107 protein-coding genes and 2 pseudogenes (1 of these 109 cut by a window edge) are annotated in these 114,544 nt (G+C 62.5%); 80 read left to right on the top strand and 29 right to left on the bottom strand.

Annotated elements, in window-relative coordinates:
• Positions 1–201 precede the first annotated feature (201 nt).
• Positions 202–465 carry a DUF1344 domain-containing protein gene (locus NKI79_RS21790; protein WP_023716902.1) on the bottom strand — a complete coding sequence of 88 codons (264 nt, stop codon included), beginning with the start codon at positions 463–465 and terminating at the stop codon, positions 202–204.
• Positions 466–740: 275 nt separating this feature from the next.
• Here NKI79_RS21790 and aroC point away from each other — a divergent pair, with 275 nt between their 5' ends.
• Together aroC and ribB are read left to right on the top strand one after the other, a co-directional pair.
• Complete coding sequence (aroC, locus tag NKI79_RS21795) at positions 741–1,841, top strand: chorismate synthase (RefSeq protein ID WP_352804318.1); 1,101 nt, start codon at positions 741–743, stop codon at positions 1,839–1,841.
• Between the two features lie 111 nt (positions 1,842–1,952).
• The gene (gene ribB / locus NKI79_RS21800; RefSeq protein ID WP_254818438.1) at positions 1,953–3,053 is read left to right on the top strand and encodes a 3,4-dihydroxy-2-butanone-4-phosphate synthase; all 1,101 of its coding nucleotides are present in this window, start codon (positions 1,953–1,955) and stop codon (positions 3,051–3,053) included.
• 53 nt (positions 3,054–3,106) lie between these two features.
• Here ribB and NKI79_RS21805 read toward each other — a convergent pair whose 3' ends face one another.
• On the bottom strand, positions 3,107–4,330 hold the full coding sequence (locus NKI79_RS21805; RefSeq protein WP_352804320.1) for an MFS transporter: 1,224 nt from the start codon (positions 4,328–4,330) through the stop codon (positions 3,107–3,109).
• A gap of 118 nt (positions 4,331–4,448) precedes the next feature.
• On the opposite strand from NKI79_RS21805, the gene NKI79_RS21810 reads away from it, so the two are divergent.
• The 6 genes from NKI79_RS21810 to dxs all read left to right on the top strand — a co-directional run bounded on the left by NKI79_RS21810 (position 4,449) and on the right by dxs (position 9,717).
• Positions 4,449–5,102 carry a TetR/AcrR family transcriptional regulator gene (locus NKI79_RS21810; protein WP_352804323.1) on the top strand — a complete coding sequence of 218 codons (654 nt, stop codon included), beginning with the start codon at positions 4,449–4,451 and terminating at the stop codon, positions 5,100–5,102.
• Positions 5,103–5,234: 132 nt separating this feature from the next.
• On the top strand, positions 5,235–6,161 hold the full coding sequence (locus NKI79_RS21815; RefSeq protein ID WP_352476662.1) for a histone deacetylase family protein: 927 nt from the start codon (positions 5,235–5,237) through the stop codon (positions 6,159–6,161).
• 3 nt (positions 6,162–6,164) lie between these two features.
• On the top strand, positions 6,165–6,416 hold the full coding sequence (locus tag NKI79_RS21820) for an exodeoxyribonuclease VII small subunit (protein ID WP_031211056.1): 252 nt from the start codon (positions 6,165–6,167) through the stop codon (positions 6,414–6,416).
• 109 nt (positions 6,417–6,525) lie between these two features.
• Positions 6,526–6,792 carry a DUF2277 domain-containing protein gene (locus NKI79_RS21825; protein WP_023716908.1) on the top strand — a complete coding sequence of 89 codons (267 nt, stop codon included), beginning with the start codon at positions 6,526–6,528 and terminating at the stop codon, positions 6,790–6,792.
• Positions 6,793–6,801: 9 nt separating this feature from the next.
• Positions 6,802–7,722, top strand: a complete 921-nt coding sequence (locus NKI79_RS21830; protein ID WP_352804326.1) for a pirin family protein — start codon at positions 6,802–6,804, stop codon at positions 7,720–7,722.
• Between the two features lie 81 nt (positions 7,723–7,803).
• Entirely contained in the window at positions 7,804–9,717 is a 1,914-nt protein-coding gene (gene dxs, locus NKI79_RS21835; RefSeq protein ID WP_352476664.1) for a 1-deoxy-D-xylulose-5-phosphate synthase, read from the top strand.
• Positions 9,718–9,959: 242 nt separating this feature from the next.
• Here the strand turns inward: dxs and NKI79_RS21840 are convergent, their stop codons facing one another.
• Positions 9,960–10,361: a GFA family protein gene (locus NKI79_RS21840; protein ID WP_254818654.1), complete on the bottom strand. Its 402-nt coding sequence runs from the start codon at positions 10,359–10,361 to the stop codon at positions 9,960–9,962.
• Positions 10,362–10,528: 167 nt separating this feature from the next.
• On the opposite strand from NKI79_RS21840, the gene NKI79_RS21845 reads away from it, so the two are divergent.
• From NKI79_RS21845 to NKI79_RS21855, 3 genes and pseudogenes are all read left to right on the top strand, one after another.
• Positions 10,529–11,308 carry a TlyA family RNA methyltransferase gene (locus tag NKI79_RS21845; RefSeq protein WP_352804330.1) on the top strand — a complete coding sequence of 260 codons (780 nt, stop codon included), beginning with the start codon at positions 10,529–10,531 and terminating at the stop codon, positions 11,306–11,308.
• Positions 11,305–12,546: a class I SAM-dependent RNA methyltransferase gene (locus NKI79_RS21850; protein ID WP_352804333.1), complete on the top strand. Its 1,242-nt coding sequence runs from the start codon at positions 11,305–11,307 to the stop codon at positions 12,544–12,546. Before NKI79_RS21845 ends, NKI79_RS21850 begins: the two co-directional genes overlap by 4 nt.
• A 91-nt stretch (positions 12,547–12,637) precedes the next feature.
• Positions 12,638–12,900, top strand: a pseudogene (locus tag NKI79_RS21855) (DUF2384 domain-containing protein); the annotation flags it as partial.
• A 39-nt stretch (positions 12,901–12,939) separates the two neighbouring features.
• Here the strand turns inward: NKI79_RS21855 and NKI79_RS21860 are convergent.
• From NKI79_RS21860 to NKI79_RS21880, 5 genes are all read right to left on the bottom strand, one after another.
• The gene (locus tag NKI79_RS21860; protein ID WP_352804336.1) at positions 12,940–13,173 is read right to left on the bottom strand and encodes a hypothetical protein; all 234 of its coding nucleotides are present in this window, start codon (positions 13,171–13,173) and stop codon (positions 12,940–12,942) included.
• A complete protein-coding gene (locus NKI79_RS21865; protein ID WP_254818449.1) occupies positions 13,160–13,435 on the bottom strand; it encodes an AbrB/MazE/SpoVT family DNA-binding domain-containing protein in 276 nt (91 codons plus the stop codon). The genes NKI79_RS21860 and NKI79_RS21865 overlap by 14 nt, the downstream gene beginning before the upstream one ends.
• Before the next feature lie 81 nt (positions 13,436–13,516).
• Complete coding sequence (tldD, locus tag NKI79_RS21870; RefSeq protein ID WP_352804339.1) at positions 13,517–14,929, bottom strand: metalloprotease TldD; 1,413 nt, start codon at positions 14,927–14,929, stop codon at positions 13,517–13,519.
• 82 nt (positions 14,930–15,011) lie between these two features.
• Positions 15,012–15,503, bottom strand: a complete 492-nt coding sequence (locus NKI79_RS21875; protein ID WP_352476670.1) for a GNAT family N-acetyltransferase — start codon at positions 15,501–15,503, stop codon at positions 15,012–15,014.
• Positions 15,504–15,513: 10 nt separating this feature from the next.
• Complete coding sequence (locus NKI79_RS21880; protein WP_254818452.1) at positions 15,514–16,038, bottom strand: invasion associated locus B family protein; 525 nt, start codon at positions 16,036–16,038, stop codon at positions 15,514–15,516.
• A 359-nt stretch (positions 16,039–16,397) separates the two neighbouring features.
• Between NKI79_RS21880 and coxB the strand changes: the two genes are divergently transcribed.
• The 11 genes from coxB to rnhA all read left to right on the top strand — a co-directional run bounded on the left by coxB (position 16,398) and on the right by rnhA (position 25,524).
• Positions 16,398–17,288 carry a cytochrome c oxidase subunit II gene (coxB, locus tag NKI79_RS21885; RefSeq protein ID WP_352804342.1) on the top strand — a complete coding sequence of 297 codons (891 nt, stop codon included), beginning with the start codon at positions 16,398–16,400 and terminating at the stop codon, positions 17,286–17,288.
• A gap of 38 nt (positions 17,289–17,326) precedes the next feature.
• Positions 17,327–18,979: a cytochrome c oxidase subunit I gene (gene ctaD, locus NKI79_RS21890; RefSeq protein ID WP_023716920.1), complete on the top strand. Its 1,653-nt coding sequence runs from the start codon at positions 17,327–17,329 to the stop codon at positions 18,977–18,979.
• A 76-nt stretch (positions 18,980–19,055) separates the two neighbouring features.
• A complete protein-coding gene (locus tag NKI79_RS21895) occupies positions 19,056–20,000 on the top strand; it encodes a heme o synthase (protein WP_352476672.1) in 945 nt (314 codons plus the stop codon).
• Positions 19,997–20,164: a cytochrome c oxidase system small membrane protein gene (locus NKI79_RS21900; protein ID WP_023674135.1), complete on the top strand. Its 168-nt coding sequence runs from the start codon at positions 19,997–19,999 to the stop codon at positions 20,162–20,164. The genes NKI79_RS21895 and NKI79_RS21900 overlap by 4 nt, the downstream gene beginning before the upstream one ends.
• A gap of 7 nt (positions 20,165–20,171) precedes the next feature.
• Entirely contained in the window at positions 20,172–20,804 is a 633-nt protein-coding gene (locus NKI79_RS21905; protein ID WP_352476673.1) for a cytochrome c oxidase assembly protein, read from the top strand.
• Between the two features lies 1 nt (position 20,805).
• The gene (locus NKI79_RS21910; RefSeq protein WP_254818455.1) at positions 20,806–21,687 is read left to right on the top strand and encodes a cytochrome c oxidase subunit 3; all 882 of its coding nucleotides are present in this window, start codon (positions 20,806–20,808) and stop codon (positions 21,685–21,687) included.
• An 82-nt stretch (positions 21,688–21,769) separates the two neighbouring features.
• A complete protein-coding gene (locus NKI79_RS21915; RefSeq protein WP_352804346.1) occupies positions 21,770–22,156 on the top strand; it encodes a DUF983 domain-containing protein in 387 nt (128 codons plus the stop codon).
• Positions 22,153–22,908 carry an SURF1 family protein gene (locus NKI79_RS21920; protein WP_352804349.1) on the top strand — a complete coding sequence of 252 codons (756 nt, stop codon included), beginning with the start codon at positions 22,153–22,155 and terminating at the stop codon, positions 22,906–22,908. Before NKI79_RS21915 ends, NKI79_RS21920 begins: the two co-directional genes overlap by 4 nt.
• Before the next feature lie 107 nt (positions 22,909–23,015).
• Positions 23,016–24,020 carry a 4-hydroxy-3-methylbut-2-enyl diphosphate reductase gene (gene ispH, locus NKI79_RS21925; protein ID WP_352804352.1) on the top strand — a complete coding sequence of 335 codons (1,005 nt, stop codon included), beginning with the start codon at positions 23,016–23,018 and terminating at the stop codon, positions 24,018–24,020.
• Between the two features lie 5 nt (positions 24,021–24,025).
• A complete protein-coding gene (locus NKI79_RS21930) occupies positions 24,026–24,988 on the top strand; it encodes a homoserine kinase (protein ID WP_352804355.1) in 963 nt (320 codons plus the stop codon).
• Complete coding sequence (rnhA, locus tag NKI79_RS21935; RefSeq protein WP_352804358.1) at positions 24,985–25,524, top strand: ribonuclease HI; 540 nt, start codon at positions 24,985–24,987, stop codon at positions 25,522–25,524. The genes NKI79_RS21930 and rnhA overlap by 4 nt, the downstream gene beginning before the upstream one ends.
• Before the next feature lie 18 nt (positions 25,525–25,542).
• On the opposite strand, the gene NKI79_RS21940 is transcribed toward rnhA, so the two are convergent.
• The 3 genes from NKI79_RS21940 to NKI79_RS21950 form a co-directional block, all read right to left on the bottom strand.
• Positions 25,543–26,022, bottom strand: coding sequence for a DUF2938 domain-containing protein (locus NKI79_RS21940; RefSeq protein ID WP_352804360.1), 480 nt, complete (start codon positions 26,020–26,022; stop codon positions 25,543–25,545).
• A gap of 148 nt (positions 26,023–26,170) precedes the next feature.
• Positions 26,171–26,671 carry a peroxiredoxin gene (locus tag NKI79_RS21945; protein WP_352688974.1) on the bottom strand — a complete coding sequence of 167 codons (501 nt, stop codon included), beginning with the start codon at positions 26,669–26,671 and terminating at the stop codon, positions 26,171–26,173.
• A gap of 81 nt (positions 26,672–26,752) precedes the next feature.
• Positions 26,753–27,559, bottom strand: a complete 807-nt coding sequence (locus NKI79_RS21950) for a protein-disulfide reductase DsbD domain-containing protein (RefSeq protein WP_352804363.1) — start codon at positions 27,557–27,559, stop codon at positions 26,753–26,755.
• Positions 27,560–27,706: 147 nt separating this feature from the next.
• Here NKI79_RS21950 and NKI79_RS21955 point away from each other — a divergent pair, with 147 nt between their 5' ends.
• Complete coding sequence (locus tag NKI79_RS21955) at positions 27,707–28,315, top strand: YqgE/AlgH family protein (protein ID WP_352777207.1); 609 nt, start codon at positions 27,707–27,709, stop codon at positions 28,313–28,315.
• 24 nt (positions 28,316–28,339) lie between these two features.
• On the opposite strand, the gene NKI79_RS21960 is transcribed toward NKI79_RS21955, so the two are convergent.
• From NKI79_RS21960 to thrC, 4 genes are read right to left on the bottom strand one after another with little or no spacing between them, the layout of a single operon-like run.
• A complete protein-coding gene (locus tag NKI79_RS21960) occupies positions 28,340–31,228 on the bottom strand; it encodes an EAL domain-containing protein (RefSeq protein ID WP_302895658.1) in 2,889 nt (962 codons plus the stop codon).
• A gap of 3 nt (positions 31,229–31,231) precedes the next feature.
• A complete protein-coding gene (locus NKI79_RS21965) occupies positions 31,232–31,828 on the bottom strand; it encodes a GNAT family N-acetyltransferase (protein ID WP_254818464.1) in 597 nt (198 codons plus the stop codon).
• Positions 31,829–31,843: 15 nt separating this feature from the next.
• Positions 31,844–33,136 carry a M16 family metallopeptidase gene (locus tag NKI79_RS21970; protein ID WP_352476680.1) on the bottom strand — a complete coding sequence of 431 codons (1,293 nt, stop codon included), beginning with the start codon at positions 33,134–33,136 and terminating at the stop codon, positions 31,844–31,846.
• 14 nt (positions 33,137–33,150) lie between these two features.
• Positions 33,151–34,548, bottom strand: a complete 1,398-nt coding sequence (thrC, locus tag NKI79_RS21975) for a threonine synthase (protein WP_352804368.1) — start codon at positions 34,546–34,548, stop codon at positions 33,151–33,153.
• 128 nt (positions 34,549–34,676) lie between these two features.
• On the opposite strand from thrC, the gene NKI79_RS21980 reads away from it, so the two are divergent.
• Positions 34,677–35,375 (top strand): hypothetical protein, encoded by a 699-nt coding sequence (locus tag NKI79_RS21980; RefSeq protein WP_352804371.1) that lies wholly within the window; start codon positions 34,677–34,679, stop codon positions 35,373–35,375.
• A gap of 38 nt (positions 35,376–35,413) precedes the next feature.
• Here the strand turns inward: NKI79_RS21980 and NKI79_RS21985 are convergent, their stop codons facing one another.
• On the bottom strand, positions 35,414–36,103 hold the full coding sequence (locus tag NKI79_RS21985) for an HAD family hydrolase (protein WP_254818468.1): 690 nt from the start codon (positions 36,101–36,103) through the stop codon (positions 35,414–35,416).
• Positions 36,104–36,283: 180 nt separating this feature from the next.
• Here NKI79_RS21985 and NKI79_RS21990 point away from each other — a divergent pair, with 180 nt between their 5' ends.
• On the top strand, positions 36,284–37,417 hold the full coding sequence (locus tag NKI79_RS21990; RefSeq protein WP_352804374.1) for a site-specific DNA-methyltransferase: 1,134 nt from the start codon (positions 36,284–36,286) through the stop codon (positions 37,415–37,417).
• A gap of 61 nt (positions 37,418–37,478) precedes the next feature.
• On the opposite strand, the gene NKI79_RS21995 is transcribed toward NKI79_RS21990, so the two are convergent.
• Complete coding sequence (locus tag NKI79_RS21995) at positions 37,479–38,090, bottom strand: HAD family hydrolase (protein WP_352804377.1); 612 nt, start codon at positions 38,088–38,090, stop codon at positions 37,479–37,481.
• 11 nt (positions 38,091–38,101) lie between these two features.
• Entirely contained in the window at positions 38,102–39,214 is a 1,113-nt protein-coding gene (mutY, locus tag NKI79_RS22000) for an A/G-specific adenine glycosylase (RefSeq protein WP_352804380.1), read from the bottom strand.
• 49 nt (positions 39,215–39,263) lie between these two features.
• Here mutY and NKI79_RS22005 point away from each other — a divergent pair, with 49 nt between their 5' ends.
• From NKI79_RS22005 to nadE, 8 genes are all read left to right on the top strand, one after another.
• Positions 39,264–39,764: a DUF721 domain-containing protein gene (locus NKI79_RS22005; RefSeq protein ID WP_352645944.1), complete on the top strand. Its 501-nt coding sequence runs from the start codon at positions 39,264–39,266 to the stop codon at positions 39,762–39,764.
• Between the two features lie 129 nt (positions 39,765–39,893).
• Positions 39,894–40,622, top strand: coding sequence for a DsbA family protein (locus tag NKI79_RS22010; RefSeq protein WP_254818473.1), 729 nt, complete (start codon positions 39,894–39,896; stop codon positions 40,620–40,622).
• Between the two features lie 117 nt (positions 40,623–40,739).
• Positions 40,740–44,198 (top strand): chromosome segregation protein SMC, encoded by a 3,459-nt coding sequence (gene smc / locus NKI79_RS22015; RefSeq protein ID WP_352804384.1) that lies wholly within the window; start codon positions 40,740–40,742, stop codon positions 44,196–44,198.
• A gap of 109 nt (positions 44,199–44,307) precedes the next feature.
• Positions 44,308–45,279 (top strand): NAD-dependent epimerase/dehydratase family protein, encoded by a 972-nt coding sequence (locus tag NKI79_RS22020; protein WP_352804387.1) that lies wholly within the window; start codon positions 44,308–44,310, stop codon positions 45,277–45,279.
• Between the two features lie 182 nt (positions 45,280–45,461).
• Complete coding sequence (gene asnB, locus NKI79_RS22025) at positions 45,462–47,399, top strand: asparagine synthase (glutamine-hydrolyzing) (protein ID WP_352804390.1); 1,938 nt, start codon at positions 45,462–45,464, stop codon at positions 47,397–47,399.
• Between the two features lie 19 nt (positions 47,400–47,418).
• The gene (locus NKI79_RS22030; protein WP_254818658.1) at positions 47,419–47,682 is read left to right on the top strand and encodes an acyl carrier protein; all 264 of its coding nucleotides are present in this window, start codon (positions 47,419–47,421) and stop codon (positions 47,680–47,682) included.
• 22 nt (positions 47,683–47,704) lie between these two features.
• The gene (locus tag NKI79_RS22035) at positions 47,705–49,252 is read left to right on the top strand and encodes a class I adenylate-forming enzyme family protein (RefSeq protein ID WP_352804393.1); all 1,548 of its coding nucleotides are present in this window, start codon (positions 47,705–47,707) and stop codon (positions 49,250–49,252) included.
• Complete coding sequence (nadE, locus tag NKI79_RS22040; RefSeq protein ID WP_352804396.1) at positions 49,249–50,256, top strand: NAD(+) synthase; 1,008 nt, start codon at positions 49,249–49,251, stop codon at positions 50,254–50,256. The genes NKI79_RS22035 and nadE overlap by 4 nt, the downstream gene beginning before the upstream one ends.
• Positions 50,257–50,303: 47 nt before the next feature.
• Here nadE and NKI79_RS22045 read toward each other — a convergent pair whose 3' ends face one another.
• Complete coding sequence (locus NKI79_RS22045) at positions 50,304–51,419, bottom strand: hypothetical protein (RefSeq protein ID WP_352804399.1); 1,116 nt, start codon at positions 51,417–51,419, stop codon at positions 50,304–50,306.
• A gap of 517 nt (positions 51,420–51,936) precedes the next feature.
• Between NKI79_RS22045 and NKI79_RS22050 the strand changes: the two genes are divergently transcribed.
• From NKI79_RS22050 to NKI79_RS22110, 13 genes are all read left to right on the top strand, one after another.
• Positions 51,937–53,064 (top strand): transporter substrate-binding protein, encoded by a 1,128-nt coding sequence (locus tag NKI79_RS22050; RefSeq protein WP_352804402.1) that lies wholly within the window; start codon positions 51,937–51,939, stop codon positions 53,062–53,064.
• Complete coding sequence (locus NKI79_RS22055) at positions 53,061–53,663, top strand: ANTAR domain-containing response regulator (protein WP_352804405.1); 603 nt, start codon at positions 53,061–53,063, stop codon at positions 53,661–53,663. Before NKI79_RS22050 ends, NKI79_RS22055 begins: the two co-directional genes overlap by 4 nt.
• Before the next feature lie 19 nt (positions 53,664–53,682).
• Entirely contained in the window at positions 53,683–54,549 is an 867-nt protein-coding gene (locus NKI79_RS22060) for an ABC transporter permease (RefSeq protein WP_254818659.1), read from the top strand.
• Positions 54,546–55,466, top strand: coding sequence for an ABC transporter permease (locus NKI79_RS22065; protein ID WP_352804407.1), 921 nt, complete (start codon positions 54,546–54,548; stop codon positions 55,464–55,466). Before NKI79_RS22060 ends, NKI79_RS22065 begins: the two co-directional genes overlap by 4 nt.
• Before the next feature lie 32 nt (positions 55,467–55,498).
• Entirely contained in the window at positions 55,499–57,142 is a 1,644-nt protein-coding gene (locus tag NKI79_RS22070; RefSeq protein WP_254818483.1) for an ABC transporter substrate-binding protein, read from the top strand.
• A complete protein-coding gene (locus NKI79_RS22075; protein ID WP_352804410.1) occupies positions 57,132–58,076 on the top strand; it encodes an acetamidase/formamidase family protein in 945 nt (314 codons plus the stop codon). The genes NKI79_RS22070 and NKI79_RS22075 overlap by 11 nt, the downstream gene beginning before the upstream one ends.
• Entirely contained in the window at positions 58,073–59,869 is a 1,797-nt protein-coding gene (locus tag NKI79_RS22080) for an ABC transporter ATP-binding protein (protein ID WP_352804412.1), read from the top strand. The genes NKI79_RS22075 and NKI79_RS22080 overlap by 4 nt, the downstream gene beginning before the upstream one ends.
• Positions 59,870–60,061: 192 nt before the next feature.
• Positions 60,062–60,946, top strand: a complete 885-nt coding sequence (locus NKI79_RS22085; protein WP_352804415.1) for a dihydrodipicolinate synthase family protein — start codon at positions 60,062–60,064, stop codon at positions 60,944–60,946.
• A gap of 39 nt (positions 60,947–60,985) precedes the next feature.
• A complete protein-coding gene (locus NKI79_RS22090; protein ID WP_023674176.1) occupies positions 60,986–61,645 on the top strand; it encodes a GntR family transcriptional regulator in 660 nt (219 codons plus the stop codon).
• 62 nt (positions 61,646–61,707) lie between these two features.
• Positions 61,708–63,045, top strand: a complete 1,338-nt coding sequence (locus tag NKI79_RS22095) for an extracellular solute-binding protein (RefSeq protein ID WP_352804418.1) — start codon at positions 61,708–61,710, stop codon at positions 63,043–63,045.
• A gap of 35 nt (positions 63,046–63,080) precedes the next feature.
• Positions 63,081–63,983: a carbohydrate ABC transporter permease gene (locus tag NKI79_RS22100; RefSeq protein WP_245274609.1), complete on the top strand. Its 903-nt coding sequence runs from the start codon at positions 63,081–63,083 to the stop codon at positions 63,981–63,983.
• Positions 63,984–64,805 (top strand): carbohydrate ABC transporter permease, encoded by an 822-nt coding sequence (locus NKI79_RS22105; protein WP_023674179.1) that lies wholly within the window; start codon positions 63,984–63,986, stop codon positions 64,803–64,805. It begins immediately after the preceding gene.
• Positions 64,806–64,844: 39 nt separating this feature from the next.
• Positions 64,845–65,903: an ABC transporter ATP-binding protein gene (locus tag NKI79_RS22110; protein WP_352804421.1), complete on the top strand. Its 1,059-nt coding sequence runs from the start codon at positions 64,845–64,847 to the stop codon at positions 65,901–65,903.
• Positions 65,904–65,933: 30 nt separating this feature from the next.
• Here NKI79_RS22110 and NKI79_RS22115 read toward each other — a convergent pair whose 3' ends face one another.
• The gene (locus tag NKI79_RS22115) at positions 65,934–67,007 is read right to left on the bottom strand and encodes a Gfo/Idh/MocA family protein (protein WP_502909843.1); all 1,074 of its coding nucleotides are present in this window, start codon (positions 67,005–67,007) and stop codon (positions 65,934–65,936) included.
• Positions 67,008–67,067: 60 nt separating this feature from the next.
• The gene (locus NKI79_RS22120; protein WP_352476701.1) at positions 67,068–67,724 is read right to left on the bottom strand and encodes a GntR family transcriptional regulator; all 657 of its coding nucleotides are present in this window, start codon (positions 67,722–67,724) and stop codon (positions 67,068–67,070) included.
• 230 nt (positions 67,725–67,954) lie between these two features.
• Between NKI79_RS22120 and NKI79_RS22125 the strand changes: the two genes are divergently transcribed.
• Both NKI79_RS22125 and NKI79_RS22130 read left to right on the top strand, forming a co-directional pair.
• A complete protein-coding gene (locus tag NKI79_RS22125) occupies positions 67,955–69,112 on the top strand; it encodes an LLM class flavin-dependent oxidoreductase (protein ID WP_352804427.1) in 1,158 nt (385 codons plus the stop codon).
• Positions 69,112–69,594: a flavin reductase family protein gene (locus tag NKI79_RS22130; protein ID WP_352804430.1), complete on the top strand. Its 483-nt coding sequence runs from the start codon at positions 69,112–69,114 to the stop codon at positions 69,592–69,594. Before NKI79_RS22125 ends, NKI79_RS22130 begins: the two co-directional genes overlap by 1 nt.
• On the opposite strand, the gene NKI79_RS22135 is transcribed toward NKI79_RS22130, so the two are convergent.
• The gene (locus NKI79_RS22135; RefSeq protein WP_352804433.1) at positions 69,579–70,646 is read right to left on the bottom strand and encodes a LacI family DNA-binding transcriptional regulator; all 1,068 of its coding nucleotides are present in this window, start codon (positions 70,644–70,646) and stop codon (positions 69,579–69,581) included. The two genes, NKI79_RS22130 and NKI79_RS22135, sit on opposite strands and share 16 nt — an antisense overlap.
• A 111-nt stretch (positions 70,647–70,757) precedes the next feature.
• On the opposite strand from NKI79_RS22135, the gene bglB reads away from it, so the two are divergent.
• The 24 genes and pseudogenes from bglB (at position 70,758) to NKI79_RS22255 (ending at position 96,996) form a co-directional block, all read left to right on the top strand.
• Positions 70,758–71,858: a beta-galactosidase BglB gene (gene bglB, locus NKI79_RS22140; protein ID WP_352804436.1), complete on the top strand. Its 1,101-nt coding sequence runs from the start codon at positions 70,758–70,760 to the stop codon at positions 71,856–71,858.
• Entirely contained in the window at positions 71,858–72,688 is an 831-nt protein-coding gene (gene kduI, locus NKI79_RS22145) for a 5-dehydro-4-deoxy-D-glucuronate isomerase (protein WP_352804439.1), read from the top strand. Before bglB ends, kduI begins: the two co-directional genes overlap by 1 nt.
• Positions 72,685–75,204, top strand: coding sequence for a hypothetical protein (locus tag NKI79_RS22150; RefSeq protein WP_352804442.1), 2,520 nt, complete (start codon positions 72,685–72,687; stop codon positions 75,202–75,204). The genes kduI and NKI79_RS22150 overlap by 4 nt, the downstream gene beginning before the upstream one ends.
• An 87-nt stretch (positions 75,205–75,291) precedes the next feature.
• Entirely contained in the window at positions 75,292–76,560 is a 1,269-nt protein-coding gene (locus tag NKI79_RS22155) for an ABC transporter substrate-binding protein (RefSeq protein WP_352804445.1), read from the top strand.
• Positions 76,557–77,579, top strand: a complete 1,023-nt coding sequence (locus NKI79_RS22160) for a carbohydrate ABC transporter permease (RefSeq protein ID WP_502909841.1) — start codon at positions 76,557–76,559, stop codon at positions 77,577–77,579. Before NKI79_RS22155 ends, NKI79_RS22160 begins: the two co-directional genes overlap by 4 nt.
• Complete coding sequence (locus NKI79_RS22165; RefSeq protein WP_352804447.1) at positions 77,576–78,628, top strand: carbohydrate ABC transporter permease; 1,053 nt, start codon at positions 77,576–77,578, stop codon at positions 78,626–78,628. The genes NKI79_RS22160 and NKI79_RS22165 overlap by 4 nt, the downstream gene beginning before the upstream one ends.
• Before the next feature lie 7 nt (positions 78,629–78,635).
• A complete protein-coding gene (locus NKI79_RS22170; RefSeq protein ID WP_352804450.1) occupies positions 78,636–79,724 on the top strand; it encodes an ABC transporter ATP-binding protein in 1,089 nt (362 codons plus the stop codon).
• A gap of 190 nt (positions 79,725–79,914) precedes the next feature.
• Complete coding sequence (locus tag NKI79_RS22175) at positions 79,915–83,043, top strand: PAS domain-containing protein (RefSeq protein ID WP_352804452.1); 3,129 nt, start codon at positions 79,915–79,917, stop codon at positions 83,041–83,043.
• Between the two features lie 365 nt (positions 83,044–83,408).
• On the top strand, positions 83,409–86,273 hold the full coding sequence (locus NKI79_RS22180; protein WP_502909844.1) for a sensor histidine kinase: 2,865 nt from the start codon (positions 83,409–83,411) through the stop codon (positions 86,271–86,273).
• Positions 86,270–86,911 (top strand): response regulator transcription factor, encoded by a 642-nt coding sequence (locus NKI79_RS22185; protein ID WP_352804455.1) that lies wholly within the window; start codon positions 86,270–86,272, stop codon positions 86,909–86,911. The genes NKI79_RS22180 and NKI79_RS22185 overlap by 4 nt, the downstream gene beginning before the upstream one ends.
• 2 nt (positions 86,912–86,913) lie before the next feature.
• Positions 86,914–87,303, top strand: a complete 390-nt coding sequence (locus NKI79_RS22190; RefSeq protein WP_254818501.1) for a response regulator — start codon at positions 86,914–86,916, stop codon at positions 87,301–87,303.
• The gene (locus NKI79_RS22195; RefSeq protein ID WP_254818664.1) at positions 87,293–87,976 is read left to right on the top strand and encodes a response regulator transcription factor; all 684 of its coding nucleotides are present in this window, start codon (positions 87,293–87,295) and stop codon (positions 87,974–87,976) included. Before NKI79_RS22190 ends, NKI79_RS22195 begins: the two co-directional genes overlap by 11 nt.
• Positions 87,977–88,702: 726 nt before the next feature.
• Positions 88,703–89,524 carry an alpha/beta fold hydrolase gene (locus tag NKI79_RS22200; protein ID WP_352804458.1) on the top strand — a complete coding sequence of 274 codons (822 nt, stop codon included), beginning with the start codon at positions 88,703–88,705 and terminating at the stop codon, positions 89,522–89,524.
• A gap of 50 nt (positions 89,525–89,574) precedes the next feature.
• Complete coding sequence (locus NKI79_RS22205) at positions 89,575–89,838, top strand: hypothetical protein (RefSeq protein ID WP_352476715.1); 264 nt, start codon at positions 89,575–89,577, stop codon at positions 89,836–89,838.
• Between the two features lie 163 nt (positions 89,839–90,001).
• Complete coding sequence (locus tag NKI79_RS22210; RefSeq protein WP_352804461.1) at positions 90,002–90,751, top strand: glucose 1-dehydrogenase; 750 nt, start codon at positions 90,002–90,004, stop codon at positions 90,749–90,751.
• A gap of 458 nt (positions 90,752–91,209) precedes the next feature.
• Positions 91,210–92,001, top strand: coding sequence for an alpha/beta fold hydrolase (locus NKI79_RS22215; protein WP_352804464.1), 792 nt, complete (start codon positions 91,210–91,212; stop codon positions 91,999–92,001).
• 65 nt (positions 92,002–92,066) lie between these two features.
• Positions 92,067–92,825: an SDR family oxidoreductase gene (locus NKI79_RS22220; protein ID WP_254818504.1), complete on the top strand. Its 759-nt coding sequence runs from the start codon at positions 92,067–92,069 to the stop codon at positions 92,823–92,825.
• A 42-nt stretch (positions 92,826–92,867) separates the two neighbouring features.
• Positions 92,868–93,269, top strand: a complete 402-nt coding sequence (locus NKI79_RS22225) for a cupin domain-containing protein (protein ID WP_352804466.1) — start codon at positions 92,868–92,870, stop codon at positions 93,267–93,269.
• Positions 93,270–93,320: 51 nt separating this feature from the next.
• Positions 93,321–93,968 (top strand): HD domain-containing protein, encoded by a 648-nt coding sequence (locus NKI79_RS22230; protein WP_352804469.1) that lies wholly within the window; start codon positions 93,321–93,323, stop codon positions 93,966–93,968.
• Positions 93,969–94,228: 260 nt separating this feature from the next.
• Positions 94,229–94,749: pseudogene (locus NKI79_RS22235) on the top strand (carboxymuconolactone decarboxylase family protein).
• A gap of 137 nt (positions 94,750–94,886) precedes the next feature.
• Positions 94,887–95,324: a CBS domain-containing protein gene (locus NKI79_RS22240; protein ID WP_352804471.1), complete on the top strand. Its 438-nt coding sequence runs from the start codon at positions 94,887–94,889 to the stop codon at positions 95,322–95,324.
• A gap of 127 nt (positions 95,325–95,451) precedes the next feature.
• Positions 95,452–96,186 carry a sensor histidine kinase gene (locus NKI79_RS22245; RefSeq protein WP_352804474.1) on the top strand — a complete coding sequence of 245 codons (735 nt, stop codon included), beginning with the start codon at positions 95,452–95,454 and terminating at the stop codon, positions 96,184–96,186.
• A 54-nt stretch (positions 96,187–96,240) separates the two neighbouring features.
• On the top strand, positions 96,241–96,522 hold the full coding sequence (locus tag NKI79_RS22250; RefSeq protein ID WP_352476723.1) for a GNAT family N-acetyltransferase: 282 nt from the start codon (positions 96,241–96,243) through the stop codon (positions 96,520–96,522).
• Positions 96,523–96,564: 42 nt separating this feature from the next.
• A complete protein-coding gene (locus tag NKI79_RS22255; RefSeq protein ID WP_352804477.1) occupies positions 96,565–96,996 on the top strand; it encodes a DUF1810 domain-containing protein in 432 nt (143 codons plus the stop codon).
• A gap of 277 nt (positions 96,997–97,273) precedes the next feature.
• On the opposite strand, the gene NKI79_RS22260 is transcribed toward NKI79_RS22255, so the two are convergent.
• Genes NKI79_RS22260 through petA form a run of 3 tightly spaced genes read right to left on the bottom strand, consistent with a single transcriptional unit; the run spans position 97,274 to position 100,634 of the window.
• Positions 97,274–98,791: a mechanosensitive ion channel family protein gene (locus NKI79_RS22260; protein ID WP_352804480.1), complete on the bottom strand. Its 1,518-nt coding sequence runs from the start codon at positions 98,789–98,791 to the stop codon at positions 97,274–97,276.
• Positions 98,792–98,814: 23 nt separating this feature from the next.
• Complete coding sequence (locus tag NKI79_RS22265) at positions 98,815–100,110, bottom strand: cytochrome b (protein WP_352804483.1); 1,296 nt, start codon at positions 100,108–100,110, stop codon at positions 98,815–98,817.
• Positions 100,111–100,124: 14 nt separating this feature from the next.
• A complete protein-coding gene (gene petA / locus NKI79_RS22270) occupies positions 100,125–100,634 on the bottom strand; it encodes a ubiquinol-cytochrome c reductase iron-sulfur subunit (protein WP_352804572.1) in 510 nt (169 codons plus the stop codon).
• A 421-nt stretch (positions 100,635–101,055) separates the two neighbouring features.
• Between petA and NKI79_RS22275 the strand changes: the two genes are divergently transcribed.
• The 8 genes from NKI79_RS22275 (at position 101,056) to NKI79_RS22310 (ending at position 109,526) form a co-directional block, all read left to right on the top strand.
• Positions 101,056–101,640 carry a glutathione binding-like protein gene (locus tag NKI79_RS22275; protein WP_352804486.1) on the top strand — a complete coding sequence of 195 codons (585 nt, stop codon included), beginning with the start codon at positions 101,056–101,058 and terminating at the stop codon, positions 101,638–101,640.
• A gap of 605 nt (positions 101,641–102,245) precedes the next feature.
• On the top strand, positions 102,246–103,418 hold the full coding sequence (gene dgoD / locus NKI79_RS22280) for a galactonate dehydratase (protein ID WP_352804487.1): 1,173 nt from the start codon (positions 102,246–102,248) through the stop codon (positions 103,416–103,418).
• 5 nt (positions 103,419–103,423) lie between these two features.
• Positions 103,424–104,200 carry an SDR family oxidoreductase gene (locus NKI79_RS22285; protein WP_254818517.1) on the top strand — a complete coding sequence of 259 codons (777 nt, stop codon included), beginning with the start codon at positions 103,424–103,426 and terminating at the stop codon, positions 104,198–104,200.
• 32 nt (positions 104,201–104,232) lie between these two features.
• Positions 104,233–105,216, top strand: coding sequence for a substrate-binding domain-containing protein (locus NKI79_RS22290; protein ID WP_352804490.1), 984 nt, complete (start codon positions 104,233–104,235; stop codon positions 105,214–105,216).
• Positions 105,217–105,323: 107 nt separating this feature from the next.
• A complete protein-coding gene (locus NKI79_RS22295; RefSeq protein WP_352804493.1) occupies positions 105,324–106,844 on the top strand; it encodes a sugar ABC transporter ATP-binding protein in 1,521 nt (506 codons plus the stop codon).
• A complete protein-coding gene (locus NKI79_RS22300; RefSeq protein WP_352804495.1) occupies positions 106,841–107,842 on the top strand; it encodes an ABC transporter permease in 1,002 nt (333 codons plus the stop codon). The genes NKI79_RS22295 and NKI79_RS22300 overlap by 4 nt, the downstream gene beginning before the upstream one ends.
• Before the next feature lie 2 nt (positions 107,843–107,844).
• On the top strand, positions 107,845–108,645 hold the full coding sequence (locus NKI79_RS22305; protein WP_352508675.1) for a FadR/GntR family transcriptional regulator: 801 nt from the start codon (positions 107,845–107,847) through the stop codon (positions 108,643–108,645).
• Between the two features lie 5 nt (positions 108,646–108,650).
• Positions 108,651–109,526 carry an aldose 1-epimerase gene (locus tag NKI79_RS22310; RefSeq protein ID WP_352804498.1) on the top strand — a complete coding sequence of 292 codons (876 nt, stop codon included), beginning with the start codon at positions 108,651–108,653 and terminating at the stop codon, positions 109,524–109,526.
• A gap of 44 nt (positions 109,527–109,570) precedes the next feature.
• On the opposite strand, the gene NKI79_RS22315 is transcribed toward NKI79_RS22310, so the two are convergent.
• The 4 genes in view from NKI79_RS22315 to NKI79_RS22330 are tightly spaced (at most 13 nt apart) and all read right to left on the bottom strand, a layout consistent with a single transcriptional unit that may run on beyond the window.
• Positions 109,571–110,065, bottom strand: a complete 495-nt coding sequence (locus tag NKI79_RS22315; protein ID WP_352804501.1) for a sarcosine oxidase subunit gamma family protein — start codon at positions 110,063–110,065, stop codon at positions 109,571–109,573.
• A complete protein-coding gene (locus NKI79_RS22320; protein WP_352804504.1) occupies positions 110,058–113,012 on the bottom strand; it encodes a sarcosine oxidase subunit alpha family protein in 2,955 nt (984 codons plus the stop codon). Before NKI79_RS22320 ends, NKI79_RS22315 begins: the two co-directional genes overlap by 8 nt.
• Positions 113,009–113,305, bottom strand: coding sequence for a sarcosine oxidase subunit delta (locus tag NKI79_RS22325; protein WP_352804506.1), 297 nt, complete (start codon positions 113,303–113,305; stop codon positions 113,009–113,011). The genes NKI79_RS22320 and NKI79_RS22325 overlap by 4 nt, the downstream gene beginning before the upstream one ends.
• 13 nt (positions 113,306–113,318) lie before the next feature.
• Positions 113,319–114,544, bottom strand: the 3' portion of a protein-coding gene (locus tag NKI79_RS22330; protein ID WP_352804508.1) for a sarcosine oxidase subunit beta family protein. The gene runs 31 nt beyond the window's last position; the window shows 1,226 of its 1,257 coding nt (coding positions 32–1,257); its start codon lies beyond the right edge, outside the window; its stop codon occupies positions 113,319–113,321.

Raw genomic sequence — 114,544 nt, forward strand, 5'->3', positions numbered from 1 at the left:
GCGTCTCACCTGCGGACTTGCGTGGCCGCCTCGTAAATACGGTCATGAGCTGAATGGCTGCTTTGCCAACTAGATGCTCGAAAGATGCCAGTCCGCTCCCGGCTCATTTCAGCCGATCAGTGACAAGCATTCCCATGCCGTTCAGGGCGCTATGTGCTCGTTTCCACCCGCCGGCTTCGGGATGGATCGGCCGGAAAGACTCTACTCGGTCGATCCGGTGTCCGGCAGTTCCATATCGGTGACGACATTCTCGCCATTCGTCACGTCATAGGCGAGGACGATGTCCATGCCTGGCTTCAGCGCATCGAGGTCGGTTTCGGCGTTCAGCTTGTAGGACTTGCCGTCGTCCAGCGTCAGCGTCAGCGCATCCTTGTCGACCTTCTTGATCAGGCCTTCGGTCTGGCCGGCGAAGGCGGCGGTGGAGATCAACAGCGTGGCGGCAACAGCGCCAATCAGGATACGCATCATCGTCCTCTTTAATCATTGCCGGTACAGCGGCTCGGTCCAACGGAACGGAACTGAGCAGAAACCAATCGAATGTGTCAAAACTAAATCCGCCGGATCACAGTTTGACCACTGTGGAAAACGCCAATAGAAGGCAGGCGACAGCGCCGCGCGTCCTCCTGGACGCGCAAAGGACGCTGTAGCACTTTTGATTTTGTGCATGATCCTTTCCGAAAATCGCTCCGATTTTCGGGGTTATGCGCTAGGCCGGCTCCGACGCCGGCAGGGCTGGTTCCATGTCGCACAACACGTTCGGCCATCTTTTCCGCGTCACCACCTGGGGCGAAAGCCACGGGCCGGCGTTGGGCTGCGTCGTCGACGGCTGTCCGCCAGGCATCCGCTTCACTCGCGACGAGATCCAGGCCGAACTCGACAAGCGCCGCCCCGGCCAGTCACGTTTTGTGACGCAACGTCGCGAACCGGATGAGGTGAAGGTCCTGTCCGGCTTCGTCCTCGATGAGGACGGCGAGACGATGATCACGACCGGCACGCCGGTGTCGATGCTGATCGAGAATGTCGACCAGCGCTCGAAGGATTATGGCGACATCGCCCGCCAGTTCCGGCCGGGCCATGCCGATTACACGTACGAGGTCAAATACGGTCTGCGCGACTACCGCGGCGGCGGCCGCTCGTCGGCGCGTGAGACGGCGGCGCGGGTGGCGGCCGGAGCGCTTGCCCGGAAGGTCGTGCGCGGCATGGTGGTGCGCGGCGCGCTGGTGTCGATGGGCGATAAATCGATCGATCGCGCCAATTGGAACTGGAATTTCGTCGGCGACGCCGAAAACCCGTTCTTCACGCCTGATCCGGCGTCCGTCGCCGTCTTCACCAAATATCTGGACGGCATCCGCAAGGCGGGCTCCTCGGTTGGTGCGGTCATCGAGATCGTCGCCGACGGCGTTCCGGCGGGGCTTGGCGCGCCGATCTATGCCAAGCTCGACCAGGACATCGCCGCCGGCCTGATGTCGATCAACGCCGTCAAGGGTGTCGAGATCGGCAACGGTTTCGAGGCCGCCCGCATCACCGGCGAGGAGAATGCCGATGAGATGCGCATGGGCAATGACGGCAAGCCGGTCTTCCTGTCCAACAATGCCGGCGGCATCCTCGGCGGCATCTCGACCGGCCAGGCGATCGTCGCGCGTTTCGCCGTCAAGCCGACCTCGTCGATCCTGACGCCGCGAAAGTCGATCGACAAGGACGGTAACGACGTCGAGATCATGACCAAGGGCCGGCACGATCCATGCGTCGGCATCCGCGCCGTACCGATCGGCGAGGCGATGGTTGCCTGCGTCATTGCCGATCATTATCTGCGTCATCGGGGACAAACGGGAAGGGAGTAGGGGAGTAGGGGAGTAGCGAGCAGGTTACGCAGCTCCCAAGACAGCATTTTTCCTTTTCTCTACTCCCGTACTGCCCTACTACCCTATTCCCTGCGAGCGAAGCGAGCACTTATGCCTTACGACCAGAAGAAGATCGTCGAAGCCCTGCGCGCCTTCGAGCGCGGCGAGATCGTCGTCGTTATGGACGATGACGGCCGCGAGAACGAGGGCGACCTGATCGTAGCCGCCGTCCATTGCACGCCGGAAAAGATGGCGTTCATCGTTCGCAACACGTCGGGTATCGTCTGCACGCCGATGCCGCGCGAGGAAGCCAAGCGGCTCAACCTGTCGCCGATGGTCGCCGACAATGATTCGGCCCACACCACCGCCTTCACCGTCAGCGTCGATTTTAAGCACGGCACCACGACGGGCATTTCAGCGGACGACCGCACACTGACGGTGCGCAATCTCGCCAACGGCAATGTCGGCGCGTCCGATTTCGTCCGGCCCGGTCACATCTTTCCGCTGATCGCACGCGAAGGCGGCGTGCTGATGCGTTCGGGCCATACCGAGGCCGCTGTCGACCTCTGCAAGCTCGCCGGCCTGCCGCCGGTCGGCGTGATTTCCGAGCTGGTCAACGATGACGGCACCGTCATGCGTGGCCCGCAGGTGCAGGCCTTCGCCGAAAAGCACGGGTTGAAGCAGATCTCGGTTGCCGACCTCATCGCCTACCGGCAGCGCAAGGAAACGCTGGTCGAGCGTGTCGCCTGTTCCGACATTGAGACGGCAGGCGGCAAGGCACAGGTCTTCACCTACACGCTGCCCTGGGATTCGATGCATCATGTAGCGATCGTCTTCGGCGACATCCGCGACGGGGAGGAGGTGCCGGTGCGCCTTCATTCCGAGGACGTGGTCAGCGACGTGTTCGGCACCAGCCACAGACTGGACGCCATCATGAAGACGATGGGCGAGCGTAAGCGCGGCGTCATCGTCTATCTGCGCGAAGGCTCAGTCGGCGTCGCCCATCAGGAGCGCAAGCGCCCGGCTGCCGGCGACCGCGAGGATCACGAAGAGGCTCGCCGCCGCGAAAACGAATGGCGCGAGATCGGCCTCGGCGCGCAAATCCTCAAGGATCTCGGAATTTCCTCGATAAATCTGATCGCCTCGCGCGAGCGCCATTATGTCGGCCTCGAAGGTTTTGGCATCCACATCGCCAAGACCGAGATTCTTTAGGCCATTCTCACGGTGCTGGTATGCGTCCGGCTCGGGGCCTGACGCACCGGAAACTATTCCGCAGCGACCGCGGCTGCGTCGCATGCCGCCATGTCGCAGTTCGGCGCGGCAAGGCTGCGCTGGCCGGCGAGCACGATGGCCAAAGCGATTGTGCCCGATGCCACCGATACCCAGAACCCGTTCTGCGCGCCGAAAGCGTCCACCACCCAGCCGGCGGCGAAGGAGCCGAGCGCCATGCCGATGCCGATGCCGGTCATCACCCAGGTCACGCCCTCGGTCAGCACCGCCTCCGGCACGCGCCGCTCGATCAGGCCGAATGCCGTGATGAAGGTCGGCGAGATTGCCACGCCGCTGACGAAGACGGCCAGTGCCAGCAGCGGCACGGTGTCGGCGACGAGCAGCGGCAGCGTGGTGAGCGCAATGATGGCGATTGCGATGGCAAGCTGAATCTGCAGCGGCACTTTCAGGTTCAGGGCGCCGATGACGATGCCGACGACGAACGATCCGAGCGCGTAGACGCCGATGACGAAGCTGGCGGCGCCCGGCTGGCCAAGCTCCTTGGTGATCGCCACGGTGCTCACCTCCGTGGTGGCGAAGGTCGCGCCGATGAAGATCAGGGCCAAGGTGATGATCTGGACCGGCCGCAGGCGGATTGCCGAGCCGCCCGAACCGTGTTCCACCGGTCGCGCTCGCGGTTCGGTCGAGCGCTGCAGGATGAAGGCCGTCGAACCGAAGGCCAGGAACAATGTGCTCGCGAGCACTCCCGCTTCCGGGAAAAGCGCGACACTCAGTCCGACCGACAGCGATGCGCCGGCGATGTAGACCAGTTCGTCCGCCGCCGACTCGAAGGCGAACGCCGTGTTCAACTCGGGGCGGTTGCGAAAAATCTCGGTCCAGCGTGCGCGCACCATTGCCGGGATGCTGGGCATCACGGCGGCGAGCAGCGCCGAGACGAATAGCGTCCATATCGGCCAATGCTGATTGGCCGCTGCAATCAGGATCGCGAAAGCGAGCGTGGAAATCATGGTGGTCGGCACCACAACCCGCGTCTGGCCGAGGCGGTCCACCAGTCGCGATACCTGCGGGGCGACGAAAGCGTTCGCCAGCGCATATGTCGCGGAAACGGCACCGGCCAGCCAGTATTCGCCATCGGTCTGCGACAGCATTGCGACGATCCCGATCGGAGCCATGGCCATCGGCAGCCGGGCAACGAACCCGGCGGCAGCAAAGCCCTTGGCGCCCGGCGCGCGAAAGATCTGGGAATAGGGATTTTGCATGGTCTGGCTCCTCGACAACGGCCGGTTCGGCGATTACATACGTAGCGTATGAGTTAAATAGATCATACGCGGCGTATGTCAATTGGCATACGAGGCGTATGTTAATAGGGCCAGGGCAATGCACAGACCACGCAAGGAGATGATTGCCGAGACCCGCGCCAAACTGATTGCCGCGGCGCGCCAGGCCTTCGGCACGCTCGGCTATGCCGAAGCCTCGATGGATGACTTCACGGCATCGGCCGGGCTGACGCGCGGTGCGCTCTATCATCACTTCGGCGACAAGAAGGGCCTGCTCCAGGCGGTTATCGCCGAGATCGACGCCGAAATGGCAGCCCGGCTGAAGGTCGTTTCGGCCAAGCCGGACAATCTCTGGCAGGGCTTTGTCGACGAATGCACCGCCTATATCGAGATGGCGCTGGAGCCGGAGATCCAGCGTATCGTGCTTCGCGACGGGCCGGCGGTGCTCGGCGATCCATCGCAATGGCCAAGCCAGAGCACATGCATCCGCTCGATGACAGAGAGCCTGCAAAGACTGAGCGACGAGGGGACAATTCTCGCCGTCGATCCCGAAGCCGCGGCAAGGCTGGTCAGCGGCGCCTCGCTGCATGCGGCGCAGTGGATCGCAAATTCGAACGATCCCGAAGCGACGTCGAAGAAGGCAGTGAAGGCGTTCAAGGTTCTTCTGGAAGGGCTGCTCAATCGCACCGGCAGGCTGCATCAACCTGATCGACCGTCAGCGATGCAGCCCGAGGTTGACCGATCACCGGCCTGAGGTCATCTTTTCGCCAATCCCAGGCGGCTCGCGGTGGGCTCAGCCGACGCCGGTTGCCTAAACCCTGTTGAACATCGCGTCACCAGCGCGCGAAAACATGGCCAAACCGGGAAGGCGCGCCTATATCGGGGCATGGTCACGAGACTTTACACCCATCCGATTTTCCTCGAGCACATAACACCGCCCGGTCATCCGGAGCGGCCGGACCGTCTGCGCGCCATAGAGCGTGTGCTTGACGACGAGGCCTTCGCGGCGCTCGATCGCGTCCAGGCGCCTGAAGGCGACGAGGCAACCATCCTCTACGCGCATCCGCCCGAATTCGTCGAACGTGTCCGCGCAGCGATACCGGACACCGGCATCGCCCGTATCGACGCCGATACCACCGCCAGCCCGAAGAGCTGGCAGGCGGCCGTGACCGCGATCGGCGCTGCCAACGCCGCGGTCGACGACGTCTTCACCGGCCGTGCCGAGAACGTCTTCGTCGCCGCACGGCCGCCCGGCCATCATGCCGAAAAGACCACCTCCATGGGTTTTTGCCTGTTCAACACCGCGGCGATCGCGGCACGCTACGCGCAGAAGAACCATGGCGCCGGCCGCGTTGCCGTCGTCGACTGGGATGTGCACCACGGCAACGGCACGCAGGACATCTTCTGGGACGATCCGTCGGTGCTCTATTGCTCGACACACCAGATGCCGCTTTACCCGGGAACCGGGGCTGCGAGCGAAACCGGCGCCGGCAACATCGTCAACGCGCCGCTGGCGCCGCAGAGCGGCAGCGATGTTTTCCGTGACGCCTTTCTGTCACGCATCCTGCCGGCGCTCGACAATTTTGCGCCCGATCTCATCATCATCTCCGCCGGCTTCGACGCCCACCACCGCGATCCGCTGGCCGAGATCAACCTGACCGAGGATGATTTCGACTGGGCGACCGGCCAGTTGCTCGAACGAGCCGGGCGCCATAGCCGCAACCGGCTCGTCAGCGTTCTCGAGGGCGGCTACGATCTGCAGGGATTGGCATTTTCGGTCGCCGCCCATGTCGGGCGGCTGATGAAGGGATAAATGATGGCTGGTGAGACCAACGAGGACGTCAAGGCGATGAGCTTCGAGCAGGCGCTCGAGGCGCTGGAACGGATCGTCGACGATCTGGAGCGCGGCGACGTGCCGCTCGACCAGTCGATCCGCATTTACGAGCGCGGCGAGGCGCTGAAGGCGCATTGCGACCGGCTGCTGAAAGCGGCCGAGGACAAGGTCGAGAAAATCAGGCTGTCGCGTGACGGCAAGCCGGTGGGGACAGAGCCGCTGGATGCGGACTGAGGCGCGGCCGCGAACGACCATTGTGCTTACCGGCTTTGGACATCATCACGATTGAGGGTAAAACTCATCCCGTTTGAAACGGCTCCAGGACGAGAGGAGATTGCGAACGATGTGCAGAAACATCAAAACCCTGTTCAATTTCGATCCGCCGGCAACCAATGACGAGGTCCGCGATGCTGCACTTCAGTTTGTCCGCAAGCTGAGCGGAACGACACGGCCGTCGAAACAGAACCAGCATGCGTTCGACCATGCCGTCGAGGCCATTGCCGCCTCGGCGCGTGAATTGCTCGACAGCCTCGAGACGACGCAGCATCCGCGCAATCGCGAAGAGGTGGCGGCCAAGGCGAAGGCCAAATCTGCACTTCGCTTCGCCTGAGGGGACCGCGTGAGCTTCTTTCCCGGAAACGATCCGCAGATGGGCGATGCCTTCGCCAGCGATCAGATCGAACTGATGGTCATTCCGAATGCCAAGGACATCGGCGGATTTCAGGTTCGCCGCGCCTTGCCGACGGCCAGGCGCCGGCTGGTCGGACCCTTCATCTTCTTCGACCGCATGGGTCCAGCCGTTCTGCGGGCCGGCCAGGCGCTCGACGTGCGCCCGCATCCGCATATCGGTCTGTCGACGGTGACTTACCTGTTCGACGGCAAGATCAGGCACCGCGATTCGCTCGGCACCGAGATGGTGATCCAGCCCGGCGACGTGAATTTAATGACCGCCGGCCGCGGCATCGTCCATTCGGAGCGCACGCCGGAAGAACTGCGCGGCTTGCCGATGTCGGTTTCCGGCCTGCAGACATGGCTGGCGCTGCCGGACGGCAAGGAAGAGGTAGCGCCGGTCTTCGAAAACACCGCGGCCCTGCGCCTGCCCGAAATCGATGCAGAGGGTGTCAGCGGCCGTATCGTCATCGGTGCATTGTCCGGGCTGCGCTCGCCGGTCGCCACCGCTTCGGACACGCTATATGCCGATCTCAGGCTGGCGCCGGGTGCCAGCGTGAAGATCCCGGCCGATGCCGAGGAGCGCGCCATCTATACGCTGGAAGGCGAGGTTTCGATATCCGGTGACCGCTTCCCGGCCGAGCGGCTGCTGGTTTTCCGGCCCGGCGATGAGATCGTTGTTTCATCGGATCGCGGCGCCCATTTCATGCTGTTTGGCGGCGCTTCCCTCGGTTCGAAACGTTATATCTGGTGGAATTTCGTATCGTCCTCAAAGGAACGCATCGAGCAGGCGAAAGAAGAATGGAAGACGGGCCGCTTCGATATCGTTCCTGGAGACGAGCAAGAGTTCATCCCGCTGCCCGAAAGCTGATGCGCGTTACCGCCACATTTACATTCGCCGGCCAGCGGCATATTTCACGATGAACAGAAAATCTGACCAGGCTCGCAAACAGTGAACGCAAAGCCCGATACGCCGCTTCTCGACAAGGTCCGCGTCCCAGCCGATTTGCGCACGCTTGCCGAAGCCGACCTGCCGCAGCTGGCGTCCGAGCTTCGCGCCGAACTGATCGACGTCGTTTCCCACACCGGCGGGCATCTCGGCGCCGGCCTCGGCGTGGTCGAACTGACCGTCGCACTGCACTACGTCTTCAACACGCCGGACGACCGGCTGATCTGGGACGTCGGCCACCAGGCCTATCCGCACAAGATCCTGACCGGCCGCCGCGACCGCATCCGCACGCTGCGGCAGGAGGGCGGCCTGTCCGGCTTCACGCGTCGCGTCGAGAGCGAATACGATCCGTTCGGCGCAGCCCACTCCTCAACCTCGATTTCAGCCGGCCTCGGCATGGCGATGGCGCGCGATCTGTCCGATGGCCGCAACAATGTCATTGCTGTCATCGGCGACGGCGCCATGTCGGCCGGCATGGCCTACGAGGCGATGAACAATGCCGGCGCACTCGATGCCCGGCTGATCGTCATCTTGAACGACAACGACATGTCGATCGCTCCGCCGACCGGTGCGATGAGCGCCTATCTGGCGCGGCTCGCCTCAGGCAAGACCTATCTTGGGTTGCGCGATTTCGGCAAGAAGCTGACGTCCTATCTCGGCGAGCGCGCGGATCGCGCCATCAAGCGCGCGGTCGAGCACGCGCGCGGTTACGTCACCGGCGGCACGCTGTTCGAGGAGATGGGTTTCTACCACATCGGTCCGATCGACGGTCACAACCTCGAGCACCTGATCCCGGTGCTGAAGAACGTCCGCGACAATGCCGACGGCCCGGTGCTGATCCATGTCGTGACCCAGAAGGGCAAGGGCTACGCTCCGGCCGAGGCGGCGGCCGACAAATATCATGGCGTCAACAAATTCGACGTCATCACCGGCGCCCAGGCCAAGGCGCCCGCCAATGCGCCGAGCTATACGAAGGTGTTTGCCGAAAGCCTGATCCAGGAGGCGCGAGAGGACGACCGCATCGTCGCCATCACCGCCGCCATGCCGAATGGCACCGGGCTTGATCTGTTCGGCGAAGCGTTTCCGGCGAGGACCTTCGATGTCGGCATTGCCGAGCAGCATGCGGTGACCTTCGCCGCCGGCCTTGCCACGGAAGGCTTCAAGCCTTTCGCGGCGATCTACTCGACCTTTCTCCAGCGTGCCTACGACCAGGTCGTCCACGACGTGGCGATCCAGAAATTGCCGGTGCGCTTTCCGATCGATCGCGCCGGCTTCGTCGGCGCCGATGGTGCCACCCATTGCGGCGCCTTCGACACGACTTTCCTGGCGACGCTGCCCGGTTTCGTCGTCATGGCCGCGGCCGATGAGGCCGAGCTGCGCCACATGGTACGCACCGCTGCAAGCTTCGATGACGGCCCGATCGCCTTCCGCTACCCGCGCGGCAACGGCGTTGGCGTCGAGATGCCGCAACGCGGCTCGGTATTGGAGATCGGCAAGGGCCGGATCGTCAGGGAAGGCACCAAGGTTGCGCTGCTTTCCTTCGGCACCAGGCTGCAGGATTGCCTTGCCGCGGCCGAGGAGCTTGGCGCGGCCGGGCTTTCGACCACGGTCGCCGATGCCCGTTTTGCCAAGCCGCTCGACGAGGACCTGATCCGGCGGCTGGCCCGTTCGCACGAGATACTGGTCACGGTGGAAGAGGGCGCGGTCGGCGGCTTCGCCAGCCATGTGCTGCAGTTCCTGGCCCATGAAGGCCTGCTGGAGAGCGGCTTGAAGGTGCGCCCACTCGTGCTGCCCGACGCTTTCGTCGACCATGCCAAGCCGGAAAAAATGTATGCCGATGCCGGGCTGGACAGCGCCGGCATCGTGCGCACAGTATTCGTGGCGTTGGGGCATACCGCGCAGGCCCAGCGCGCCTAGTTTTTAGACGCATTTCCCGCGACGCCGAAGCGATTCAACTTGGCTGCAAGATGCCGGTCTGAATCAAAATCTCAACTGCTTGAATCAAATTGCCAGCGAAAAGTTGTAACATGCTGTTTATGCTGCTGTTTCCGGCCGCGCACGCAGGTGTCCGGCGACAGCAGCGACGGTCTGGCGCCGCCCGTCGAACGGCGGGTTTCGCGGACGATATTCTAAAGCATGATCCCGAAGAGACTCTAGAACTAGAACCACATATCCCGCACGCAGCGACCATCTCTCGGCAAATCCTCGAATGTATCGAGACCATCGAAATGGTCGATCGGGAGATCGGCGACGGCCTCGGGCGGCGCAAGCCTCACATTGACGGCGATGCGGTAGCGCCCAGCCGCATCGGGATGCAAACCGTGCCAGGCCAGGACGCAAGCGCACGTTGGACAGAAGAGAATCTCAAGTGAAGGATGAGCCTTTCCGACGCGCCGATAGGCGCTTACGGGCCCGGCAAGGCGGATGCGTTCGTCGACAAAATCGTAAGCCCAGAGCGTGCCGTAGCGACGGCAAAGTGTGCAGTTGCAGGCAGTTACCGAACCGGGATCGCCCTCCAGGGTCCAGCGGGCGGCACCGCAGTGGCAGGTTCCCGTCAGCATTTCCTCCTCCGACCGCAAAACGGCATCTCGTTCTTAGCATTGCGTCGCGCCTGGCGCGAGGTTCGACTGGTAGCGGAGCGGCTTGATGCGTTCACCGCTTTTCCACCCATGCCTTGTCTCATCGCCAATATCCTTGCCATCATCGTTGGCATTCGCCATGAAGGCCGATGACTTTCCTTCCGCCAGCCAGCATACGCCAGAGGCTCGACGAATTGCTCGTCCAGCGCGGCCTGTTTGCCAGCCGCTCGCGTGCCCGCGATGCGGTGGCGCGCGGCACCGTGACGGTCGATGGCATCGTCGCCCGCAAGCCAAGCCAGGCCGTTCTGCCTGAGTGCAACATCGTCGTTGACGATCCGGCGCAAGGTTACGTGTCGCGCGCCGCACTGAAGCTGAAGGCTGGTCTCGACCATTTCGGCCTCGACCCCACCGGCAGCGAAGCCCTCGATGTCGGCGCCTCGACCGGCGGCTTCACGCAGGTGCTGCTCGAACGCGGCGCGGCGCATGTCACGGCGATCGATGTCGGGCACGGCCAGATGCACTCCGACATTGCCGGCGATCCGCGCGTGACGGTAATTGAGGGCCTGAATGCGCGCGAACTGTCGGCAGCCGATCTCGGCGGCCGTGTGCCGGATTTCGTCGTCTCGGACGTCAGCTTCATCTCGCTGAAACTGGCGCTGCCGCCGGCGCTTGCCTTGGCCGGGAACGGCGCAAAGGCTGTGTTTCTGGTCAAGCCGCAGTTCGAGGCCGGCCGCGAGGCGATCGGCAAGGGCGGGCTGCTGAAGGACCCCTATGATGCGGCGCGTATTGCCGGCCTGATGCAGGACTGGCTCGATGCCATTCCCGGCTGGCGCTCGCTAGGGCTGCACCTGTCGCCGATAGAGGGCGGCGACGGCAACCGCGAGTTCCTGCTCGGCGGCATCAAGGACGTCGAGACCCAGAAGCGATGAGCACCCGTTTCACGATCGCAAGGTTGGGCTCGCAGGGCGACGGCATCGCCGAGACGGAAACCGGCGAGGTTTTCATTCCGTTCGCGCTGCCGGGAGAGGTCGTCACCGCCGCGCGGGAGAAAGATCGCGCCACCTTGATGTCGGTCCTTGAGGCTTCGCCGTTGCGGGTCGATCCGCCGTGCCGGCATTTCGGCGCATGCGGCGGCTGCGCCGTCCAGCATCTCGAGACTGAAGCCTATCACCGGTGGAAGCGCGAAAAGGTCGTGCATGCGCTGAAGAGCAAGGGCATCGCTTGCGATGTCGGCGCGCTGGTGCCGTGCGCGCCGCACACGCGCCGCCGCGTCGTATTCACCGCCCGGCGGAGCGAGGCGGGAATGCAGTTCGGCTTTGTTCGCGCGCTGTCATCCGAGATCATCTCGATCGAGGAATGCCCGATCTCGCTGCCGCAGATCGTCGCTGCGCTCGACCGTTTGAGGATGCTTGCGGGACTGATCTGCGCCACGACCAAATCGTTCCACATGGCGGTGACGGTGACCGGTTCCGGCCTTGATGTCGCGGTTCACGATTCCGGCAAGCTCGGCGAGAACCAGTGCCGCGTCGCGTCCAACTTCGTCATCGCCGAGGGGCTAGCCAGGCTGTCGGTCGACGGCGAGATCATTATCGAACCAAAGAAACCGGTCGTCCTGTTTGATGGCGTCCCCGTCGCAGTGCCTCCGGGCGCTTTCCTGCAGGCGACCGAGGCTGCCGAACAGGCGATGGCCAACATTGTCGGCCAGCATTTCGCGCGCGCCAAAAAGGTCGCCGATCTCTTCGCCGGCTGCGGCAGCTTCGCGCTGCGCCTGGCCGCAAGATCGGAGGTTCACGCGGTGGAAGGCGATGCGGCAGCACTCGCGGCGCTCGACCGGGCATTCCGTTTCGCCAGCGGCCTGAAGCGGGTGACCGGCGAACGTCGCGACCTGTTCCGGAGGCCGCTCACATTCAAGGAGTTGAATGCCTTTGACGGCGTAGTCTTCGACCCGCCGCGCGCCGGCGCCGAGGATCAATCGAAGCAGATCGCGCGCTCCGGCGTGCCGCTCGTCGCCGCGGTGTCCTGCAATCCGGCAACGCTGGCGCGGGATCTTCGCATCCTCCTCGATGGCGGTTACGCCTTGAAGAGCGTAACCCCGATCGACCAGTTCCTGTGGTCGCCACATGTCGAGGCAGTGGCATTGCTGGAGAAGCCCAAGAGAAGGCGCTAGCAGCATTTATCGGGCGTGAAATGCGCACTAGAAAAGCGCATTTGAGCGTACGCCGGTCAAATATTCTAGGAAATTTATAATGAGCCAAACCGAACTGGCGGGCCTGAGCGGCATCGCCCGCAACACGTTTGCCGCTAAGACCGGAGCGCGCAAGGTCGACGCCGCATTGAGCCCCATCATTCGTATTCTGGCGACGGCCGGCGAGATGACCGGCGATCAAGTGCGTGCAGCGATCTGGTTCAAACATCAGCCGATCCCGGCTGGGTGGGAAAGACCGCCTATGATCTGGTTTGCGAAGGCAAGACGGATAATCTCGCTTACCTGAAGGCCGCTCGTTCCGGTATCTATGCCTGAACGGCGCGCCTTCATGCCAGGCTGGGTGGCCATAAACTGCTATGCTTCTTGCACGCCGTCATATCCAGCCGCCTGCGCTGCCGTGACGAACTTACGATCAAAAGTCGCGAAGCCAACGCAGTGAGCAGATTTGCCCAGATGCAGCGCATCAGCGAAATCCAATCCCCTTTCCGAGACTGGCTGGCTATCGATCAACGCGCGGGCGCGGGAAGACCGAGTCGGGTGATCGTCCGTCAGGTAGCGGACGATCAGGTTGGTATCAATCGCGAGCATGGCGCCGCCGCGCTTCGGCGAGCACGCCCGCGTCCATTTCTTCCAACGTCTTCGGCCTGCCGCTATAGCGCAGCGATCCAAACACGTCCTCTGGCCGCGTCTCGGCGAAGACTGGCGCAGGCTTCAGTAGCACGCCCTCCGGGGTATCTTCGACCAGAAGCCGTGTGCCGGCGTCCCATTCTCTCCGTTTCCGGATCGAACTGGGCAGGATGACCTGTCCCTTGGTCGAGACGGTGGTCACGAGCTTTTCCGCGGCAGCCATGATGGCTCTCCTCTGGATGTAAGACGAACGTAAGATAAGTGAAAATCGACAGGACGGACAGGGTGTTCGAAGCCGGCCGCATCAAACCCTGGTGCCGCCGACCGTCATCTGGTTCATCCTGAGATGCGGCTGGCCGACGCCGACCGGCACGCCCTGTCCGGCCTTGCCGCACATGCCGATGCCGGTGTCGAGCTTCATGTCGTTACCGATCATCGTCACACGATGCATGGCATCCGGCCCGTTGCCGATCAGCATGGCGCCCTTGATCGGCTGCTTTACCTTGCCGTTCTCGATCATGTAGGCCTCGGTGCAGCCGAACACGAACTTGCCCGAAGTGATGTCGACCTGGCCGCCGCCGAACGACACGGCATAGATGCCATTCTTGACCGAGGCGATGATTTCCTCCGGCTCCATGTCGCCTGCGGTCATGTAGGTATTGGTCATGCGCGGCATCGGCTCGTGTGCGTAACCTTGGCGTCGCCCGTTGCCGGTGGCTTTCATGCCCATCAGACGCGCGTTCTGGCGGTCCTGCATGTAACCGACCAGCTTGCCATCATCGATCAGCACGTTGTGGGCAGAAGGCGTGCCTTCATCGTCGACGGTCAGCGAACCACGCCGTTCGGGAATGGTGCCGTCGTCGACGACGGTGACGCCTTTCGCCGCCACCTGTTGGCCAAGCAGGCCGGCGAAGGCAGACGTCTTCTTGCGGTTGAAATCGCCTTCCAGCCCGTGGCCGACGGCCTCGTGCAGCATGACGCCCGGCCAGCCGCTCGACAGCACGATATCGAAAGTGCCGGCAGGTGCGGGAACCGCTTCGAGATTGACCAGTGCTTGCCGCAGCGCCTCCTTGGCCGCATGCTTCCAGCTGTCCTCGATCAGGAATTCGCCAAACTCCTTGCGCCCGCCCATGCCGTAGGAGCCGCTCTCCTGGCGGTCACCGTCGCCGACCACCACCGACACGTTGATCCTGACCAGCGGGCGGATGTCGCGCACCATCTGGCCGTCGGCGCGCACGATCTCGACATGCTGCCAAGAGGCGGCGAGCGACGCCGTCACCTGCCGGACGCGCGAATCCTCGGCCCTTAGCCAGGCATCGATTTCCTGGAGCAGCTTGGCCTTGGTCTCGAAGGAAGGTGAGGGGATAGGGTTTCCGTCACCGTAGAGATGGCGGTTGGTGCGGGCGGGAGCCGCAGCAAGCGTGCCGGAATAGCCGCTCTTCACCGTCGAAACCGCATCGGCGGCGCGCAGCAGCGAGGCTTCGGAGAGATCACTGGAATGGGCGTAGCCGCTGGCCTCGCCGGCGACTGCGCGCAGGCCAAAACCCTGGTCGGTGTTGAAACTGGCGGTCTTCAGCTTGCCATTGTCGAACATCAGCGCTTCGCTTTCGCTGTATTCGAGAAACAGTTCACCGTCGTCGGCGCCGTTTATAGTCTCGGCGACGATCTGCTTGATGCGATCGTCGGAAATGTCGAATTGGCCGATCAGGCTGTTCATGGCGCTGGCCTCTTGAGAAGTGATTTTACGGCATGTAGGCGCCTGGGCGCCGTTCGGCAACTTCACGGTGGAACACTACGACCTAAGTCAAGCGGCGTGCCATCATGATTTCGTCGATCTCCCTGCCTTCATGAAGAAAGCCGGCCGGTATGCAGCCTATTTCGTGAAAACCTTCTCGTTGATAGAATCGTATGGCCGCTGGATTTTCAGCACTTACAGCCAGCTCGACCTGCCTTATGCCCAATGCTCGGGCGTGATCGAGCAGCAGATTGAGCATCTTGACGGCGTATCCGCCGCCACGCTCGCTGCCGCGCAAATAGACCATGACGATCGTCGCGCGGTGCATCATCTTGCTGGCCGGCTGGCGCATCAGGCCCATTATGCCGACAGGCTCCCCGCTCCGAAAGCTGACGACGACCAGGTTGTTCGTCAGGCGCCGTCGCCATTCCTCGTCGGGAAGTTGCTCCCATTCCGCTGCGCTGCTGGCGAAGGCTTCGGGCGCAGCGCGCAAAGCCTCCAGGCGAATTCGCTTGAATATCTCGAAGTCGTCCGCATCGAGCAGTTTCAGCGTCAAACGTGCAGCCTCAAGGCAGGGCGGCAAAGCCGTCGGCGAAACCCTTGAGGTCGACCGGAATGCCGATGCCCTCTTCCGGTGTCTGGAAGACGATGAAGGTGGCGGACGTACCGGTCTTCAGCGTGTCGAGCAGCGGCTTTTCCAGGATGACCTCGGCGTAGCAGCCGTCCTGGAAACAGCGCACGAAATAGGCGCGGCCGATATCCTTGCCGTCGACATTGAGGCCGAGCCCGTTGGGCAACAGCACGCCGAGCGGCGCCAGCACGCGAAGGATTTCGGCCTTGTTGTCGGCTGTACGCAGCACGACGACGGAAAGACCCATTTCCGGGCGGTCCTCGGCGACGACGTTCTGCATCATCACGCATTGTTCGGACGTAGCACCGGCCGGCGTATCACAGATGATCGACCACGCCCCATGCGTCGACTTCACCGTGCCGCTTGGCTGCGCGGCATTGGCCAGGCCGGCGCCGGGCAAGGCTATTGCGGCGGCAACAAGGATGACCTTCGCCAAGGTTCTCGAAAGCCAAGGATTCATGACGGCTCCATTGCGAATCACGGCACTTTAAGCCGCACTAAACCCAAGTAAAGGACGAGACCCCGGCGATCTGCCCCGACACAGGCGACAATGCGCTTTTCCGTGCCAATTTCGCCCTAATTGCGACGGTTCCGCGCGCCGCGCGGCTCATTCTACTCGGATGCCGCTCTGGTGATTCGCGGCGAGCCGTCACCGCACGAAGCCAGCGCCGCGCTTGCGCGCAAAAATGCCGCACGGGTTCCGGCGCTCCTTTCTTGCGGAGGCAAATAGAGTATGGTTTGAACCAGCCTTGAATTGTCCGGGATTCCCGTCCCGGCATTGTTCGACATTCTTGCGGTCCGATCGCGAGGAACTGGGAGATGACGAGGGCGATGAGAAAATTCCTGGCAACCGCCAAAATCGTAGCTAGTGCCGCCGCCACGTTGTTTGCCGCTGCATCGGCTCGTGCAGCCCAGCCCCAGCCTTGGGAAACCAGTTTTCAGCCTGCGGCGACCGACATTATGAGGCAGATCGAGTGGTTCGGGAACTACTCGTTCGCGTTCATCATTGTGATCACCGCCTTGGTGCTTTTCCTGATCGCCTACTGCATCTTGCGGTTCCGGGCGAGCGTCAACCCGACCCCGTCGCGCACCAGCCACAACACGCTGATCGAGGTCATCTGGACTGTCGGTCCCGTCGTCATCCTGCTCTGTCTCGCCATTCCCTCGTTCCAGTTGCTGACCGCGCAGTACACGCCGCCGGAAGAAGCCAAGCTGACCGTCAAGGCGACCGGCAATCAGTGGAACTGGGACTACGAATATCAGGTCGACAATACGCTTTCCTTCAATTCCGCGATCCTTCAGGATGCCGACAGGGCTGCTGCCGGCAAGGAAGATCGCGCCGCGTATCCGCGCTTGCTCGCCGTCGACAATGAGATGGTGGTGCCGGTCAACACCATGACCCGGGTGCTGGTGACGGCGACCGACGTCATTCACGCGTTTGCCATGCCGTCCTTCGGCATCAAGACCGATGCAGTGCCGGGCCGCATCAACGAGGTGTGGTTCAAGGCAGACAAGGAAGGCCTCTATTATGGCCAGTGTTCGGAACTCTGCGGCAAGGACCACGCCTTCATGCCGATCGCTATTCGCGTCGTCTCCGATGCGCAATACAAGACCTGGCTGGCGGCAGCCAAGACCGACCTTCCCGGCGCCAACAAGGCGCTGATGGCCGAGGTCGATGGCACGAACAAGGTAGCGGCCGCCGGCAATTGATGCCGCGACCAGAAAAGATTCAGGGAACGGAGCCGATCATGGCAGACGCTGCAGCTCACGACGACCACGACCACAAGCCGTATCATGGCTGGGTCCGGTGGGTGTATTCGACCAACCACAAGGACATTGGCACGCTTTATCTGATCTTCGCGATCATGGCGGGCTGCATCGGTGGCGCCTTGTCGGTCGTCATGCGCATGGAATTGCAGGAGCCGGGCATCCAGATATTCACTGGCCTGGCGCAGATGGTCTACGGCATGAATGGTGACGCCGCCATCGACGGCGGCAAGAGCATGTACAATGCTTTCACCACCGCGCATGCGCTGATCATGATCTTCTTCATGGTGATGCCGGCGCTGATAGGCGGTTTTGCCAACTGGATGGTGCCGATCATGATCGGCGCGCCGGACATGGCCTTCCCGCGCATGAACAACGTCTCGTTCTGGCTGCTGCCGCCGGCTTTCATCCTGCTGATTATCTCGGCCTTCGTCCCGAGCGCGCCCGGCGCCTACGGCGTCGGCGGCGGCTGGACGCTTTATCCGCCTCTATCGACATCGGGCCAGCCCGGACCGGCCATGGACCTGGCGATCCTTTCAATCCACATCGCCGGCGCCTCCTCGATTCTTGGCGCCATCAACTTCATCACCACTATCTTCAACATGCGCGCGCCCGGCATGACCATGCACAAGATGCCGCTGTTCGCCTGGTCGGTGTTGATCACCGCCTTCCTGCTGCTTCTGTCGCTTCCAGTGTTGGCCGGCGGCATCACCATGCTGTTGACCGACCGCAATTTCGGCACCACCTTCTTCGCCCCGGACGGCGGCGGCGATCCGATCCTGTTCCAGCACCTGTTCTGGTTCTTCGGCCATCCGGAGGTCTACATTCTGATCCTCCCGGGTTTCGGCATCATCAGCCACATCATCTCGACCTTTTCGAGGAAGCCGGTGTTCGGCTATCTCGGCATGGCCTATGCGATGGTTGCCATCGGCGCGGTGGGCTTCATCGTCTGGGCCCACCACATGTACACGACGGGCCTGTCACTCGACACCCAGCGCTATTTCGTCTTTGCCACCATGGTCATCGCGGTGCCGACGGGTGTGAAGATCTTCTCGTGGATCGCCACCATGTGGGGCGGGTCGATTTCGCTCAAGACGCCGATGCTGTGGGCGATCGGCTTCATCTTCCTGTTCACTGTTGGCGGCGTCACCGGCGTGCAGCTGGCCAATGCCGGCCTCGACCGCCCGCTGCACGACACCTATTTCGTGGTCGCGCACTTCCACTACGTGCTGTCGCTGGGCGCGGTCTTCGCCATCTTCGCCGGCTGGTACTACTGGTTCCCGAAAATGACCGGCTACATGTATTCGCCGGTGATCGCCAACACCCACTTCTGGGTCACTTTCGTCGGCGTCAACCTGGTCTTTTTCCCGCAGCACTTCCTCGGCCTTTCCGGTATGCCGCGTCGCTATATCGACTATCCGGATGCCTTCGCCGGCTGGAATATGGTGTCGTCCTACGGCTCGTACATCTCGGCTGTCGGCGTCGTCATCTTCCTGTTCGGCGTCTTCGAGGCATTCCAGAAGAAGCGGGTCGCCGGCGCCAATCCTTGGGGCGAGGGTGCGACCACGCTGGAATGGCAGCTGCCTTCGCCGCCGCCGTTCCACCAGTGGGAACAGTTGCCGAAGATCAAGTAGGCGGTTGCCTCCTTTAATACGGAACCGCCGGCCGACCGGCGGTTTTGGCCAACGGAATGATGGACTTTAAGTACGCATGGCCCTTGCCGAAGACAGACTGATTGACGAGCCAGGCTTCCGTATGTCGGAAGCGACGGCGGGCGATTTCTTCGCCCTGCTGAAGCCGCGCGTCATGTCGCTGGTGGTGTTCACCGCGTTTGTCGGCATGGTCGCCGCTCCGGTGACCATCAATCCGCTGCTGGCGGTGATCGCGATCCTGGCTATTGCCATTGGTGCTGGCGCGTCCGGTGCGCTCAACATGTGGTACGACGCAGACATCGATGCGGTGATGACGCGCACCGCCGGCCGTCCCGTGCCGGCCGGCCGCATCCGGCCAGGCGAGGCATTGAGTTTCGGGCTGGTGCTGTCGGTTCTGTCGGTGATGACGCTCGGCGTGCTGGTTAACTGGTTGGCCGCATCGCTTCTGGCCTTCACCATCTTTTTCTATGCTGTCATCTATACGATGTGGCTGAAGCGCTGGACGCCGCAGAACATCGTCATCGGCGGTGCTGCCGGCGCCATTCCGCCGGTCATCGGCTGGGCGGCGGTAACCGGATCGGTCAGCCTCGAAAGCTTGGTGCTGTTCCTGATCATCTTCCTGTGGACGCCACCGCATTTCTGGGCGCTCGCGCTGTTCAAGTCGGAGGACTACGCCAAGGCAGGCATTCCGATGATGCCGAATGTCGCCGGCCATCCCGCGACCAGGCGCCAGATCTTTGCCTATGCGCTGGTCCTCGCGCCGGTTGGCGTGTTGCCATGGGTTCTTGGCTTCACCACGCCGGCCTATGGCATCGTTGCATTGCTGCTCGGCGCCGGCTTCGTCTGGTATGCGTGGAAGGTGCTGCAAATGGCCGATGACGACAGGGCGATGAAGCCGGCCAAGGCCTTGTTCGGCTATTCGCTGCTTTATCTCTTCGCCATCTTCGCCACCTACCTTGGTGATTGCGTCGTCGCGCGCGCGCTGACCATCGGCGGAGCATGAGCATGGCCGAAAAGAAGCTTGAACTGGTCACGCTGACCGAACGTCAGCAGAAGGCGCGCCGCAATCGCTCGGCCGCAATCGGTTTCGCGCTGGCGGCGCTGGTCGTCATATTCTACGTCGCGACCATCGTGAAATTTGGCCACAGTTTCCCTGGCTCGATGTGAGCTGACGATGACCAGGCAAACAGTCACCGATCCTACGAAGAAGAATACGAACCGCGTCGTCGCTGCCGTCTGCATCGCGTTCTTCGGCGGCATGATCGGCATGGCCTACGCTGCAGTGCCGCTCTATGCGATGTTCTGCCAGGCGACAGGTTACGGCGGCACCGTCAAACGGGCGACCCAGCAATATGCCGATCGGGTGCTCGACCGCGACATCACCATCCGCTTTGATGCCAACACCGCCGGCGTTCCCTGGCAATTCCAGCCGGTCGACCGCTCGATCACCATCAAGATCGGCGAGACCGCCGAGGCGCATTTCAGCGCGACGAACAAATTCAGCCGGCCCATCACCGGACGCGCCACCTTCAACGTGCAGCCGGAACTGGCTGGGCCTTACTTCAACAAGGTCGAGTGTTTCTGCTTCACCGACACGACGCTGAAGCCGGGCGAGACACTGGACATGCCGGTCGTGTTCTATGTCGATCCCGACATCGTCAACGCGCCGGAATTGAAGGATTTGAGGACGATTACCCTGTCCTACACGATGTTCCCGGTCGACAAGACCAAGCCGGTCGCATCATCGGTGCCGGCCGACGGCCGCCGCAACAAGATTTCAGATACCGAAGCAAGCCTCGGGGGTTGATATGGCAGACGCACACGCAAAACCACAGCATGACTATCATCTCGTCGACCCGAGCCCGTGGCCTTTCCTGGGCTCCGTCGGGGCACTGGTGACCGCGATCGGCGGCGTCTGTTACATGCAGTATCTCAAGGGCGGCGATTTCCCGATCTTCGGTTTCAACATTGCCAATCCGTGGCTGTTCTTCATTGGCCTTTTGATCGTCATCTACACGATGTTCGCCTGGTGGTCTGACACCATCAAGGAGGCGCATGAGGGTCGCCACACCCGCGTCGTGTCGCTGCATCTGCGCTACGGCATGATCATGTTCATTGCCTCCGAGGTGATGTTCTTCGTCGCCTGGTTCTGGGCCTTCTTCGACGCCAGCCTGTTTCCGGGCGAGGTCCATCAATACGCCCGCACCGCCTTCACCGGCGGCGTCTGGCCGCCCAAGGGCATCGAAGTTCTCGACCCCTTCCATCTGCCGCTCTACAACACCGTCATCCTGCTCCTGTCGGGCACCACGGTGACATGGGCGCATCACTCGCTCATCCACGGCGACCGCAAAGGCCTGATCAATGGCTTGGTGCTGACCGTCGGCCTCGGCATGCTGTTCACCATGGTGCAGGCCTACGAGTACATGCACGCGCCGTTCGGCTTCAGGGATTCGATCTACGGCGCCACCTTCTTCATGGCGACCGGCTTCCACGGCTTCCACGTCATCATCGGCACGATCTTCCTGTTGGTCTGCCTGATCCGCGCCATGAAGGGCGACTTCACGCCCAAGCAGCATTTCGGCTTCGAGGCCGCCGCCTGGTACTGGCACTTCGTCGACGTGGTGTGGCTGTTCCTGTTTGCCTCGATCTACGTCTGGGCATCGAACGGCGCGATGATCGAACCTCATTGAGATCGACCTGAGGAAATCGACAAGGCGGCTGCGGCGACGTGGCCGCCTTATCTTTTGCGGCAAATGCTCCTAGGATGATCCGATGAGCGACGACAAGGCGATCTGGCCACCAATCGATCCGGTCTCGGCCGGCCTGCGTGGCCGCTGCCCGCGCTGCGGCGAGGGCAAGCTGTTTTCTGGATTCCTCACGGTCGGCAATCGCTGCACCAATTGCGGCCTCGATTATTCCTTCGCCGATGCCGGCGACGGGCCGGCGGTGTTCGTTATCCTGATCATCGGCTTCATCGTCGTCGGCCTGGCGTTGTGGACGGAGGTGACGCTCAATCCGCCGCTCTGGCTACATCTGCTGCTGTGGATTCCGCTGACGCTGGTGCTTTGCCTGGCGGCGCTCCGGCTGATCAAGGGCGTGCTGCTGACGCTGCAATACCGCAACAAGGCGGCCGAGGGCCGGCTGGACCGCGGCGAATGAGCGAGGCATCAGGTTTGGTGGCCGGCCGGTCGCGGCCCAAGCGCGCATTGGCGCTCGGCCTGGGTATCATCGTGTTTTTGATCCTGCTGGCGCTCGGCACCTGGCAGGTTCAGCGACTGCACTGGAAAGAGGGCCTTCTCCAGACGATAGACCAGCGCACGCATTCGGCGCCCGTGCCATTGGCCGAGGTCGAAAAGCGGTTTGCTGCCACCGGCGACGTGGACTACACGCCGGTAACGGTGACCGGCACTTTCCTGCATCAAGGCGAGCGGCATTTCCTCGCCACCTGGGAAGGCCAGTCCGGTTTCGATGTCTTCACGCCGCTGCAACTCGACGATGGCCGCTTCGTACTGACCAACCGCGGCTTCGTGCCTTACGATTTCAAGGACCCAGCCAAGCGGCCGCAGGGGCAGGTAACGGGCGAACTGACGGTGACGGGGCTCGCCCGCAACCCGCTGCCGGCCAGGCCCTCGATGATGCTTCCCGACAATGATCCGCAGAAGAACATCTTCTACTGGAAGGATCGTGATGCGATGGCCTCGAGCGCCGGCCTGCCGGCAGGTGCGGCGCTGGTGCCGATCTTCATCGATGCGAACGCCACGCCCAACCCCGGCGGGCTGCCGGTCGGCGGCGTCACCGTCATCGACCTGCCGAACAGCCATCTGCAATATGCGATAACCTGGTACGGCCTTGCCGCCGCCCTTGCCGGTGTCCTTATCTCCTGGCTCCGCCGCCCGGCGAAAGACCAATGATCGCCGCCACTACCCTTGACAGGGCAGGGGCGCGCACCTCATTTCGCGCCTAGAGCTCAGAAGTCATTGTCCGATCAACCGGCCTACAATCAGCGTAAGATGCAATCATGCTTCACACAAAGCCACCGCTGACCATCCGGCTTTGCCAGCCGCGCGGTTTCTGTGCCGGCGTCGACCGTGCCATCCAGATCGTCGTGCTGGCGCTGAAGAAATACGGCGCGCCGGTCTATGTCCGCCACGAGATCGTGCACAACCGCTACGTCGTCGAAGGGCTGCAAAGCCTCGGCGCGGTGTTCATCGAGGAGCTCTCCGAGATCCCGCCCGAGCATCGCCAGAGCCCGGTCGTCTTTTCGGCGCATGGCGTGCCGAAATCGGTGCCGGCCGACGCCCAGTCGCGCAACCTCTTCTATCTCGACGCGACTTGCCCGCTGGTCTCGAAAGTCCACAAGCAGGCAATGCGCCATCAGCGGCTTGGCCGCCACGTGCTTTTGATCGGCCATGCCGGGCATCCCGAGGTAATCGGCACAATGGGCCAGTTGCCGGATGGCGCGGTCACTCTGATCGAGACCGAAGCCGACGCCGCAGGCTTCGTGCCTGCAGACCCGCAGGCGCTCGGCTTCGTGACCCAGACGACGCTGTCGGTCGAGGACACTGCTGGTATCATTCGCGCCCTGCAGCAGCGTTTTCCCGAGCTGCACGCGCCGGCGGCGGAATCGATCTGTTATGCCACTACCAATCGCCAGGAAGCGGTCAAGGAAACAGCGGCCGGTGCCGATCTCTTCCTGGTTGTCGGCGCACCTAACTCCTCCAACTCGCGGCGCCTGGTCGAAGTGGCCGAGCGCGCCGGCGCCTCGATGTCGCTTCTCGTGCAGCGCGCCTCCGAAATTCCGTGGAATGAGATTGCCGGCATTTCGACGCTCGGCCTGTCGGCGGGCGCCTCGGCGCCGGAGATCATCGTCGACGAGATCGTCGATGCGTTCAGGCAGCGCTTCGACGTGACCATCGAGCTGGCCGTGACGGCGACGGAGACGGAGGACTTTCCGGTGATGCGGGTGTTGCGCGATGTCGAACTGACGGCCGCCGACATGGCCTTCGTCAACGGGGCCGCGTAACAACGATGGCGGTCTACACCGACGTCAACGAGGGCGAGCTCGGCGCATTCCTCAGGAACTATCCGGTCGGCGACCTCCTGTCCTACAAGGGCATCGCCGAAGGCACGGAAAACTCGAATTTTCTGCTGCACACCAGCACCGGCTCCTACATCCTGACGCTTTACGAGAAGCGCGTCGACAAGGCTGACCTGCCGTTCTTTCTCGGCCTTATGGCCCACCTCGCCAGAAAGGGCATTTCGTGCCCGCTCCCGGTCACCGCACATGATGGCGGTGTCATTGGAACACTTGCCGGCCGGCCGGCGGTCATCATCACCTTTCTCGAAGGCCTGTCGCTGCGGCGGCCGACGGCTGCGCATTGCGGCGAGGTCGGCAAGGCGCTGGCGGCACTGCATCTCGCCGGCGCGGATTTTCCGATGACCCGCCCCAACGCGCTTGCCATCGATGGCTGGCGCAAGCTGTGGAATGCCGCCCGCGCCCGCGCCGACGAGGTCGAGCCGGGACTGGCGGCCGAGGTCGATGCCGATTTCGCCGATTTCGAGCGGAACTGGCCGAACGGTCTGCCGCAAGGCATCATCCATGCCGATCTTTTCCCGGACAATGTGTTCTTCCTCGGCGAGAAACTGTCCGGGCTGATCGACTTCTATTTCGCCTGCAACGACCTCTACGCCTATGACGTTGCCACGTGCCTGAACGCCTGGTGCTTCGAGAAGGATTTTTCCTTCAATCTGACCAAGGGTACGGCGCTGCTTGCCGGCTACCAAAGCGTGCGGCCGTTGAGCAGTGACGAGAAAGCTGCGCTGCCGATGCTGGCGCGCGGCTCGGCGCTGCGCTTCATGCTGACCCGGCTCTACGACTGGCTGACGGTTCCGGACGGCGGGCTGGTGATGAAACGCGACCCGACCGAGTATATCCGCCGGATGCGCTTCCACCGGGCGATCAACTCTCCTTCCGAATATGGACTGACATGACCAAGCACGTTGAAATCTTCACCGATGGTGCCTGTTCGGGCAATCCCGGGCCTGGCGGCTGGGGCGCAATCCTGCGCTTCAACGGCGCCATCAAGGAGCTCCATGGTGGCGAGGCTCTGACCACCAACAACCGCATGGAGTTGTTGGCGGCGATCTCGGCGCTCAATGCGCTCAAGGAGCCTTGCGTCGTCGACCTTTATACCGACAGCAACTACGTCAAGGACGGCATTTTCGGCTGGATCGATGGCTGGAAGCGCAACGGCTGGAAGACCGCCGCCCGGCAGCCGGTGAAGAATGCCGAGCTGTGGCAGCAGCTCGACGCGGCGCGCAACCGCCACCAGGTCACCTGGCATTGGGTCAAGGGCCATGCCGGCCATCCTGAGAACGAGCGCGCCGACGAATTGGCGCGGCTCGGCATGGCGCCATTCAAGACGAAGTCGGCGAAACCCGTGCTCGCGTCCGTGCCGCCGAAGGAAGGCACCCAGTCCAGGCAATCGGCGACCAAGAAGGTTCGGCGCTCGACCCAGAGTTATTGATCCGGTTGAACTGGCGTGTCAGCGGATCAGAAGGGCGGTGCCGAACAGTCCGATGGCAAACACCGTATGCGACACAAGATTGAGGGCGCGGACCTGCATCGGATTGGGCCGCTTCGAAGCGGCCCAGCCGGCGCCCATGCCGGGCGCCAGCAGAAACCACCCGGCGCCGACGGTGACGATGCCGAGGATAAAGGCCGGCAGGAAGGTCGGCGCGGTGAGCCAGGCCGTCCCGGCCAGCACGACCAGTATGATGCCGTAGACGATACCGACAGCATAATGAAAGGCCCAGCCAAGTACTGATTCATGTGGGTGGGGCGAGGCCTCGCCAATGTCATCATGGAAGACCTTGCCCTCCCTGAGATGCCAGACCCAGCGGCCGACCAGCCCCCAGTTCGGGCGCGGTTGGGCAAAGGCCTTGTTCAGGAAAATCGCCCAGACATCCATAAGCGCGGTTGCGCCGATGCCGATCGCGACGCTGCGCCACAAGATGTCAGACATAATCGAGGTCCCCAAAAGCAAGCAGTCCCGAAGGGCCGACACATGGCCCCGAAAACCGGGTCGGCTTTCGGAAGGATCATGCGCCGATGCAAAAGTCAGCGTCCTTTGGACGTTGAGCGCTCGAAGGCGCCCCGCCGCCGTCCCAGGCCTAAGCTGTCGCCAGGACGGAAAGCTGTCCGAGAATGTGAGCCGCACCGGATTCGTCGACGCCGGGCTTTGTCTCGACGTTGAGTGCGGTGACCTTGCCGTCCTCGACGATCATCGAAAAACGCTTCGAGCGCAGCCCCATGCCGCCGCTGGAGAGGTCGGCGTCGAGGCCGACCGATTTGGCGAAATCGCCATTGCCATCGGCAAGATAAAGGATTTTGCCTTCACCGCCGCTGAAGCGGGCCCAAGCCCCCATGACGTGAACATCGTTGACCGAGACAACGGCGATAGTGTCGACGCCGCGCGCCAGGATGGCGTCGTAATTGTCCAGGTAGCCGGGCAGATGATTGTTGCTGCAGGTCGGCGTGAAAGCGCCTGGAACGCCAAACAGCACGACCGTCTTTCCTGAGAAGATCTCGCCCGTCGTGATCGGCTTTGCACCGTCGGCGGTCATTGTCTTGAAGGTCGCATCGGGCAGTTTGTCGCCAACGGAGATCGTCATGATGGTCCTCGTTTGGAATGGAAGGGAGTGTCCTTGCGATAGCGAATTAAGGCGCGCCCGGCAACCGTCCAGACGTTGGCATCACGGGAATGGCAGCAGGCCTTCGACCGCGCCTGCGGCACTTGTCAGCGTGTAGTGCAGGCCGCCATCGGTTGGCGTTGTCGACGGCCTGTCGAGGATCGGCACAGTAAAGATCAGCTTGCCATCCTTTTCGCTGCGTGCCGGGGCACCGAACATGTAGTCGCGTTCGCCGGCAACGAAGAAGTCGGCGCCCTCGGGGCTGCCCGGAAAGCTCGCTTCGACAATCAGCGTTTCGTGGTCGCCCGGCAGTACGTTTATCCCGAAATCGGGCGTTGCCGTGGCGGGCAGGGTGGCAAGGCCTGCCTTGACCAGTGCCGCATCCTCGGCGTTGTCCGGATCGGCGCCGGGATCGACGGTCAGCCTTGTTTGCACCGGGATGCAAATGGTTTCGCAGATGCCGAGGAAAATGTCAGCATCGATGACCGCCGGCTGGCCGGGCGTGGCAAGCGTGAACGTCACCGGCAACGAAACCGGGTGGTCGTAGCCGGCCCATTTGCCATAGCCGTCGTCATGGCGCTGCGGCGGCGGAAACAAAAGAGTCGCGTCGGCAATGTTGGTGCTGGCCGAGACGTCGATCTGTGGCGGCACGCCCGCATCGCCCGGATCGCGCCAATAGGTTTTCCAGCCGGGCTTCAGCGCGATGTCGAGGACGCCCTGGAGACGTCCGGCCTGGTCGGCTTTGCCGCTCGTCACCAGCCTCACCCTGCCGCCTTCGCTGTTGTACCAGGCCGACGAGGAGGCTGAGGCCGGGAGGCCGGTCGCCGATCCAATGGCCACACCAAGCAGCAGGATTTTCAAGCTTTGCATGACGGTGATTTGATCGTCCGTTGATGGCCGCACAATGATTTCATGACGCAGCCGGCATCATATTTGCGTGACCTTCGATTTACGAGCCTGATCAAATCGAGCGCCGCCCATCTTTTCGAGGCTTCGGAAACGCGTTACGCTGTGGCCATGGATTTGTTGCGCCATAAAAGGACGGCCGCAGGACCCGGCTTTCTCGACGACCAGTTCCTGATCGCCATGCCCGGCATGAAGGACGACCGCTTCACGCGCTCTGTCATCTACATTTGCGCGCACAGCGACGAAGGCGCGATGGGGCTGATCATCAACCAGACGCAGCAGATGCTGTTTCCGGACCTGCTCGTGCAACTTGGCATCATGAATGAGATGGAGGCGATCCGTCTGCCGGCGCCGGCGCGCGACTTCGTCGTGCGCAATGGCGGACCGGTGGATCGCAGCCGCGGCTTCGTCCTGCATTCGGGCGACTACCGGGTGGAATCCTCGCTCGCCGTGTCCGATGACGTCTGCCTGACCGCGACCGTCGACATTTTGCGCGCCATCTCCTCCGGCCGCGGACCCCGGCGGGCGCTGATGGCGCTCGGCTATGCCGGCTGGGGTGCGGGCCAGCTTGAAAACGAGATCGCCGAGAATGGATGGCTGACTTGCCCGGCAAGTGCCGAGCTTCTGTTCGACGCCGACATCGACCGCAAATACGACCGGATCCTTGCCTCGATCGGCATCGATCTCGCGCATCTCAGCCTGGCTGCCGGTCACGCCTGAGCCTCATCACGTCCCCGAAACTTGTCACGCTTGAGTGAGCGGATACTGTTCCTTCAGCGTCTTCAGCACCTGGTCGCCGGGCATCGGCGCGCCGAACATGAAGCTCTGCACGTATTCGCAGCCCATCTGCCGCAGCTCCAGCGCATCGCTCTCGTCCGAAATGCCTTCGGCAACGACCGACAGGCCGAGCTCATGTGCCATGTTGACCATGGACTTGAGCAGCACCGCGCGTTTCGGCGTCGCGTCGTCGACGAAGCTCTTGTCGATCTTGATGGTGTCGAACGGAAAGCGCGTCAGATAGGCCAGCGATGAGTAGCCGGTGCCGAAATCGTCCAGCGACAGGCCGATGCCAAGCTGCTTCAGCTTGGTCAGCACATGGGCAGTCTGCTCGGGATTGTCCATCACCAGCGATTCGGTGAGTTCGAGCCGGAAGCAGCGCGGTTTCAGGTTGGCTCGCGCGATCACCGAGCGGACGTCGCTGACCAGGTCGCGGCGGATGAGCTGGCGGCTGGACAGATTGACCGAGACCGACAGCGGCGCATCGCCGATCTGCTTTTGCCATCCGGCCAGGTCTTCGGCAGCCTGCTGCATGGCGAACAGCCCAAGCTGCACGATCAGGCCGCAGTTTTCGGCAACCGGAATGAAATCCGCCGGCGGGATCATGCCGCGCCGCGGATGGTCCCAGCGCAGCAACGCTTCGAAGCCGGCAACGCTGCCGTCCTCCAGCCGCACGATCGGCTGATAGGCGAGCGTGAATTCGCGTCGCTCGATGGCGCGGCGCAGGTCGGACTCGAACTGCAGCCGGTCGGTGCCGACGGTGCGGAAGGCGGGCCGGAACGGCTCGATTCTGTCGCCGCCGAAGCGCTTGGCTTGATGCATGGCAAGCTCGGCATCCTTGACCATGTCCTCGGCCGAGGTCTGCGTGGACGTCCAGGTGATCAGCCCGATCGAGGCGGTCAGCACGATCTCGCGCTTGGCGAAGGTGATCGGGTTGTTGATGGCGTGCTTGATGGCATCGGCGATGGCCGCGATGCGAGCCGGATCCTGCTCCGACAAAAGCATCAGCGCGAACTGGTCGCCGGCAAAGCGCGACAGCGAATCCTTCGGCTTGAGCAGCCGGTGCAGCCGCCGCGCTATGGTCAAAAGGATGGTATCGCCGGCCGAGATGCCGAGCCCGTCATTGACCTGCTTGAAGCGATCGATGTCGATGACGAAGACGGTCGGGCGCACCTTCTCTTCGGTGCGGGCGATCGAAATGATCGCCTCCAGCCGGTTCATGAACAGCTCGCGGTTGGGCAAGCCGGTCAGATTGTCGTGCACGGCGTCGTGCAGCAGCCGTTCCTCGGACTTCTTCTGCTCCGTCACGTCGACCATGGTGCCGACGCAGCGGATGACCTCGCCGTCCGAGCCGATCACCGGCCGGGCGCGCAGCGCAAACCAGTGATAGTGCCCGTCGGCGCCGCGCAGACGGAAATTTTGCGACACCCGGCCACGCCGGTGCTCGAGCACCACGTCGAGCGTCGTGCGAAACGTGTCGCGGTCGTCGGCATGCAGCACCGGCAGCCAGTTGCGGGCGGGGCCGCCGAGACTGTTGGGGGCAAGGCCAAGCTGAATGCTGACGTCGGGACGAGTGACGACGCGGTCGCGCAGCACGTCCCAGTCCCACACAGTATCGCCCGATCCAGCAACCGCCAGCGCCTGCCGCTCGAGATCGGAGAACAGGCCCTGATGCAGGGCGCCGCCAGCAAAAGCGTGCTGCATCACCGTGAAGCCGATCAGCAGGATGATGAGGATCAGCCCGCCGCCCAGCGCCGGCTGGGCGATATCGTTGTCCAGCATGCCGGTGATCGCCATCCACGATCCGCATAGCCACAGCAGAACCATCACCCAACTGGGCACGAGCATGATGGCGCGGTCGTAACCGCGGATACCGAGGAAGATGATCAAGCCGAGCCCGGTCAGTGCGGTGGCGGCGAAGGACAGCCTGGCAATGCCGGCGGCAACCGCCGGATCGATGATGGCGACGCCGGCGATCAGCACCAGCCCGAGAATCCAGACCAGCGCGCCGTAGCTGAAATGGCCGTGCCACCGGTTGAGGTTGAGATAGGCAAACAGGAACACCACGAAGGTCGCCGCAAGCGCCACCTCCGTTCCGGCGCGCCACATCTGCTCGTTGCCCGGGGATATTTCTATGATCTTGTTAAGAAAGCCGAAATCGACGCAGATATACGCAAGCACCGCCCAGGCAAGGGCCGCCGTCGCCGGGAACATCGAGGTCCCCTTGACGACGAAAAGAATGGTCAGGAACAGCGCCAGCAGGCCGGCGATGCCGATGACGATGCCACGAAACAGCGTGTAGGAATTGACCGAGTCCTTGTAGGATTCAGGATCCCACAGATAGACCTGCGGCAGCTTGGGCGAGGCGAGCTCGGCGATGAAGGTGATCACCGTTCCGGGGTTCAACGTCACCCGGAACACGTCGGCGTCGGGGCTGGTCTGGCGGTCGAGCGCAAAGCCTTCGCTCGGCGTGATTGCAGCGATACGGGTCGAGCCGAGATCCGGCCAAAACAGGCCGGAATTCACCAGCCGGAAATGCGGTGCGACAATCAGCCTGTCGAGCTGCTGGTCGGTGGTGTTAGCGAGCGCGAACACCGCCCAGTCGCCGGTCGAGCGCGCGTCATTGGCCTCGACCTCGATGCGCCGCACGATGCCGTCCGGGCCGGGTGCCGTCGAGACCTGGAAATTCTCGCCTTGGTTGCGGTAGATTGCGACGGCGCCCGAAAGGTCGAGCGCCACGTCGTCGCGGGCGATCTTGATCGGTTCGACCGCAAACGCTGACGATGCCGCGCAGAGCGTGACGATTGCCGCCAGCATAAAGGCAAGCAGCGACCCGTTGCGCAGAAAATTCGTCAAAAATCAGTCCTTTGTTCCAACGCCCGGCGGATCGTCCGCGATTCGGGCGTATAGGTAATGATCCTGCCAGATGCCGTTGATCCTGAGATAGGATCGTAGCAGTCCTTCGCGCCGGAATCCGGCTTTTTCAAGCACGCGGATCGACCGGGCATTATCGGGGATACAGGCAGCTTCGATCCGGTGCAACCGCAGCGTTTCGAAGGCGAAACGCGTCACCACCTTGACGGCATCGGTCATCAGGCCGCGTCCGCTGAACCGCTCGCCGATCCAATAGCCGATATGGCCGCTTTGGGCGACCCCGTGGCGGATATTGCCGAGGGTGATACCGCCGGCCAGCTTGCCGCTGCTTTTCTCGAAGATGAAGAAGGCGATCGCCGTCCCCTGCGCGTAGTCCTCGCGGTAGCGGCCGATACGGTGCCGCCACGCCGTGCGGTCGAGCTCGTCAGGCGTCCATCGCGGCTCCCACGGCTCGAGGAAGGCGCGGCTTTCACTGCGCAGCACCGACCACTCGCGATAGTCGTTGGTCAGCGGCACGCGCAGCGTGACCAGCTCGCCCTTCAGTGCCGGCAGGTCGCGGCGAAAGAAAGGGAGCGCGAACACGATGCTCGAATGGGCTTAGACGGCAAGCTTACGGGCGGTGGTCTGCGTGCCCGAAAGCGAATCGAGGATCGCCTCATAGGGCGCGAGCGTACCCACCGGCCCGACAGCTGTAAGCGTCGGCTTGGTCGAAAAAAGCCGGGACGACAGATCCGTCAGCCGCTCGACAGTCAACGCCGACAGGCGCTCCATCAGCTCTTCCTTGGCGATCGGCCTGCCGAACAGAAGCAACTGCCTGGCGATCTGCGAGGCGCGGCTGGCCGGGCTCTCGGCCGACATGATCAGCCCGGCGCGGTATTGCGCACGCGCCCGGTCGAGCTCCTCCTGCAGGATGTTTTCGCCGGCCTTTTGCAGCTCGTCGATGATCACAGGCACCAGCTCGGCAATATCGCTTTGTCCGGTCGCGGCATGGACCCCGAAGACGCCGGTGTCGGAAAAACCCCAATGGAAGGCATAGACCGAATAGCACAGGCCGCGTTTTTCGCGGACTTCCTGGAAAAGTCGCGACGACATGCCGCCGCCGAGGATCATCGACAGGACCTGGGAGGCATAGAAATCGCGGACGTGATAGGCGCGGCCCTCGAAACCCAGCACGATCTGGGCGTCCATCAGGTCGCGGTCCTCGCGAAAATCGCCGCCGACATACTGCGCATATTGCGGGATGGTGCCGTCGGCCTTGCCGCGGAAGCTGCCGAGACGCTTTTCGACCTCCCGCACGAAATCGTCGTGCTTGATATCGCCGGCCGCCACCATCACCATGTTCTCGGCGCCGTACTGTCGCTCGATGAAGTCGTGCAACTGCTTCGAAGTGAAGGATTTGACGGTTTCCGGTGTGCCGAGAATCGAGCGGCCGATAGTCTGGTGGCGAAAGGCGGTCTCGGTAAAGTGATCGAAAACGACGTCGTCGGGCGTATCGTGCGCGGCGCCGATCTCCTGCAGAATCACATGCTGCTCTCGCTCCAACTCCTGCGGATCGAATTCGGAGTCCTGCAGGATGTCGGAAAGAATATCGACGGCCAGCGGCACGTCGTCGCTCAGAACCCTTGCGTAATAGGAGGTCGTCTCGACGCTGGTGGCGGCATTGATCTCGCCGCCGACGTCCTCGATTTCCGAGGCGATCTCGAAGGCGCTTCGCCGCCTGGTGCCCTTGAAAGCCATGTGCTCGAGCAAGTGCGCCATTCCGTGCTCTTCGTCACGCTCGTTGCGTGCGCCCGACTTGACCCAGGCGCCAAGGGCAACAGATTCGAGGCTTGGAAGGGTTTCGGTGGCGACTGTCAGGCCGTTCGACAGACGGCTTACCTCAACACCCATATGGCAATTACTCCCTAACGCGCCGCCCGCGTGTGGCGGCCGAGATAATCTTCCACCATTTTCAGGTCGGATGGAAGTACCGTGTATTTTTCCTCGGCGCTCATCAACCCGCCTAGCGATGCAGGCAGGGCAGGCGACACGCCGCTGGCGGCTTCGACGGCGACGGGAAACTTTGCCGGGTGCGCAGTGCCCAGCACCACCATCGGCACCTCACCCGCAGCCTTGCCGGCGGCCACATGCACGGCCGCGGCCGTATGCGGGTCGAGCAGATAGCCGCTCGCCGCTAGTGTCGTGCGGATGGTGGCGGCGACCTCGTCCATGGTGGCGCGGCCGGCGTCGAATTCGGAGCGGATCTTGGCGATTTCGCCAGCCTCGATGGTGAAGGCGCCGGACTGCTTGAGCCCGTTCATGTAGCGCCGCATGGTCGAGGCATCGCGGCCGGACGCTTCGAACAGCAAGCGTTCGAAGTTCGAAGATACCTGGATGTCCATCGAGGGCGACGTGGTCGAAAAAACCCCCTTCATGCGGTATTCGCCTGTCGCCAGCGTGCGCGCCAGAATATCGTTGTCGTTGGTGGCGATGATCAGCCGTTCGATCGGCAGCCCCATCTTCTTGGCGGCATAGCCGGCAAAGATGTCGCCGAAATTGCCGGTCGGCACGGTGAAGGAAACCGGTCTGTCGGGCGCGCCGAGCGACAGCGCGGAGGAGAAATAATAGACGATCTGGGCCATGATGCGGGCCCAGTTGATCGAATTGACGCCCGACAGCGATACCCGGTCGCGAAAACCGTGGTCGTTGAACATGTCCTTCACCAGGCCCTGGCAGTCGTCGAAATTACCTTCGATCGCCAACGCATGGACGTTTGCGGCGGTCGAGGTCGTCATCTGCCGCTGCTGTACCGGCGAGACGCGGCCATGCGGGAAAAGCACGAAGATGTCGGTGCGGTTGCGCCCGGCAAAGGCATCGATGGCGGCCCCTCCGGTGTCGCCGGAGGTGGCGCCGACAATGGTGGCGCGCTGGTCGCGCTCGGCCAGCACATGGTCCATCAGCCGCGCAAGAAGCTGCATCGCCACGTCCTTGAACGCGAGCGTCGGGCCGTGGAAGAGCTCGAGCACGAAGCTGTTCGGCCCGGTCTGCACCAGCGGGCAGACGGCCTCATGGCGGAAGCTCGCATAGGCTTCGCGCACCAGCCGTTCGAACACCGGCGCCGCGATCTCGCCGCCGAGGAACGGCGACAGCACCCGGATGGCAAGATCGGGATAGGCAAGGCCGCGCATGGCGCGGATCTCGGCTGCGGAAAAATGCGGCCAGGCGCTCGGCAGGTAGAGCCCTCCGTCGCGCGCCAGTCCGGCCAGCACGGCGTCGGAAAATCCAAGCGCGGGCGCTTCCCCGCGGGTACTCACATATTGCATCGTTACGTTTCCATTGCTGCCGGGAATTTTGGCCCGCCGCGAGGTGGTGGATTTCTGCGCGGGCTCAGTCGCATTTTTGCCGCGCGGTTGATATACGTCACCGGCTTTGCGAGAGGGAAGTGCAGTTCATGGCGTTTCATTCATTCAACGGTCGTTTTGTCGCGGGTCTGGGTCTCGCCGGCTTTATGCTTGCCGCCGCAGGCTGCCAATCGAGCGACAATGGTATTCTCGGCTTCGGCAAGAAGGACACGACGCCGCCACCGCCACCCGATCCCAAGGTGCTTTCCAGCCAGCTGCAGGCCTATTGCCCGAAAGTGACGTTGCGTGACGGCACCGCTTTCTTCAATACCTACGCCAAGAGCGGTCCGAAGCCGAAGAAAAAAATCGATGTTGCCGCCGAGGAAGCCGCCCAGCCGGCAACGGACGCGGCTGGCGTCGATCAGCCGGACGATTCCGCCAAGATCATCTATCAGGCTTCGATCACCGATGTGACCCGCGACTGCAGCCGCGCCAACGGCTCCTTGTCGATGAAGATAGCCGTCGCCGGCAAGGTCGTGCCTGGCCCGATGTTCACCCCCGGGACCATCACCATGCCGATCCGCATCGCGGTGATGCACGGCACCGAAGTTCTCTATTCGCAGCTTCACTCCTATCAGGTCCAGGTTACCGATCCTTCGAGTGCCACGCAGTTCGTCTTCACCGATTCCAACGTCGTCGTTCCGGAGCCGACGGCGAAGGACTACCAGGCATATGCCGGGTATGACGAGGGCGCTCCGAAAGTAGCGACAGACAAGCCGAGGAAGAAGAAAGCCGCCGCGACCAACTAAGCCGCTGCATTCGCGCTACGGCGGCTGGAGGCGGCCTCTCACGCGTCCGCCGACCATTCCGACAGCGCGGCGATCACGCTTTTCAGTTCCGCCCAGCGGCGGATGACCGTTTCCGCGCCGGCCTCGGTCAGCGCATCGGCGTGGCCGGGATAGCTGTGCGCCGCGCCGGTAAAGCCGATGACGCGCATTCCCGCCGTCTTGGCGCCGGTGACGCCATGCACCGAATCCTCGATGACAAAGGTGTTCGCCGGATCGGCCTTGAGCTTTTCCGCGGCGAACCGAAACACGTCCGGCGCCGGCTTGGTTTTCCCGGTCGGGGTTTCCAGCGAGGAAAAGATCCGGCCGGCAAAGAACGGCAAAAGCTGCACCTTCTCCAGCATGAATTCGATCCGCTCAGAACGCGAATTCGAACAGACGCAGCGCGGCACTGCTACCGCGGCGACAGCTTCGTGCGCTCCGTCGATGGCACGCACGTCGCTACGCAGCCTGCGATCGACAAGCTGTTCCTCCTTGTCGATCAGCGAGGCCTGGAACGGGATCCGGGACTTTTCCTCGACCCGCATCATGATGTCCTTGAAAGTCAGCCCGGCATAGACCTCGGAAATCTCCTCGGCCGATATCTCGTAGCCAGCCGAGGTCAAAAGCTCGGCATCGATACGCGCGGCGATGATTTCGGAATCGACGAGCACGCCGTCGCAATCGAAGATGACAAGATCTGGCTGGGGCATGGTGATCCGGGAAGCGGGATGAGGGAATGCCGAGAGGGCCTTTGGTCAAAACGGCTCAGGCGGCGCGGCATACACCAACAGGCCGGGCTTCGCAAATTCGGCGTGCTGCTTCACTGAATATTTACGCTGATCGGTAACCATAACGGACAGTAAACAGTAACGCGTGCCTTGGGTGTCACAATGTCTGCCGTGCGTCTTCTCGACGACCTTTCCGATGCTCCCCAGCAATCCGAGTGGCTGGATACGATCCTGAAGGGCGACTGCGTCGCCGCGCTCGAACGGCTGCCGGAAAAGTCGATCGACGTGATCTTTGCCGATCCGCCTTACAATCTACAGCTCGATGGCGATCTGCACCGGCCCGACCAATCCAAGGTCGATGCCGTCGACGACCATTGGGACCAGTTCGACAGTTTTGAGGCCTACGACGCCTTCACCCGCGCCTGGCTGCTGGCGGCGCGCCGCGTGTTGAAGCCCAACGGCACGATCTGGGTCATCGGCTCCTACCACAATATTTTCAGGGTCGGCGCCAAGATGCAGGACCTGGGCTTCTGGATCCTCAACGACGTCGTCTGGCGCAAGACCAATCCAATGCCCAATTTCCGTGGCCGCCGTTTCCAGAACGCGCATGAGACGATGATCTGGGCATCGCGCGACCAAAAGGGCAAGGGTTACACATTCAACTACGAGGCGCTGAAGGCGTCGAATGACGACATTCAGATGCGTTCCGACTGGCTGTTTCCGATCTGCACCGGCGGCGAGCGCCTGAAGAACGACAATGGTGACAAATTGCATCCGACGCAGAAGCCGGAAGCGTTGCTTGCCCGCGTCATGACGGCGTCGACCAGACCAGGCGACATCGTGCTCGACCCCTTCTTCGGTTCAGGTACCACCGGGGCTGTGGCCAAGCGGCTTGGCCGCCACTTCGTCGGCATCGAGCGTGAGCAGGCCTATATCGATGCCGCCATGGAACGTATCGATGCGGTCCGGCCGCTGGAAAGCGCCAATTTGACGGTGCTGACCGGCAAGCGGGCTGAGCCGCGCGTCGCATTCGTGACGCTTCTCGACAATGGCTTGGTGGCGCCCGGCGCCACGCTCTACGACGCCAAGAAGCGCTGGGCGGCAAAAGTGCGTGCCGACGGGACGCTGGCGATCGGCGACAATGCCGGGTCGATCCACAAGATCGGCGCACACGTGCAGGGGCTGGACGCATGCAATGGCTGGACCTTCTGGCATTATGAGCGCAGCGGCGGTTTGACACCGATCGACGAGCTTCGCCGCATTGCCCGCCTGGGCATGGAGCGGGCAGGGGCCTGAGGCTCCGAGTTGCGACAGATCGGTTAGTGAAGGCTCACCCAACCTCTGGAAGCGATTCAAATCACACTTTGATCCCAAGGCGCTCAAGGTCCGCCTTGAGCGTCTGGGCGTCGGTGAACAGCACAGCCTGCCAACCGGCCGCCTTGGCGCCGTCGACATTCTTCTGGCTGTCGTCGATGAACAGCGTGGCTGCCGGATCGAGGCCGAACGCGGCGACGTGGTGATCGTAGATGGCGCGATCCGGCTTGATCTGGCGGATGTCGCCCGACACGGTCACGCCGCGCGGCCTATTGAGGAAATCGAACCGCTCGCGGGCCTCGGCAAGCGTATCGGCCGCGAAATTGGTCAGCATCGTCACGTCGTGGCCGCTCTCGATCAGCCCGATCATGATGGCGACGCTGTCCTCATAGGCATGAGGCACCATCTCGTGCCAGTGCCGGCGGAAATTGCGGATGTTTTCGGCATGGTCGGGATACTGAGCGATTGCCAGCGCTTCGGCCTCTTCCCAGCTGCGGCCGCGGTCCTGCTCGATGTTCCAGTCGTGCGTGCAGACATTTTCGAAGAACCATTTCCGTTCGTCGGGATCGGGGATCAAGCGGCTGAAGGGCAGGTTCGGATCATAGTGGATCAGCACTTTGCCGATGTCGAAAACGATGTGGCGGATTTCGGACATTCTTCTCTCTTTCAATGCGGCCGCTGCTTTTTCGTCGCGCCCGGTATCGCCGCTTCGATTACCTTTTTCATGACGCTCGGCAGCGCCTCCCCGGAAATTTCATGGGCCAGCGACCAGAAATGCCCGGCCGGGCCGACGCTGTCGGTCTCCGCCTTGAACACGTCGAGTTCAAGCGCAAAATGGGTAAAGATATGGCCGATGCGTCCGGCCTGCTGCCAGTCGCCGGGGAACGGGGCTGCCGCCACCGTGGTGGCGCCATCGATCCGCGCGGTCCAGCCGGTCGTCGGCACTTCGGTCATGCCGCCCAGCAGGCCTTTATTCGCGCGCTTGCGCAAAAGGATGGCGCCGTCGCTCCTGACGGCGACGAAGGCGGCGCCGCGGCGCAAGGGTTTCTCGGCCTTGGGCAGGCGGACCGGAAAGCGCTCGGGATCGCCCGAGATTGTGGCGCTGCAATCCTGCCTGACGGGGCAGAGCATGCAGCGGGGCCGGCGCGGCGTGCAGATCGTCGCGCCCAGGTCCATCATCGCCTGCGCGAAGTCGCCGGGCCTTGTCGGGGGAACCATGCGTTCGACCTGGCCGCGTATCTCGCCCTTGGCGTCGCCCAGAGGCGTGGCGATCGAATACAGCCGTGAGACGACCCGTTCGACATTGCCGTCGACGACCGCGGCTGGTCGGTCGAAGGCGATCGCCGCGATCGCCGCCGCCGTATAGGCGCCGATGCCGGGCAGTTCCCTCAAGCCGGACTCGCTGTCCGGAAAGCGGCCGCCTTGCCGCGCGACGAGATCGGCGCAGGCTTTGAGGTTACGGGCGCGGGAATAATAGCCGAGCCCGGCCCAGGCCTTCATGACGTCTTCGGTCGGTGCCGCCGCCAGTGCCTCGACAGTTGGCCATTTCTGCACGAAAGCCCGGAAATAGGATTTTACCGCCTCGACCGTGGTTTGCTGCAGCATCACCTCGGAAAGCCAGACGAGATAGGGATCTGGCTGGGCGCCGCCTGCCACCGCACGCGGCGGAACGCGCCACGGCAGCTCGCGGTGATGCGCGTCGTACCAGCCAAGCAGCCGGAACGCGATCTCGCCATTGTCTCCGGATACGGCCTTGCGGGTCTGGTCGTGCAGTGCCATTGATCGAGGGTCGGCCCTAATCCACTGATGCTGAAGCTGGAGAACGCACATGGCAGGGAAAAGGCCCTTCGGCAATCCCGTTCCGGTGAGCGATCTCGCAACCGAGATCCTCGACCCGGTGCTGCGCAAGCGGGCCGGCATGTCGATCGGGCTGGTCCAGTCGTGGGAAGAGATTGCCGGACCGCGGCTTGCCGGCCGCTCGCGCCCGGAAAAGATCCAGTGGCCGCGCCGCATGCACGAGGACGATCCGTTCGAGCCGGCAGTGCTGGTAATTGCCTGCGAGGGTGTGGCGGCACTGCATCTGCAGCACGAGACCGGCGAGATCATCAACCGGGTCAATGCGTTTCTCGGTTTCAATGCGATCGGCCGGATCAGGATCGTGCAGAAGCCGGTAATGGCGGGCAAGGAAAAGCCGAAATCCAGTTTGCGGCCGCTGACCGTGGCGGAGAAGGCGAAGCTGTCGGGCACTGTCGGTTTGATCGAGGACGACGGGCTGCGCGCCTCGTTGGAGCGGCTTGGCGCCACCATTCTTGGTCAAAAGAAGCCGTGATCTCGCGCTATCGTGATGGTATGCCCGGATTTGGCGATTGGAATAGGGGCGGTAATGCCTTAATTCGCGCCAACTCTCGCTTTTTGTAGCCTTTGCATTGCAAAATCCAACTATTGCCAGGTGATTCGTATGCTTCGTTCCTTGTCCCGCAGACACCTTTTGACTTCGCTGGCCGCAATACCAGCGGCGGCCCTGCTTGCCGCCTGCAGCGACTCGGGCGAGAAAGCCGAGGCGCAGGATGTGAAGCCTGCGGCTCCGGCGGAACCTGCGAAGCCGGCCGCTCCGGCCGCCGCCAAAGCGCCTGAAGCTCAGGGCACGGTGGATATGGCAGCCTTGTTGAAGCCCGGCGCGCTGCCCGACATGCAGCTCGGCAAGGACGATGCAAAGGTCACTATCGTCGAATATGCATCGATGACCTGCCCGCATTGCGCGCATTTCGCCGAGACCACTTTTCCGGAGCTGAAGACGAAATATATCGACACCGGCAAAGCCCGTTACATCCTGCGCGAGTTTCCGTTCGATCCCAGCGCCGAGGCCGGTTTCATGCTGGCGCGCTGCTCCAAGGACAACTATTTCCCGATGGTCGACGTTCTGTTCAGGCAGCAGGCCAACTGGGTTGGTGTGAACAATACCAAGGACGCACTGCTGCAAATCGCCAAGCTTGCCGGTTTTACACAGGAGTCCTTCGAGGCCTGCTTGACGGACCAGAAACTTCTGGACGATGTGAGATCCGTCCAGAAGCGCGGCGCCGACGAATTCAAGGTCGATTCCACACCGACCTTTTTCATCAACGGAAAGACCTACAAAGGGGCGATGTCGATTGCGGAAATGTCGGCCATCATCGACCCTCTGCTCTGACCTTTCGGCAGCGCCGAAGCGGCGTCGCTTCGGCGTGCGCGCTTCTTTGTTTTGCCGCGGGTTCTCCTTGCAAAACCCCGGAACAGTGTTGCGAAACTTGGCTATGGGCCGGCGCGAATGAAGTTCTCGCGCCTTCGCCTGCTCGGCTTCAAATCCTTCGTAGAACCCGGCGAGTTCGTCATCGAACGCGGCCTGACCGGCATCGTCGGGCCGAATGGCTGCGGCAAGTCGAACCTGGTCGAGGCGCTGCGCTGGGTTATGGGCGAAAGCTCCTACAAGAACATGCGTGCGTCCGGCATGGACGACGTCATCTTTTCTGGTTCCGGAACACGACCGGCCCGCAACACCGCTGAAGTCACGCTTTTTCTCGACAACAGCGACCGTAGCGCGCCCTCGGCCTTCAATGATGCAGACGAGTTGCAGGTTTCGCGCCGCATCGAACGCGAGGCGGGTTCGCTCTACCGCATCAACGGCAAGGAAGCCCGCGCCAAGGATGTGCAGCTGCTGTTCGCCGACCAGTCGACCGGCGCGCGTTCGCCATCGATGGTCGGGCAGGGCCGCATCGGCGAGCTGATCCAGGCAAAGCCGCAGGCGCGCCGCGCGCTGCTGGAAGAGGCAGCCGGAATTTCCGGACTGCACACACGGCGCCACGAAGCCGAGCTGCGGCTGAAGGCGGCGGAACAGAACCTCGAAAGGCTGGACGACGTCGTCGGCGAGCTGGAAAGCCAGATCGAAAGCCTGAAACGCCAGGCCCGCCAAGCCTCGCGCTTCAAGAACCTGTCGGCCGACATCCGCAAGGCCGAAGCGACGCTGCTGCATCTTCGCTGGACGCTGGCCAAGACGCAGGAAGGCGAAGCGCGCTCGGCGCTGGCGATTGCCACCGCGCTGGTCGGCGACCGTGCCGCCGCCCAGATGGCTGCCGCCAGGGAACAAGGCATCAACGCCCACCGGCTGCCGGACCTGCGCGATGCGGAAGCCGCCGCCGCAGCAGCCTTCCAGCGTCTGTCGATCGCCAAGGCGCAGATCGAGGAAGAGGCAGGCCGCATCCGCGCCCGCCAGGCAGAGCTCGACCGCCGACTGCAACAGCTTGATGGCGACCTTGCCCGCGAGGAGCGCATGGTCCGCGACAATGCCGATATCCTCGAACGTCTCGCCGCCGAAGAAGCCGCGCTCAACGCCGAAAACGCCGGCGCCGCCGAGCGCGAGGCCAGCACCCGCGCGGCTGTCGAGCAGGCGGCATCGACGCTTGCCTCTAGCGAGGCCAGGCTCGCCGCGCTGACCGCCGAACGGGCGGAGGCTGCCGCCTCGCGCAACCAGATCGAACGGACGCTGCGCGACACCGCTGAGCGCCGCGACCGCTTTGGCCGCCAGCTTGCAGATGTCGACGGCGAATTGTCGGAGATCGTCTCCAGGGTCGCCGGCCTGCCCGATCCCGCCGAGAAGCGGCTGCTGGTCGAACAGGCGCTGGCACTGCTCGAAGGGGCCGAGGCAGCAGCGATTGCAGCAGAACGGGCGGTCGCCGAGGCGCGTGCGGGCGAAGGTGCTGCCCGCCCACCGGTTCAGGACGCAAAAGCCGAGCTGGCGCGGATCGAAACCGAGGCCCGCACGCTTGCCAAGATCCTCAACGCTGCGAGCGGCGACTTGTTTCCCTCGGTGCTGGAGCAGATCAGCGTCGAGCGCGGCTACGAGACGGCGCTGGGTGCCGCACTTGGCGAAGATCTCGACGTGCCGCTCGACCGCAGCGCGCCGGTGCATTGGGGCCAGAGCGAAATCCAGCCCGGCGACGCCGCGTTGCCCGAAGGTATAAAGAGCCTCGCCAGCGTGGTGCGCGCGCCGGCGCAGCTGGCCCGCCGGCTGGCCCAGATCGGCATTGTCGAAGCCGCCGACGGAAGAAGGCTGCAGACGCTGCTGGCCCCCGGTCAACGGCTGGTCAGCCGCGAAGGCGCGCTGTGGCGCTGGGACGGCTTTACCGCCAGCGCCGATGCGCCGACCGCCGCCGCGCAGCGGCTGGCGCAGAAAAACCGGCTGGCCGAACTCGACGCCGAAGCGATCCATGCCACCCGCATACTGCGCGACGCCGAACAGGCTCTTGCCCGGGCCGAACAGGCGCTTGCCCAGGCGAGCGAAGCCGAACGCTCCGCTCGACAGGCCGGGCGCGACGCCCAGCACGGGCTGGACGCTGCTCGCAATGCGCTGGCCGAGGCCGAAAAGGCCGGCGGCGAACTGTCGAGCCGGCGTGCAGCACTTGACGAGGCGCGTGCCCGCATTGTCGACAGCCATGAGGAAACGGCGACAGCATTCGTCGAGGCGGAAATGCTGCTGCAGGACGCGCCCGATCTCGGCGATCTGCAGTCGCAACTCGACCAGTCGGCCGCCAACGTCGCCCGCGACCGCGCCGCCCTTGCCGATGCGCGCGCCGTTCACGAGGGCCTGAAGCGGGAAGCCGAGGCACGTGCGCGCCGGCTCGACGCCATCGGCGCGGAACGGCGCAACTGGGTGGAGCGCGCCGAAAACGCGTCGACGCAGATCACGGCGCTCGGCGAACGCAAGGCCGAGGCCGAGGCCGAGCGCGAGCGGCTGGCCGACGCCCCCGACGAGATCGACGCCAAGCGGCGCGCCTTGCTGTCGCAGCTCGCCGAGGCCGAAAGCCTGCGCAAGGCTGCCGGCGACCGCTTGCAGGAAGCGGAGAACCGGCAGTCCGAGCTGGACAAGGCTGCGACCGCTGCCATCCAATCGCTCGCTGAAGCGCGCGAAACGCGTGTTCGCGCCGAAGAGCGGCTGACCGCCGCCGACGAGCGTCGGCTGGAAGTCGAAGCGCGCATCCAGGAAACGCTGAACACGCCGCCGCATCTGGTGATCCGCCACACCGGCCTCGAACCCGACAGCCCGATGCCCGAAATGGCCGAGATCGAGCGTCAGCTCGACCGGCTGAAGGTCGAGCGCGAACGGTTGGGCGCCGTCAATTTGCGCGCCGAGGAAGAGCAGAAGGAACTGTCGGACCGGCTGGAGACCATCGTTTCCGAGCGCGACGACATCATCGAGGCGATCCGTAAGCTGCGGCAGGCGATCCACAGCCTGAACCGTGAAGGCCGCGAGCGGCTGCTCGCTGCCTTCGAGGTGGTTAACGGCCATTTTCAACGGCTGTTTTCGCATCTGTTCGGCGGCGGCACCGCCGAGCTGCAACTGATCGAGTCCGACGATCCGCTCGAAGCCGGGCTCGAGATCCTGGCGCGACCGCCCGGCAAGAAGCCGCAGACGATGACGTTGCTGTCCGGCGGCGAGCAGGCGTTGACGGCGATGTCGCTGATCTTCGCCGTGTTCCTGACCAACCCGGCGCCGATCTGCGTGCTCGATGAAGTCGACGCGCCGCTCGACGACCACAATGTCGAACGCTTCTGCAATCTGATGGACGAAATGGCCGCAACCACCGAAACGCGCTTCGTCATCATCACACACAACCCGATCACGATGGCGCGCATGGACCGGCTGTTCGGGGTAACCATGGCCGAGCAAGGCGTCAGCCAACTGGTGTCGGTTGACCTGCAGGCGGCTGAGGCCATGCGCGAGGCAAGCTGACGCATCAGCTTAGTGGTGGTCTCCACCTCGGCTTTCGACTATAGCACGACGAAATGGGCTGGATCTGCCGCTCCAGATACCCGTCAGGCTGTGCACGTGGAGAAGCTTGTTGCCTATACTTGTCACCGGAGCCGCGGGGTTCATTGGCAGTCACGTTTGCCATCATCTGCTCGACCGGGGAGAAGCGGTCGTCGGCGTCGACAACATGAACGACTATTACGACCTGGCGCTCAAAAAGGGGCGGCTTGCCCACCTTCTGCCCCGCAAGGATTTTTCGTTCCACCAGCTCGATATTGCCGAACAGGGCGCCCTTGCGGCTGCTCTGGCCGGGCAAGGCATCGTCAGGATCGTGCATCTCGCCGCGCAGGCCGGCGTGCGTCACTCACTCGACAATCCGCGCCTCTATGTCCGCTCCAATGTCATGGGCCACCTCGAAGTGCTCGAATTCTGTCGCGCCGAACCGGCATTCGAGCATCTGGTCTATGCCTCGTCGAGCTCGGTGTATGGCGGCAACCGCAGCGTGCCGTTCAGCGAAGCCGATCAGGTCGACAAGCCCGTTTCGCTCTACGCCGCCACCAAGAAAACCGATGAGTTGATGAGCCACACCTACGCCCATCTGTTCGGCATACCGCAGACCGGCCTGCGGTTTTTCACGGTCTATGGTCCCTGGGGCCGCCCCGACATGGCCTATTGGATGTTCACCCGGGCGATGCTCGAGGGCAAGCCGATCCGGGTTTTCAACAATGGCGAAATGTGGCGCGATTTCACCTACATAGACGACGTCGTCAAGGCGGTCGTCGCCGTGCTCGACAAGCCGCCGTCAGCTGACGTTCCGCCGAACAGGCTTTACAATGTCGGCAACAACCGGCCGGTGCGCCTGGGCGACTTCATCGACATTCTGGAAAGGCTGCTCGAGGTCAAGGCAATCCGCCACAACGAGCCGATGCAGGCGAGCGACGTCGAGAAGACTTACGCCGACATGACCGCGCTGGAGCGGGATTTCGGCTTCAGGCCTAGCGTTTCGATAGAGGACGGGCTGAAGAAGTTTGTCGACTGGTACCGGCCGTACTCGAAGCAGTGATTTGCACCACTCGCCGTGAGGCCTTCAAGCGGGACACCTGGAGTGGGCACATCGGTCCGCAAAAGCATCATTTTGTCCTAACATCCTGTTAACCACATGCTCGCTGAAAGGTATCCGATTAACCTTTGAGGCGCTTATGACCGCTATGTTTCGTGGCTTGCTGTTCAATATGAGCTGTGTGGATGTGCGGATTCGGGGGCTATTTCGGTTCAGTCCGGGATGCGGAAGCTTTGCTTGCGCGCATGACGTCCGCGATCGCCCATCGCGGACCGGATGAACAAGGCAAATTCGTAGCGCCCGAGGCTGGACTCGGGCATGCGCGGCTGTCGGTGATCGGGATTGGTGATGGCCAGCAGCCGATGTCCGACGAAACCGGCAATTTGACGATTGCGTTCAACGGCGAGATTTTCAATTACGTGGAATTGCGCGAAGGGCTGCTGGCCAAGGGCCGACGCTTCCGCACCTCGAGCGACACCGAAGTTCTCCTGCAGCTGTATGAGGAGATGGGCGAAGACTGCCTGCCGCTCCTGAACGGTGATTTCGCCTTCGCGATTTGGGACAACCGGCGGCGGCGGATGGTGCTTGCAAGAGACCGCATGGGTGTTAGGCCGCTGTTCTACACCAGCAAGGACGGCGTGCTCTACTTTGCGTCCGAGATAAAAGCCCTGCTGAAGGTACCCGGCATCTCTGCCGAAATCGATCCGATTGCACTCGACCAGATCTTTACGCTGTGGGCGCCGATCGCTCCACGCACGGCTTTCCGCGATATCCACGAGCTGGAGCCGGCAAGCGTGATGATCGCGACACAGGGGCAAGTGACGGTCAATCCATACTGGCATCTGGACTATCCTCATCGAGACGCGCCATCGAAGATCACCAATGAGGACAACGCCGCCGAAGAACTGCAGGCCCTTTTGACCGACGCGGTGAGGCTTCGCATGCGCGCTGACGTGCCGGTCGGTTCTTACCTTTCGGGCGGGCTCGATTCATCCCTCGTTTCGGCACTCGCGGCCGGTATGACTCCTTTTAAGCTGCAGACATTTTCCGTAACGTTCGACAGCGCCGAGCATGACGAAAGCGCCTTCCAGACCGAAATGGCGTCAGCACTTGGCACGCGCCATCGAACCATAGCCTGTCGTGCCGGTGATATCGCTGGCGTGTTTCCCGAAGTCATCCGCTTTACCGAGCGACCGATCATCCGCACCGCCCCGGCCCCCCTCTATCAACTGTCCGGCCTCGTCCGCCAGGCCGGTTTGAAAGTGGTGCTGACAGGCGAGGGCGCCGACGAAGTCTTTGCCGGCTATGATGTCTTCAAGGAAGCGCGGGTTCGCCGTTTCTGCGGACGACAGCCGGCGTCGCGCATAAGACCACAGCTGTTCCGGAAGCTTTATCCCTATCTGCCAGGTCTGCAGCAGCAGTCCGTAGAGTACCTGGCCGCGTTCTTCGGCACCGGCAGCGCAGCCCTGGACGATCCGCTGTTCTCGCATCGGCCGCGTTTCAAGACCACATCAGCGGCCAAGATGTTTTTCTCCGGTGACCTGCGTGCGACATTGAAGGGCTATGACCCAGCCGAGGAACTGGCCGGCCGGTTGCCTGAGGCGTTTTCCCGGTGGCATCCGCTGCATCAAGCGCAATATCTCGAAACCCGCTTTCTCCTGCCGGGCTACATCCTCTCCAGCCAGGGCGATCGCATGGCCATGGCGCATGGTATCGAAGGGCGTTTCCCCTTCCTTGACCATCGCTTGGTGGAGTTTGCGGCAAGACTTCCGCCGGAGATGAAGCTCAAGGGACTGGTGGAAAAACACATACTGCGCAAAGTTGCCAAGCACCTGCTTCCGACGGCCATCAGCGAGCGCACCAAACAGCCTTACCGGGCGCCGGAAGCCCGCTCCTTCGTTGGACCCGGAGAACTGGACTACGTACGCGACTCGCTGAGCGAGGCAAGCATCGCCGCCGGAGGACTATTCAACGCCAAGGCGGTGGCGAACCTGCACGACAAATGCCGCTTGCAGCCCGCGTCCGGATTCCGCGACAATGCGGCTTTCGTCGGCATTTTGTCGACGCAGCTGTGGCAGAAGATTTTCACCGGCGAAAAGGTCGGTGCAGCACGAGCGGCCTGAGAAATCGAGGGAATGAAAAATCATGGTAGCAATCAAGGACAAGGTCAAAACCTTTATCGTCGACAACTTCTTGTTCGGCGACACGTCCTACGAGCTTGCGGACTCCGCATCACTGATCGAGAACGGCATCATCGATTCGACGGCCGTGTTGGAGCTCGTGGCATTCATAGAGGATGATTTCGGCATAGCGATGGTCGATGCCGACATCGTACCGGCCAATCTGGATTCGATTGACCGCATCTCAGCCTTCATCAAGGCAAAAGCAGAAGCGCTGGCTGCGTAGGCGCCATCGGCGAGGAGCGTCCGTGCGAATCGAACATTTTCTGACGGCGAAAGCCGCTGCCCATCCAGCCAAAACGGCATTGATCACCGAGCACAAAAGGCTGTGCTACGAAGAGCTGGACGATCTCTCGAGCCGCCTGGCCACCGCCCTTTTCATGAATGGCGTCAGGCGCGACGACCGGGTCCTGATCTTTATGGACAATTGCTGGGAGGCTGCGGTTTCGATTTTCGCGGTTCTTAAAGCGGGCGCGACTTTCAGTCCGATCAACGCATCCACCAAGGCCGAAAAGCTGGCCTACATCATCACCGATTGCGATGCGGCCGCGATCCTCACGCAAGCAAGACTGATGCCGGTGGTTGCGGAGGCGTCAAGATACTCCGGCAAGACCGGTATCTTCGTGGCTTCCACCGTTGCTGCCGATAACCAATGCCCGGCAGGAGCCACATCCCTGGCGGATTGCTTGACGTTTCAAGCCGGGGAGATTGACCATCGCGGCATTGACGTCGATCTTGCGATGTTGATCTACACCTCGGGCTCGACCGGCCGGCCCAAGGGTGTGATGATGACGCACCGCAATTGCGACGCGGCGGCCGACTCCATCACCACTTATCTGCGCAACTCGCCCGACGACATCATCTTGAATGTTCTGCCGCTCGCCTTCGACTACGGCCTCTATCAGTTGCTGATGGCCGTCAGGCTCGGCGCCACGCTCGTGCTCGAGAAGTCCTTCGCTTTTCCCCAGGCGGTCTTTGAACGCATCCGCCAGGAACGAGTCACCGGGCTTCCGCTCGTGCCCACGATGGCAGCGATGATCCTGCAGATGCGTGATCTGGCGCCGGGCTTCCTGCCCAGCCTTCGCTATATTTCCAACACGGCGGCTGCCTTGCCGCCCTCTCACATAGAACGCCTTCGGTTCCTTTTCCCCGGTGTCAGGCTCTATTCGATGTATGGCCTGACGGAATGCAAGCGCTGCACCTATCTGCCGCCCGAGGAGCTCGACCGCCGGCCGGGCTCGGTCGGAATAGCCATTCCGAACACCGAAGCCTTTGTCGTCGACGACCACGGGCAACGGGTGCCGCCGGGCGTAGCAGGCGAGCTGATCATTCGCGGGCCGCACGTCATGCAGGGTTATTGGCGAAACGAAGCTGCGACAGCACGAGCCCTGCGCCCGGGTCCGAACCCTTGGGAGAAGGTTCTCTACACCGGCGATCTGTTCAGGGCCGACGAGGAAGGCTTTCTTTATTTCGTCGGCCGCAAGGACGACATCATAAAGTCGCGGGGAGAGAAGGTGGCGCCCAAGGAAGTGGAAGCCGTGCTTCACGCTCATCCGGGAATCGCGGAAGCGGTGGTTGTCGGTGTGCCGGATCCCGTGCTCGGGCATGCGATCGGTGCAGTTATCGTGCGGTCCGACCCGGCGCTCAGCGAAAAGGATATCATACGTCACTGTGCACGCCACCTTGAGGACTTCATGGTCCCCAAAGTCATCGAGTTCCGCCGGGAGCTGCCGAAGACCGATACCGGCAAGGTCAGCCGTCGGCTTGCGGCAGAAACCATGGAGGCCGCGCAATGAATGTTCGCCCGACCGAGGATGCGCGGACCTTTCTGACGCAGGCTCTGGCAATCGACCTGATCACCGAAACGGACCGTATCGTAACGGCCCTGCGCCAGCAGTTGCGCGGGCTTCGCAAGCGGGGCCTTGTGCTCGGTCTTTCGGGCGGGATCGATTCGAGCGTGTCGGTCGCGTTGGCGGCACGAGCCGTCGGGCCCAAGAATGTGCTTTGCCTGTTCATGCCGGAGAGCGATTCCGATCCTGAAAGTCTGCGGCTCGGCCGCCTCGTCGCCGAAACTTTCGGTGTCGAGGCTGTGACGGAGGATATCGGGCCGATCCTGCGCGCAATGGGCTGCTACAAGCGTCGCGACGCCTTCATCCGGGAAGTGGTCCCGGAATACGGCGAAGGCTGGGCCTCGAAGATCGTCATCGCGAACGCGCTCGAGGGCGGGGGTTACAACATCTCATCCCTGGTGGTGCAGGATCCGGAAGGCAAGCAGACGAAACTGAGAATGCCGCTGCCTGTCTATCTCGGCGTTGTCGCCGCTACCAATATGAAACAACGCACCCGCAAGCAGATTGAATACTATCATGCCGATCGCTTGAACTTCGCCGTTCTTGGAACGCCGAACCGGCTGGAATACGATCAGGGTTTCTTCGTGAAGAACGGTGACGGCGCCGCGGACGTCAAGCCGATCGCCCATCTCTATAAAACGCAGGTCTATGCGCTTGCGGCCCATCTCGGTGTTCCGGAGGAAATCCTTAACCGGCCTCCGACCACCGATACCTACTCGCTGGCGCAGACCCAGGAGGAGTTTTACTTTTCACTTCCTTATGATCGTATGGATCTTTGCCTTTACGGTCTCAACAACGGCGTGGCGGCTGAGGTAGTTGGGGAGGCGGCGGGGTTGGCCGCCACACAAGTGGAAAGCGTCTGGGCCGATATCATCGCCAAACGCAGGGCGACGCGTTATCTGCACCAGCGTCCGCAACTCGTTGATGTCGTCGAGGAAATCGGCACCTGACAAACAGGTAGAGCGGTGTGCACGGTTCGATTTGCATGCATCCCGCTCTAGCTGAAACGGCTCCCGATCAGTCGGCTCCATTGCTCGCCCGCAAGCCCGTTCAGGAAAACTTGTGAGTTCTTCATGGCGTCCAACAGCTCTGGATCACGTGAATGCACCACCGTTGAAGCAACGGTCAGGAAAGCGATGCGTCGTCCAAGCATCGCCTCTAGAAGTGCAGGTTGAACACGTCCGCGCAGGCCGCTGACGCCGCGCGCGGCGGCATGATCGATCAGGCAGTCTATCACGGAGCCCGCCTGGCCGGGCAGGGCGAGGATCTGCAGCACGCGGCCAATTTCATACTTCCGTGCGTAATAGGCGAAAGCGCCGACATTGGTGCCGACTGGCGACGTCACGCAAACGTAGACAAGCTCGCCCAGATCCGGCTTTTGTGCGGCATCGGTCAGGATGTGGTCGAGTTGGTCTTCCGTCCATTCCGGGCGTAGCGCGAAACGCGCGATAAACGGCTCGATTAGCTTGGCAAATGTGTGGCTATCGATTTCGGACATCCGAAATCCCCCGTGACCAGCCCCGTCCGCCGCCACACCCGACCAGCGCCGTTCGCTGGACGTCATCCTCCTGCAATAGAATCGGTCGACGGCACGCGCCAACGGATTGAGCACTCGGGCAAGCTCCATGCGATTGGCGGAAAGGCTGAGCATGAAGGTCGCTGGCCGCATCACACGCACCCAGTCGAGGCTGTATTGCGGCAGGACCACGCCGCGCAGCCGGGTCCACAATTTCACGGAGATATCGTTGGCCGTCTCGCTGAAGGAGATGTCCTGCGGACCATCCAGGTAAGCTTTCAGCAAGCGGGCGCCGGCCAGCGGGTCGTGCTCATGGTCCTCGACCATGAGCGAACTACAGATGGCGGCGCGTACTTGACGGCCGTTGAACGTCATCGGCAACACATGAACACCGACAAACCCGGAGACACGACCGGCGTCGTTGACGTGGACAAGCGACCGGAGGCTATCTCCGCAACCGGGCGCATCCAGATAAAACCGTTTCATGTATTCCACGAGAGAGGCCGGCGCTTCGGTCCTTTCCTTCAACAGCACGCGTTGAAACATGTTCGCGACTGCTGGGAGATCGGCGCCTTGCAAGGCGCGAATGACGCTCAAGCCCGGCTCCCGCCACCAAAGTTCCGCCCACCGAGCTTCCGGGCCAAGGCGACACGAGGCACGAGAACATCGGGCGCGCGTTCCAATTCGACGCCCATGAAGCCGTGCAACCTCGGCCAGTTGCGATCGCCCGGGTGACCGAACGGAGTGCTGAATTGCTGCGGCAAGGTGAACCCTTTGCTTGACCGACGAAAAACCGGCGTCATTGCTGCTAGCAGATTCAGGTAAACCGATATTAAAGTCGTTGCTTTGAATGGTAGCGAACCTGGTTGTCCGGGCCTCATACTTGGGCATCAGCAATTTTGGTTCCTAGCGGACTCCATACGACCGGCGTGAGTCGCGTGCTCCACGTCGAACCGTTGCGGCTAGCCAAAGTTTCGTGCGGCGGCTCTTGACTGGGAGCGCGGGCGGAATACGGTGAGGACAAATACCGGCTCTGGCCGCCGGGCGGCAAGAATGCCTCGTATGCCTCGCCTTGCGGCGGTGGCTGCGGGGCATTGTCATTTTGAGGCTTTGCTTGAAACGGCATATCGAGATCGGCATTCTCTATTCGCGGTCCGGCAACTACCGGCTGGTGTCCGAATCCTGCCGCGCGGGCGCGGTGAACGCCATCGCCGACGTCAATGCCGATCCCGCTGTCCCCTTCGAATTCGTCCCGGTCGAGCGCGACCCGCAGGGCAACATCGACCGGTATGCAAGCGGCTGCGCGGACATTCTCGCCAACAGTGGCGCGCGTCACATCATTGGCTGCGTCACCTCGTGGAGCCGCAAGGAGGTCATTCCAATCCTGGAAAGGGCAGGCGGCACGCTGTGGTACGCCTGCCCGTACGAGGGCTTCGAAGCCAACGAACACGTCGTCTACACGCACGCCTGCCCCAATCAGCATCTCGTACCGCTGCTTGCCTATGTCGTGCCTCGTTTCGGCGCCGACGGCTTCCTGCTCGGTTCCAACTACATCTGGGGTTGGGAGACCAACCGTGTGGCGCGCGACCTGATTGCGGACGCCGGCGGCAAGGTGCTGGGCGAACGCTATCTGCCGCTCGGCGAGGTCGACGTTGCGCGGCTGATCGCGGAGGTACAGGCGACGAGACCTGATTTCATTCTGAACAATCTCATCGGCCCTTCGTCCTATGCCTTTATCGCCGCCTATGCCGAGCTTGGCCGGCGGGACCCGCATTTCAGGCCGGAGCGTTGCCCGATCCTGTCCTGCAATCTCACGGAATGCGAATTGCCGGCGCTCGACGGGGCAGGCAATGGCCATCTTTCCGTTGGGCCCTATTTTCACGACATCTCGGGGGCGGATCGCGGAGCGGCTTCAGTGTCTTCCGTTATGCCTGCCTCATCCTTCGAGGCGGCTGCTTATGCCTCGGTGCGTACGCTCGCAGAGATACTCACCCGCAACCCCGGTGCACAATGGATGGACCTTCCCAAGGTCTTTGCCGGAACATCATTTCGAACACCGCTGGGCGACATCGCCATCGACCCGCAAACCCAGCATGCTACGTTGCCAGTGCAGATCGGACGTATCGATGGAACATCGTTCAAAACGGTCACGCTGACGAAGGGCGTGGCACCCGATCCCTACCTTTCCCGCTATGACCGGACGGAGACGTTCGGGCGGCCACGCCTGCGGGTGGTGTCGTGAGCAAGATGGCGCGTATCCCGAACCTTGGAGGCGCCAGGGCTTTTGTCCTGCATCGTCCACATCCGACCGTGCAGGCGATCACAAGACAATTGTCGGCCATCGGCCTTGAGGCGATTGGCTTCTGGCCGGAACTGCCGGCCGAAGCCTTGGCGGCGGACTTCGTCTTCTTCGACGTCGACCTCGGCTTTGACGAGCAATTTCCGTGGAAGCCGGGCGAGGCCCCGATGCCGCTGATAGCGCTGATCGGGTCCGAGGCGCCGGGGCGTGTCGAATGGGCACTGTCGCACAAGGCCGATGCCCAATTGCTGAAACCGGTCGGCAATGCCGGCGTCTATAGCGCGCTTTTGATCGCAAGGCAGAGTTTCGAGGCGCGCAAGCTTCTGGCCGGCGAGATCGCCTCGCTTCGTCAGCGGGTCGCGGAGCGCCAGACCATCGTACGCGCGGTGGAGGCCTTGTCGAAGGGCGTGGAGGACGGCCGTGCCTATGCGCAGCTCCGCTCGCTGGCGATGGGCTGGCAAATCAGCGTCGAGGAAGCCGCGCGCAGGATCGTGGCGATGACACAAGAAGAAGGCGACGATGACCAATCCGATCGCGCCTGAGCTTTCAGCTGCCGGGCGTATGCCAGCCAAGCCTCGCGCCGGCGTCTGGCGACGTCTGCTAAAACGGCCTCTCGCTTTGCTCGGCCTCGGGATTATTGCCCTTGTCTTGGCGGGCGCCATTCTTGCACCGTGGCTGACAGGCTACGATCCGAACGAGCAGATGTTCGACGGACTCACGCTTGAAGGCGCGCCACTGCCGCCGGGAGCCCAGTTCTGGCTAGGCACCGACCTGCTTGGCCGCGACCTGCTGACCCGTCTCCTATTCGGCGCGCGCACGTCGCTGATCATCGGCATCGTCGCCAATGGCGTGGCGCTTCTGATCGGCACGCTGGTCGGCATCACCGCCGGCTATTTCCGCGGCTGGATCGGCAGCGCGCTTATGCGCTTCACCGATTTGATGATGGCTTTCCCGGCGCTGCTGCTCGCCATCTGCCTGGCGGCAGTGCTCCAGCCGAGCCTGTGGATCGTCGCCATGGTGATCGCATTGGTGAACTGGGTGCAGACCGCCCGCGTCATCTACACCGAGACAAGTTCGCTCTCCGAGCGCGAGTTCATCGATGCCGAGCGCACCATCGGCGCAAGCGCTCCACGTATCCTGTTTCGCCATATCCTGCCCCACCTTTTGCCGACGATCATCGTCTGGGGCACGCTCGGCATCTCGACGACGGTGCTTCTGGAAGCGACGCTCAGCTATCTCGGCATCGGCGTGCAACCGCCGACTGCTTCCTGGGGCAACATCATCTTCGAAAATCAAACCTATTTTCAGGCAGCGCCCTGGCTGGTTTTCTTTCCGGGTGCGGCGATCCTGGCGCTGGCGCTAGCCTTTAACCTGGTCGGCGATGCGCTGCGCGACATCCTCGATCCGACGCAAAGGGGGCGGGCATGATCGCCTATCTCGGCCGCCGCGTTGTCCAGTCGGTGCTCATCTTGCTCGGCGTCTCCCTGATCACCTTTGCGCTGCTCTATCTGCTGCCCGCCGATCCTGTTCGCCAGATCGCCGGCCGCAGCGCAACGCCCGAGACGGTCGAGAGCATCCGCCGGCAGCTCGGTCTCGACCAGCCCTTTGTCGTCCAGTACTGGCACTACCTGACCAGCCTTCTCAGCGGCGATCTGGGCCGCTCCTACATTCAGCGCTCGGAGGTCACGGAGCTTATCGTCTCGCGGCTGCCGGCAAGCCTGCTGCTGATGGTCGGCGCCATTGCTTGCGAAGTGGTGATCGGGCTGACGATGGGCCTCATCGCCGCCGTAAAGCGTGGCACCGCCACCGACCAGTCGCTGATGGTCGCCTCCTTCGTCGGCGTCTCGGCGCCGCAGTTCGTCGTCGGCCTGCTGCTGCTTTATGTATTCGCGGTACGGCTCGGCTGGTTCCCGATCGGCGGTTACGGCACCTGGCGTCATCTGGTGCTGCCGTCGCTGACCATGGGAATTCTTGGCGCCGGCTGGTACGCCCGCATGATGCGCTCGTCGATGATCGACGTGCTGCGCCAGGATTACGTGCGTACCGCGCGTGCCAAGGGTCTTGCACGCAGCGCCATTATCTTCCGGCACGCGCTGCCCAACGCCATCCTGCCGGTCATCGCCATGATCGGCATCGATATCGGCATCTTCATGGGCGGCATCGTGGTTGTCGAAAGCGTGTTCGGCTGGCCAGGCATCGGCCAGCTAGCCTGGCAGGCCATTCAGCGCATCGACATTCCGATCATCATGGGGGTCACCCTGGTTTCGGCCTTTGCCATCGTGCTCGGCAATCTCCTGGCCGACACTGTCGCACCGTTCATCGACCCACGCATCAAGCTCAGATGAAAACCAAGAACACCAGAGAAAGGGAACATGACATGAGAAGATATCTGATATCCACCGTGGCGGCATCAGCGCTTGCGCTGGCGCTTGGCATGACGAGCGTACGCGCCGAAGACATTGTCGATCCGAATGCCAAGCAGGGCGGCGCGATCACCATCACCTACAAGGACGACGTCGCCACGCTCGATCCGGCCATCGGCTATGACTGGCAGAACTGGTCGATGATCAAGAGCCTGTTCGACGGGCTGATGGACTACGAGCCGGGCACCACCAACCTGCGGCCCGACCTTGCCGAGAGCTACGAGATTGCGCCTGATGGCAAGACCTTCACCTTCAAGCTGCGCCATGGAGTGAAATTCCACAACGGCCGCGAGATGACCGCCGACGACGTGAAATATTCGCTCGACCGGGTCACCAATCCAAAGACACAGAGCCCGGGTGCCGGCTTTTTCGGCTCGATCAAAGGCTATGACGATGTCGCTGCCGGCAAGGCGGAAAGCCTGGCCGGCATAACCGTCGTCGATCCCTACACGATCAAGTTCGAGCTGACCCGGCCCGACGCCACCTTCCTGCATGTCATGGCGATCAACTTCTCGCACGTCGTGCCGAAGGAAGAGGTCGAAAAATACGGCGCGGATTTCGGCAAGCATCCGGTCGGAACCGGCGCCTTCAAGCTCGCCGAATGGACGCTCGGCCAGCGCGTGGTCTTCGAGCGCAACCCGGATTACTGGCACAAGGGTCTGCCGCATCTCGACAAGATCACCTTTGAGATCGGCCAGGAGCCGATCGTGGCGCTGCTGCGGCTGCAGAAAGGCGAGATCGACGTTCCCGGCGACGGCATTCCCCCGGCGAAATTCCAGGAGGTGATGGCCGATCCCGAGCAGAAGGCCCGTGTCGTCGAGGGCGGCCAGCTGCACACCGGCTATATCACCATGAATACCACCATGGCGCCCTTCGACAATGTGAAGGTACGGCAGGCGGTCAACATGGCGATCAACAAGGACCGCATCGTCCAGCTGATCAACAACCGTGCGGTGCCGGCCAATCAGCCGTTGCCGCCGTCGATGCCTGGCTACGACAAGGAATTCAAGGGCTATCCCTATGACGTGAGCAAGGCCAAGGCTTTGCTTGCCGAGGCCGGGCATCCCGACGGATTTGACACGCAGTTGTTTGCCATGAACACCGATCCCAACCCGCGCATCGCGCAGGCCATTCAGCAGGATCTGGCGGCGGTCGGCATCAAGGCCAGTATCCAGTCGCTCGCGCAGGCCAACGTCATCGCCGCCGGCGGCGACAAGGCCGGTGCGCCGATGATCTGGTCCGGCGGCATGGCCTGGATCGCCGACTTCCCCGATCCGTCGAACTTCTACGGACCGATCCTCGGCTGCGCTGGTGCCGTCCCGGGCGGCTGGAACTGGTCGTGGTATTGCAACAAGGAGCTCGACGCCAAGGCAGCCGAAGCCGACTCCATCGTCGACCCGGCCAAGGCTGGCGAACGCGCCAAGATGTGGAGCGAGATCTACGGCAAGATCATGGAAGACGCGCCCTGGGCACCGGTGTTCAACGAGCAGCGTTTCACCATGAAATCAGCCCGCATGGGTGGCGCCGACAACCTCTATGTCGACCCGGTCCACATCCCGATCAACTACGACAATGTGTATGTGACCGATGTGCAATAACTGCGACTACACCATCCACGGGCGCCACCATCATTTCGGCTGGGACAATTCCTTTGTCCCGGCCGAACGAGTGGCGCCAGGGTCGACGATCGAGTTCCAGTGCCTGGACTCGTCCGGCGGGCAGCTGACGATGGAGAGCACCGTCGACGACGTTGCTGTGCTCGATTTTGCCAAGGTGAACCCGGTCACTGGGCCGATCTATGTCGACGGGGCGGAGCCGGGCGACGCCCTGAAAATCACTATCGAGTCCTTTAAGCCGTCCGGCTTCGGGTGGACGGCAAATATCCCGGGATTCGGTCTGTTGGCGGATGACTTCACTCAACCGGCACTGAATATCTGGAAGTACGACGCCGCCTCGCTCGAACCGGCGCTGTTCGGCAAGAGCGGCCGGGTGCCGCTCAAGCCCTTCGCCGGCACCATCGGCAATGCCCCGGCTGAGCCGGGTCTGCATTCGGTGGTCCCGCCGCGGCGCGTGGGCGGCAATCTGGACATACGCGATCTCGCTGCCGGCACGGTGCTCTACCTGCCCGTAGAGGTGGCGGGAGCGTTGTTCTCGGTCGGCGACACGCACGCCGCCCAAGGCGACGGCGAGGTCTGCGGCACGGCAATCGAGAGCCCCATGAATGCCGTGCTGACGCTCGATCTGGTCAAGGATGCCCGGCTGCGGACGCCGCGTTTCACAACGCCCGGTCCGGTGTCGCGGCATCTCGACGCCAAGGGCTATGAGGTGACAACCGGTATCGGGCCGGATCTGATGGATGGCGCCAGGAGCGCCGTCTCCCAGATGATCGACCTGCTCTCCGGCCGCTACGGCATGGATCCGGTAGATGCCTATATGCTCGTCTCGGTTTGCGGTGACCTGCGCATCAGCGAGATCGTCGACATGCCCAACTGGGTGGTTTCGTTCTACTTCCCCCGCTGCGTCTTTGAATGAACGTGGAGGACATCAAACGATCCGGGCAGGCCGCCGCGGAGAGTGGCTCCATTAGGCCGGTACTCAGCGTCTCAGGTCTGAGCGTCGCCGTGCGTGGCGAGGAGGGCGAGCGCGACGTCGTTTCCGACCTGACATTCGGCCTGATGCGCGGCGAAACGCTTTGCATTGCCGGCGAGTCCGGTTCCGGCAAGTCGATGACGGCGCTGGCCATCATGGGCTTGCTGCCGCAGCCGGCGGCACGCATCAGATCAGGCTCCATCCGGCTCGGCGATCAGGATCTCGCGGCTCTCAGCGAGAGCGGCATGCGCCGCATCCGCGGCAACCGTATCGCAATGATCTTTCAGGAACCGATGACATCGCTCAATCCGGTTCTGTCCATCGGCCGTCAGCTCACGGAGGCGATCGAGGCACACGCCTCGCTGTCGCGCTCCGACTCGCGGCTGAGGGCGCTCGAGGCGCTGAAGGCAGTCCGAGTTCCGGATGCCGAACGGCGGCTCGAGCACTATCCGCACGAACTCTCAGGCGGCATGCGTCAGCGCGTGATGATTGCCATGGCTCTGGCCCTGAACCCGGATGTGCTGATCGCCGATGAGCCGACGACCGCCCTCGATGTCACGGTTCAGGGCGAGGTGCTGGAGCTGCTGCGCGACCTGCAGCGCCAGCACGGCACCAGCGTTATCCTGATCACGCACGACATGGGCGTCGTCGCCGAGATGGCGGACCGCGTCGTCATCATGCGCGACGGCCGGATGGTCGAGCAGGGCAGGGCGGCTGACATCTTCAATCGCCCGCAGGCCGACTATACGCGCGAGCTTCTGGCCGCCGTGCCGCGTATCGGCGGCGGACGGATGGCCGAAGACCGACAAGATGCCGCCAACATGCCGGCCGAGCTTGTACATGTCGGCGATCTTCACGTCCGCTTCGACCTGCGTGGCGGCTTCTTCGGCCGCGTCGACCGCAGGGTGCACGCGGTCGAAGGCGTCAGTTTCTCGATCGCGCCGCACGAAACCCTGTCGCTGGTCGGCGAGTCGGGCTGCGGCAAGTCGACGACGGCCAAGGCGATCGCCGGGCTGGTGCCCTACATCGGCAGCATTTCAATCGGCGGCCAGGACTTGTCGGCACTCAGCCGAAAGGAGCGCAAGGCTGTCCGCCGCAATGTGCAGATGATCTTTCAGGATCCCTTCGCGTCCCTCGACCCGCGCATGCGAGTAGGCGATCTCGTCGCCGAGCCTCTGCTGATCCACGGCCTTGGCGACAGAGAGCAACGGCGTGCCCAGATCTCCGCCCTGTTCGAACGCGTGGGCCTCTCCGCTGACCAGATGGAGCGCTATCCCCACGAATTCTCCGGCGGGCAGCGCCAGCGAATCTGTATTGCAAGGGCGCTGGCGCTGCGACCAAAGCTGATCATTGCCGACGAGAGCGTCTCTGCTCTCGACGTGTCGGTGCAAGCGCGCGTGTTAAGATTGCTGAAGGAACTGCAGCGCGAATTTGGCGTCGCATATCTCTTCATCTCGCACGACATGGCGGTGGTAGAAAACATCTCGGATCGCGTGGCGGTAATGTATCTGGGGCAGATCGTCGAGATGGGCACCCGCGACCAGATCTTCTCCAACCCGTGCCATCCTTACACAAAGCGGCTGATCGAAGCCGTTCCGGTTCCCGATCCAGGCCGCCGGCGCGCCCGGTTCGCCCGCTTGGACAGCGAAATTCCAAGCGCTGTGCGGCGCATCGGTGACGAGCCCCGGAAGCTCAAGCTTGAAGATGTTGGCGACGGCCACCTCGTCGCCACTTGAGCGAGCTTAGGCTACCTCGTCCAGCCAATCCGCAGAGGCTCGGGGACAGCAGCCTATGTGATGCTCAGACGCGGGAAATGATCGGCGATGGCGCTGCCGCGGCAGCGCCAGTCGGCGATGCCGATCGCCAGTTTACATCTGACATGTTAGTGTGCTAACGCCACGTGCACATTGATTTCAACGGAGTTCGTATTGGCTTCCCGCTTTGGTCTTTCGGTTGCCCTAACCACACCCTTCGACCCGTCGGGGCAGATAGCGCTCGCGCCGATAATCGCCCATGCCCGAGCCTGCCTTGGCGCCGGCTGCAGCAGTGTGACGCTGTTCGGCACCACCGGCGAAGGAGCCTCGGTCGGCACCGACGAGCGGCGGATCGTGATCGAGGCCATGCTGGCGGCCGGTATTCCGGCACATCAGCTCGTTACCGGCGTGCTGGTCGATGCAGCAGAAGATGCCGCCGATCAGGCCCGGCACGCTTTGCAGCGCGGCGTTCGCAACATTCTGCTGGCTCCGCCGAGCTACTTCAAGAATGTCGGCGAGGACGGGCTGTTCGGATGGTTTTCCGCCGTCTTCGCCGCACTCGGTCCGCTGGCGCGCGACGTGCTCCTCTATAACATCCCCTCAGTCACCATGGTGCCACTCCCGCTTGGGCTGATCGGCCGGCTGCGCACCGCTTTTCCCGCCGCGGTGGCCGGGGTGAAGGATTCCGGTGGGGACTGGAGCTACAGTGAGGCGCTGCTTGAAGCGCACGGCGATCTGGTGATCCTCATCGGCGACGAACGGCATCTGGCGAGAAGCGTGCGCCGCGGCGGACAGGGTGCGATTTCCGGCATGGCTAATTTTGTTACCGGCGAAATCCGCGCAATGGTCGAAGAGGGCCGCGACGACTCACGCGTCGAGGACTTCGTGCTCGAATTGCTCAAATACCCGGTCACGCCGGCGGTGAAGGTCATGGTCGCGCGCAAGATCGGCGACGAGCGCTGGCTGGCGGTTCGCCCGCCCCTGGAGGCGATCGGCCCGCAAGGACAGCGGCAGCTTGCTGCTGCATACGACAGGCTGTTTGCGACAGAGGCGGCCTGACCGACAAGACCTGGCTGACCGACAAGGAAGCGAGCTGAAGTGGAAGACGGCAGCGAACCGATCACTCTCCGGGAGAAAGCCTATGCCAGCTTCACGCGGCATTTGCTGGCCCGTGATCTGCGGCCGGGGCAGTTCGTGTCACAGCGCGAACTGGTCGCTTTCACCGGACTGCCGCTGGGTGCCATTCGCGAGATCGTCCCGCGTCTCGAGGCTGAGGGACTGCTGACCACCATCCCGCAGCGCGGCATGCAGATCGCGCACATCGACATCAATCTGATCCGTGAGGCGTTTCAGTTTCGGTTGTTCATGGAACGCGAGGCAGTGGCGCTATTCACGACCAGCGCTTCTGATGCCGAACTTGCCCGCATGCGGCGCGAACATGAGGAGATGCTGGCTCAAGCTCTGGGACAGGCGCCGACGCCGGAAATGGAGGCCAAGGCCCAGAACATCGACTGGGCCATGCACGACACCTTCATCAATGCGCTCGGCAACGAGATTATCGCCAAGGCCTACCTGGTCAACTCGGTGAAAATCCGGTTGATCCACCAGGAGCGTTTCCGCATCGACGGACGTGTGGTGCCGGTGATGCGCGAACATTTGGCCGTCATCGAAGCCATGGAGAGCCGCAATCCGCAAAAGGCGGTTGAAGCGATCAGTCTGCATATCGACAATGCGCGCCGGCTGGCGCTCCAGATCTGAGGAAATATAGCCGCGCCGCGGTTCGCGGCGCATCCACAACGACAGCAACCGGGAGGAAGAAAATGTCGTCCAATCTGTTCAACCCAACCAGGAGGCAACTCCTTGCCGGAACCGCGGCGCTCACCGCTGCCGGCCTTGTGGGGATTCGCCCCGGCTTTGCCGCCGGCGTCGACTGGAAACGCTTTGCCGGAACGACGCTTGACGTCAATCTGGTGAAAAGCCCGCGCAGCGACACCATCCTGAAATATCTCGCCGAGTTCGAGGAACTGACCGGCATCAAGGTCAATGCCGAGGCAACGCCCGAGCAGCAGCAGCGCCAGAAGACGGTGATCGAGTTGAGCTCGGGCAAGCCGAGCTTCGATGTCGTGCATCTGAGCTACCACGTGCAGAAGCGCCAGTTCGAGAAGGGCGGCTGGCTGGCCGACATCGCCGGCTATCTCGCCGACCCGTCGCTCACCGATCCGGCGCTGGTCGAAAGCGACTTCGCCGAAGCCGGCATGCTGTTTGCCAAGGACGGCCAGGGCGTGCTGCGCTCGCTACCCTTCTCGGTGGACTACTGGATCCTCTACTGGAACAAGGAGCTGTTCGAGGCCAAGGGCCTCAAATACCCCGAGACCTTCGAGCAACTGGTGGCCGCCGCCGAAGCGCTGACCGACCCCTCGACCAATACATACGGCTTCGTCGCCCGCGGGCTCAAGAACGCAAACACGCCGGTATGGACGTCGCTGATGCTCGGCTACGACATGACGCCGCTCGATGACAAGGGCAAGCTGCGCACCGAGGCTCCCGAGGCGGTCGAGGCTGCCGCGCTCTATCAAAGATTGATGACCAAGTCCGCCCCTCCGGGCGTCACGGGGTTCAATTGGGCCGAAGCTCAGTCTGCCTTCCTGCAGGGCAAGATCGGCATGTGGTTCGACGGTGTGGGTTTTGCCCCGCCGATGGAAAACCCGGAAAAGTCGCGGGTGGTCGGCAAAGTCGGTTATGGCGTCATGCCCAAGGGTCCCAAGGCGCATGCCTCGGGCACCTTCGGCGACGGGATTGGCGTTACCGCGGCCAGCGAGAAGAAGGAGGCTGCCTATCTGTTCTGCCAGTGGGCGGTATCGCCAGCCATGGGTGCACGGCTGTTGCAGGCCGGCGCCGGTGTTCCGTTCCGCAAATCCGTGCTGGAGGATCCCAAGGTGCGCGAAGGCGTAACCATGCCGGCAAGCTGGCTCGATGCCGTGGTCGGCTCGGGCAATATCAGCCGGCTGGCGCTGCCGGTCATCATCCCCGTCACCGAATTCCGCGACATCTATGGCGTGGCGCTGACCAACATGATTGCCGGCGCCGATCCCGCCGCGGAGCTGAAGAAGGCCACCGAGCAGTTCCAGCCGGTTCTCGACAGGAGCGAGCAGGGCTGATGTCGGCCACCACCCCAGAACAGACCGGGGTGACGATGCCAGTTATCGACGGGAGCCAGACCATCCGGCTGGCTCCCAACTACTGGCCTTTCGTTGTCCCCGCACTCGTCGTCGTCGGCGCCGTCATCGTCTTCCCCTGGGCTTTCACCCTGTGGATGAGCGTCAACCGCTGGACGCTCGGCCAATCGCGGAGCTTTGCCGGGATGGAAAACTATCTCCGCCTGGCAAGCGACCCACGTTTCTGGGAATCCCTTGTTCATACGTTGACCTACACCTTCCTCTCGGTTGCAGCGCCGATGCTGCTGGGCACTCTGGCCGCGCTGATTTTCGACGCCAGGTTTCCGCTGCGCGGCTTGCTGCGCGGCGTCTTCGTCATGCCGATGATGGCGACACCCGTTGCCGTGGCACTGGTTTGGACAATGATGTTCCATCCTCAGCTTGGCGTGCTCAACTACCTGCTGTCGCTGGTCGGCATCCCGGCTCAGGAATGGATATTCAACGCCAACACGGTCATCCCGTCGCTGGTTGCGGTCGAGACCTGGCAGTGGACGCCGCTGGTCATGCTGATCGTGCTTGGCGGGCTGGCCTCGGTGCCGCGCGAGCCCTTCGAAAGCGCCGAGATCGACGGCGCCAATGCCTGGCAGCAATTCCGCTATCTCACTCTGCCGATGATCGCGCCGTTCCTGATGATCGCGGTCATCATCCGGACCATCGATGCGTTGAAGAGCTTCGACATCATCTACGCGATGACCCAGGGCGGCCCGGGCACGGCGTCGGAGACCATCAACATCTATCTCTACAACACCGCCTTCTCCTACTACGATATCGGCTACGGCTCGGCCATGGCCGTGGTGTTCTTCATTGTCATCGTGGCCCTGTCTTTTGTCCTGCTGATGCTGCGCCAACGCTCGCAGTGGATCGATACGGAGGGCAAATAGATGAGTTCACGGCTGCTCAACCAGATCGGTCTGTTTTTCGCTGCCCTGGTTTTCGTCTCGCCGGCGATCCTGTTCTTCCTCTGGATGATCTCGTTGTCGCTGAAATTCGAAATCGATAACGGTGCCTATCCGCCGATCCTGATCCCCGAACGTTTCGCCTGGTCGAACTATGTGAAAGTGTTCGAGGAGAACAATTTCCTGCTGTATCTCTGGAATTCGGTTCTGGTGACCGGCACGGCGACCTTGCTGGCGCTGTTGATCGGCGTACCGGCCGGCTATGGTATCGCACGGCTCAAGGCTGAACGATCGGCGGTCGTCATCATGATCGCCCGCATGACGCCCGGACTATCCTATCTCATCCCGCTGTTTCTGCTGTTTCAATGGATCGGGATCCTCGGCACGCTCTGGCCGCAGATCATCATCCATCTGGTGGTGACGGTGCCGATCGTGGTCTGGGTGATGATCGGCTATTTCGAGACCACGCCGATGGAACTGGAGGAGGCGGCCAACATCGACGGCGCCAGCTCCTGGCAGGTTTTCCGGCTGGTTGCCCTGCCCATCGCCAAGCCGGGCATCGTCGTCGCCTTCATCCTGTCCGTTATCTTCTCGTGGAACAATTTCGTTTTCGGCGTGGTGCTCGCCAGCCGTGAGACGCGCACACTCCCGGTCGCCGTCTACAACATGCTGTCCTACGAGCAGGTCAGTTGGGGGCCGCTCGCCGCGGCGGCGCTGGTGGTGACGCTGCCGGTGCTGATCCTGACCATGTTCGCGCAAAGGCAGATCGTCGCGGGGCTGACCGCCGGCGCCGTCAAGGGCGGCTGAGCGCGCGTCCCGACATCACTCTTTTCCAGGAAAGATCCAATGGCATCGGTAACAATCAACAACGTGCAGAAGGCCTTCGGGGCCACCAAGATCATTCACGACGTCAGCGTCGACATCGCCGACGGCGAATTCGTCATCCTGGTCGGTCCGTCGGGATGCGGAAAATCGACGCTGCTGCGCATGATCGCAGGCCTTGAAACGATCTCCGGCGGAAAGATCGCCATCGGCGAACGTATGGTCAACAATCTGCGCGCGCGGGACCGGAACATCGCCATGGTGTTCCAGAATTATGCGCTCTATCCGCATATGACTGTTGCCGACAATATGGGCTTTGCCCTCAAGATCAAGAAAGCCGATCCGGCCGACACCGCTGGCCGGGTCCGGAAAGCAGCCGGCATTCTTGGCCTGGAAAAGTTGCTTGACCGCTATCCGCGCCAGCTTTCTGGCGGCCAGCGTCAGCGCGTTGCCATGGGCCGCGCGATCGTGCGCGACCCACAGGTCTTCCTGTTCGACGAGCCGCTCTCCAACCTCGATGCCAAATTGCGCGTCCAGATGCGCGGCGAGATCAAGGCCCTGCACCAGCGGCTGGGTACTACGACGATCTATGTCACGCACGACCAGATCGAGGCCATGACCATGGCCGACAAGATCGTCGTGCTGCATGACGGCCTGGTCGAGCAGATCGGCGCGCCGCTGGACCTCTACGACCATCCGGCCAACCTCTTCGTTGCCGGTTTCATCGGCTCGCCCGCCATGAACTTCATTGCCGGCCGCATCGAGGAGGGCGCGTTCCGCAGCGCCGGCGGGTTGATCCTGCCGTTGCCGGAAGGCGCCCAGCCGGCGGATGCCGCAGGACGCGAACTCGTCTACGGCATTCGACCGGAACATATCCGGGCGACCGGGCAGGGCGTGCCGGGCACGATCACGCTTCTCGAGGCGACCGGCTCGGAAATCTTCGCCAGGGTCGACTGCTCCGGTGAAGAAATCTCCTGCCTCTTCCGAGAAAGGCTTGCGCTCAAGCAAGGCGAAGGGGTGCGGATCGAAATCGACCGTGCATGTGCGCATCTGTTCGACGCAGCAACCGGTCGGCGCATCTGACCCGATGGTTTGGTGAATGCGTGGTTGGCCTTAGGTCGGCAATGCGAATTCACCGGCGAGTTCGATGGCGCGGCCTTCGCGGGCCGATCTCTCGGCGGCAAGACCCATGACGACGGCCCACCAGCCGTCTTGCAAGGTCACTTCCACTTTGCCTTGTCCGCGCACCGCAGCGGTGAAGCGGGCGTGCTCGAAATAGGTCGAACCGTTATGGTCGCCTGCCTCGAGCAGCCGCGGGTCGACGGGAATCTCCAGCAGTCGTGGTCCAGGCGGAATGCGCGGACTGACGATCAACTGGGGCACTGGCGCAGGGCCAAGGTGGGTCGGCCAGAAACGGCCTGGTCCGGGCACCAGACATTCGATCTTTCCCTCGCCGCCGACAGCGCAGAGTTCCTCCTGGTAGCGGCTGCCCTCGGCAAACATGCACAGTTCCAGCATGGCGCGCGCGCCGCTCGCGAAATCAACCAGCACATAGCCGTGGTCAAGGATATCCGGCCTCTCACCGCCATAGCGTTCGTCGAGGTGGTTTACGGCCTGTCCAGCGCTCGCCATCACGCGGACGGGGTCGGATTCGAGGATCAGCCGCATCAGGTCGAAGAAGTGGCAGCATTTCTCGACGAACGTGCCGCCGGTGTTGCGGTTGAAGCGGTTCCAGTCGCCGACTTTGGCCAGAAACGGGAAGCGGTGCTCGCGGACCGTCAGCATGCGGATGCCGCCGGTGGCATGGCGCGCCTGCTCGACGAATGCGGCGACGGGCGGCATATAGCGGTATTCCATGGCCACCCAGACGAGCGGAAGCCGTGCTTTCAACGCCGCGATTCGCCCCTCGTCGGCGGCCGCGGTGAAGAGCGGCTTTTCCACCAGCACCGGCAGTGGTCGAAGTGCGGCGATCTCCTCCATCTGACTGAGGTGATGGTGGTTGGGGCTGGCAATCAAGATGCAGTCCACCTCGTCCATCGCCAGCAGCTCGGCGATCGATGCCGCCGATCGCGCGCCCGACGCCGCCGCCAGTGACGCCGCCAACATGCCGGGGTCCGGCTCGAAGATCGCGGCCACATGCGCGTCGGGCAACAGAGCGATGTTGCGGATATGCTCGCGGCCCATCATGCCGCAGCCGATGATGCCGTAGCCGATCGATGATCTGGTCACGCTGCCTCTTGCTCCGGCCTATCTGAAACGTGTGACGTACCGCGCCGCGCCCGGATCGAACCAACTGCGGGAATATTCCGCGCTGGCGCCGTCGCCAGCCCAGGCGATACGTTCTATGAAACCCACGACCGTCCCCGGCGGTGGCCTGAACTCGAGCGGGGCCCAGTCCGGCACAGGCGCGACGGCGACATGGTCTTCGGCGCGAACGATCGAAAAGCCGAGCGCGAGCCGGTAGTGGAGATAGAGGGATTCAGACAGGTCCTCGCGCTTGAGCCGCTCGGCGCGGCTGACGTCCAGCCAGATCTCCTCGACCGCGGCAGGCTCTCCGTCGAGCCGCCGCAGCCGGCGTATCCGATGGGCTTCGCCGGCGCTGCCGAATTGCGGCAGGTCGGCTGGCTTGGGCAGTCGCTCGACGGATAGCACGTCGGCGCTCGGCAGGCCGCCGCCACCGATACGCTCCAGGCGAAAGAAAGCATAGATCCCGAGCAAGTCGCCGCGCGCCCGCACATAGTTACCCGAGCCCTGGATGCGGTCGAGAAGGCCCTTTTCGGTCAAATCTGCCAGCGCCCGCCTGAGCGTGCCGACGGCAATCCCGAGGCTCGCGGCCATCGCGCGCTCGGGCGGCAGCCGCGCCCCGTCGGCCAGCCGTCCGGCCGCGATTTCGCGGATCAGCATTTCGCTGGTCTGCAAGTGCACAGGCAGGGGGCCGCGCATCTGGCTGGATCGGTGGCCGGGGTCCGCCCTTGTCAAATGCATCCGGTGTTCCAATCGCATCCTGGTTTAGGGTTTGGCTCCAAAATTGATACAGTATTGATCTACACCAAAACGAATGCTACGCAAGCCCCATTCGCAGCTCCGGAGGTCATGGAAGAGTGGCCCGGACGTCTTTGTTCTGAAGAGTGGCAATGAGCATCGTCCCAATCACCTCGCCGGATCTCGATGCAGCCGAAGTCTCGTGGTTCGCCGCACTCTGCTCGGACGACTATCGCTATCTCGGTGTGTCGGACGGCGCGCTGCGCTCGAGCTGGGCGCATTGCTCCGAGATCGTGAAGACGTCCGAGGAACTCGGTTTCCGCAACATCTTGTGTCCGTCGTCCTATCAGGTCGGCCAGGACACGCTGAGCTTCGTAGCCGGTTGCGCGCCGATCACCTCGAAGATCAATCTGCTCGCCGCTGTGCGCTGCGGCGAGATGCAGCCAATCATGCTGGCGCGCACGATTGCGACGCTGGATCACATGCTGGAAGGCCGGCTGACGGTAAACATCATTTCGTCGGACTTTCCGGGCGAGACGGCCGACAGCGCCTACCGCTATCAGCGTTCCCGCGAGGTGGTGCAGATACTGCGCCAGGCCTGGACCAGGGACAGCATCGATTTCGAGGGCGAGGTCTATCGTTTCAAGGGGCTCTCGACGGCACCGGCGAAGCCCTATCAGCAAAATGGCGGTCCGCTGCTCTATTTCGGCGGTTATTCGCCCGACGCACTCGAGCTTTGCGCCGAACAGTGCGACGTCTACCTGATGTGGCCTGAAACCAGGGTGGAACTTGCCGGCCGCATGAAAGCCGTCCACGAACGCGCCGAGCGCCATGGGCGGACGCTCGACTACGGCCTGCGCGTCCACATGATCGTGCGCGACACCGAGGCCGAGGCAAAGGAATATGCCCGGGAGCTGGTTTCGAAGCTGGACGACGAGCAGGGCAGGGCGATCCGCGAGCGCGCGCTCGACGCCCGATCGCTCGGCGTATCGCACCAGGCCAGGAACCGCCAGATCGCCGATGCCGAAGGCTATGTCGAGCCGCATCTGTGGACGGGCGTCGGGCGAGCGCGCTCCGGCTGCGGCGCGGCGTTGGTGGGCTCGACCGATCAGGTTCTGTCGGAAATCGAGGCGTATATGAAGATGGGGATCCGCGCCTTCATCTTTTCCGGCTACCCGCATCTCGACGAGGCGCGCCATTTCGGCACCAAGGTGCTGCCCCAGCTCAAGACATGCTCGCTCCCGCACGCCTATGGCCGGGTGCCGGAACGGATCCCGGCGACACCACTGGGAACGGGGGAGCGCCGCTGATGGAGCATGTCGTGTGCAATCCACGCCTTTTGCGCAATGCCTTCGGGCGCTTCGCCACCGGCGTCACGGTCGTCACCACCGGCACGGCCGACGGTCCGGTCGCAATCACTGCCAACAGCTTTTCATCCGTGTCGCTCGACCCGCCGCTGGTGCTCTGGTCGATCGGCCGCCACTCGCGCCGGTTCGAAGCGTTCGCTAATTCCGCGCACTACGCCATTCACGTGCTGGCGGAAGATCAAATCGATCTGTGCTGGCGTTTTTCGAAGTCGGGGACGGACTTTGCCGATCTTGACCTGTCGTGGAGCGAGCACGGCGTGCCATTGCTGCCGCGCGCGCTGGCGCGGTTCGAATGCAGCGTCGCCGACCGTTTCCCGGCTGGCGACCATATGATCCTGCTTGGACGTGTCCTTGAACTGGAGACGCAAGAGGGTTTGCCGCTGCTCTTTGCTGGCGGCAAGTCGCGCGCTCAAGAGGCCAGTTGATGACCGCCGGCGCCGCTCCGGGCTGGTGCCGTCGACTGGCGCACCACGAGATTGCAGGCAAGCTCGACGCGGCGCGGCGGCGACCCCGAATGGGCCATGTCGTCGAGCAGCAGGCTAAGTGCTGCCGATCCGATCTCGCGCATGGGAATGTGCATCGCCGTCAGCGGCGGGTTGCAGAAGGCAGCGAGCGGCAAGTCGTCCATACCGACCACGGACACATCGCCAGGCACCGAATATCCGGCCTCCTGGAGGCCGGCGATGGCACCAAACGCCAGGCTGTCGCCGGCCGTCAGCACGGCGGTGAAATCGAGGCCGCGGGCCGCGATGCGCTCGGTCACGGCTCTGCTCGCAAGTTCCGGCAGCCAGTCCTGCACCTCGACCACGAAGTCGTCGAAGCCGGCAATGCCGGCCGTGATCAGCGCGTCGCGCCAACCTTCATAGCGTCGCTCGATTGTGCGCCGGCCACGCCGCATCAGGAACAGGATGCGGCGGTGGCCAAGGCCGATCAGATGCTGCGCGGCAAGCATGGCGGCAGAGCGATTGCAGGGCGTCACGCTCGAATGGCGCATCGAGGGATCGTCACCGTTGACGAGCACGATCGGCTTGGCGAAGCCGGCTGTCAGCGTCAGCACATCGTCATCGTCCAGCGTCAGAAACAGGCAGCCGGCGACGCTGTCGTCGCGCTCGGATTCACGCAGCAGCGCGATTTCGTCCTCGGGCGCCGAAACCGGCCGGGTCACCAGTTCGACGCCCAGCAACCGGGCACGCTCGTTCAGTCCATCAAGGACATGGTAGGTGAACTGATTGCGGGCACTGTCCACCATTGCCACGCTGCTTGCGGCCAGGATGACCTTGCGCCCGGCAACCGAGGCGGGAATGGCGTAGTTCATCGACTTCGCTATTTCGATGATCCTGGTGCGAAGCTCATCCCTCACGCCGCCGACACCGCTCAGCGCACGGGAGGCGGTGCTGACCGACACGCCGCAACGCGCCGCGATCTCCTCAAGTCGAATGCGGCGGCTGGGGCGGCCACGCTTGCCCTGGATATTCATCCGTTCCGTCACCTCCGGCAAAGTCATCTGATTAATGCAAAAAATTTTCAGATTGCGCAAGAAAAATGGCTGTGAAACAGTTCTGATGAAGCGGAAGAAACGGGAGGAGTGATGCCGCTATCGGCCGAACGCCTGAATTCCAAACTTGCCAGCCTCGTGGCCGGCATGACCGGCTTGCGTCATGACGGGCGCTTCCATGAGCCGAATCTCGACGGCACTCCGGGCGACTATGTCAGCTTCGACAGCTGGGAATGGCCGCAAGGCGTCGGGCTCTACGGGCTGGTTCGGCTGTGGGCGCAGACCGGCGACGATCGGCTGCTGCAGACGATCGAGGCCTGGTACGATCGACGCATCGCGGTCGGTCTCCCGGCGATGAACGTCAACACCACCGCGCCTCTGCTGGCGCTAAGCGAATTGTGGCGACGCCGGCGCCAGCCGCGCTTCGAGCCGGTCCTGCGCGAATGGGCCGAGCAGGTAGTCACCGCCTTGCCGCGGACGCCCGAAGGCGGTTTCCAGCATGATGTTTCCGACCGGGTCAACGATGACGAATTGTGGGACGACACGCTGTTCATGGTGGCGCTGTTCCTCGCATCCTACGGCCAGGCTGCCGGCCAGCGCCGCTTCGTCGAGGAAGCGGAACGGCAATTCCTGGTTCACGCCCGTTATCTTGCCGATCCGGCATCAGGGCTGTGGTTCCACGGCTGGACGTTCGCGGGCCGGCACAATTTCGCCCGCGCGCTTTGGGCGAGAGGCAATGCCTGGATTACCGTCGGTATCCTGGAACTGGTGGAGTTCGCCGAAGTTGCGCCTTCGGTTCGGGCCTATCTGCTCGGCGTGCTGGAGACGCAGATCAACGCCCTACTCGAGGTGCAGGCGGGTTCGGGCGCCTGGCACACTCTGCTCGACGACCCGACGTCTTACGAGGAGATTTCTGCCACGGCCGGCTTCGGCTACGGCTTAATGAAAGCCGCGCGGTTCGGAATCGGCTCGACAGAGTGCCGTGCCGCCGGCCTCCGCGCCTTGGAAGCCGTGGTGGCCAACATCGATGACAAAGGTGTGGTTGCGAACGTGTCCTATGGCACACGCATGGGCGCCGACCTGCAATTCTATCGCGATATACCCATCCATCCGACGGGCTACGGGCAGGCGCTGGCCATTCTGTGCCTGACCGAAGGCGCGCGGCATCTGCAGTCGAAGGTGGAGGCGGCGTGATGCGGACGCTCTATGGCGCGTCGCCGGCCGATATTGCCGGCATGGACACGGACCGGCTGAGGGCCGAGTTCCTCGTCGACGGCTTGTTCCGGCCTGGCGCGATCGAATTCGTCTACACCCATGTCGACCGCATGATCGTCGGTGGCGCGGTGCCGCTGGCCAACCGGCTGGCATTCGGCAACGGGGCCGAAGTCGGCACGCCGCTCTTCTTTGACGCGCGCGAGATGGGCATCGCCAATCTCGGCGGCAATGGCGCGGTCGCGGTGGACGGCCGGCGCTTTCAGGTGGCTAACCGCGACATCGTCTATGTCGGACGCGGAGCGCGTGAGGTGACGCTGGAGAGCGACGATCCGGAGAGGCCGGCACGCTTCTACATGAACTCGGTGCCAGCCGGCGCCGATATTGCGCATCGGCTTATCGTCAGCAGCGAAGCCAAGCCGCTTGTGCTCGGCGATGAGGCCCGTGCGAACAGGCGCACGCTGCGTATGTACATCCATCCCGAAGTGGCCCCGTCCTGCCTCTTGCTGATGGGGATCACCGACCTCGCGCCGGGCAGTGTGTGGAACACCATGCCGCCGCATCTGCATGAGCGGCGCATGGAAGCTTATTGCTACTTCGACCTCGCCGAGGCCGACCGTGTGGTCCATCTGATGGGCCGGCCTGACGAGACGCGCCACCTGATGGTCGCCGACGGCGACGTCGTCCTGTCGCCTGCCTGGTCTATCCATATGGGTGCCGGCACCGGCCCCTATGCTTTCGTCTGGGGCATGACCGGCGAGAACCAGGCCTATACCGATGTCGATCCAGTTGCCGTGAAGGATTTGCGATGAGCGAGGCCGCGCAAGGCGTTCGGACGGACTTTACGCTGCGCCGGCCGCTCACGGCGGGGCAGCCTATCGTCTATTGGCGGCTCGGGTCCATCGCCGGGCAGCGCTACGACGTGGCCGACCAGCCCATGCAAGGCGAGATGGATCCCTTCTTCTTCCTGACCAAGCACAAGAATTTCATTCCGCATGAATATCCGTGCCGTACGCAGTTCGCAGCGGAACGCCGCGGCAAGCGACCACAGGTCAGCGCCGAATTCGGCGCCGAGCGCACCTGGCTGCCCTTCGCCTCACCACGCATCGACCTGTCGGGCTTCTGGTTTCGGCCGACGGTGCTTGGAACCTGGGCCGAGACCACCATCGAGGCGGCCTCGACTGGCGAGGCGCTGGTGCGGCTGCGCACATGCGGCGGCGCCATACTCTTTGCCAACGGTGGGGAAGCCGGCTGGATGGCGCCCTACGGCCGCAATCTGGAAAGTGCCGCGCATTTCAAGATCGCGCTGAAGGCCGGCCGTAACGACATTCGCGTGTGGTTCGACGATCTCGCCGAGCGCGACGCCCGCTACTATTTCCAGCTCGACTATCTATCCGGTCCGGCTGCTTCGGTGGCACTGCCGATCGAAGTCGAGAGCGGCGTTGCCGATGCGATGGAAGCAGCCCTCGACGACATGCATTTCGAGCGTCCCGCCTATGACGGCGGCGAGGTGGCGCTCGTCACCGGCGTGGCCCTGCCGCGCGACGCGCAAGTCGAGGTCGAGATCGAAGGCGATTTCATGTCGATCGAGGCGCCGGTGCGCTTCGCCTTCGATCTGCCGGCGGGCCAGGCGCGGCTGCCGATCGCCGATACCGAGCAGCTGCCGGCCGACTTTCGCCATTTCAAGGTGACGCTGAGGGTCGCCGACCATGCCGTATCGCGTGTCTTCGGCGTCGAGATATGCCACGCGCGCCGTCAGGGCGATGCGCCAGAAACGCTTACCGCGCGTATAGATGAAGCCCTGCGCGAGGTCGCCGGTCACGCCGAGGCCGACACCGTGCGCGCGCTGGCGCGCCTGGCGATCGGACAGCAGGGCGCCGAGACCGACGCCATGATCGCCGGCACGCTGCCGGCGATCGAGGATTCTCACGATTGCGCCGACTTCATCCTGGTACCGCTGCTGTGGTGCCGCACGGCCTATGGCGATCGGCTGGAAGCGAGCCTGCGTGCGCGCGTCGACAACGCCATCCTCGGCTATCGCTACTGGATGGACGAGCCCGGCAATGATGTACAGTGGTACTTCTCCGAGAACCACGCGCTGCTCTTCCACACCGCCGCCTATATTGCTGGGGGCGTGTTGCCTGATGTGCGGTTCGTGCGGTCGGGCCGCCTTGGCCGCGAACAGTCCGCGGCTGGAGCCGCGCGTGTACGCGCCTGGCTCGACCATTTCGAGGCATGGGAGATGGCCGAGTTCAACTCGGCGCCCTACTTCCCGATCGACCTCAAGGGCCTGTGCGCGCTCTACGCGCTGGCCCCGGACAAGGACATCGCCGAACTTGCCGGCAAGGCAATCATACGCCTGCTTGAAGTCGTCGCGCGCTCGGCGCACCGCGGCATCCTCACCGGGGCGCAGGGCCGCTCCTATGAGCACACGCTGCGCGCCGCGCGTTCCCTGGAATTGTCCGGCATCTGCCGCATGCTTTGGGGCAAGGGCAATTACGGCATGCGCTTTCACGCGCTGCCGCAGCTGGCACTCTGCCTGCGGGATCACGATTTGAGCGTTCCGGACGGGTTGGCTGCAATTGCTTCCCTCACCGACGATACGGCGTGGGAATGGACTTTTGCGCAGGGACAAGACCGCTTCGCGCGGCTCTACCACTACAAGACGCGCGACCATGCGATGGGCAGCGCCGCTGGCTACCGCTGGAACCAATGGGGCTATCAGGAAACCGTCATTCACGCCCGGCTGGGCAAGAATCCGGATGCGCAGATCTGGATCAACCACCCCGGCGAAGTGCTGCAGTCGGGATATGGCAGACCATCATATTGGGGCGGCTCAGGCACTTTGCCCCGACTTCATCAATACCGCGACCTCGCCATAGTCAGCTTCTCCTGCTCGGATGAACAGCCCGACTTTACACACGCCTGGTTCCCCGCAAGTGCCTTCGATGCCGTGCAAGTTGGTGGCGATCGGGCGTTCGCACAATCTGGCGACGCCTTCGTTATGCTGAAGACGGATGTTCCGCTCACACAGGTCGTGGCCGGCCCGACCGCCGGCAACGAGTTGCGGGCGGCGGGACGCAGGACGACATGGATCGTCCGCCTCGGTGATCGGAATGCCAATCTGCCGGCGCTCGACGCCTGGGCGGGCGCCTTTGCCGGCCTGTCGGTGCGGTCGGGTCCCGACGGCGAGTTGACCGTCGAGGATCCGGAGTACGGCACGGTGCATTTCCTGGCCGACGCAAGGATCGTGGCTGAAGGACGTACACTCGATCCGACCAACTGGACCGTGCGCGGCGAGGCGATGCGCATGAAGCACAGAGAGTAGGGAGGAAATCGGCTGCGACGCTCAAGAGGAGAGGGCGTGGCGGCTTGAACCATCGGGGCGCCGCCCTGGTAAAGGAGGAGACGAAGCATGAATAAGACCCGCACTTTGCTGGCCGCGCTATCGGTCAGCCTGCTCGCATCGACCAGCGCGTTTGCCGGCGACGTGCGCATCATGTGGTATTCGGACGGTGTCGAGGGCGATGTCATCCAGGACATTCTGAACCGCTTCATGAAGGACAATCCCGACATCCACGTCACGCTCGACAACGTCGCCTACAAGGTGATCCAGGAGCAGCTGCCCATCCAGCTCGAAGCCGGCCAGGGGCCGGACATCGCCCGCGTCACGAACATCAAGGAGCTTGCCCAGCACTGGCTCGATCTCAGGCCACTGGTGGCCGATCCGAAATATTGGGAGGCCAATTTCGCTGACACGCTGGACTGGATGCGCCCCGATGGCTCCAACGCCATCCCGGGTTTCATGACCCAGCTCACGCTCACTGGCGGCTTCGCCAACAAGACGCTGTTCGAACAGGCCGGCGTGCCGCTGCCCGGTGACAAGGCGACCTGGGACGACTGGATCGCCGCCGCCGCCGAGGTGGCGAAGAGCCAGCAGCTTCCGGCTGCCTTCGCCATCGACCGTTCCGGTCACCGCATTTCGGGTCCGAATGTCTCCTTCGGAGCGAACTATATCGGCCCCGATGGCATGCCGGCGAAAGTGGACGACGGCACCAAGGCGTTCGTCGGCAAGCTCGTCGACTGGACCGCCAAGGGCCTGATGCTGAAGGATACCTGGGTGTCGGCGGCAGGCTCGACCTATCGCGCGGCCGCCGACGACTTCATCAACGCCCAGATCCCATTCTACTATTCGGGCAGCTGGCAGGTCGCCAATCTGTCGACCAAGATCGGCGATAGTTTCGACTGGGTGGCAACCGGCTCGCCCTGCGGTACCGCAGGATGTTCGGGCGTGAAGGGCGGCGCGGCGCTGGTTGCCATCAAATACACCAAGAATCCCAAGGACGTCGCCAAGGTCATGGATTATCTGGCCCGTGAAGACGCGGTGAAAGAATTCAGCGAGCGCACGCTGTTTCTGCCCGCGCACAAGGGCGTCGTAGACAAGGGCGGGCTGAAATGGGTCTCGGCCGACAAGAACGTCGGTCCGGCGCTCGACAAGTTCGTCAAGGCGGCGGGTGAAACCCTGCCGGCGGCCGATGCGCTGCCGCCGTGGAAGTGGGCCAACGCTTACTTCGCCGCGCTGGTGACGCGCGTCAGCCAAGTGATGGCCGGCGAACTCAGCCTCGACGATGCCTGGGGCAGGATCGACCAGGATATCGCCGACAAGGTTGCCGAGGCGAAGTGACCGCCGCCGCGACACTGAAGGCATGGACTGGCGCCGCGCTCGCGGCGCCGGTCGTCTGGCTGGCATCGATCGTCAACGTGCCGCTGAAGTTCTGGCAGCGCGCGACGGGCACCGGTGGCATGGCCGCGTTCTTCCTCGCCCCAAACATGGCGATCTTCGGCATTTTCGTCCTGGTGCCGATGATCATCAACTTCTTCTATTCGGCCACGTCGGGAACGGCCTACTTCCTGCAGGACCGAACCTATGTGGGGCTCGAGCAATACCAGCGGCTGCTCGATTGCGGCAACTACCTGGACACTGCCACTTGCCATGAGGATCTCTTCTGGAAGGCCGTGCACAATACGGGCCTGTTCGTCGTCGTGCAGGTGGCGCTGATGACGGTCGTGTCGATGGCGACAGCGCTGATTCTCAACCGCGAGATCGTCGGGCGCAGCTTCTGGCGCGCGGTGTTCTTCTTTCCGGTGCTGCTGTCGCCCGTCGTCACCGGCCTGATCTGGCGTTGGATCCTCCAGCGCCAAGGCCTGCTCAACCTGATCGTCCATGATCTGGGCGGCGAGCCGCACAACTGGCTGACGGACCGTTTCTGGGCCTTCACCGCCGCCGTCAGCGTTTCGGTCTGGGCACATATGGGCTTTTACACGCTCATCCTGCTTGCCGGATTGCAGGCGATCCCGCGCGACCTTTACGAAGCGGCCGAGATGGACGGCACGAAGCCGGCGCGGGTGTTCTGGCGCATCACGCTGCCGCTGCTGATGCCGAATCTGCTTGTCGTCATCGTACTGACGCTGATCCGCGCCGTGCAGATCTTCGACGAAGTCTATGTGCTGACGGGTGGAGGGCCGGGAAGTTCGACCCTCTATATCACGCAGTATATCTATGAGATCGGCTTCGCCTCCCTGTTGCGCAATCCGGGGCTGGCTTCGGCGGCTTCGATCCTGATGGGGTTGGTGCTGGTCGTACTCACCCTGGTTCAGCTGCAGGTCGGACGCCGGGGTGAGCGGAAAGGAGCCCGCGAATGAGCCGGGTCGTGACATTCCTGACCCGCCGGCGCGGCGGTCGCGGCTGGCACTGGACGGATATCGTGAGCTGGCTGTGGCTGCTCGGCGGCGTTGTCATCATGTTCGGTCCGGCCATCTGGCTGGTGGGTTCGTCATTCAAGACGCCGGCACAGCTCGCCGAGTTCCCGCCGACCATAATGCCTTATGTCAGCCAACAGGCGAGGGTCGAAGGCTACGACAAACCGCTGACCCTCTACAAGGTGAAGCTACCGGATGGTTCGACCAAGGTGCTGGCCGAGGTGCGGCGCATCGGCATCATGGCGCAGATGGTGGACCCGCAGGCGCCGAACGATGTCGTGAAGATCAACATCGCCGACCGGCAGCCGGTGCGCGAAATCGGCTTCGCGACGGAGAACTACACCGAGCCCTTCGTCCATTTCGACTTCCTGCGCTATCTGCGCAATTCGATTTTTGTGACGGCAATGGCGACGCTGATCACGCTGCTCACCAATTCGATGGCCGCCTTCGCCTTGTCGAAATACAAGTTCCGCGGCCGCGATCTGACGATGCTTGTTATCGTCGGTACGCTGATGGTGCCGCTGTCGGTCATCCTGGTGCCGCTCTATTCGGTGGTGGGTGCCGTTGGGCTGCTCGATTCGCTGTGGGGCGTGATCTTGCCGACCGTGGCGACGCCAACCGGCGTCTTCCTGCTGCGCCAATATATGCTGACCATCCCCGACGAGCTGCTCGATGCGGCGCGCATGGACAACGCTTCCGAATGGCAGATCTACTGGCGCATCGTATTGCCGCTTGCAGCACCGGCGCTCGCCGTGCTGGCGATCTTCTCGGTCGTCTGGCGCTGGAACGACTTTCTGTGGCCGCTGGTGGTGCTGTCGCGCAAGGAACTCTACACACTCCAGGTCGGCCTCAACACCTATGCCGGCCAGCTAAACGTGCAGTGGCACTACATCTTGGCGATGACCGTGGTGACGATGATCCCCGTCGTCCTCGTCTTCGTCTTCCTGCAGCGTTACATCACTTCCGGCATTGCCGGCACCGGGCTGAAGTGAGGATGTCATGGGACGGATAACGCTGACCAACATCGATCGCGCTTACGGCAAGATGAAGATCTTGCACGGCATCAACCTCGACGTCGGTGACGGCGAGATGCTGGTCCTCGTCGGCCCGTCGGGTTGCGGCAAGTCCACGTTGCTGCGGCTGATTGCCGGGCTCGATCGACCGACCGACGGCAAGATCGAGATCGACGGGGTCGACGTCACCAACGTTTCGGCCGCGCAGCGCGGTCTGGCAATGGTGTTTCAGTCTTACGCGCTCTATCCGCACATGAGCGTGCGCCAGAACCTCGCCTTCGGCCTCGAAAACATCCGTATGCCCAAAGCCGAGATCGACGCGCGGATCACGGAAGCGACGCGCATGCTGGAAATCGCTCCCTATCTCGACCGCCGGCCCGGTCAACTGTCGGGCGGCCAGAAGCAGCGCGTGGCAATCGGCCGTGCGGTGGTGCGCAATCCGACCGCCTTTCTACTCGATGAACCGCTGTCCAACCTCGATGCCGAACTGCGTATCACCATGCGCGCTGAACTGGCGGGCCTGCACCGGCGGCTGGCAACCACGATGATCTACGTCACCCATGACCAGATCGAGGCGATGACGCTGGCGGACCGCATCGTGGTCATGCGCTCGGGGCGGATCGAACAGGTCGGCCGGCCGCTCGATCTCTACAACGCTCCGGCCAACCTGTTCGTCGCCGGCTTCATCGGTGCGCCGCGGATGAACCTGCTGCCGGTGAAGGTGCGTTCGGCAAGCGGCGCCGAGGTGCGTGTCGAAGGTCCAGGCGGGCTCTCAGCCTCGATCGCGGCCGATGGGGTCGCGCTGAAACCGGGAGACGACGCGACGCTTGGCATCCGGCCACACGACATCCAACTTTCGAATGGCAGCAAGGGATCGGTGGAAGCGCGGGTAACGCTGGCCGAGGCGTTGGGACCGGAAACCGTTGTCCACGCCACCATTGCCGGCGACAGCAAACTGATCGCCGTTCTCAAGCAGCAGGGCGTTGAAACGCAAGGGCCGCCGATCAACCTCGCTCTGCCGCCGGAGCGCATGCATCTCTTCGATGCCGCCGGGCTGCGCGTTCCACCGCGTTAGCCTCGCGCGAGGCCATCGTTAGGGCCTCGTAGCGGCGATATCTCCGCGCAATACATGGATTTCCATGAGATGCAGCCGAGGCATGGCGGAACTAGATTTAGGCGGTGAGTTCGCCTGTCCAGATATTGAAAACAAGTGCTATATCAAGCGCTGACCCTCCCCAGGCTTTTTTGTCCGACAGGAGAAGCCAATGACAGCAGCGTCCAACTCACTTGGCGAAATCGACCCCGAAGCAACGCTCGCGCTGCAAATCATCGAGAGCATGCCCGGCCACGCGTGGGCAGCCGATGCCGCCGGAAGATTCACCTATGTCAGCCCAAACACCCTGGCGTTCCTCGGCAACGCGCATGAGGATCTCAACACTTCCGAAGACGACGATGAGTTCGGCTGGCGTCGAGCTGTCCATCCCGACGATTATGATCCTGTAGCCGCCAGATGGCGGCATTGCCTCGAAACCGGCGATCCCTATGATACCGAGCATCGTCTGCGGCGCGCCGATGGCGTCTATCGCTGGTTTCGAAGCTCAGGACGACCTTTTCGCGATAGCCAGGGGCGCATCATTCAATGGTACGGCACGACAATAGACATTGAGGATCAGAAGCGGGCCGAGTCAGCATTGCGCGACCGGGAGCGGGAACTCTCGCAGCTCGTGGATATGGTCCCGAGTCACATCTGGCGGCTCGATCCCGACGGCGAGCCGATCTTCTTCAATGGGCGCATGGTTGACTTTCTTGGCCTCGACGTAGCGGATCTGGACCGACCGGGCATGAGCCGGCTGGCGGCGATGATACAGGCCGCCGTTCATCCGGACGACGCGGCAGCATTCGGCGATGCACTCCGTGGTTGCTTCGCTACCGGTGCGAGCTTCGCCATGCGCTATCGCCTGCGCCGTGCCGATGGCGTCTATCGCTGGATGTCGAGCCGGGCGGAGCCGATGCGCGATGACGCCGGCCGCATCGTCCAGTGGTACGGCCTCTGTCACGATATAGACGATCAGATGCACGCCGAAGCGGCGTTGCGGCAGAGCGAGCAACAACTTCGGCACATGATCGACGCCGTGCCGGTCCGTATCTGGAGCGTGATGCCGACCGGCGGGCCGGTCTACTTCAACAAGCGATACCAGGACCATTTCCGCTCCGTTATCGCGAACTTTGACGCGCTCGGCGAGCCGGGAATCGAAACGTTGCTGCACGAGGTGATTCATCCCGAAGATGCTCCCGAGGTGCAGCGCACGTTGCTGAGGTGTTTCGAAACTGGCGGCGGCTCCGCGATGCGGTTTCGCTGGCGCGAAAAAGACGGCACCTATCGCTGGGCTGAGTGCAGGGTCGAGCCGCGGCGCGATGACGACGGAACGGTCGTGCAGTGGTACGGGGTTTCTCTCGACATCGACGATGAGGTGCGCGCGCAGGCGGCGTTGCGCAAAAGTGAGCGGCGCCTTCAGCAGCTTATCGACACCGTGCCCGCTTTGATCTGGAGTACGACACCGGAAGGGACGCCATCCTACGTCAACAAGCGGTTCACCGATGTAACCGGGGCCACGCTCCATGACATCACGGCCCCGGACGGCTCGCCGTCGCTGAGCGTCATCCATCCAGACGATATCGACACCGCACGGCAGGCGATCCGCCATTCATTCGCAACGGGCGTGCCTTACGTTCAGAGATATCGCCAACGGCGGGCCGACGGCGGCTATCGCTGGACCGAGACTCGCGCCGAGCCGCTGCGCGACGAAGATGGCAGCATTCTCCAATGGTACGGTGTGAGCGTCGACATCCATGACCTGGTGACCACGCAAGCGGCGTTGCACGACCGGGAACGAGAGCTCTCGCAACTCGTCAACATGGTTCCGAGCTACCTCTGGCGGCTGTCTCCCAACGGTGAGCCGACCTTCTTCAACAAGCGCCTGATAGATTTTCTCGGCCTGGACATAGCGGACGCGGAAAAGCCGGACATGAGCCTGCTGGCGGCCTTCATTGCCACCGTCGTCCATCCCGACGATGCAGCCAGCCTGAAGGAAGCACTCGACAGCTGCTTTGCCACCGGCGAGCGCTTCTTCATGAGGTATCGCCTGCGCCGTGCCGATAGCGTTTATCGTTGGATGGAGGGCCGCGCGGAGCCGCTGCGGGATCACGGCGGACGCATTGTCCAGTGGTACGGTCTTACGCACGACATCGACGATCAGCTGCGCGTCGAAGCGGCGCTGCGCGAGAGAGAACGCGCTCTCTGGCAGCTCGTTGAAACGCTGCCGGCAATGATCGATTGCGCCGCGCCGGATGGCGAACCGATATATCGCAGCCAGCAGCTCCGCGAATTCCTCGGATACAATCTTGAGGAATTGGACGAAGCGGGAAAGTCGCGGCTGGCTGGCACACTCGACGCCGGTGTTCATCCGGACGACCTGACAGGTGTCAAAGAAAGATATGCCCATTGTCTGGCCACAGGCGAGCCGTATGCGCGACGGCACCGTCTGCGGCGCTTCGATGGTGAATATCGCTGGGTCGAGACGCGTGCCGCGCCGATGCGCAATGCTGAAGGCGCCATAGTGCAGTGGAACGTTATCTGCCTCGACATCGAAAATGAGGTGCGGACACAAGAGGAGCTTCGACTGGCACAAGAGAGACTTGCGCGTGCGAGTCAGGCGGCGAGCCTTGCCGAACTCTCCGCATCCATCGCTCATGAGGTGAACCAGCCGCTGGCCGCCATCGTCGCCAACTCGAACGCATGCCACCGTTGGCTGTCCGCCGAGCCCCCGAACGTCGAGCGCGCGAAGATCACGGCCGAGCGCATCATCCGCGACGCCAACTCGGCGGCGGATGTCGTCAGCCGCATCCGTGCCTTGTTCAGACCTTCGCTTGAAATGAGAACCAGCACGCCGATCCCCAGCGTCGTTGCGGAAGCCCGTGACCTTATGGCCGAGGAAGCCATGCGGCGTCGCGTTCGCATGGACATCGACGTCGAAAGCAACCTTCCGCTGGTTGCGTTCGATCGCGTCCAGATCCAGCAGGTCCTGGTCAACCTCATTCGCAACGGCATGGAGGCGATGGACACCACCGCGGGCGACAAGGTTCTTGGGATGCGCGTGCACCGGATAGAGGACACGATCCAGACCGAGGTCAGCGACCGAGGCCCGGGTATCGAACGTCCTAACAAGATATTCGAGCCGTTCTTTACAACGAAAGGGAACGGGATGGGCATGGGGCTCGCGATCTCCCGTTCGATCATCGAGTCTCACGGCGGCCGCCTTTGGGTGGAAAATAGCGTGCCGCGTGGGGCGACATTCATCTTCACCCTCCCGGTTGAAGCGAAAGCTGCGCAATAAGTCGGGCGACACCTCGGCCACCGGCGGCGCTCAGTAAGGCTTGGTTTTTCGGCTCTCGGTGAAGGGGCGCCGCCGCCCTGTGCAATGCATGGATTTCCATGAGGTGCGGTTGGGGCGTGGCGGGATTAGGGTGGCGACGTGAGTCCGTCAGCCCAGTCCAGCTATCAAGAACAAGTGCTACACGAAGCGCCGACAATCTCCAGACTTTGTTTGTCCGTCAGGGGCACCCGATGACGATAGCGCCCAACTCACTTGGCGAGACCGATTCCAACGCAACGCTCGCGTTAACGCATGAGTTGGACCGATCCGGACCGGGAAGTGGCCGACCTTTCGCGACGAATGAACCGGGCCTGATTCGCGGCAACATGATCAGCGATCTTGAAAGAGGCAGGTTGTCGCGCGTCTGGTCGCACCGTCCTCAATTCTCGCATCTGGGGCTTTTTATTACGGCCTATGTCCTGGGCTGCGGCTTCGCCCAGTCGCTCGCAATCATACCTGGAACAGGGATTTCCATTTGGCCTCCGAGCGGGCTTTTCATCGCTACGCTTGTCTTCGCCTCCAGGTATAGCTGGCCGTGGTGGGTGCTGGGGGCCTGTGTGGCAGAACTGTTCAGCAACTTCTTGTGGTTCCACACTCCGCTGCCCGCGGCCTTCCTGATCTTTGCCGGCAATGCTCTTGAAGCGGTGACCGGGGCATGGCTTGTGAACCAGACCTGCAAGCGCCCAGTTCGGCTGGAAACGTTGCGGGACGTCCTCGCATTCGTCGTACTGGCCGCTGGAGTTGCGCCGGTTGCAAGCGCCACGGTCGGAAGTGCGGCGCTTGCGTGGTTTGGCATACAATCGCAAAGCTTTGCGACGGCTTGGCCGCTGTGGTGGATCGGAGACGCGACGGGAGTCCTGATCGTAGCGCCACTGGCGCTGGTCGTGTTCCAGAACTGGCGCGGCAAGGCGCAGCTCTCGGCAGCGCGGTGGATGGAAGCTTGCGTCCTAGGGCTGATCTTTCTTGGGATCGCCGCCCTTTCCTTGAGCGGCTATCTGCCGTTCGCCTACATCATCATGCCGCCTCTTCTTTGGGCCGCGGTGCGCTTTGAGTTCCGAGGCGCCGCCGTAGCATTGACCGTTCTCGCTCTGATCACGGCGGTATTCACGATATCCGGCGCCAGCCAATTTGCCGGCGATCCCGAGTCCCAGAAGCACAACCAGATCATGCTGCAGCTTTTTCTGGGCATCTCTGCATTTTCGGCGCTCGTCGTGGCCGCCATTTCCAGGCAGCATCAGGCGGCGGTGCTCACTTTGCGCCAAAGTGTGGAGACCTTGCGGGAGCGGGAGCGAGAACTCTCGTTGCTGGTCGAAATGATCCCCGCTCACATCGCCCGCATGGCGCCCAACGGCGAACCAACCTTCTTCAGCAAGCGCACGACAGACTATATCGGCCTCAACGACATCGCGGGCTGGGACAAGCCGGGCACGAGCCGCCTGGCGACCGTAGTCGCGGCAGCCGTCCATCCCGACGATGGACCCAGGATGAGAGAATGGCTCAGCCGCTCCCTCGCCACCGGCGAACCCTGTCCCATACGGTATCGCCTGCGTCGCGCTGACGGTGTCTACCGCTGGAGGGAAGGCCGCGCCGAGCCGCTGCGGAACCAGAGTGGAGCGATCGTCCAATGGTACACGGCCAGCATCGACATCGACGATGAGGTGCGCGCGCAGGAGGCATTGCGCGACCGGGAGCGGGAGCTCTCGCAGCTTGTCGACATGGTTCCGAGCCACGTTTGGCGCCTGACGCCGGACGGCGAGCCGACCTTTTTCAACAAGCGAATGGTCGACTTTCTCGGCCTTGACGTAACGGATTTGGACAAACAGGGCATCGGCCGGCTGGCGGCGATGATAGCGGCCACCGTCCATCCGGACGACGCAGCAGCATTCGGCGACACGCTCAGTCACTGCCTTGCTACCGGCGAGCGCTTCTCCATGAGGTATCGCCTGCGCCGCGCCGATGGCGTCTATCACTGGATGTCGAGTCGGGCAGAGCCGATGCGCGATCACGCTGGCCTGATCGTGCAGTGGTACGGCCTCTGTCACGACATAGACGATCAGATGCAAGCCGAAGAGGCGCTGCGGCGGAGCGAATTGCAGCTTCAGCAGATGATCGACGCTGTGCCGGTCCGCATTTGGAGCGCGGTGCCGACCGGCGGGCCGGTCTACTTCAACAAGCGATACCAAGACCATTTCCGCGCCGTCATCGCCAATGTCGAAACACTCGGAGAGCCGCGCATCGAGGAATTGCTGCAAGAACTGGTTCATCCCGAAGATGCTCCCGAGGTGCTGCGCACGTTGCTGACCTGTTTCGAAACAGGCGGCGGTTCCGCGATGCGGTTTCGCTGGCGCGAAAAAGATGGCTATCGCTGGGCGGAGTGCAGGGTCGAGCCGCGGCGTGATGAAGACGGGGCGGTTGTGCAATGGTACGGGGTTTCCCTCGACATCGACGAAGAGGTGCGCGCGCGGGAAGCGCTGCGACAAGCCTCCGACAAACTCGCGCAAGCCACTCAGGCTGCAAGTCTCGCCGAGCTTTCCGCTTCGATCGCGCACGAGGTGAATCAGCCGCTGGCCGCGATCGTCGCCAATTCCCATGCATGCCACCGTTGGCTGGGCGCCGTCCCGCCGAACGTCGAACGTGCGAAGATTACGGCCGAGCGCATTATCCGGGACGCCAATTCGGCGGCGGACGTCGTCGGCCGCATCCGCGCGCTGTTCAAGCAATCCACCGAGACGAGGACCAATGCGGCGCTCAGCAGTGTCATCGCAGAAGCACGCGACCTCGTGACCGAGGAAGCGATGCGGCGGGGCGTTCGCATCAGCGTTGATGTCGAAAGCGACATTCCGCTAGTCGCGCTCGATCGCGTCCAGATCCAGCAGGTTCTGGTCAATCTCGTTCGCAACGGCATGGAGGCGATGGACTCTGGTGCGGATGACGGAGTTATCAGCATCCGCGTGCGCCATATCGGGGATGTTGTCCAGACCGAAGTCAGAGATCGCGGCCGGGGCGTCGAGTTTCCCGACCGGATATTCGAAGCGTTCTTTACCACGAAAGAGCAAGGGATGGGCATGGGACTGGCGATCTGCCGTTCGATCATCGAGTCCCACAGCGGGCGTCTATGGGTCGAGAAGAACGAACCACGTGGAGCGACGTTTATCTTCACGTTGCCGGTTGAAATGGAAGCGGCGTCATGACGACGGACGGCCAAATTGTCTTCATCGTAGATGACGATGAACGCATCCGCGAGGCGCTCAGTGAGCTGCTGGCCGCACATGGCATGCGCGCCGCAGCGTTCGGATCGGCGGGCGATTATATCCGCGCTGACAAGCCGGACGTCCCTGCCTGCCTCATCCTCGATATCGAGTTGCCGGATATTAACGGCCTCGATCTGCAGCGGCAGATTGCCGAGGGCGATCATCCGCCGATCGTTTTCCTGACAGGACATGGCGATATCCCGTCCTCGGTGCGTGCGATCAAGCACGGCGCCGTGGATTTCCTGACCAAGCCCTTCAGCGATGCAGACCTCATGGCCGCAATCCATGCGGCGATTGCCCAGGATCGGGTACAGCGATCGGAGCGCGCCGAGCTGGGCGTGTTGAAGCAACGTTATCTTGAGCTGACGCCGCGCGAACGTGAGGTGCTGCCGCTGGTGGTCAGCGGCCTGCTCAACAAGCAGGCCGCCGCTGAACTAGGGATCAGCGAAGTTACGCTGGAAATTCATAGAAGGAACGTCATGCAGAAGATGATCGCGGCGTCGCTCGCCGACCTAGTGCGCATCGCCGAGCGATTGGGAATACCGATCACGCACTCGCGCCGGGCAGGGGGGAGCTGAGGGTGAGCAAGCGGAGGCCTGTCGTTGCGATTGTCGACGATGACCCAAGACTGCTCGAGTCGCTGGAGGACCTCTTGGAGTCCGCCGGCTATGTGGCCCGCAGCTTCTCGTCGCCGGGGGCATTGCTGGTCAGCGGCCTGTCTGGATTGGACATGCTCATCACCGACATCGGGATGCCCGGCATGGACGGCTTTGAACTTCGTGACCTGGTCAAGAAGGCGCGTCCGGACCTGCCTGTGTTCCTGATCACCGGTCGCCACGAGATAGTGGATCAGCACCGCGCCAAGGGCATTGGCGGGCTTTTCTGCAAGCCCTTCGATGGCCAGGCCCTGCTTGCGGCGATCGGCGATGCTTTACGCAACCCAAAAACGGAGCCTAAACATGACAGTTGACCAATTGCCATTACGGAGATCGACGCCGTCATCACAGCAGCGGAGGGCTGAAGCCGAGCAGCCGCTTGTCATTATTGTTGATGATGATGCCTCTGTTCGGGAGGCGCTGTCGGAATTGATCCTGTCGGCGGGTTTCCTGCCGGTCAGCTTTACCTCGACCCGCGAATTGCTTGACGCCGATGTGTTGGAAAGTCCCGGCTGCTTGATCCTCGACGTGCGCATGCCGGGGACGAGCGGTCTCGATCTGCAGCACCATCTTGCGAAAAACGGCAACCCCAAACCCATCATCTTCCTGACCGGGCATGGCGACATCCCGATGACTGTCCAAGCGATGAAGGCCGGCGCCGTGGACTTTCTCACCAAGCCGGTGCGGGATCAAACGCTGCTTGACGCCGTGATCACGGGCATTGCGGTGGACGCCAAGCGGCGGGCGGATGCGGTGATCGTCAAGCGCAATGTAGAGCGGGTCGAGACGCTGACGCCGCGCGAGCGCGAGGTTCTGCGAGAAGTGGCGCGCGGACGCCTCAACAAGCAGATCGCCTTCGACCTCGGCATCAGTGAAGTGACGGTCAAGCTGCATCGCGGCAATGTCATGCGCAAGATGGAGGCCGCTTCCATCGGCGAGCTGATCAGGACATGGGAAACGCTGCCCGCGCCGATGCGCCAGGCCTAGAATTTGGCACAAGCCGATCCGTGCCCCATCCAATAGGATCGCCCGGCGCGCCCGGCTGCTTCAGGCTGCGGGAAATTGCTTCCTCTGCGCGCCCCAGGCCTTCCTGCTGTCGGTACGCTCGTGCTGATGCGGGTGATCCTGATGTACATCGGTGGTCCTGTTGGGTGTTTCGCGGCAAGGCCCGCGCCAACATCGGTTACCATTGAGCGGCGCTCCTTGGCGGCCCCAGCCTGACCGACAAACTCGCAACATTCCATGCAACAACTGACGCCGGCCATGCCGCATCGGTCCCCGCGCCGCTACCCAAGCCTAAATTGACGTGTGTCTATAAGAGCTTGCCTTAGCCCGCCCCTATCCTCGGCGTGCCTGCCCTGCACCTTGGCATCGTATGACAGATGCTTCGGTAGAATAGGTTCGCGGCCCGGATCGGTGCATCCTGTTCCTCGCAAGCCATCACGACCGTCGCGTTTCTACCGCTCCTCGCTCGCTCCTCCCCGAACGCGACCGCACAGGCCGACTCGACGGTCGTGATGGTGAGCAGGATGTTCAAAGCACATGGATGGACATGATGAACAAAGACGGACTTTTCTCCGTCGGCGGATCTCGCCGCGATGTCTTGTTGGCAGGCCTGATCTCTACGGTAGCCGCCGGACTGCCCCGCGCTGCTTCGGCCGCGAGCCGAAAACAAAAGCTTTCCTCTTCCCCTCCATCAAAGGAACCAAGACGATGAGCACCATCACGACCAAGGACGGCACCGAAATCTACTACAAGGATTGGGGCAAGGGTCCTGTCGTCACATTTTCGCACGGCTGGCCGCTGAATTCCGACGCCTGGGACGGCCAGATGCTGTTTCTTGCCCATAACGGCTTTCGCGTCGTTGCGCATGACCGGCGCGGCCATGGCCGCTCGAGCCAGGCGACGTCCGGCAACGACATGAACGGCTATGCGGACGATCTTGCAGCAGTGATCGAGGCACTGGATCTCCAGGACGCCACGCTGGTCGGCCATTCCACCGGAGGAGGCGAGGTTGCTCGCTATATCGGACGGCACGGGACGAAGCGGGTGGCCAAGGCTGTTCTTATCGCCGCTGTTCCGCCGATCATGGTGAAGACGCCGGCCAATCCGGAAGGCCTGCCGATCGAGGTATTCAACGGCATAAGGGCTGGCCTCGTCAAGGATCGTTCGCAGTACTACCGGGACCTCGCACCGTTGTTTTATGGCGCGAACAGGCCGGGCGCTAAGGTTTCCCAGGGGACTCTGGATCAGTTCTGGCTCTGGAGCATGCAGGCGGGTCTCGTCAACGCGTACGAAAGCGTCAAGGCGTTCTCCGAGACCGATTTTACCGAGGACCTCAAAAAGTTCGACGTACCAACCCTGGTCCTGCATGGCGAGGACGACCAGATCGTCCCCGTCAAGGACTCGGCAGTCAAGTCGGCCCGACTGATCAAAGGCGCAAAGGATATCTACTACCCCGGCGCGCCCCACGGGATCACGGCCACGCACCAGGATCAGGTCAATGCTGACCTGCTCGCCTTCATCAAAGGATAGTACGCCCTCAGACACGACCGCATGTTGTCCGCACTTCCTTGGAGCCGCCGATGACCACCTTTGGCAATATTTCGCGCGCCCTGAACAGCATTTCAGGTGGCGCGCCAGGTCAAACCTTGTGCGCTCGCATAGCCGAGCGGTGGCCTGAATGCCGGTTCTGTCGGCTCATGTCCCGGATTGTGGAACCGAACCACTGCGCCATCGAGTTGGAGCGCTGGCAAAGGCGGCAAACATATGCCGCGACAGCGCTGCCATTCGGGCAACTGCGCCTGTGCAGCGCGGAGGCGATCGCCGGGGTCGCCGCCGCGCCTTGAAGGCCAAAGCGCCCTCGAGGACGTCGAACTGGCTAATCGGCGGGAGTTTGCCGTTTGCGATTGCCGCTCATTTTGGCGGTCTCAATTCGGCGTGAAATTTTCTTGGCCAGCAGTTGCGACCATCGCAGCAGCACCGGCACAATTTTTCGAAGGCAGGAACGACATGGGCGCACTCTCAGGTAAGATCGCGGTGGTCACCGGCGGAAACAGCGGGATCGGACTATCGGCTGCAAAAATCTTTGCGGCCGAGGGCGCGCAAGTCGTCATTACCGGCCGCCGGCGGCAGGCGGTCGAGGAGGCGGTCGCACAGATCGGACCAGGCGCGCTGGGCATTCAGGGAAATGTGGCCGACGTGTCGCACCATGACGAGGTAGCGCAGCAGATCCGCCAGAGGTTTGGGGCGCTCGACATCTATATGGCGAACGCCGGCATAAACACCATCACGCACTCGGCCGACGTCTCCGAGGCAGAATATGATGCGCAATTTGCCGTTAACACGCGAGGCGTCTTCTTCGGCGTCCAGAAGCTGATTCCGATCATGCGGAACGGCGGCGCAATCATCCTCACAGGCTCGCTCGCCAGCGAGAAGGTTCTGGACGGTCATGCTGTTTACGCGGGCTCGAAGGCGGCCATAAATGCCTTTGCGCGCGCTTGGGCGATCGAACTGAAGTCTCGCGGCATCCGGGTCAACGTGCTCAGCCCAGGTCCGGTGGATACGGCTATTCTCGATAAGCTAGGCATACCGTTTGAGCAGCGCGGGCTGTTTGAAAAGGCGATGGCGGAGGCAATACCCCTGGGCCGGATGGGGCACCCGGACGAGCTGGCAAAAGCCGCTCTGTTCCTTGCCTCGGACGCGAGCAGTTTCGTCACGGGTATCAATCTGCGGGTGGATGGCGGGATGGCAGTGCTCTGAGCCATAACTGCGAGATCGCGCCAATAGACCGCCGGTTATCGGCTGAGCAATCGGTCTTCCTCACGAAAATTTTTTGGGAAGCTGCCGCACGAGTCGCGCCAAATAGGTCGGAGGCGACACGTTTTGTCGACGTGGCGCAAATTGAGCCACGTAAATAGCAAGTCGCATTGCAGGGATCGACGCGCAAGAGAAGTCGGATCGCCAGGTCTCGCCACGGCGGCAGCGGCGTCTTGCAAACTCAGCGCTCCGGCCGCGCGCCCTCAGTGTCTGTTCCGGCGTCCGCCGACAATGCACACCCGGCACAGAGACCTCAATTATGCTGCAGGCACCTGATCTCCCCGGTGACCTACCCTGCACCTTGGCATTGTATGACAGACCCTTCCGCACAATAGGTTGGCGGGCTGCGTCGGCGCATTCTCCTGAGCATTGGTCACCACAGGCCACATGGGAGAAAGCAAATGCGAAACATAACTCGAGCCCTGGCGCTCACCGCAGCGCTGGCCGCGTCGAGCGGCGGGATGGCGCAGGCCGCCAATTCTCAGCCCAAGCCGACGATCGTACTGGTGCACGGTGCCTTCGCGGAATCGTCGAGCTGGGACGCAGTCATCACCAAGCTCAGCAAAGACGGTTATGTAGCGATAGCCGCAGCTAATCCGCTCCGCGGCGTTGCCAGCGATGCGAAAGCAGTCTCAGCCATCGTCCGGTCGGTTTCCGGGCCGGTCGTGCTGGTGGGGCATTCCTACGGCGGGCCTGTCATCACCGAGGCCGCCAATGGCAATCCCAATGTAAAGGCGTTGGTCTACGTGGCGGGTTTCGCGCCGGATACCGGCGAATCGAGCCTTACGTTGTCCAGCATGTTTCCCGGCAGCACCTTGGGGAGCGCGCTTGCTCCGGTAGCGTTGCCGGACGGCGGGCAAGACCTCTTCATCGAGCCGGCCAAGTTCCGCGCCCAGTTCGCCGCCGACGTTCCGCAAGAGCAGACTTTGCTGATGGCTGCCACTCAACGTCCCGTTACTCAGGCGGCTCTGGCTGAAACCTCGGGCGTCGCCTCATGGAAGACGCTGCCGTCCTACATGATCTACGGCTCGGATGACCGCAACATCCCGGCAGCCGTCATGAGCTTCATGGCCAAGCGTGCGCACGCGGTAAAGACCGTCGTCATCGAGGGTGCGTCCCATGCGCTCATGGTTTCGCATCCCGACGAGGTCACGTCACTCATCGAGGATGCTGCTGCATCGGTCAGTCAGTAGCAGGCTGGAAGCGCCTGCATCCGATCGAGCAACGAAAATAGACACGCAACACCAGGAGACTAGACATGAAGATCGTCGTCATCGGCGGAACCGGGCTGATCGGTTCAAAGACCGTGGAGAGGCTGCGAAACAAAGGACACGACGTGCTGGCGGCGTCGCCGAATTCGGGCGTCAACACCGTTACGGGAGAGGGTCTGGCGGCCGCGCTTGCCGGTGCGCAGGTCGTCGTCGACCTGGCGAACTCGCCGTCGTTCGAGGAAAAGGCTGCCCTGGAGTTCTTCGGGGCATCCGGGCGTAATCTTTTTGCCGCCGAAACGGCCGCCGGCGTCCGTCATCACGTGGCGCTGTCGGTCGTCGGTACCGACCGGCTGCAGGGCATGGGCTATTTCCGCGGCAAGTTGCTTCAGGAAAAGCTGATCAGGGAGTCCGGAATTCCTTACACCATCGTTCACGCCACCCAGTTCTTCGAATTCACCGCCGCCATCGCAAACACGGGCGCCGTCGGGGATACCATTCATATGTCGCCGGCCTACTTCCAACCCATGGCGGCTGATAATGTTGCCGATGCGATGGCCGACGTCGCGCTTGCCGCGCCGTTGAACGGCATGATCGAAATTGCCGGCCCGGAGCGTGTTCGCATGAGCGAACTTGTCGAGCGCTTCCTGAAGGCCACCAACGACCCGCGCAAAGTCGTCCCGGATCCCGGCGCGCTCTACTACGGCCAAGTGGCAATCGACGACCGAACGCTGGTGCCCGGCGAGAATGCGCGCATCGGCGCCGTGCGTTTCGATGATTGGCTCAGCCGATACACGCCACCGAAATAAGCAATCATCGGATAGGCCATTCTCACAACAAGGAGACCAGACATGATCAAAACACTTCTCTGTGCCGCGCTCACCGCCACTTCCGTCACCGCAGCAATGGCCAATGACGCCGCCAGCGTGAAGCTTGTCTACGACCAGGCCCTTCCAAACGTGCCCGGCAAGAGCATGAAGGCCGTGCTCGTCGAGTACGCGCCGGGGGGTACGTCGCCGGCCCATACCCATCCCAAATCCGCGTTCATCTATGCCACGGTTCTGGAGGGGGCGATCCGAAGCCAGGTCAACGATGGGCCGGTGAAGACTTATCGCGCCGGCGAGAGTTTCTCCGAATTCCCGGGCGACCGTCATGCCGTCAGCGAAAACGCCAGCAAGACGGAAGGCGCTCGTCTGCTTGCTGTTTTCGTCGTCGACACCAGCGAGACGGAACTGACGACGAACGCGAAATGAAATCGTAGCCCCCGGGACCATCGGGGCGTATGCGAAAGGACGGTCAGTGACATGAATTCGATCGCCAGCCGCACACTTGCGGGGATTTTGGTCCCCGATACACCGCTTGTTGGCCGAGCGATCGAACATGCCCGCCAGCGATGTGAACCCTACCTGTTCAACCACGTGGTCCGATCCTGGCTTTTCGCGGCCCGGATCGGACAGATTCAGAATATCCAGCACGACGCGGAGGTTGTTGCCGTTGCAACCCTGTTGCATGACATCACGCTCAATGAGGACTTCGCCGGGCCGCGCCGTTTCGAAGTGGAAGGCGCCGATCTTGCCCGCACCTTCGTTCGGGAAGGTGGCTTCGACGAGCGGCGCGCCCAATTGATCTGGGACAGCGTCGCCCTCAACTCGACGCCGTCGATCGGCCTCTACAAGGAGGCTGAGGTGGCGCTTTGCACAGCCGGCATCTGTCTCGATGTCGTCGGCTTGCAATACAGCCTCATTTCGTCAGCCGAGATTGCAAAGATCATCGGTGAGTTTCCGCGCCTCGGGATGAAGCGGCGGATGACGCGATGCTTTTGCCATATCGCCGAGATCAGGCCCGAAACCACCTACGACAACTTTGCCCGGGACTTCGGCGAGCGCTTCGTTTCAGGCTACAAGGCGACTTCAGCAGTTGATCTTGTGATGAACGCTCCCTTCGAAGAGTGAACGCAGTTTCGATCCAGGTCTCCCGATCGACGCCGGCCAGCTCAGCCGACCCCTTCATATGACCCAAAACGCTGTGCGCCTGTCGCATGCCTGCGGCAAAGCGAATTGCCGAGGGCAGCGTTCCACCGCTTCCTATACTTCGGTTTAGGCGCGCCGACCTATTGAAGGGCATACATATCATCGGGCACGATAGCAACAATTTGGCTCGCCGGTCATCCTTACGCTGCAATGGATTGCAAACACCTCAAGGAGATAAAGTAATGAATATTGCAGCGTCACCGGTCGCTCCGAAAGGAAAAGCCGCCGCCCAACGCGCGAGTTATGCTGAGCAGTCGCCCGAACTTCTGAAGAAATTTATTGAATTTCTTGGTGCGACGCGAGAGGGGTCGATCGAAGAGCCAATCCGGGATCTTGTTGCCGTCCGAGCCGCGCAGCTGACGGGTGCACCTTCTGCCTCGATATGCACGTCAAACAGGCAAAGATTCATGGCGAGCGCGAACTGCGCCTTTACCACCTGGCAGCCTGGCGGGATTCGACCTTGTTCGTTCCTCGCGAGCGTGCAGCCTTGGCATGGACGGAAGTCTTGACGAAGTTGCCCGAGCAGGGTGTCCCGGACGAGATCTACGATCGGGTCAGGTCGCAGCTTTCCGAGAAGGAAATCTCCGATCTGACCTTCGTTGTCATGGCGGTCAACTCTTGGAACCGTCTGAACATCGGCTTCAAACCCGTCCCGGGCTCAGGCGATGCGAAGTTTGGCCTGAGCAAAGCAGCACTGAGCTAATCTTTGGAATGGGTCAGAATGGCGCTTGTTTGTGAGCCATTCTGAGCGGCCGGGCAAAGTCGCCGAGCTCGGCGACCAACACTGGAACCGATCTCAGCCTCCCGGCCGCGGCCGCGAGGCGCTCTCAGGAGGGCGTCATGCGCATTGACAGTCTGCATCCAGTAATATCGGCCCGTCTTATGGTGGTCGATGTCGACGCTCCACTCCGCAGTGCGGCACTCTCACTTTCCAGGCCTGCAATAGGCCTGGTCGTGGTGTGCCACGGCAGTGGGGAGGCGGCAGGCGTGCTGAGCAAGTCCGACCTTGTCCGCCATCTGGCCAATTCAGGGCCAACAGAAGCGCCGATTGCGGCATTGATGAGCCGGTCCATCGCGTCCTGTGGTCTCGATGATGATCTTCATTCAGTCTGGCAGACCATGGCCGCGCAAGGCCTGCAGAATGTGCCGGTGCTCGGGGCTGACTCGAAACCGCTAGGCGTCCTAGATATCCGTGATGCGATGAAGGCGCTCTTTAAACAAGAGGAACTGCAGGAACGGCTGCTTGCCAACTACATCAGCGGGATCGGCTACCAATAGAGCATGGTCTCGCGATTGAATATACGGAAGTATGAATCGGCGTCTTCTTAGATATAGTAGAAAATAAAGGTCGCAAATTATAGCGTATTGAAGCAAATAGGTGACGACTTAACCAGCGGGGAATGAAATGTTTCGTCCGGACATAAAAGAAGATGTCTTCGACGGCCCGCCCGATGGCCCTGGAAGTGGTATGTCCGTGCAAATGTCGACGGCCGGCATCGTCCATGACCTGGGAAATCTCATTCAGGTCGCCTCGTCGGCGTTGAACCACCTGGCCCGCGATCCGAGCATCCAAGCGGCTCCGGCGCTCAGGCCTGTAATAGCCGGCGCCAAAACGGCTTTGGAACGGGCCGGGGGCCTTGTCCGGCAAACCATCAGCCTGGCCCGAGAGAGCCACGCTGAAATCGAATACACAAACGTAGGTGCTTGCCTGGCTGAGATCGAGACCCTCGTACGGAGCGCCTTGGACGCCAATTTCGGTCTTGAGCTTCGGGTCGGGTCCGACCTGCTTTTGGTGCGATGCGATCGCTTTGGGTTGCAAAATGCCGTTCTGAATCTTCTGTTCAACGCACGCGATGCAATGCCTGACGGCGGTTTCATCTCGATCGATGCCGGCTTGGCCTCTGAAACCTCCGCCGCCAGTCAGGTAGATATCCGTGTCGCGGACAACGGTATCGGGATGACCAGCGAGACGATGGTCTGCGCCTTGGATCCGTTCTTCACCACCAAAAGCGAAGGCCTCGGCGGCGTCGGTTTGCCGATGGTGAAGCACTTTGCCGAGCAATCAGGCGGAAGCATCGATATTCAGAGCACACTTGGAGCAGGCACGACCGTCACTCTGCGGTTGCCTGCGATGCGATAGCGGCCCGCCAATCTGCCTCCGGTGACAAACGTGACATACAATCGAGAGATAAAGATGGATGCACAAGTCGTCGAAAACGTCCAACAGCACCGTTTCGAGCTGCCGATCGCCGGCGATATGTTTGCGGCGGCCTATTATCGGCTCGAGGGCGGGAAGGTTGCGCTGATACACACCGAAGTCCCGTCGGAATTTTCCGGACAAGGGATCGCGTCGCAATTGGCCCACGGGACCTTCGAACTGCTCCGCAAAACCGGCCGTAAAGCGATCTTGAAATGTCCCTTCATGAGCCGCTTTTTCGCCAAGCACCCGGACTATGCAGATGTCGTCGGCGGCTAGTCATGGGGACGAATGTTGAGGGTTTCCCAAGGATCTATCCAAATGCCTGACGAGTATGATCTGCAGAGGTTCGTCAGCGCACAGGATCCGGTCTACGACGACGCGCTGGCCATTCTACGTCGAGGGATGATGTGCACTCCCTACATGGAGTTCATCTTCCCAAGGTTGGCCATAAGGCGAACTGGTGCAGCGCCTGAGCCATATGCAATCACATCGCTCGACGAAGCCAGCGCCTATCTCTCATTTCCGATCCTCGGAGGCCGTTATCGGGAATGCGTTGGCACCCTGCAACGGCTCTCGGGCCTGAGCGCTCGCGCTGTCTTCGGTGACGTTGATGCGAAGAAGTTGCACGCGTCCCTCACGCTGTTTTCCGAAGCAAGCAACGAGGAGTTCCTGCTCGAGACAATCTTCGACGTCTGGTTCGACGGTTTGCTCGACGAGGAAACGATGAACGATCTCTACTTGATGTCGTAGTGGTCTGCTCGTGCCAGCGGCGTAAAGCTGTCGCGGCGCAGAGGTCACCATCCGCTGCCTTATCATGCGGTGCCATTTCGAAACCGTGACCTGCGTCGAATATAGCGGGGCCGAAATGGTCGAACAGGACGAAGGGCCCGATCATGAGGCGATTCGGGGAGGGCAATACGCGCCCTACCTTCAGTCCGTCCGCAAAATCAAGGATAGCCGGCTGGATCGATGCCTGTGATATCGCTTTGGCGGATGGTCATGGATCTCTGTCCTTCTGCATGCTTTGTCAGCCAGGTGCTCGAACGCGCTTGAACGGAGCGGCTCGAAAGACCGTCTGAATGGCTTTGAGGAGGGCGAATTTGGAGCTCGTGTGATGCTCTCCCGCGATGCCGCTTTCATTAGAAGCCGACACCCTCATCGACAGGATCGCGGCAAGATCTTCGGCCATTTCGGGCCGGTCGTGCAGCAGCGGTGCAAAGCTTTCCTGGTCTATCTCGTAAACCGTGACAGGGGTCATTGCCCGCAAACTCGACATCTCGCCAATGCCGGCGAGCAGGCCGGTCTCGCCGAAGAAATCGCCAGGTGCAAGCCGGCCGATCTCCTGCAGTTGATCGTCGTCCTCGCCAATTTGCCGGACGATGACGCCCGTCCGTACGATCATGAGCGACGGCAGCATCTCTCCCTGTCGTGCGATGATCTCGCCCTTATGGTAGGTGTGAACTGAGGCCGCTTTGGCGAGCGACTCCTGCTCGGTACCCGTCAGTGCCGAGAATACCGGTATGGAATTGATAAGCTCGATCGGGGTGAAGCCTTGCGAGGCTGCCGTCTCGTCGCTCGGCCGGTCGGTCATGGCAATCGAGCCCGAAAGTGGCTGCGCCAGCAGCAGGCCGGTCGACTTTGAATGGCGATAAATGAGATCGAAGATGTCGTTCCGAGCGGCACTTCGCTGGTCAATACTTGCGACGCGAAACGACAACTCGATCTCGATAGCTGCAGCATCCAGGCTTCTGATGGTAACCGAAGGCGAAGGGTCCTGGAGGATTGAATTGCAGCTCAGCAAGACAGTGCGCATGAGATCTACGATGATCGCCGGCGTCTTCGTTGGCGCCACCTTGACGGTGACGGCAAGTCCATGGCTCTCGTCCGGACCGCTTAAATTTGTTACCCCGATCTTGGCGAGAGGGCTGTTTGGCAGCGCGACGACATTGTGGGTCGGGGTGAGGAGTTGAGTCGACCGCCAGTTGGTCTCGACAACGCGGCCCTCGGTTCCGTCGCCCAGAATGATCCAGTTTCCAAGCACGTAAGGGCGGCCGAGGTTAAGCGCGATCCCAGAAAATACGTCACCAAGCGTATTCTGGAGCGCCAGTCCCAGCATGACGGCAAACACGCCCGACGTGGCAATGAGCGTTCCGACCGGCACTGCAAAGACGAACGCCAGGATCGACAGGAACATTCCAGCATAGACGATTCCGACCACGACGTCCTGCAGGAGACGTGCCTCGCGCGGCTTTCGCTCAAAGACGAGATAGATGCGGACAAATCCGATCAGCGCCCAGGCAAGGTGAACCCACCAGAGCAGCTTGACCGAGCCGATGAGGATCGCTCCCCCGGTTGTTTCGTTGTTCCCTGCGGCCTCGTACGGCACGACGCGCAGGTGGAGAACCATGGCCGACATCGCGAGGAAAAAGGCGAGTTGGACGGCCAGCTTCGCATTGGCGAAGCGTCTGGGGATGAGAGACCAAACGACGATCCCGGCGAGGCCGAGCAACACGATGTAGACCAGAGGAGAGTTCCACCAGTTCATGAACGATCACCGCAATGCCCAGTTCAATGTTTGGTCTCCGGCCCGGCGATCGGGCCTCTGCCGCTGGCCTTGTCTTTTTCGAGCACTGCTTCGGTGATCGAATTCGGCAGCCGTCGCGGCTTTTCGATCAGCCCGAGCACCGGCATGGCGATGAGGAAGAACGCAAAATAGTAAAGCGTCGCGAGTTGGGACATGACGACGTATGCGCCTTCCGCCGGCCGGGAGCCGAGCCAGCCGAGAAAGAGGGCATTCGCAACGAACAGCCAGAAGAGCACCCTGTACCAGGGGCGATAGACCGCCGAGCGCACCTTCGAGGTGTCGAGCCACGGCACCAGGAACAGCACCGCGATCGAGCCGAACATCGCGAGCACGCCGCCGAGCTTGGAGTCGATCGGCCCGATATTGAAGGTGATGGCGCGCAGGATCGCGTAAAACGGCAGGAAGTACCATTCCGGCACGATGTGGGCCGGCGTCGTCAGAGGATTGGCGATGCTGTTGTTGTCGGGATGGCCGAGATAGTTCGGCAAGTAGAAGACGAAGTAGGCGAAGACGAACAGGAACACGAGGATGCCGAAGGCATCTTTGACGGTGGCATAGGGCGTGAAGTCCACGACATCGGTTTTCGATTTGACCTCGATGCCGGTCGGATTGTTCTGGCCGACGACATGAAGCGCCCAGATATGCAAGGTCACCACGCCCGCAAGCACAAATGGCAGCAGGTAATGCAGCGCAAAGAAGCGGTTCAGCGTCGGATTATCGACCGCGAAGCCGCCGAGCAAAAGCTGCTGGAGCCAGTCGCCAACTAGTGGGACGGCCGTGAAGAAGTTGGTGATGACAGTAGCGCCCCAGAACGACATCTGTCCCCAAGGCAGCACGTAGCCCATGAAGGCCGTCGCCATCATCAGCAGGAGGTTGGTGCAACCGAGCACCCACAACAGCTCACGCGGCGCCTTGTACGAACCATAGTACAGCCCGCGGCAGATATGGATGTAGACGGCGACGAAGAAGAACGACGCGCCGTTGGAATGGAGATAGCGCAGCAGCCAGCCCGAATTCACGTCGCGCATGATTTTCTCGACCGAATTGAAGGCCAGCCCCGTATCAGGAGCGTAATGCATCGCCAGCACGATGCCGGTCAGGATCTGTGAAACCAACATGATCGTGAGAATGCCGCCGAACGTATAGGCGTAGTTCAGGTTGCGCGGGACGGGATAGACGATGAAGCTGTCATAGACCAGCCGCGGCAGCGGCAGGCGGGCGTCGAGCCAACGTTCGATTCTGGTTTTGGGCGTATAGGTCGAGTATTTGTCGCCGCTCATCGAAAGCCCCTGCCTCAGCCGATACGGATCTTGGTGTCGGAAACGAATTGGAACACCGGTACCGCCATGTTCTCCGGCGCCGGCCCCTTCCGGATGCGGCCGGCGGTGTCGTATTGCGAACCATGGCAGGAGCAGAACCAGCCGCCGAAATCGCCTTCCTGACCATGCGGGATGCAGCCGAGATGGGTGCAGACCTGGATCATCACTACCCAGGCTTCCTTGCCCGGCACAGTTCGGTTGGCGTCGGTTGCCGGCGCATCGGCCGGCAGGTTGGCATTGCGGGCGATTGGATCCTTGAGCTCGGCGAGACTGACTGCCTGGCCGTCCTTCATCTCTTTTTCGGTGCGGTTGCGTACGACCACCGGCTTGCCATGCCAGTCGACGATCAGCGACGTTCCCGGCGTCAGCGATGAGACGTCGACCTCGATCGCGGCGGGCGCTTCGACGCGCAATGTGTGCTCGGCTGTGGAGGTTTCGGAAAGGTCGGCCATGGTGGCGACTCCTATTGCTGGAAGCTGCGTCATCGCGTTGGTGGCAATCGAGCAAAAGCAGGCCACGGCTTTCGCCTTTCCAGTCTGCTCATATCGCCCGAAATATGCCGGCCGTGGCCGGGTGTGAGCCATCGTGCCAACGGCGCGCGCGTCCAATACTTTCGTTTAGGATTTCCTGAGCGAAGGACTGGCCGGGCTGGCGATGATGCCATCATGGAAGGTTCTGGATTCCTCCCAATAACCGTTGGCCACTGAGCTGGGATATGCCCCGGCATTGCGCACGGCGATCCCAAACTTCAGCCCGACCATACCTCGGCATAGGCACGTCTAGCTGTCGGTGTCGTAGTCGTCGTCCCCGCCAAATGCGAGTTCTTGGAGCGGTTGTCTCGCGTGGCAGGTTTTCCGCCCGACGACGACCAGCGCGATTCAATCGGGTTCAGAAAAGGGAAAAGCGGTGAAACTCTACTACAGCCCTCTCGCGTGCAGCCTGGCCGACCACATCGCGCTGGAGGAAGCTGGTGCATCCTTCGAGCGCGAAACCGTCAATCTCAAAACCAAGCGGACGGCGTCCGGGGATGATTTCACCACCGTGACGCGCAAGGGGTATGTTCCAGCCCTCGTGCTGGATAGCGGCGAAACGCTGACGGAAAACATCGCCGTCCTCGATTGGCTCGCGTCGCGATACCCGGCACTGGGAGTGGAAGGGCCTTTGGGCCGTACGCGCGTTCTCGAAGCGCTGACCTATGTCTCGACTGAAATACATCGAAGCTTCAAGCCGATGTGGCACCAAAGCAGCGATGCTGAAAAGGCCAAGGCGAGCGCGACGATTACGAGCCAACTCGAGTTCTTCGCAGACGGGCTCAAGACCGACTATCTGTTCGGCGACAAACCCAGCGTCGCGGATTTTTATCTTTTCGTAATGCTGCTTTGGGCGGCCGGCTTCCACGTCCCTGTTCCCGCGCCTTTGCAAGCGCTCCGCGCCCGAATGGCTGCCCGACCGGCTGTGCGCGTCGCAATGGATCGTGAGGGCCTCGTCTAAAGCCGAGGGTGGCCGCGAGCATAAGATCAGACGCAACATATCCCTCTCGCCCCCACAGAAGATCAGGAGTCATTCTCATGTTGCCGTTTCTGCGGATGCTACATCCTGCCGCTTCCAAGCGCGGGGACGGCCTACATCTCGAATTTCTCCGAAGGGAAATCGAGGAAACGCTGGACCTTACTGACATTCCGTCAGAGCTCGCCGCACTGCCCCCTGGCCGAGTGGTTGCAATACTGGATTTGCCGCAGTCACCGTCGAAATAAGCGCAATATTTCCTGTCGGCCGATGAGGCGGGCGGGTCTCGTCGTTCCCGTTGTTGGTCATCATAGAGCTTCATCATGAATGCGAGTAAGGCTCCCGACACGGTCGATCATCGCCGCCGGCGCATTGTCGGTGCGACAGCAATGACGTTCGCCGCCACGATCAGGCAAGCTGAGTGAGCTGCCGATACCTGCGCTGGATGGGCGGCGAGGACATGATGTTTGCGAGCTGAACATCGAGGCGCGGCCCTGGTCCCACATCGACGTTGCGCTTGACTCGTCCATATTATTGGTAATAAATCATACATATTGCCTTCAAAAAAGACGGCAGGTCTGGGAGGACCGATGAAAATCACGGCCATCAAGGCGCGCGTCTGCAATGCGGAAATGCGCAACTGGGTCTTCGTTCGCGTCGAAACCGACGAGCCCGGGCTGTTTGGCTGGGGTGAGGCGACGCTGGAATGGAAGACCCGAGCCGTCGTTGGGGCGCTTCAGGATCTTGAGGCCCTGCTCGTCGGGCAAGATCCGCGCAACGTGGAGCAGTGCTACCAGATACTTACGCGCCACGGCTTTTGGCGTCTTGGCGTCGAGGGAATGTCTGCCGTCAGCGGCATCGAGATCGCGCTCTGGGACATCCTGGGCAAGTCATTGGGCGTCCCCGTCTGGCGCCTTCTGGGCGGTCAGGTCCGCGATTATCTGCGCACCTACACGCATCTTGGCCTCGGGGACATGAAGGCGGTCTATGAGACCGGATCCGCGGATGCGATCGTGGAACGCGGACGCATCGTGACGCAAGCAGGCTATGACGCGGTCAAGGTCGTCTGCGTTCCCTACACCCACTACGTATCGCCCGCCAAGGCAGTCGATTCCGTTGCCAACATGGTTGGCTCACTTCGCGAGGCGGTAGGCCCGGATATCGACATCATGGTCGATTTCCACGGACGCCCTGCATCGGTTAGCGCGGCAATGGATTACCTCAAGGCAATCGAGCCGGCCCGCATCATGTTCGCGGAAGAGCCCGTTCCACCCGAAGATGTTGCCGGACTGGCGCATATCACGGCGCGATCGGCCGTGCCGATCGCTTCCGGCGAGCGGCTGATCGGGCGCCGCGAATTCACGCACTCGATCGCAGCCCGCGCCTTCAACATTGCCCAGCCTGATATTTGCCACACTGGCGGTCTGCTCGAGACCAAGAAGATCGCGGCCATGGCGGAAACCGCAGGCATCGGCCTTGCGCCGCACAACCCGCTTGGTCCGATCGCCGGTGTGGCTGCTCTTCATTTCGGCATATCGACGCCGAACGTTGTCATTCAGGAAGAGATGTCCGGTGCCGTCGCCTGGTACGACGACGTCGTCACCTGGCCAATTCAGCGTAAACCCGGCCGCTGGGATCTGCCCGAACTGCCGGGCCTTGGCGTCACCGTCAATGAGGACGTGATCGCGCGCCACCCCTTCAAGCAGGAAGTGCTGCATGCCCGTAACGCCGTCATGCCGGACGGCACCGTGGTCGACTGGTGAATGCGATGGCAGGCCGGCTGCAAGGAAAGATCGCAATCGTCACGGGAGCGGGCCAGGGCATTGGTGCCGCCACGGCCCGCGCCTTTGCGATGCATGGGGCAAAGACCGTTATTGCCGAACTGAATGCGGCAAGCGGGAAAGCGATCGCCGACGAACTGCTGGCACAAGGCGCGGACGCTTTGTTCGTCGAGACTGACGTCACCGACGCATCCGCAGTCGCGGACATGGTCGCGCGGACGATCACGGCCTATGGCGGCGTCGACATTCTGGTCAACAATGCCGGTGCCAACGTCTTCTACGAACCATTGATGATGCCGGATGAGGAATGGGAGCGCTGCCTCAAGCTCGACCTCCAGGCCGCGTGGTTCTGCGCCAAGGCGGTTTTGCCGACGATGTTGGCGAAGGGCTCGGGGTCCATCGTCAACATAGCGAGCTGTCACGCCTTCCAGATCATTCCCCATACGTTCCCGTATCCGGTCGCCAAGCATGCACTTTTGGGCCTGACCCGTTCGCTCGCCATCGAATACGCCGCACGCGGTATCCGCGTGAACGCGATCGCCCCCGGCTATATCGAGACGCCGATCGCGGACGCCTACTGGAACACATTCCCGAACCCTGCCGAGGAGAAGCGGCGAGCCTACGACCTCCATCCGCCCAAGCGCATCGGTCGGCCGGACGAGGTTGCAATGACGGCGGTTTTCCTCGCTTCGGACGAAGCGCCGTTCATAAATGCCGAGACGATCACCATCGATGGTGGGCGCTCGGTTCTCTACCACGACTAGCAACCACCAAAGAGCTCTCAGGGAGGATCTTCATGAAAACCACAACAAAGGCTTTGGCGACATTTGCGGTACTGGCTGCCGGACTGATGGGTGGCACAGCAAGCGCAGACGAAATCAAGATCGGCTACATCAACAAGATGGGTGACCATCCATGGTTTGTCGCCGAAGTTGGTGGTGCCAGGAAAGCGGCTGAGGCGGCAGGGGCCGCGTTCGTGTCGCAGGACGTCCAGTTCGACGCCAATTTGACGATCACGACCTTCGATACGATGGTCGGCGATGGTGTGAAAGGCATCGCCATCGTCGTCCCCGACAAGGCGCTGGGACCAGTCATCGCGGAGAAAGCAAAGGCCGCAAAAATTCCCTTGGTGGCGGTCGACGACGATATCTACTACCAGGATGGCACCCAGGTCCCCTATGTCGGCATGAATGCCTACAACATCGGTGCGCGGGTGGGCGAAGAGCTCGCCAAGCTCTACAAGGCCGACGGCTGGGCGGGGAAAGAGGTGCGCATCGCCTCGATCGAGGATCGCAAGGCCGACACCTGCATGCAGCGCAACAAGGGCGCGGAAGAAGCGTTCTTGAAGGCGGTGCCCGATTTTAAGCCTGGGAATATCGTGCGCGTCCCCTACGACAACACGATGGTCAACGCCATCGACGTGATGACCACCACATTGACGGCCAATCCCAGCGTCACGAACTGGATATTCTACTCATGCAACGATGACGGCGTACTGGGTGGTGCGCGAGCACTGGAGAATGCCGGCTACACCGCAGACCAGGGCATGGGGATAGGCATCGACGGGAGCCGCGCCTGCGACGCCTTCGGATCAGGAAAGCCATCGGCATTCCGTGGCACGATGTGGCTCAATTCGGAAAATCACGGCGCGCTTGCGGTGAAGATTCTCTTGGCCTCGATCAAGGATGGAACGAAGCTGCCGGTTCAATCCTTCACCGACCCGGAATACATCACCGCCGACAATTTTGCGTCGGACTACAAAGCCAAGCTCTGCCACTGAGCCGGCTACGCGTCATGCGCCGCAGGGCGCGTGACGCTCTTTGGGCCGGCAGGTTGTCAGCGCGCACACGCCACCGACACGGGATCGATCCTCGGGAGTGAGCTTTGATGCAATCGGATTTCTTCTCGCTCGATAGGATATCCAAACGCTTCGGCGTCGTGCAGGCGCTCGACAACGTCTCGATTGCCTTTCGGCCGGGAGAGGTGCTCGCCCTGGTTGGCGAGAATGGGGCCGGCAAATCGACGATGATGCGAATTCTCGAGGGCGTGTTCGAGCCCGACAGCGGCACTGTGCGGCACGGTTCCACGCCGATCGTTTTCGGCGAACCGCGCGACAGCCACAGAGCCGGAATACGCGTCATCCATCAGGAGCCGGAGATCGTTCCGAACCTGACCGTGGCCGAGAACATTTTCGTTGGGGAACTGCCGCGGCTGGCGGGCGTCCTGCTCGACTGGCACAGGCTGGAGGAGCAGACCGACCGGGTGCTTGCGACCTTCGGCATGCAACAGGATATGCGGCCGCGGCAACTCTGCAGCACGCTTGGTCCGGCGCAGCGTCAGATGATCGAAATCATGCGCGCAATACGTGCCGGCGGCCAGTTGATCGCATTCGACGAGCCGACCTCGTCACTGACCGACGACGAAGCGCGCCGTCTGTTTTCAGTAATCCGCCGGCTGCGCGAAGAGGGCACTTCGATCGTCTACATCTCTCACCGGCTGAACGAGATCATCGACCTAGCAGACCGCATTGTCGTTTTGCGGGACGGCCGGCTGGTCGACGATTGCCCCGCTGCCGGTGCCAGCGAGCAGACCATAGCCAAGCTCATGGTGGGCCGCGACATCGCCGATCTGTTTACGCGCGAGACGTGGCAATCGGGGCAACCGTTGCTGGAGGTGACGGGCCTGACCACCGACCACGTCACCGATGTGAGCCTCAAGGTCCGCCGCGGTGAGGTGCTCGGCATCGCCGGCCTTATGGGGGCGGGCAGATCCGAACTGGCGAAGGCGATCGTCGGCTATGATCGGCGCCTCGGCGGAACCATAACGATGAATGGCGTGCCCGTTGACTCTAACAGCCCACATGCAGCGATCGTGGCGGGCATCGGCTTCGCCCCGGAAGACCGCAAGCACGAAGCCCTGCTGCTGTTCCGCAGTATTCTTGACAACGCTTCGCTTTGCGTGCCCGACAGGACGTCGACCTTCGGCTTCTTCAACCGGCGCAAGGCGCTGGAGATTGTCTCACCGCTCGCAGCAAAGATGTCGATCAAGGCGCCTAACCTCGACGAACAGGTTTCGAAACTGTCGGGCGGCAATCAACAGAAGGTCGTTCTCGCGCGCTGGCTTGCGCGGCAGCCTATGCTTCTCATCCTCGACGAACCGACCCGCGGCATCGACATCGGCGCCAAGGCGGAAATCTATCGCCTGATCGATGAACTCGCCGCCAGCGGCATCGGCGTAATCCTGATTTCCTCGGAAATGCCGGAACTGATCGGGCTCGCCGACAGGGTGCTCGTCATGGCTGGAGGCCGGATCACCGCCGAACTTTCCCGCCCCGACATCGACGAGGCGACGATCCTGAAACACGCAATGCCGCAATCTGTACCATCGCTCGGAGGACAAATTCAGTGAATAGCCTTGAGCTCAGGACAGCAACAGCACAAACCGACAAAAGGCGCGCCCCCTTGCGCATCGCGGAGCGCATCGGCATTCACAATATAAGCCTTTTGGTTGCTCTCGCCATCCTCGTGCTCATTTTCGGCACCCTGAGAGGCGACGTGTTCTTCTCAAGCCGAAACCTGCTGAACATTGGCCTGGGCATCACCATCCTGGGTGTTCTGGCGATGAGCCAGACCGTGGTCATTGTCGCGGGCGGACTTGATATCGCCGTCGGCGCAATTGTCGGTCTGACCACTGTATCGACGGCAATGGCCATCCAGTCGACGGGCTCGCCCGCGGTGGGCATCGTTGCCGGCCTGGTCCTGGGCGGTCTTGCCGGTCTCGTGAACGGCATCATCATCACCTATGGGCGGGTCAACGCAGTCATCGCGACTCTCGGTACGATGGCGATCTTCCGCGGCATCGCATTCATCATGTCCGATGGGCAATCGATCGCGATCTTCAGCGACACGTTCCGCTTCATCGGGATCGGACGAATCCTCGGCCTGCCTCTGCTGATCTGGATTCTCCTGCTGACCGCGATCGTGTTCCATCTCTTCCTTGCCCGGTCGATCGTTGGGCGTAACATCTATGCCCTGGGCGGCAATCCCGTTGTAGCGCGCTTCTCCGGCATCAACATCAACCGCTACCGCGTCGGCATCTACATCATGAGTGGCGTGGCGGCCGGATTGGCCGGGATTCTGTTGGCTGCCCGTACAGGCTCGGGGCAGCCCGTATCCGGATCCCAAGGTCTGGAACTCGAGGCCATCACAGCGGCCGTGCTGGGTGGCTGCGCCTTGCAGGGCGGGAAGGGTACGATCATCGGCGCGCTGCTGGGCGTCGCCATCATTGGCGTCCTCAACAACGGGATGATACTGACGTCCGTGCCAACCTTCTATCAGTTGCTTGCCAAGGGCTCGCTGCTGATACTTGCCGTGGTAATTGCCGAGTACCACTTGAACAGGACATGACGATGGACGCGGCGATCGCTTCGACTGGCCAGGGCAAGCAGGACATTCCTGCCGCGGATGGCACCACGTCATCGCTCAAGGATCGCATCGCACGCGATCTAGGACAGCGCATCCTCGCCGGTTCCTACGCGCAGCATTCCGTGCTGCCAACGGAAGCCGAACTTTGCGTCATCTACGGGGCGAGCCGCACTGCACTTCGCGATGCTCTTCTGACGCTTTCGGCGAAAGGATTGATAGAGGCACGCAAGCGGGCCGGGACGCGTGTACGCGCGTCGAGCGAATGGAACAGGCTGGATGCACAGGTTCTGGAATGGATGCGCGATATCGAGCCCGACCTCGATTTCGTCCGCGGATTGATCGAAGCGCGACTGGTCATTGAACCCGCTGCCGCCCAACTTGCCGCCAAGATGGCGACGTCAGGCGATCTCGCAGTCATCGAAGCGGCCTATGAAGCCATGCGCATTGCTCCGCAGGACGATCTCGCTGCGTGTCTCGATGCCGACGTCAGGTTTCATACCGCCATTCTTCGTGCCAGCCGCAACCCGGTGTTCGCCAATCTCGGCAATATGCTTGCGGCCGCTCTCAGCTTCTCCTTCCGCTTGACCACATCGGCCACCGCCAATTACCAGCAGACGCTCAGCGCCCATGGCGACGTGCTGGAGGCAATTAGGATGCGCAGGGCGGACGACGCTCACGATCAGATGAAGGCGCTCATCGGGATCGCGTCGAACGACCTTCTTGCAGTGGCTCGCAAAGGCCGCCGCCAACAGCCGATCGCCGCTGCCAAGGCCGATATCCTCTGAAGCGGATGGTCGGGACGGTCAAGATCAGAAGCGGAGACCTGTCTGCTGAAATCGTCCCATCGCTTGGGGCCGGTCTTGCGCGACTGGACCATGGGCGCGTGCCGCTCTTCAGGCCTTGGCCAAACGGCGGGAGCAGCAAACCGTTCGACCTTGCCTGCAACCTGCTTTTGCCGTGGTCGAATCGCATCTCAGGCGGCGGGTTCACATTCGACTCCAAATTCCACGAACTGCCTGCCAATGTTGCAGGCGAGCCATTTCCCATCCACGGCAATGGATTTTCCAGCGAGTGGGACGTCGACAGCGTAGCGCAAGACAACGCGAAGCTGTCCCTCATCAGCAACGGGCCCGGCCCATACCGATATCGCGCCGAGGTGAGCTACGCGCTGTTCGGACAGGGGCTCGAGTTGAAGCTTCGCATCGTCAATCAGGCATCGATCAGATTGCCGTTCGGGCTTGGCATCCATCCATGGTTCCCGAGAACGGCACGAACCGCGCTTGATGCGCCGGCCTCGCAGGTTTGTCTCGAACTGCCCAACCATCTCCCCGAACGATTTGTGGATGTCAAAACCCATGCCGATTGGAATTTCGGCGCCCCAGTCGTATTGCCGAGTGGATGGATAAACAATCTGTTTGCCGGTTGGAGCGGCGTCGCCACCATATCGTGGCCGGAGCACAGTTGCAGCCTGCGGATTGAAGCTTCATCGCCCTTGAATTTCTACCTGATCTATTCGCCATCGGACGAGAGCGACTTCTTCTGTTTTGAACCGGTCAGTCATGCTGTCGATGCTCACAATCGTGGTTCGATCGACAAATGGAATGGACTGTCGGTGCTTGGGCCTGGCGAGGGCCTGGCAGCCCGTTGCAGCTTTGCCGTCAGTTAGGCGGACCTCAGCTGCGCCCTCGAATTGGCGGATCTCGGCCAGGGCTAGCCGTCGGCGATCCAATCCGAGAGGCTGCGGGCAAAACTTCGCGGCACGATAAGTTCGCACGCGGTCTCGCCGGTGCGCAGGAAGAGCACGGACACGTGATGGAAGGATGTCAGCACGGCGCGGCCCGGAGCGGCGGCCGGCGCGTGCCAGTCGACGGCAATGCAGCCGGACAGAAGCCTTGCGATACCAGGGCCGGCCATTTTCAAACGAACACGACCTTCCGCGAGGGGAACGGAACAGCCGAGATTGGGGTCGACGGCAAGCGCAGGCGCTTGCGTGCCTTCGTCGAGAGCCAGCCAGAGGCGGCGAGGTGCAACGCGGATAATTAGAAGCCCCTTGTGGCGAACCGTCTCTCCGACCGAAGCGGGAAGTTTCTTGCCCAGCGGCGCCGAGACGCTCTCTTCGAAGTGCGTCAATGTCGCGTCCCAGCCCTCGATCTGGATAAGCGGACAATCTGCCACGGACAGGCTGAAATCCCGAAAGCTAGCCACGCAGCCGTTCTCCCTGTGGATCGACGAATACCGGCGAGACAACGCGGGCGCGAACCGTTTCGGCCTTCATCGGATAAACTGCTACGACCTCGCTTCCTTCTGCCGCGACATCACCGGCAAGCAGGGCCAGCCCGACATAATGGCCGCGTTCGGGGCTGAAAGTGACGGAGGTGACGCGACCGCGCCCATGGCCATGGGGTTTCTCATCCGGCAGGAACAGGATGGCGCCGCCGCGCAGGCGTTTTCCGTCCTCAATGCATTCCAGTCCGACCAGGCGCTGTCGGTTGGGGGCCTGGAGGGCAGGGCGCCGTCGCAGGACGTCGCCGACGAAGCCGCTGCGCTTGCCGGCCATGCGGCCGAGGCCGAGATCGTCGAGCGTCGTGCGCCCGTCGATCTCAGGTCCGGCGACATGGCCCTTTTCGACCCGCAGCGCGCCAAGCGCCTCGACGCCGTAGGGCTTCAGCTCGAGCAGTCTGCCGGCTTCGAGCAGACGGCTCCAGAGCTGTTCACCGGCAGTGGCGCCGACATAGATTTCGTAAGCGCGCTCGCCGGAATAACTGAGACGCAAGATGCGGAGCCCACGGCCCTCCCACTCGCTTTCGAGTAGTCCCATGTGCGGAAGTGCCTCATCGGAAACGTCAAGGGCAGGAAAAGCGGCACCGAGGATTGCGCTGCTGTTAGGCCCGGCAACCGACATTGCCGCCCATTCATCGCTGACCGAGGTGACGGCCACACGCAAATCCGGCCAGGCCGTGTCGAGCAGGAATTCGAGACGCGACAGCACATCGGCGGCCTTGGCGGTCGAGGTCGTCATGAAGAACCGGTTTTCCGCCAGCCGCGTCGTGGTGCCGTCGTCGAAGACGATACCGTCGTCGCGCAGCATGATGCCGTAGCGGGCGCGGCCTACCGCCAGTTTGGCAAAGCCGTTGGCGTAGACGCGATCGAGGAAGATTGCCGCATCCGGGCCCCGGACATCGATCTTGCCGAGCGTGGAGATGTCCATCAGCCCCGCGGCCCGGCGCACATTCCGCATTTCGGCGACATACGCGTCGTTCACGCCACGTCCCGACTGCCGGTAGAAATAGGGCCGCATCCAGAGCCCGACCTCGAGCATCTCGGCGCCGTTCGCCATGTGCCAATCGTGCATCGGCGTGCGGCGGATCGGCTTGAAATGATGGCCGATGGCGCGCCCGGCGAGCGCACCGATGGCAACCGGCGTATAGGGCGGGCGGAAGGTCGTGGTGCCGGTCCCACGAATCGTTGCGTTGCGCAGCGCTGCCATGGCGGCAAGTGCGGGAAAATTGCTGGTCTTGCCCTGGTCGGTGCCCATGCCGAGCGTGGTGTAGCGCTTCAGGTGCTCGACCGATTCATAACCCTCGCGATGGGCGAGCTCGATATCCCCGGTCGTCACGTCCATCTGGAAATCGACGAAGGCCTTTCCACGTCCAGCGGGCAGGGCTTCGCGAAGGACGCTCGAGCCGGTCTCACCGAGATCGAGTTTCGATGGAGCGGACACTGGTGCCGACTTGCCGCAGGAGGCTGCCGCTTCGATGCCGGCGCGATGGCCGTCCTCGACGGCAGCGACTGTCGCATAGGCCCCTATCATTGCGCCGGCGCCGAACTGGCTGGCTGAAAAGACGCCCGGCACGAAGCCGTCAATGTCGTCGCGATACACAGGTTTGACACCGAGGTGTGAGGTGAGATGCACGGTTGGCGACCAGCCGCCGGAGATGCAGACCAGGTCGCAGGCGGCCGAAGATTGTCCCTCCGGACCATTGAGCGTTACGCGCCTGACGGCATGGCCGCCATGCAGGTCGACGATGCGCGTTGCGGCCCGCACCACCACGCCGAGCCGTCCGGCTTCTGCGGCAAGTGCTGCGGGCGGGACGGGGCGCAGATCGGCAACCGTCACCTCCGCGCCGGCTGCGGCATAGTCGAAGGCGGTGCGCCAGGCACCGTCATTGGCGGTGGCGACGACGATTTTCTTGCCCGGCAGGACGGCGAAACGGTTGAGATAGGTCCGGGCGGCCGAGGCAAGCATGACGCCGGGCCGGTCGTTGTTCGAGAACACCATCGGCCGCTCGATGGCGCCGGTGGCGAAAACGATCGAGCGGGCGCGCAGCATGGTGACCGTTTGCCGTGTCTGGCCATTCGGCTGCGGATTGGTTGGATCGCGCTGTTCGACCAGTCCCAGGACATTGCCGTCATAGCTGCCGAAAGCGGTGGTCCGCTTCATCACCCTGATGGTTTCGAAGCCCCCCAACTCGGCCTCGGCCTGCCGCAGCCATGCGGCCGCTGCGCTGTCGGACGGTTCCGCCAGAAGCTGGCCGCCAAGCAGGAAATCCTGCTCGATCAGCGCGACCCGCGCGCCGGCCGCGGCGGCCGCCCGCGCCGCCGACAATCCCGCCGGGCCGCCGCCGACGATGGCGACATCGGCGAAGGCATGACGAACCTCGTAGTGGTCGGGATCCGCGCCGGTGCCGGCTCTGCCCAGACCGGCAGCCTTGCGGATAAAGTGCTCGTAGAACATCCAGGCGCGGCGCGTCGGGCCCATGAAGGTCTTGTAGTAGAAGCCGGCTGACAGAAACGGTGCCAACAGCCCGTTGACGCTTTGCATGTCGAAGGCAAGCGATGGCCAGCGGTTCTGACTCTCCACGACCATACCGTCGGCGAGTTCCAGTGTGGTCGCCGGCAGGTTCGGCTCGCGCCTGCCGGCGGTCCCGAGCGTAACCAGCGCATTCGGCTCTTCGGGGCCGGCGGAAAAAATGCCGCGCGGGCGATGATATTTGAAGCTACGCCCGACCAGCGTGACGCCATTGGCGAGCAGCGCGGAGGCAAGCGTGTCGCCGCGATATCCAGCCAGCTTGCGGCCGTCGAAGGTAAACTCGACCGGCTGCTCGCGAATGATGCGGGCACCCACCGACAGCCGTTTGCGGTTTGAACTCATGCCGGTGACTTCCTGAGAGTTGATTTCCTGGCCCACAATTTTCTGGCGAAGTCGACGGCTGCGATGGCATGGTTGCGGGTGTCGCGTTCGACCACCAGCCATTGCCGGCAACCGGTCACGTGCTGCCAGAATTCACGGTGCGGGCCGGCCGGGTTTGTCCTGACATAGACATAACGGTACCAGGCCTCCGGATCGGGATCGTCATGGGCCGGACGCTTGACCGAGGCATCGCCGCCATAGCGGAACTCGTCATGGTCACGCGGGCCGCAGCAGGGGCATTCGATGCGCAGCATTTTGTCCCGCCTCCTATTGCAGCCAGGCGGAAGGGCCGACACCGGCCTCATCGAGCGTGTGGCCGGTGCGGAAACGATCGAGCCCGTAGGCCGCGATCAAAGGATGCGGCTTGCCGGTGGCGATCGTGTGGCCGAAGCACCAGCCGGAAGCCGGCGTCGCCTTGAAGCCGCCATAGCACCAGCCGCCGTTGAGATAGAGTCCCTCGATCGGCGTCGGGCAGATGATCGGGCTGGCATCGGGGGTCATGTCCATGACGCCGCCCCAATGGCGAAGCAGACGGACGCGCGAAATGCATGGCATCAGCGCAATCGCTGCCTCCGCCACTTCGCGCACGACGCCGAGATTGCCGCGCTGGGCGTATGAATTGTAGCCGTCGAGATTGCCGCCGAAGACCAATCCGCCCTTGTCGGACTGGCTGACGTAGAAATGGTCGGCGCCATAGGCCACGACGTGATCTACCAGCGGCTTCAGCGGCTCGGTGACGAAAGCTTGAAGCACATGGCTTTCGATCGGCAGTTCAAGCCCAGCCTTGGCGCCGAGCACGGACGTGTGGCCAGCGACCGCGAGGCCGACCTTGCCGGCGCCAATCCGGCCTTTCGTCGTTTCGACGCCGACGATCCTGTCGCCGTCACGGACAAAGCCTGTCACCTCGCAGTTCTGGATGATGTCCACGCCATGGCTGTCGGCGGCACGCGCATAGCCCCAGGCGACGGCGTCGTGGCGTGCCGTGCCCGCGCGGCCCTGAAAGATCGCGCCATGGATCGGGAAGCGGGCGGTGTCGGAAAAATCGAGATAGGGCACCAGCCGGCGCACGTCTTCGCGGTCGAGGATGTCGGCGTCGATGCCGTTCAGCCGCATGACGTTGGCGCGGTGGCTGAAACCGTCGAGCTGATCGGCCGAATGCGCCGTGACGAGTTGACCGCGCTGGGAGAACATCACGTTGAAATTCAGCGCTTGAGACATGTCCTCCCAAAGCTTCATCGAGAATTCGTAGAACTGGGTGTTGCCGTCGAGCAGGTAGTTGGAGCGGATGACGGTGGTGTTGCGGCCGACATTGCCGCCGCCGACATAACCCTTTTCGAGCACCGCGACGTCACGGATGCCGTGGTTCTCGGCGAGGTAGAAGGCGGTGGCGAGGCCGTGTCCTCCGCCGCCAATAACGATCACGTCATAGGACGATTTTGGCTCCGCGGCCCGCCAGGCTCGCTGCCAGTTCTTCTGGCCTGACAGCGCGTTGC

It is taken from the genome of Mesorhizobium sp. M0340, assembly GCF_040321535.1.
GTDB lineage: Bacteria > Pseudomonadota > Alphaproteobacteria > Rhizobiales > Rhizobiaceae > Mesorhizobium.

Excerpts from the sequence above, each read along its gene's own strand:
- NKI79_RS21790 (WP_023716902.1), bottom strand. The coding sequence starts at position 465 with ATGCGTATCCTGATTGGCGCTGTTGCCGCCACGCTGTTGATCTCCACC.
- aroC (WP_352804318.1), top strand. The coding sequence starts at position 741 with ATGTCGCACAACACGTTCGGCCATCTTTTCCGCGTCACCACCTGGGGC.
- ribB (WP_254818438.1), top strand. The coding sequence starts at position 1,953 with ATGCCTTACGACCAGAAGAAGATCGTCGAAGCCCTGCGCGCCTTCGAG.
- NKI79_RS21805 (WP_352804320.1), bottom strand. The coding sequence starts at position 4,330 with ATGCAAAATCCCTATTCCCAGATCTTTCGCGCGCCGGGCGCCAAGGGC.
- NKI79_RS21810 (WP_352804323.1), top strand. The coding sequence starts at position 4,449 with ATGCACAGACCACGCAAGGAGATGATTGCCGAGACCCGCGCCAAACTG.
- NKI79_RS21815 (WP_352476662.1), top strand. The coding sequence starts at position 5,235 with ATGGTCACGAGACTTTACACCCATCCGATTTTCCTCGAGCACATAACA.
- NKI79_RS21820 (WP_031211056.1), top strand. The coding sequence starts at position 6,165 with ATGGCTGGTGAGACCAACGAGGACGTCAAGGCGATGAGCTTCGAGCAG.
- NKI79_RS21825 (WP_023716908.1), top strand. The coding sequence starts at position 6,526 with ATGTGCAGAAACATCAAAACCCTGTTCAATTTCGATCCGCCGGCAACC.
- NKI79_RS21840 (WP_254818654.1), bottom strand. The coding sequence starts at position 10,361 with ATGCTGACGGGAACCTGCCACTGCGGTGCCGCCCGCTGGACCCTGGAG.
- NKI79_RS21845 (WP_352804330.1), top strand. The coding sequence starts at position 10,529 with ATGACTTTCCTTCCGCCAGCCAGCATACGCCAGAGGCTCGACGAATTG.
- NKI79_RS21850 (WP_352804333.1), top strand. The coding sequence starts at position 11,305 with ATGAGCACCCGTTTCACGATCGCAAGGTTGGGCTCGCAGGGCGACGGC.
- NKI79_RS21860 (WP_352804336.1), bottom strand. The coding sequence starts at position 13,173 with ATGCTCGCGATTGATACCAACCTGATCGTCCGCTACCTGACGGACGAT.
- NKI79_RS21865 (WP_254818449.1), bottom strand. The coding sequence starts at position 13,435 with ATGGCTGCCGCGGAAAAGCTCGTGACCACCGTCTCGACCAAGGGACAG.
- tldD (WP_352804339.1), bottom strand. The coding sequence starts at position 14,929 with ATGAACAGCCTGATCGGCCAATTCGACATTTCCGACGATCGCATCAAG.
- NKI79_RS21880 (WP_254818452.1), bottom strand. The coding sequence starts at position 16,038 with ATGAATCCTTGGCTTTCGAGAACCTTGGCGAAGGTCATCCTTGTTGCC.
- coxB (WP_352804342.1), top strand. The coding sequence starts at position 16,398 with ATGACGAGGGCGATGAGAAAATTCCTGGCAACCGCCAAAATCGTAGCT.
- ctaD (WP_023716920.1), top strand. The coding sequence starts at position 17,327 with ATGGCAGACGCTGCAGCTCACGACGACCACGACCACAAGCCGTATCAT.
- NKI79_RS21895 (WP_352476672.1), top strand. The coding sequence starts at position 19,056 with ATGGCCCTTGCCGAAGACAGACTGATTGACGAGCCAGGCTTCCGTATG.
- NKI79_RS21900 (WP_023674135.1), top strand. The coding sequence starts at position 19,997 with ATGAGCATGGCCGAAAAGAAGCTTGAACTGGTCACGCTGACCGAACGT.
- NKI79_RS21905 (WP_352476673.1), top strand. The coding sequence starts at position 20,172 with ATGACCAGGCAAACAGTCACCGATCCTACGAAGAAGAATACGAACCGC.
- NKI79_RS21910 (WP_254818455.1), top strand. The coding sequence starts at position 20,806 with ATGGCAGACGCACACGCAAAACCACAGCATGACTATCATCTCGTCGAC.
- NKI79_RS21915 (WP_352804346.1), top strand. The coding sequence starts at position 21,770 with ATGAGCGACGACAAGGCGATCTGGCCACCAATCGATCCGGTCTCGGCC.
- NKI79_RS21920 (WP_352804349.1), top strand. The coding sequence starts at position 22,153 with ATGAGCGAGGCATCAGGTTTGGTGGCCGGCCGGTCGCGGCCCAAGCGC.
- ispH (WP_352804352.1), top strand. The coding sequence starts at position 23,016 with ATGCTTCACACAAAGCCACCGCTGACCATCCGGCTTTGCCAGCCGCGC.
- NKI79_RS21930 (WP_352804355.1), top strand. The coding sequence starts at position 24,026 with ATGGCGGTCTACACCGACGTCAACGAGGGCGAGCTCGGCGCATTCCTC.
- rnhA (WP_352804358.1), top strand. The coding sequence starts at position 24,985 with ATGACCAAGCACGTTGAAATCTTCACCGATGGTGCCTGTTCGGGCAAT.
- NKI79_RS21940 (WP_352804360.1), bottom strand. The coding sequence starts at position 26,022 with ATGTCTGACATCTTGTGGCGCAGCGTCGCGATCGGCATCGGCGCAACC.
- NKI79_RS21945 (WP_352688974.1), bottom strand. The coding sequence starts at position 26,671 with ATGACGATCTCCGTTGGCGACAAACTGCCCGATGCGACCTTCAAGACA.
- NKI79_RS21950 (WP_352804363.1), bottom strand. The coding sequence starts at position 27,559 with ATGCAAAGCTTGAAAATCCTGCTGCTTGGTGTGGCCATTGGATCGGCG.
- NKI79_RS21955 (WP_352777207.1), top strand. The coding sequence starts at position 27,707 with ATGGATTTGTTGCGCCATAAAAGGACGGCCGCAGGACCCGGCTTTCTC.
- NKI79_RS21970 (WP_352476680.1), bottom strand. The coding sequence starts at position 33,136 with ATGGGTGTTGAGGTAAGCCGTCTGTCGAACGGCCTGACAGTCGCCACC.
- thrC (WP_352804368.1), bottom strand. The coding sequence starts at position 34,548 with ATGCAATATGTGAGTACCCGCGGGGAAGCGCCCGCGCTTGGATTTTCC.
- NKI79_RS21980 (WP_352804371.1), top strand. The coding sequence starts at position 34,677 with ATGGCGTTTCATTCATTCAACGGTCGTTTTGTCGCGGGTCTGGGTCTC.
- NKI79_RS21985 (WP_254818468.1), bottom strand. The coding sequence starts at position 36,103 with ATGCCCCAGCCAGATCTTGTCATCTTCGATTGCGACGGCGTGCTCGTC.
- NKI79_RS21990 (WP_352804374.1), top strand. The coding sequence starts at position 36,284 with ATGTCTGCCGTGCGTCTTCTCGACGACCTTTCCGATGCTCCCCAGCAA.
- NKI79_RS21995 (WP_352804377.1), bottom strand. The coding sequence starts at position 38,090 with ATGTCCGAAATCCGCCACATCGTTTTCGACATCGGCAAAGTGCTGATC.
- mutY (WP_352804380.1), bottom strand. The coding sequence starts at position 39,214 with ATGGCACTGCACGACCAGACCCGCAAGGCCGTATCCGGAGACAATGGC.
- NKI79_RS22005 (WP_352645944.1), top strand. The coding sequence starts at position 39,264 with ATGGCAGGGAAAAGGCCCTTCGGCAATCCCGTTCCGGTGAGCGATCTC.
- NKI79_RS22010 (WP_254818473.1), top strand. The coding sequence starts at position 39,894 with ATGCTTCGTTCCTTGTCCCGCAGACACCTTTTGACTTCGCTGGCCGCA.
- smc (WP_352804384.1), top strand. The coding sequence starts at position 40,740 with ATGAAGTTCTCGCGCCTTCGCCTGCTCGGCTTCAAATCCTTCGTAGAA.
- asnB (WP_352804390.1), top strand. The coding sequence starts at position 45,462 with ATGTGCGGATTCGGGGGCTATTTCGGTTCAGTCCGGGATGCGGAAGCT.
- nadE (WP_352804396.1), top strand. The coding sequence starts at position 49,249 with ATGAATGTTCGCCCGACCGAGGATGCGCGGACCTTTCTGACGCAGGCT.
- NKI79_RS22060 (WP_254818659.1), top strand. The coding sequence starts at position 53,683 with ATGCCAGCCAAGCCTCGCGCCGGCGTCTGGCGACGTCTGCTAAAACGG.
- NKI79_RS22065 (WP_352804407.1), top strand. The coding sequence starts at position 54,546 with ATGATCGCCTATCTCGGCCGCCGCGTTGTCCAGTCGGTGCTCATCTTG.
- NKI79_RS22070 (WP_254818483.1), top strand. The coding sequence starts at position 55,499 with ATGAGAAGATATCTGATATCCACCGTGGCGGCATCAGCGCTTGCGCTG.
- NKI79_RS22075 (WP_352804410.1), top strand. The coding sequence starts at position 57,132 with ATGTGCAATAACTGCGACTACACCATCCACGGGCGCCACCATCATTTC.
- NKI79_RS22080 (WP_352804412.1), top strand. The coding sequence starts at position 58,073 with ATGAACGTGGAGGACATCAAACGATCCGGGCAGGCCGCCGCGGAGAGT.
- NKI79_RS22095 (WP_352804418.1), top strand. The coding sequence starts at position 61,708 with ATGTCGTCCAATCTGTTCAACCCAACCAGGAGGCAACTCCTTGCCGGA.
- NKI79_RS22100 (WP_245274609.1), top strand. The coding sequence starts at position 63,081 with ATGCCAGTTATCGACGGGAGCCAGACCATCCGGCTGGCTCCCAACTAC.
- NKI79_RS22105 (WP_023674179.1), top strand. The coding sequence starts at position 63,984 with ATGAGTTCACGGCTGCTCAACCAGATCGGTCTGTTTTTCGCTGCCCTG.
- NKI79_RS22110 (WP_352804421.1), top strand. The coding sequence starts at position 64,845 with ATGGCATCGGTAACAATCAACAACGTGCAGAAGGCCTTCGGGGCCACC.
- NKI79_RS22115 (WP_502909843.1), bottom strand. The coding sequence starts at position 67,007 with ATGATGGGCCGCGAGCATATCCGCAACATCGCTCTGTTGCCCGACGCG.
- NKI79_RS22120 (WP_352476701.1), bottom strand. The coding sequence starts at position 67,724 with ATGCTGATCCGCGAAATCGCGGCCGGACGGCTGGCCGACGGGGCGCGG.
- NKI79_RS22125 (WP_352804427.1), top strand. The coding sequence starts at position 67,955 with ATGAGCATCGTCCCAATCACCTCGCCGGATCTCGATGCAGCCGAAGTC.
- NKI79_RS22130 (WP_352804430.1), top strand. The coding sequence starts at position 69,112 with ATGGAGCATGTCGTGTGCAATCCACGCCTTTTGCGCAATGCCTTCGGG.
- NKI79_RS22135 (WP_352804433.1), bottom strand. The coding sequence starts at position 70,646 with ATGAATATCCAGGGCAAGCGTGGCCGCCCCAGCCGCCGCATTCGACTT.
- bglB (WP_352804436.1), top strand. The coding sequence starts at position 70,758 with ATGCCGCTATCGGCCGAACGCCTGAATTCCAAACTTGCCAGCCTCGTG.
- kduI (WP_352804439.1), top strand. The coding sequence starts at position 71,858 with ATGCGGACGCTCTATGGCGCGTCGCCGGCCGATATTGCCGGCATGGAC.
- NKI79_RS22150 (WP_352804442.1), top strand. The coding sequence starts at position 72,685 with ATGAGCGAGGCCGCGCAAGGCGTTCGGACGGACTTTACGCTGCGCCGG.
- NKI79_RS22155 (WP_352804445.1), top strand. The coding sequence starts at position 75,292 with ATGAATAAGACCCGCACTTTGCTGGCCGCGCTATCGGTCAGCCTGCTC.
- NKI79_RS22165 (WP_352804447.1), top strand. The coding sequence starts at position 77,576 with ATGAGCCGGGTCGTGACATTCCTGACCCGCCGGCGCGGCGGTCGCGGC.
- NKI79_RS22170 (WP_352804450.1), top strand. The coding sequence starts at position 78,636 with ATGGGACGGATAACGCTGACCAACATCGATCGCGCTTACGGCAAGATG.
- NKI79_RS22175 (WP_352804452.1), top strand. The coding sequence starts at position 79,915 with ATGACAGCAGCGTCCAACTCACTTGGCGAAATCGACCCCGAAGCAACG.
- NKI79_RS22180 (WP_502909844.1), top strand. The coding sequence starts at position 83,409 with ATGATCAGCGATCTTGAAAGAGGCAGGTTGTCGCGCGTCTGGTCGCAC.
- NKI79_RS22185 (WP_352804455.1), top strand. The coding sequence starts at position 86,270 with ATGACGACGGACGGCCAAATTGTCTTCATCGTAGATGACGATGAACGC.
- NKI79_RS22195 (WP_254818664.1), top strand. The coding sequence starts at position 87,293 with ATGACAGTTGACCAATTGCCATTACGGAGATCGACGCCGTCATCACAG.
- NKI79_RS22200 (WP_352804458.1), top strand. The coding sequence starts at position 88,703 with ATGAGCACCATCACGACCAAGGACGGCACCGAAATCTACTACAAGGAT.
- NKI79_RS22205 (WP_352476715.1), top strand. The coding sequence starts at position 89,575 with ATGACCACCTTTGGCAATATTTCGCGCGCCCTGAACAGCATTTCAGGT.
- NKI79_RS22210 (WP_352804461.1), top strand. The coding sequence starts at position 90,002 with ATGGGCGCACTCTCAGGTAAGATCGCGGTGGTCACCGGCGGAAACAGC.
- NKI79_RS22215 (WP_352804464.1), top strand. The coding sequence starts at position 91,210 with ATGCGAAACATAACTCGAGCCCTGGCGCTCACCGCAGCGCTGGCCGCG.
- NKI79_RS22220 (WP_254818504.1), top strand. The coding sequence starts at position 92,067 with ATGAAGATCGTCGTCATCGGCGGAACCGGGCTGATCGGTTCAAAGACC.
- NKI79_RS22225 (WP_352804466.1), top strand. The coding sequence starts at position 92,868 with ATGATCAAAACACTTCTCTGTGCCGCGCTCACCGCCACTTCCGTCACC.
- NKI79_RS22230 (WP_352804469.1), top strand. The coding sequence starts at position 93,321 with ATGAATTCGATCGCCAGCCGCACACTTGCGGGGATTTTGGTCCCCGAT.
- NKI79_RS22240 (WP_352804471.1), top strand. The coding sequence starts at position 94,887 with ATGCGCATTGACAGTCTGCATCCAGTAATATCGGCCCGTCTTATGGTG.
- NKI79_RS22245 (WP_352804474.1), top strand. The coding sequence starts at position 95,452 with ATGTTTCGTCCGGACATAAAAGAAGATGTCTTCGACGGCCCGCCCGAT.
- NKI79_RS22250 (WP_352476723.1), top strand. The coding sequence starts at position 96,241 with ATGGATGCACAAGTCGTCGAAAACGTCCAACAGCACCGTTTCGAGCTG.
- NKI79_RS22255 (WP_352804477.1), top strand. The coding sequence starts at position 96,565 with ATGCCTGACGAGTATGATCTGCAGAGGTTCGTCAGCGCACAGGATCCG.
- NKI79_RS22260 (WP_352804480.1), bottom strand. The coding sequence starts at position 98,791 with ATGAACTGGTGGAACTCTCCTCTGGTCTACATCGTGTTGCTCGGCCTC.
- NKI79_RS22265 (WP_352804483.1), bottom strand. The coding sequence starts at position 100,110 with ATGAGCGGCGACAAATACTCGACCTATACGCCCAAAACCAGAATCGAA.
- petA (WP_352804572.1), bottom strand. The coding sequence starts at position 100,634 with ATGACGCAGCTTCCAGCAATAGGAGTCGCCACCATGGCCGACCTTTCC.
- dgoD (WP_352804487.1), top strand. The coding sequence starts at position 102,246 with ATGAAAATCACGGCCATCAAGGCGCGCGTCTGCAATGCGGAAATGCGC.
- NKI79_RS22285 (WP_254818517.1), top strand. The coding sequence starts at position 103,424 with ATGGCAGGCCGGCTGCAAGGAAAGATCGCAATCGTCACGGGAGCGGGC.
- NKI79_RS22290 (WP_352804490.1), top strand. The coding sequence starts at position 104,233 with ATGAAAACCACAACAAAGGCTTTGGCGACATTTGCGGTACTGGCTGCC.
- NKI79_RS22295 (WP_352804493.1), top strand. The coding sequence starts at position 105,324 with ATGCAATCGGATTTCTTCTCGCTCGATAGGATATCCAAACGCTTCGGC.
- NKI79_RS22305 (WP_352508675.1), top strand. The coding sequence starts at position 107,845 with ATGGACGCGGCGATCGCTTCGACTGGCCAGGGCAAGCAGGACATTCCT.
- NKI79_RS22310 (WP_352804498.1), top strand. The coding sequence starts at position 108,651 with ATGGTCGGGACGGTCAAGATCAGAAGCGGAGACCTGTCTGCTGAAATC.
- NKI79_RS22320 (WP_352804504.1), bottom strand. The coding sequence starts at position 113,012 with ATGAGTTCAAACCGCAAACGGCTGTCGGTGGGTGCCCGCATCATTCGC.
- NKI79_RS22325 (WP_352804506.1), bottom strand. The coding sequence starts at position 113,305 with ATGCTGCGCATCGAATGCCCCTGCTGCGGCCCGCGTGACCATGACGAG.